This is a genomic window from Streptomyces sp. NPDC032940, assembly GCF_040636935.1.
In the GTDB taxonomy this organism is placed as follows: Bacteria; Actinomycetota; Actinomycetes; order Streptomycetales; family Streptomycetaceae; genus Streptomyces.
The window spans coordinates 115344-229803 of sequence record NZ_JBEZVJ010000008.1 but is presented as its reverse complement, the minus strand read 5'-3'; the positions used below and the strand labels follow the sequence as shown (position 1 = coordinate 229803).

Genomic DNA, 114460 nt, shown 5'->3' with positions numbered 1-114460 from the left:
TCCTCGCGACCGGTCACCGTGCCGGCCGGCGAAGAGACCGGCCCCGGCGGGCCCGCGGCCTCCGGCGCCCGGCGTGACGTGGGCGCGCAGGGCCGGTCCGTCGCGTCACAGCGGTCACCGGAGGCAGCGCCGGGCGATGGCGATCGGCCGTCCGCCACCCGGCCGGGGCCCGGCGGACGGCCCGGCTCCGTCTCCACGCCCCCGCCGCCGCGTGCCACCGCCCGCTTCCCGGACGCCCCGCCGGCGGTCGGCCGTGCCGGTACCGCGCGCGGGCGCGGCGCACCGGCGGGACGCGCGCCCGCGGAGACCCCGTCCGAGACGACCACCCGCCTGCGCCCCGTCCCGCCGCAGGCCCCCGACCCGGCCCGGTCGTGGGGCGCCACGTCCGCGCCCGCTGCCGCGCCGCGGCCCCACGTGTCGTTCGCCGAGCCCGAGGGGTACGACGCACACGCCCGGCCACGCCCCCTCGGCGCACGCCTGCGGCCCCAGGCCGTCGCCGCGGCCGTCTGCCTGGTGCTCGGGGCCGGCCTCGTCACCGGCGCCGTCACCGGCAGCTGGCTCGCCGGGGACTCCGGCGACGCCGCCGCGCGCAGCGCCTTCACCGCCGCCGGAGACCTGTGGCACAGCGTCCCGGTCGACCAGCTCTTCCCGCCCACCGTGCAGGGCCAGGGCGCCGGTCCCGGCGGCGCCGACCGCACCTGGACCCGCGTCGCCGTCGCCCCGGACAGCGGCTGCGCCGGCGCCTTCGACCCGCTGCTGGGCAAGGCCCTCGCCCCGGCCGGCTGCGCACGCCTGCTGCGCGCCACCTACACCGACGCCACCCAGAGCTACGTCACCACCGTCGGCCTGCTGTTCACCAAGGCCGACGCCGCCGCCATGACCTCGCTGGCGAACCGGTTCGAGAAGGAGGGCCTGGCCCGGCGCGCCGACCTCGTGCCGCTGCCGTACGCCGCCGAGGACACCGTCGCCGCAGGCTTCGGCGCGGACGCCCGCGCCTCGTGGGCCGTCTCCGTCCTCACCGACGCCCCCGTCGTCGTCTACGCCGTCTCCGGCTGGGCCGACGGCCGCACCGTCGACCGGCCCGAGCCCGCGGAGGAGGCCACGGAGTCGGGCGCCGCCTCCGCCCCGGCCCAGGCCGGCCTCGGTCACGAGGCGCAGGGCCTCGCCGACCGCGTCGAACGCGCCCTGCGCAAGAACGTCGGCCCCGCCACGGAGCAGCCCTCGTGAACACCGCATCCCCCCGCCGTACCGGCGGTGCCCTGAGCCTCCTCCTCGCCGCCGCCCTCGTCCTCGTCCCCGCGCCCGCCGCGCACGCCGACGGCATACGCGCCAAGCAGTGGGCCCTCGACGCCATGCACACCGACGAGGCCTGGCGCACCACCAAGGGCGCGGGCGTCACCGTCGCCGTCCTGGACACCGGCGTCGAGGCCGGCCACCCCGACCTCGCCGGCAACGTCCTCACCGGCAAGGACCTGGTCGGCTTCGGCGCGAGCGAGGGCGACCGCGCCTGGGCCCGGCACGGCACCGCCATGGCCGGGATCATCGCCGGTCACGGCCACGGACCCGGCGACTCCGAGGGCGTCATGGGTATCGCGCCAGAGGCCAGGATCCTCCCCGTCCGCGTCATCCTCGAGGACGGCGACCCCTCCCGCACCAAGGCCCGCAAGACCCGCGGCAACGCGCTCGCCGACGGCATCCGCTGGGCCGCCGACAACGGCGCCGACGTCATCAACCTCTCCCTCGGCGACGACTCCGCCTCCGCCCACCCCGAACCCGCCGAGGACGAGGCCATCCAGTACGCCCTGAAGAAGGGCGTGGTCGTCGTCGCCTCGGCCGGCAACGGCGGCGAGAAGGGCGACCACATCTCGTACCCCGCCGCCTACCCCGGCGTCATCGCCGCCACCGCCGTCGACCGCTACGGCACCCGCGCCTCCTTCTCCACCCGCCGCTGGTACGCCACGGTCAGCGCCCCCGGCGTCGACGTGATCATCGCCGACCCTGACCACCGCTACTACGAGGGCTGGGGCACCAGCGCCGCCTCCGCGTTCGTGTCCGGCGCCGCCGCCCTGGTCAAGGCCGCCCACCCGGACCTCACCCCCGCCCAGGTCAAGAAGCTCCTGGAGGACACGGCCCGCAACGCCCCCGCCGACGGGCGCGACGACTCCCGGGGCCACGGCTTCGTCGACCCGGCCGCCGCCATCGAGGCCGCCGGAGAGCTGAAGCCGCGCGGACTGAAGCCGGCCGCGTACGGCGACGAGTACTTCGGCTCCGGGCCGGACGCCGCCGACGCCCACGACGACACCTCCGACTGGGCGGCCCCGCTGGCCGGCAGCGCGGGCGGTGTCCTGATCGTCGCGTCCGTGGTCCTGTGGCGGGGCCGGCGCGGGCGCTACGACGGGCTCTGATCCCCCTCGTCGCCGCCCGCCGGGCTCCCGTCGTCCGCGGCGGCGAACACCGACACCGCCGCCCGCGCCGCCGCCTCGGTGAGCGCGATCCCCTCCGCCTGCGTCGCGCTGCCGCGCGAGACCACCGCCACCAGACGGTCGTGGCCGCCGGACGTCACCCGCCCGATGCTGTTGACCACCCACAGCCCGGTGGTGCTGCGCCGCAGCCAGCCGTTCTTCAGCGCCCACGCGCCGTCCGTCCCGTCGGCCGCGGCCGACACCCCCCACCGCTGGTCCGCGGCGATCCGCCCCATCAGCTCCCGCAGATACGCCCGGGAAACCTCGCTCAACGCGGAGCCCTCCGCCTCGAACACCTGCCGCAGCAGCGTGATCTGGTCGGCGGCCGTCGTCCGCGTCAGTCCCCACAGCGGCCCGTCGCCGCCCTCGGTCGCGGTGAGACCGAGGCGCTCGTTCGCCGCGTCGAGCCCCTCCGCCGTCCCGATCGCCCGCCACAACGCCGTCGCCGCGTCGTTGTCGCTGTTCTCGATCATGTCGACGGCGTACGCTTTCTCCTGGGCGGTCAGCGTCCGTCCGGCGTCCTGCGCGCGCAGCAGCAGCGCCGCCAGGATGTCGACCTTGACGATGCTCGCCGTCTCGAAGACGCCGGTGCCGTACGTGGCGCCCTCCCCGGACTCCGGGTCGAGCACCGCCACCGACACCTCGGCGCCCTCCGCCACAGGCACCGCCGCCATCGCCGCCGCGAGCAGCGCTTCCCGGTCCACGGCCGCCTCCGTCGCGCTGTCCACCGGTGCCTCCCCGTCCACGGTCGCCGAGGCAGCCGACGATACGGCGCCCCCGCCCGGATGCGCCCGCGCCGTCACGTACACCGCCCCGGCGGCGCCGGCGCCCACGACGACGACCGCGGCGAGGGCGGCGGACAGCAGGGCGCGGCGCCGGGGCGGACGCGCGCGACGGCGCCGCCGGGCTCTGGGGGACTCCATGCCCGCGATGCTCGGGGCGCCGGCTGTGCGCACCGTGGGACGGAGGTGAAACGCGGGTCAGAGATCCCTGAGAGGCCGATGAGGACCGTCCGCCGCCCCCCGATAGGCTCGGGGACCGTGGCGAACAAGAACATCCCGGACTCCGGCTTCTCCGACGACGACGGCTCCGCCGACCCCCGGCTGAGCGCGGCGCTCGCCGCCTGGGCCGAGGACCGCACCGCCCTGGCACCCGTGCTTGAGGCACTCAGGGGCGCCCGGCTGCTCGTGCCCGTTGTGGCCGTCCTTGGCGAGGTCGAGGAGGACAGTGAAGAGGGGCGCGAAGCTCCTCGGAAGGGCGGTGGCGGGCGACGGGAGGGCGGGCTGCGCCGCGAGAAGACCAGTGACATGGCCGTGCCGACCCTGAAGGCCGGGGACCGCACCGCCCTGCCCGCCTTCACCTCCACCGAATCGCTCGCCCGCTGGGACCCCGAGGCCCGCCCCGTCGCCGTACCCCTGCACCAGGCCCTGCAGGCCGCCGCGCACGAGAAGGCGGACACGGTCGTGCTGGACATGGCCGGACCGGTGCCGTTCGAGCTGACCGGGGCGGCCCTGCTGGCGCTGGCCGAGGGGCGCACGACGACCGATCCGCTCGACGACCCGGCGGTCGTGAACGCCGTACGCGGCGCCGTGGCCGCCGAGCCCGCCGTGCTCCGCGCCCACCTCGGCCCGGGGCAGGCCGACGGCACCCTGGTGCTCGTGCTGGACCCGGCCGCGGCCCCGGCCGAGGCCGCCCGCGCCGTCGCCGGACGGCTGGCCGCCGACGAGACACTGAGGGCCCGCCTGGTGCGCGGCCTCGACCTGGCACTCCTGCCGGCCGGTGCCACGCCTCCGGGCGAGCCCCTGTACGTGCGCGGATAGGACGAGCGCGGACGCGTGCGGGCGGTACGCGCGCGGCCGGGTCAGCCGTAGACGGCGCCGGTGTACTTCTCGCCCGGCCCCTGGCCCGGCTCGTCCGGCACCAGCGACGCCTCGCGGAACGCCAGCTGGAGCGACTTCAGCCCGTCCCGCAGCGGCGCCGCGTGGAACGAGCTGATCTCGGTCGTGCTCGCGTCCAGCAGACCGGCCAGCGCGTGCACCAGCTTGCGCGCCTCGTCCAGGTCCCTGTGGGCGTCGCCCTCCTCGGTCAGTCCGAGCTTCACGGCGGCGGCGCTCATCAGATTGACGGCGACCGTCACGATCACCTCGACCGCGGGAACCTCCGCGATGTCGCGGGTCATGGCGTCGAAGTCGGGCGTCTCAGGAGGGGTCTCACTCATGCAGCTCACGATAGGCGCAGAAGCGGCCGGGGCCCCACTCGGTCTCGGTTAGCCCTTCCCCTGCCGAGCTGCTAACCTTGTGTAACGACCGGTCGGACACGTACGCCTCACGGCGCCGGGCCCGGCCCACAAGTGGAGGCTTTCGAACTCCCACCTGACCGTCCCCCGGGACGGCGGGTCACCGGTCAGGCGGTCCCGTCCTCACGACGGCGACCAGCCCGAATCGCGCCCCGCGGCCATCGCGGCGGTGCTCCGGTAGCAGTTCGAGGAGCCCCGCCTGTGATCGTCCGGGGCATTTTTCATGCGCCGGCGCGGTTAGGTCTAACGAACACAGACGTTACGCGGCTGTCCGCCAGACCGTCGCGTGGTGCTACCGAGGAGGATCCATCAGCGCCGAGCCCCGCATCAACGACCGGATTCGCGTTCCCGAGGTGCGACTTGTCGGTCCCAGCGGCGAGCAGGTCGGGATTGTCCCGCTTGCCAAGGCCCTGGAGCTTGCGCAGGAGTACGACCTCGACCTCGTCGAGGTCGCGGCGAACGCCCGTCCGCCCGTGTGCAAGCTCATGGACTACGGGAAGTTCAAGTACGAGTCGGCCATGAAGGCCCGTGAGGCGCGCAAGAACCAGGCGCACACGGTCATCAAGGAGATGAAGCTCCGGCCGAAGATCGACCCGCACGACTATGACACCAAGAAGGGTCACGTCGTCCGGTTCCTCAAGCAGGGCGACAAGGTCAAGATCACGATCATGTTCCGTGGTCGCGAGCAGTCCCGGCCGGAACTCGGCTACCGACTGCTGCAGCGGCTCGCGGAGGACGTCCAGGACCTCGGCTTCGTGGAGTCGAACCCGAAGCAGGACGGCCGAAACATGATCATGGTCCTCGGTCCGCACAAGAAGAAGACCGAGGCGATGGCCGAGGCTCGCCAGGCGCAGGAAGCCCGCAAGGCGGAGGCGAAGGCCAACCCCGGCAAGTCGCAGAACGCCGCGGACGCCGACGCCGTGAACGCCGAGGCCCCGGCCGAGGCTTCCGCCGAGGCGTGACCCCGGGGGACGCGAGTCCCCAGGACAACCGATACAAGAGCGACGCTCCACCGTGCCCGGTTTCACGACCGGGCACCGGAGCGCCACCGACGAGGAGATAACGGCGCTATGCCGAAGAACAAGTCGCACAGCGGTGCCAGCAAGCGCTTCAAGATCACCGGCTCCGGCAAGGTGCTCCGTGAGCGCGCCGGCAAGCGCCACCTGCTCGAGCACAAGTCGTCCCGCGTGACGCGTCGCCTCACCGGCAACGCCGAGATGGCCCCGGGCGACGCCGCGAAGATCAAGAAGCTTCTCGGCAAGTGACGTCCGCGGCGCCCGCACGGAGCGCCGTACGTCATTCAGGACCGGGACCCAATCGATACCGGGCCGCGTGAGGACCACCGCGGCCCCGCTACAAGGAGTTAACAAGTGGCACGCGTCAAGCGGGCAGTCAACGCCCACAAGAAGCGCCGGGCGATCCTCGAGCAGGCCTCCGGCTACCGCGGTCAGCGTTCGCGCCTGTACCGCAAGGCCAAGGAGCAGGTCACCCACTCGCTGGTCTACAACTACAACGACCGCAAGAAGCGCAAGGGTGACTTCCGCCAGCTGTGGATCCAGCGCATCAACGCCGCTGCCCGCGCCAACGGCATCACGTACAACCGCTTCATCCAGGGTCTGAAGGCCGCCAACGTCGAGGTGGACCGCAAGATCCTCGCCGAGCTGGCCGTCAACGACGCCGGTGCGTTCGCCGCGCTGGTCGAGGTCGCCCAGAAGGCGCTGCCGAGCGACGTCAACGCGCCGAAGGCCGCGTGACGCTGCGCCGGCTTTGAGCCGACGTCGACAGGACCCGCAGGTTTGAGCCTGCGGGTCCTGTCGTTGCCGCCCCTCCGTGTTGTCTCGGCTGCGGGCGCGTCGTGGCCGGTCGCGCAGTTCCCCGCGCCCCTGAAGGGGCGCGTCGCAGTCCGCGTCGATTCAGATGTGAAGGTGAGCAAGAGTGCGTCCCGTCAGCCCCGAGCTGATCTCCCCCCGGTCTCCCCGTGTCCTTGCGGCGCGGCGGTTGGCGAAGCGGAACTTCCGCGGGAAGGAGCGGCTGTTCCTGGCCGAGGGGCCACAGGCCGTGCGGGAGGCCGCGGCGTACGGGGACACCCTGACCGAGGTGTTCGCCACCGTCGAGGCCGCCGAGCGGTACGCCGACATCATCGGTGCCGCCCGTGACGCCGGCGCACGGGTCCACCTCGCCGCCGACGCGGTGATCGAGGACATCTCCACCACCGTCACCCCCCAGGGCCTGGTCGGGGTCTGCCGGTTCGTGGACACCCCCTTCGACGACATCCTCGCCGCCCGCCCCAAGCTCGTCGCCGTCCTCGCGCACGTCCGTGACCCCGGCAACGCCGGTACCGTGCTGCGCTGCGCCGACGCCGCCGGCGCCGAGGCCGTCGTCCTCACCGACGCCTCCGTCGACCTGTACAACCCCAAGGCCGTACGCGCCTCCGTCGGCTCCCTGTTCCACCTGCCGGTCGCCGTCGGCGTCCCCGTGGAGCGCGCCGTCGCCGAGCTGCGCGACGCCGGCGTGCGGGTGCTGGCCGCCGACGGCGCGGGCGAGGACGACCTCGACGCCGAGCTGGACGCCGGCACCATGGGCGGGCCCACGGCCTGGGTCTTCGGCAACGAGGCCTGGGGACTGCCCGAGGAGACCCGGGCCCTCGCCGACGCCGTCGTCCGCGTACCCATCCACGGCAAGGCCGAGAGTCTGAACCTCGCCACCGCCGCCGCCGTATGTCTCTACGCGTCGGCGCGTGCACAGCGCGCCGCCGGAGGGTGCCGCTCCGTCACCGCCAACTAGTAGGGTGACCAGCTCGGGGACCCCAGACCAGCTGGAAGGTGGGGCACGGGGATGAGCGTCGGCACGAGCAGCGCACCGGGGGAGCACCGGACGGGGCGTCCTCCCGCGCCGCGCCGGCCCGCCGACCTCGCCGGCCTGGGCATCGGCCCCGACGAGCTGCCCGACGGCCTCGTCGTCGCCGACGAACACGGGCGGGTGATCTGCTTCAACGCGGCCGCGGCCCGCATCACCGCCGTCCCCGCCGAACACGCCCTCGGACGGCGTCTCGACCAGGCCCTGCCCCTCGAGGACCTCGACGGCCGGCGCTGGTGGCAGCTCACCGACCCCTACGGCGGACTCGCCATCCGCGTCCGCCAGCCCGAGCGCAACCTCCTGCTCCCCGGCGGCCGCGAGGTCCTGGTCACCGCCCGCTACGTCCGCACCGAACCCCTCGGCCCCGTCCACCGCGTCGTCGTCACCCTGCGCGACACCGAGGCCCGCCGCCGCACCGAGCGCAGCCACGCCGAGCTGATCGCCACCGTCGCCCACGAACTGCGCTCCCCGCTCACCTCCGTCAAGGGCTTCACCGCCACGCTGCTGGCCAAGTGGGCACGGTTCACCGACGACCAGAAGCGGCTGATGCTGGAGACCGTCGACGCCGACGCCGACCGCGTCACCCGGCTCATCGCCGAGCTGCTCGACATCTCCCGGATCGACTCCGGACGCCTCGAGGTGCGCCGCCAGCCCGTCGACATCGGCGCCGCCGTCGGTCGCCACATCCAGGCCTACGTCGCCGCCGGACAGCCCGCCGACCGCTTCCTGCTCCGCCTCGGCCGGCCGCTGCCCGCGCTGTGGGCCGACCCCGACAAGATCGACCAGGTGCTCAGCAACCTCATGGAAAATGCCGTGCGGCACGGCGAGGGAACGGTCACCATTGACATCACGCCCACGGCGTCCCCCCGCGAGGAGGAGGACGCCGGTACGTCGGTCACGGTGAGCGACGAGGGGCCCGGCATCCCGGAGGAGTCCATGAACCGCGTCTTCACCCGCTTCTGGCGGGGCAGCAAGCGCGGTGGCACCGGTCTCGGGCTCTATATCGTCAAGGGCATCGTCGAGGCCCACGGCGGCACCATCACAGTCGGCCGCGCCCCCGGCGGCGGCGCCGAGTTCCGATTTACGTTGCCCGTGGCGGCCCCGGCCTACCTGGCCTGAGCACCGCGGGCGCATTCGCCTTCCTCCACCCCGTTAGACTCGGCCTTTGGCACCTTTGTGTCCCGCAGACGGAGACGCCCAGAGCGAGACCTTCGTCCACGAGCCGGTGACGGGGACCATCAGCCAGCCAATCGGAAGCACGGGAAGAGATGTCGGCACCGAATAAGTCGTACGACCCTGTCGAGGTCGAGGCGTTGAAACCGGAAGAGATCGAGCGCATGCGGGACGAGGCGCTCGCCGCCTTCGCCGCCGCGGACTCCCTCGACGCGCTCCAGGAGGCCAAGATCGCCCACACCGGCGGCACCTCCCCGCTGGCGCTCGCCAACCGCGAGATCGGCGCCCTGCCCCCGCACGCCAAGGCCGAGGCCGGCAAGCGCGTCGGCATGGCCCGCGGCGCCGTGAACAAGGCACTCGCCGCCCGCCAGGCCGAGCTGGAGGCCGAGCGCGACGCCCGCGTGCTGGTCGAGGAGGCCGTGGACGTCACGCTGCCCCACGACCGCGTACCGGCCGGCGCCCGCCACCCCCTCACCACGCTCTCCGAGCGCATCGAGGACGTCTTCGTGGCCATGGGCTACGAGGTCGCCGAGGGCCCCGAGGCCGAGGCCGAGTGGTTCAACTTCGACGCCCTCAACATCGGCCCGGACCACCCGGCCCGCGGCGAGGCCGACACCTTCTTCGTCGAGGGCCCCGGCGGCGGCTCCGAGTCCGGCGTCGTGCTGCGCACCCACACCTCGCCCGTGCAGATCCGCTCCGCGCTCTCCCGGGAGCTGCCGGTCTACGTGATCTGCCCCGGCCGCGTGTACCGCACCGACGAGCTGGACGCCACGCACACCCCCGTCTTCCACCAGGTCGAGCTGCTCGCCATCGACGAGGGCCTGACCATGGCGGACCTCAAGGGCACCCTGGACCACATGGTCCAGTCGCTGTTCGGCGCGGAGATGAAGACCCGGCTGCGGCCGAACTTCTTCCCCTTCACCGAGCCGTCCGCCGAGATGGACATGCTCTGCTACGTCTGCAAGGGCGCGTCCGTCGGCAACCCCGACCGGCCCTGCCGTACCTGCTCCAGCGAAGGCTGGATCGAGCTGGGCGGCTGCGGCATGGTCAACCCGCGGGTGCTCGTCGCCTGCGGCGTCGACCCCGAGAAGTACAGCGGCTTCGCCTTCGGGTTCGGCATCGAGCGGATGCTGATGTTCCGCCACAACGTCGAGGACATGCGAGACATGGTCGAGGGTGACGTCCGGTTCACCCGGCCGTTCGGGATGGAGATCTGATGCGGGTCCCGCTTTCCTGGCTGCGGGAGTACGTCGACCTGCCGGCCACCGAGACCGGCCGCGACGTGCAGGCCAAGCTGATTTCGGCCGGCCTCGAGGTCGAGACCGTCGAGCACCTGGGCGCCGACCTCAAGGGCCCCCTCGTCGTCGGCCAGGTGCTGACCATCGAGGAGCTGGAGGGCTTCAAGAAGCCGATCCGCTTCTGCACGGTGAACGTCGGCCAGGCCAACGGCACCGGTGAGCCGCAGGAGATCGTCTGCGGCGCCCGGAACTTCGCCGTCGGCGACAAGGTCGTCGTGGTCCTCCCCGGCGCCACCCTGCCGGGCGGCTTCTCGATCTCCGCGCGCAAGACGTACGGCAAGACGTCCCACGGCATGATCTGCTCCAGCGACGAGCTGGGCATGGGCGACGACGGCACGCACGGCATCATCGTGCTGCCGCCGGAGACCGAGGTCGGCAAGGACGCCATCGAGCTGCTCGAACTGGTCGACGAGGTCCTGGACATCGCCGTCACCGCCAACCGCGGCGACTGCCTGTCCATCCGCGGCGTCGCCCGCGAGACCGCCATCGCCTACGGCCTGCCGCTGCGCGACCCGGCCCTGCTCGACGTGCCCGGCCCGAACGCCTACGGCTACCCCGTGAAGATCGCCGACCCCACGGGCTGCGACCGCTTCACCGCCCGCACGGTCACCGGCCTCAGCCCCGAGGCGCGCTCCCCGATCTGGCTCCAGCGCCGGCTCCAGAAGGTCGGCATGCGCCCGATCTCGCTCGCCGTCGACGTCACCAACTACGTGATGATGGAACTCGGCCAGCCCCTGCACGCCTACGACCGCTCCCTGGTCCAGGGCACCATCGGCGTCCGCCGGGCCGCGGAGGGCGAGAAGATCGTCACTCTCGACGGCGTCGAGCGGAAGCTGCACGCCGAGGACCTGGTCATCACCGACGACCGCGGCCCGATCGGCCTCGCGGGCGTCATGGGCGGCGCCGACACGGAGATCACCGACCTCCCCCGGTCTCGAACGGACTCGACCGGGGGAACCCCCATCGACGCCGACAAGGCGACGAGCGACGTGGTCATCGAGGCCGCCCACTTCGACCAGGTGGCCATCGCGCGCACCGCCCGCCGCCACAAGCTGTCCTCCGAGGCGTCCCGCCGCTTCGAGCGCGGCGTCGACCCGCAGGCCGCGGCAGCCGCCGCCCAGCGCACCGTCGACCTGCTCGTCCTCCTCGCGGGCGGCACCGCCGAGGCCGGCGTCACCGAGATCAGCGCCCCCTCCGCGCCGCGCACCGTCGCGATGCCCGCCGACCACCCGGACAAGGTGGCCGGCGTGACGTACGGCCGCGAGACCGTCGTACGCCGCCTCCAGGAGGTCGGCTGCGATGTGTACGGGCAGGACGAGCTGATCGTCACCGCCCCGTCCTGGCGGCCCGACCTCACCGACCCGAACGATCTGGCCGAAGAGGTCATCCGCCTGGAGGGCTACGAGAACCTGCCCTCCACGCTGCCCCGGCCCCCGGCGGGCCGTGGCCTGACCGCCCGGCAGCGGCTGCACCGCCGCATCGGCCGCGCGCTGGCCGGTGCCGGTTACGTCGAGGCGCTGAACTACCCGTTCGTCGGCGAGCAGGTCTTCGACCAGCTCGGCCTGGACGCCGACGACCCGGCCCGCCGTGTGGTCAAGCTGGTCAACCCGCTCAGCGACGAGGAGCCCGCGCTGCGGACCTCGCTGCTGCCGGGCCTGCTCGGCGCGCTGCGCCGCAACGACGGCCGCGGCACCCACGACCTCGCCCTCTTCGAGACGGGCCTGGTCTTCCACCCGCGCGACGAGCAGCGGATCGCCGCGAACCTGCCCGTCGACCGGCGCCCCAGCGAGGACGACCTCGCCGCGCTGGACGCCGCGCTGCCCGACCAGCCCCGGCACGTCGCCGTGGTCCTCGCGGGCGCCCGCGAGCAGGCCGGCTGGTGGGGCAAGGGCCGCCCGGCCGACTGGGCCGACGCCATCGAGGCGGCGCGCCTCGTGGCCCGGGAAGCGGGAGCCGAGCTGATCCTGCGCAAGGGCCAGTACGGGCCCTGGCACCCCGGTCGCTGCGCCGAGCTGATCGTCACGGTCGACGGTGCGGAGCGGGTCGTCGGGCACGCGGGTGAGCTGCACCCGCGCGTGATCAAGGCGCTCGGTCTGCCCGAGCGGACCTGCGCGATGGAGCTGGACCTCGACACGGTGGCGCGAGTCGGCGACGGCACCCCGCAGGCGCCGAGCATCTCCACCTTCCCGGTCGCCACGCAGGACGTCGCCCTGGTCGTCGACGCGTTCGTCCCGGCGGCGGACGTCGAGGCGGCGCTGCGCGAGGGCGCGGGCGAACTGCTGGAGTCCATCCGGCTGTTCGACGTCTACGACAACGCGGAACAGCTGGGCGAGGGCCGCAAGTCCCTGGCGTACGCGCTGCGTTTCCGTGCGGGGGACCGGACGCTGACGGTCGACGAGGCGTCGGCGGCGCGGGACGCCGCGGTGGCCCTCGCGGGCGAGCGGGTCGGAGCGGTGCTGCGCAGCTAGTCGGCGGTGCGCCCAAGGGGGCGCGGGTCTCTGTCGTGTGGTGACTGCGGGTGCGCCGTGGTCGCTCGCGCAGTTCCCCGCGCCCCTTGTCGGCGTCAGGTCGACGTCCCTCGAGGGGCGCGGGGAACTGCGCGAGCGACCACCACGTAACCGCGCCCGGAAAGGCGACGAGTGGCACCGGCGGAGCCGGCGGAGCCGTCCGCCCGCCACGGAGTGTCGGGCAGGTAGCAGGGCGGACGGCGTGGAACGGGCCGCCGCACTGTACGAGGGGGAGCCGGCGGCCCGGCCGGCCTCTTTCGAGGCAGCCCAGTCAACCGGTCCGGAACTCTCCGCGACAGCGCGCACACGGTGCGGATGCGCGTACTCCGTTCACACCCCGTGTGAAGGGCGGCACACTACGCTGTCGGGCACCGAATCACCCGGGACCGGGGGGCACCATGCAGCCCAACACTCTGCTCGACGCGATCCTGGACGAGGCGGGGGTCTCGCACGCGGGACTGGCCGCCCACGTCAACCAGGCGGGACGGGCGCGCGGGATCGCACTGCGCTACGAGCACACCGCGGTCGCCCGGTGGCTGAAGGGACAGCGGCCGCGCGGACAGGTGCCCGACCTGATCTGCGAGGTCCTCGCCGCCCGCCTGCACCGGCCCGTCACCCTCGACGACATCGGCCTCGGCGTGCCCGGCGAGCCCGTCGCGGCGCACACCGGCTCGCTGTCCGGCTTCGTGGAGCGGGCGACCGCCCTGTGGCGCTCCGACCAGCAGCAGCGCCCGCACGTCCTGGGTGCCCCCGCGCTCACCGGCACGCCCGCCGTGATGCCGGTCTGGGAGTGGGAGAACCCGCCCGAGGACACCGACGTCTCCCGCGGCGGCCGGCACCGGGTCACCACGGCCGACCTGGAGATGCTGCGCTCGGCCCGCGCCCACTACGAGCAGATGTACCGCAAGGCCGGCGGCGTCGCCACGCGCGCCCGGATCGTCGGCTTCCTCAACGCCGAGGCCGCCCCGCTGCTGCGCGGCGGCTACACCGACGCCACCGGCCGCCAGCTCCACCGGGCCACCGGCGGCCTGGTCGCGGTCGCCGGCATCTGCGCGTACGACTCCGACGCGCACGGCCTCGCCCAGCGCTACTTCCACCAGGCGCTCCGCCTCGCCAAGGCCAGCGGCGACCGGGGGCTCGGCGCGTACGTCATCGCCCTTCTGGTCAACCAGGCGCTGTTCCTGCGGGAGTACCGACAGGCCGTCGCCTTCGCCGAGGCCGCGCTGCGCACCGCGGGCCGGCACATCACCCCGGCGCTCGCCTCCGACCTGTACGCGATGCAGGCCAAGGCGTACGCCCACCTCGGCGACGGCACCAGCGCCCTGTCCTGCATCCGGCGGGCCGAGCAGGCCGCCGAACGCATCCGGCGGGGCTACGAACCCGACGAGACCGGCTATGTCCAGCCAGGCCTGGTCAATGTCCAGGTCGCGGAGGCGCTGCTCAGCCTCGGCGAGCTCGCGGCGGCCGGGGAGCACGCCGCCCAGGCCGTCGACAACCCGGCGCACGACCGGGGCCGCGTGCACCGGCTCGCCATGCTCAGCACCATCGAACTGCGCCGGGGCAACGCGGACAAGGCGGTCGCCACCGCCGTGCAGATGGCGGAACAGGCCCGCGGAATGGAGTCCCAGCGCCTGCGCGACAGACTCCGCGCGGTGCGCGAGCACCTGGTGCGCAGCGGATGCGCGGGCACGGCCGAGGCCGCCGAACTCATCGACGGGGCCCTGCGCGTGCCTCTCTAGACCGCCCGCCCTCCCGGGACGCTGCGCCCGCCACTGCGCCGTGAGCGGCCGCCGTGCGCCTGCTGCCGGGACGCTCGGGCTGCGATATTGCCACCTACTCAAGAAAGGTGGCAGAACCGTGCAGTGGACGAAACAGAACGAACAAAATGTGTACGCAAATCGCTGGTTCAGCGTCAACCTCGCCGACGTCGAACTCCCGGACGGGCGGCACCTCGACCACTTCCTCATACGGATGCGCCCCGTGGCCGTCGCCACGGTCGTCAACGAGGCGGCGGAGGTCCTCCTGCTGTGGCGGCACCGTTTCATCACCGACAGCTGGGGCTGGGAACTCCCGGCCGGCGTCGTCGAGGAGGGGGAGGACGTCGTGGCGGCGGCGGCCAGGGAACTGGAGGAGGAGACCGGCTGGCGGCCGGGACCGCTGCGCCACCTCATGAGCGTGGAGCCGTCCAACGGGCTCACCGACGCCCGGCACCACATCTACTGGGCCGACGAGGGCGAGTACGTCGGACACCCCGTGGACGACTTCGAGTCGGACCGCCGTGAATGGGTGCCCCTCAAGCTCGTCCCCGACCTGGTCGCCCGCGGGGAGGTCCCGGCCGCCAACATGGCGGCCGCGTTACTCCTGCTGCACCACCTCAGGCTCGGACAGGACGCCAGGCCGTGATCCCCGGCGCCGCCACGCCCAGCCGCGCCGCTCAGCGTCCGAACGCCTGCCAGAGCGCCACCACGAGCGCGCCGACGGCGGTGACCGCGGTGACCGCCGGCAGGGGCCAGCGGGCGTGCTCCAGGCTGACGAGCCGGGTGCTCAGCTCGTCCAGGTCCTTGGCGGTCTCCTCGGTCCGATGGCTGAGCAGCGCCAGCCCGCCCTCCACACGGGCGTAGGCGACATCGAGGCGGCGCCGTAACTCTGCGAGTTCTCCAGGGACGGCGGGATGCTCGGGATCGGCGGTCACGAATCCGCTCCTTTCATGGTCGAACGGGGGTCGAATCACATCCCTTGCAATGCGCATGATGAGTCAACTCGCCTGGTGGGCGCGTGGGGAGAGTGTGCGTACGGCATATGCGAGCCCGGCGCACACACGGGGTGCGAACGCCACGGGCCCGGCACCGCATCGGGTGCCGGGCCCACGCCGTGGTCACTCAGCGTCAGTGGTGGCGGGACGCTACAGGGCGAGCACGGTGTCACCGCACTCGTAGTCGCAGCTCTTCGACGCCACCTGGACCGTCCACAGACCGGCCTCCAGCCGCAGGGATCCCCGGAACTCCCCGTCGCCGCAGGGCGTCATGGGCGTCTCCTCCAGGACCCGGCCGTCCTCGGTCACCTTCCTGACCACCAGCCGCATGGCCGCGTCGGCCCTGACGGCGACCACCTCGAACTCCTCTCCCGCCATGACGGTGTCCGGCAGGTCGACTCCCGTCTCGTGGTCGTCGGCCAGTTCCTGCAACAGGGGACGCCCGTCGCACACATTGCGCATCTGCTCCCTGACGCGCGCGGCGTCGAACATGGACGCGTGCCGTGCGGAACACCACTGCGTCCGGGTGTTCTCGTCGTTCATCAGCGGCTGGGCCGAGTGCCGCGACACCGTGCTGTCGCCCCACCAGTCCGCGGCCCCCCACGGACTGCCGGACGCGCGGTGCAGATACGCGAGCGACTCGTCGGGTCCGTGGAGCACTCCGTACGTGGTGGGGTGCTTGTCGCCGCCGACGACGAGCAGCTCGTACGACGGGGCGCCCCTCCTCTCGTTCTCCTCCACCGCCTTCTCGATCTGCCAGGCGAACCGGGCCGCGTCGTCCAGCATCCCGGACGGGATCCCCTCCACCGGGGCGACGGCCCTGAGCGGGATCCGGCCGAAGTCCTCGTGCTGCACCACGTCGTAGGTGGGCAGCAGCTGGCCGATGGACGGATACGTCGAGCAGACCTCGCGGATCAGCGAACGCCAGGGCCGCATCGCGCCGGAGGCGTGACCGGTCAGCATGCGCATGGCCTTGACGCTGCCGCGGTACGGTGTGCCCAGGGTGACGACCGCCCGGGTCTCCTCCCGGCCGCCGAGCACCTCCAGGTAGTAGCGGGCCACCAGGCCCCCCATGGAGCGGCACAGCAGGATCACCTTGGCGTCACGCGCCTCCGGATACCTCCGCGGATCGGCGGTCCGCCGCCACCGGTCGAGGTGCCGCTCCACGAACTGTTGCAGCTTCCCGGCCGAGTTGCGGTTGCTCAGCCGCCAGTCGTAGGAGAAGGTGACCAGCCGTTCGGGGTCGATCCCCAGACGCCTGGCCAGGTTCGCGTGCCCGCCGTGCCGGCCCCAGCCGGGCAGCTGCCGCAACGTCCTGACGGGCTCACCGACCTCGAGTGCGTAGGGGCCCTCCGGCTCCCCGTCGCCGATGCCGTCCTGGAGCCGCAGCCGCTCGGCGACTCCCGCCGGGTAGGTCAGCGCGCCGCTCAGCATCGCGAGGCTGGCGTTCCACGCCTCTTCCCCGTCCCGGGTCAGTGAGGTCCCCATGATGCCGGGGACCACCACGACGAGATCATGCCTCATGACGTGTCTTCCTCGTCGCTCTCTCGGGGGAGGCCGTCCGCTGCCCGGGGATCGCCTGGAGTTCCTCCCACCACGGGGCGATGCCGTCCTGCCTGAGCAGGACCTGGTCGCAGCGCAGGCCGGCCTGGTTCGCGCCTTGGATCATGAGCGTGATGCCTCTGTCGTCGTGGACGGTGCCGACGTCCGTCACGTGATATCCGCGGGACTCCAGGGTCGGCAGGTCCCGGTCGCCGGCCAGGTCGCGCAGGACGATCCGTCCCGAGTCGTTGCGCCAGCCCACCAGGATCAGGCGGTCCGGCGGCCCGACCAGGGCAAGCCGGTCGACCACCATGCCCCCGGGCGGACGGAACGACGTGGAATGGGCGTACCTGCCGAGCCACCGGACGACGTGCACCCACCGGGACCCCGGGTAGGCGATGAGCGGCACATGGGTCCTGCCCTGGCGGACGAAGCCGGTGACACCGCCGTCGGCGGGGATCGGTTCGTTGCCCGGCTCGTCGAACTTGAGGGGCTCGGCACCGAGGTCCGCCAGGTCCCAGAGACGGACGACGGGGCCTCCCCATACGGCGAGCCGGGCCACGCCGCCGGGACCGTTCACCACGGTCAGCCGGTCGACGGTGCCCGCCCCGGTCACATACACGACGGCCCTGCCGTCGTCGCGCCACTCCCCGCCCGCGCCGGCAGGCCGCTCCCAGCACCGCACGCCCTGGTCCCGGGGCCAGTACAGGCGGACGGAGCCGTCACCACCCGCGTGCAACGCGACCGAATGGACCTGGTCGTCGTCGGTCCCCTCCAGCGGCAGGTCGTCGCGGCGGAGCACCACCAGGTCCCGGTCGCACGTCCACGCCACGGCATGCCGACGGCCGACGGCGACCACCAGCGCCCCCTCGCCGGTCCACAGCGCGCTCACCGCGGTCAGCTCGGTCACCCGGGCACTCGGGTGCTCCAGCACCGGTCCGTGGGTGACCTCGCCGTCCGTCGTGTGCCGGCTCAGCAGCACCGAACGCCCCTGTGACCTGACGGCCAGGAAGCCGCCGCCGTCCGGCGCCCGCGCCACGTACACCCGCGGGCTGCCCTGCCTGACCGACGACGCCGTCGCCCGCTTCCCCCCGGCCGCCCGGCCCGGTCCGTGGGGGTCCCAGACCCGGACCCGCGTCTCGTCCGCCACGGCCAGACGTCCGGACCCCGACGGGTCGAAGGCCAGCGACTTGTGCTCGTGGTCGCAGGGCAGCGGTACCTGCTCCGCCCCCTCGCCGGTCCAGATCCGGATGTGCCCGTCCTCCTGCACGGCCACCAGGAGGTCCGATCCCGTACGCCCCAGGGCCAGCGCCGGCGCCTGGGCCTTGCTCTCCCGGTCGACGAGCAGCCGGCACCCGTCCCGGTAGAGGTCGGGGATCCGCCAGACCCGCAGGCGCTCCCCGTCCAGCGCGGCGATCACCGCCCCGTCGTCCCCGTCCGAGGTGAGGCCGGTCACGGTGTGCACCGGGGGAGTGCCCCGCCACACGTACCTCGGAGCCGTCTCCCGCGACTCCCTGCCGGTGAGCCTGCGCAGCCGGATCCCCTCCGCGCCCGCGATCACCGCGAAGAGGTCGTCCTGCAGCGGCAGCAGCGCGGCACTCTCCACGTCGGAGATCCGCCGCAGACTCAGGTCCCGTCGCGCGGGCCGTCCGTCCCCCGTCCAGTGCCACAGCCACAGCTGCCCGTGCCCCGTCGCGGCCAGCCAGTGCCTCCCCTCCCACCGGGCCATGTCCAGGGACTCGACGCGGCCGCCCCAGAACAACTCCTCCGAGGGACGGCGTGCCCCGCCCCACCACACGCGCACCGCACGGCCGTCGTGCGCGGCGACCACCCGCTGTTCCCCCGCGCCCGTGGCGACGACACCGGCCAGATGGACGGTTTCACCCGGGAACGGTGTCCCCGTCTCGCGCAGGCGTGCCTCCCGGCCGGCCCACGTCCACGACCTGATCTCCCCCCTGCCCGCGGCGTGGATGAGCCCGTCCCCGTCCCGTTCCCAGTGGACCGCGCACGCGCCTCCCGAGGGCGCCGGCCAGATCCGCTGCAAGGGGAGCCGCTCCGCACTGGTCCACAGGTCGTCCCAGAAGACCCCGGGCGCGCGGGGGATGCGCTCCCGCTCCTCGGCGGAGAACATCACCAGAGCGGTGGCCTTGAGCACCGCCCACCGGCCGGCGATCAGCCGTTCCCCGCTGACCTCCGCACCCGCCCGGAACCGGTCGGCGACCGTCAGATACAGCGAGGCCTGCGGGCTGTCCGCCAGCCGGGCGGCGATCAGCGGCTCCAGCACCTCGGGCGACGCGTACACGAGGAAGCGGTAGTCCGCGATCAGCTCCTCCAGCACCTCATCGCCGGCCAGAGCCGCGTGGGCGGCCAGGTAGTGCGCCGCGTACGGTGCGACCGCCGCCCAGGCGTCGTCGGACGGGGGCCTGAGCACGTCGTGGACCCGGGCGTGCAGACGCCGTTCGTCGAGACCGGCCAGCAGATGGCCGCCGAAGCTGGGGTGATGGAACCGGTACACCGGTTCGCCGAACTCGCTGTCCCTCGCCAGCACGACCCCGACCGCATGCCCGACGACGAACCCCAGATCCTCCTCGTCGTACTCCCGTTCCGCGTCACGCGTCGCGTTCGCCATCGCCACCCAGAGCCGCCCCAGGGGAAGCCCGTTCCCCTGCGCCAGGGCCAGCGGCCGCAGGAGGTCCCGGATCCGGCCGGGGTCCTCCGGGTCCAGTTGCCGCAGCTCCTCCGCCAGCAGGGAGTCGAGCACCACGGCTCCCTGCCGGAGCTCCGCCTCGAGCCGGTCCGGATCGGGCAGGGCGTCCAGCTCCGCCAGCCGCCGCGCCCACAGGGTGGCGATCAGGAAGAGCCCGTTGCTGTAGGCGGCGACGTGCCGGGCGACGGCCTCTCGCGTGACCCGTTCCTCCGACGTCGACGGCGAGAGGTGCTTCCCCCGCAGCAGGTTCTCGACGTGCCGGGCGAGGTCCTGCTCCGTCTCGACCAGACGGTCCAGTTCCAGCACCCGGTCCCCGGCCAGGACGTCGACCAGCGACTCCGGGGCGGCCTCTCCCGGCAGCGCCCGCCTGGCGTTCGCCCGCGTGGCCACCACCACCTTGACCCTGGGCAGCGAGGCCAGCGGGTTGAGCAGTTCCCTGGCCACGCGGAAGGCATGACCGACCGCGGACTCGTCGAGACCGTCGAAGAGCAGCGTGAGCGTGCCCCTGCGGTCGGCGAGTGCGGAGACCGCCTCGACGAACGCGGGCACCGTGCCGCGTGCCGTGTGCCGGTCCAGGCCCAGGTACTCGAGCTTGGCGGCCAGCTCATGACACAGGGACGCCAGGGTCCGCCCCCGGCAGTGCAGCACGGCATGCACCGAATGGAGTTCGGGCTGCACCGGCGGCAGCCGCTCCAGAGCGGCGGCGAACCTCTTCGTCGTCAGGTGGGCGACGTAGTGCAGGAGCGTCGACTTGCCCGCACCGGACGCCCCGGTCACCACGTACATCCCCGTGCTGCGCACGTTCATCCAGGTCACCAGGGGACCCAGGGCGGTGTTGCGCGGGGAGAAGTCCCGCAGCCGCCAGGTGTCACCGCCACCGGCGAAGAGGGGGATGGACTCGCTCCGGAACTCCTCGCCGATCCAGGACTCGTCGTCCTCCGGGCGCGTCGCGGGCCGGACCCGGTCCGAGCAGTACGGGTTGACCAGAAAGAGCGGTCGCAGCGGGCGTACCACGGTGATCCGCGGCACCTGCCCGTCCCGCATCCTGGCCGCGACCGCCCCGTGCAGATAGTCCAACGGCAGATCCGGCTGCTCGCGCGCGAAGAGCCGGTGCTGGCTGTACTCGAGGTCCGGGGTGCGCAGCACCTCTTCCAGACAGTCCACCCAGCGCGTCTCCGTGGCGCGTTCGTCGGCGCCGGCCGTGGCGACGACGACGAAGCCGCCCGTCGGATCGTCCCCCACCTCCTGGTTCCGCGCGCGCTTCACCTGGTCCTCGACCGCCTCCAGCGCCGCTCCGGAGAAGCAGGCGTCGAGCACGACCCAGGTGTCGGTGAGGTCGTTCCCCAGCCACGACGCCAGCTCTTCCGCCGAGACGGCCCGCGAAGGATCCAGGCGCCCGTCCACGTAGCTGTCCTCGCAGGCGAGGTAGAAGGTGTCGCCCTCCTCGTGCCCGTGACCCGTCCAGTAAAGGATCTTCCGGCTCGCCCGCATCTTCCGCAGCCTCGCGACCAGCTCCCGGATCTGCTCCCGGCCCGCCGCCACCGGACCCGTGTCGTCCGTGCCGCTGGTCACGCCGATCGGCTCGGTCACGAAGCCCAGCCGCCGGGCCTGTTCGACGAACTTCTCGGCGGCCCCCCGCAGATACTCGCGGTTCCGGCCACGACGAGTGTCGTCCCGGTATCTGTCCACGACGACCGTGGCCACCAGTCCGTCGTGCTCGATGGCTTCCACCGGAGCTCTCCCCTCAAAGCCCGACCAAGATCCTCGAGGGCTCAACACGCCGACCGACGAACGTAATTGATGATTAGTCAGCGGTGCGTAGCCGGTAATAACCTACCGGCACACCACAAGGAGGTTCACGTGGAGGAACGCGGAGACCGCGACAAGTTCATCATCGGCAGCCTGGTCACGGACTGTCACGTCTTCGAGGGCGACGGCACCCGCCCCATCCGCGAGGAGAACGTGCGGATCATCTACGAACCCGAACGGCGAAGGGTGCAGCTGCCCGCCGAGGTCCAGCGCTGGCGCGGGGAGATCGAGGCCGAACAGCAGCGCAAGAAGGCCGCCGGCCAGCACTTCGCGTGGAACAACCCCCGGTTCGCCGTGGAGAGCGTCATCGTCTCCCGGACCAACGAGACCGAGGAGCCCCTGATCCAGCTCAGCCTCTGCGACGCGGACTACTACGACTTCCTCGCCACCTCCGTCAACCTCGACAGGCCCCTGCGCGAGGGCTCCGACGCAACCTTGCGGTCGCAGTACCTGGAGAACGCGGACCCCGTCAGGGCGCCCGCCTTCCTCTCGTGCAGCTTCGGCGTCAACGTGGCGGTCGAGACGGGCGTCGACAAGAAGATGGTCTTCGCCCGCCGGAGCACCGTCGTCGAGGGCCACAACAAGGAGCGCTGGAACTCGTCGGTGAACGAGGGCATGGCGGCGAACCACGACAGCCCCAAGGACGGCTCACCGATGAGACTGCACTCCGTGGCCCGCCGTGCGCTGCGCGAGGAACTCGCCGTCCAGGACGACGACCCGGTCGAGCTGGAACTGCTCGGCTTCGGCCTGGACGTCCGCAACCACCAGTGGGCGGTCTTCTACCGTGCGGTGCTCACCGACCTGAGCGCCGACGACCTCGTCGCCCGCCGCAGCAAGGGCGTCGAGGACAAGTGGGAGCACGACAAGTTCGCGTTCGTGCCCGCGGACCCGGACAGCGTGCTCGACTTCCTGCTCACCCCCGGCAGGAACTGGACTCCCTGCGCCCCCGCGCTCTTCTACCTGGCGCTGGTCCGGGGAGCGGTTCTGGCCCGGGACGGGAATCCCTCCGGGCGCCTGGACGTCGAGGCCGCGGAGCGCCGCGCGATGAAGCGGCTCCGGGAAGCGGCGGCCGTCCGGTAGGGCGCCGCCACCGTGCGCCGGCGGCACCCGGGGTCAGAAGATGTTGCGCTCCCGGTGCTGCTGGCGCAGTTTGAGGAACTTGGTGCGCACCTGTTCGGTGGGCATCCCGTCCTCGGCCTGGATCAGCAGGTCCGCGAGCGCGTCCCGCGACTCCATGAACCCCCGCCACTTCTGCTGCGGCTTCAGCCAGGTGTCGAAGGCCGTGAGGACGGCGACGCCGAGGGCGAGTGCCGGCACCCACTCGGTCAGCCAGCTCCCGTGCCCGCCGTTCAGATTCTGGTCGGCCGCCACCACCGCCGTGGCGGCGATCAGCAGAATGCGGCTCAGGTAGTACGTCACCCCGTAGTTCAGGGTCGCGATGCGCCAGCGCCGCCGCTCGCGCTCCATCTCCTCCCGGAGAACGCGGGGCAGCCGTTCGATCTCACCACCCGGTTCCGCGGCCACGCTCTCCGGTGCCTGCTCGGCCACACGAACCCCCTCAGCGATCCCTCACCTGCCTGAGCGGGGACATTGTGACCGACGGGCGAGCCGTGCAGGGGCGACTTCAGGACATCCGCGAATCCGGACGGCCCGGCTCCGCCCGGTCGTGCCGCCCGCCGGGACGACCGTGGGCCCGACCCGGAACGCCAGGTCAGGCCCACGGGTACGGCGGTGTCAGCTGTAGCTGTAGAAGCCCGAGCCGCTCTTGCGGCCCAGACGGCCCGCGTCGACCATCCGCTGCAGCAGCGGGGGAGCGGCGTACAGGGGCTCCTTGTACTCCTCGTACATCGAGTAGGCGACCGAGGCGACCGTGTCCAGGCCGATCAGGTCGGACAGCTTCAGCGGGCCCATCGGGTGGGCGCAGCCCATCTCCATGCCGTTGTCGATGTCCTCGCGGCTCGCGATGCCCGACTCGAACATCCGGATCGCCGAGAGCAGGTACGGGATCAGCAGCGCGTTGACCACGAAGCCCGAGCGGTCCTGCGCGCGGATGGAGTGCTTGCCGAGCACCTTCTCCGTGAAGAGCTGCGCCCGGCTGAGCGTGCCCTCCGAGGTGGTGAGCGCCGGGATCAGCTCGACGAGCTGCTGCACCGGAGCCGGGTTGAAGAAGTGGATGCCGATGACGTGGTCCGGCCGCGAGGTGGCGACCGCCAGCTTCACCAGCGGGATCGAGGAGGTGTTGGAGGCCAGGATCGCGTCCGGCCGGGTCACGACCTGGTCGAGCACCTGGAAGATCTCGGTCTTGACCTGCTCGTTCTCGACGACGGCCTCGATGACCAGGTCACGGTCGGCGAACTCGCCGAGGTCGGTCGTGAAGCTCAGGCGTGCCTGGGTCGCCTCGAGCTCCTCCTCGGTGATCTTGCCGCGCTCGGCGGCCTTGGTGAGGGAGTTGAACAGCCGGGTCCGGCCGATCTCCAGGGCCTCGCCGGTGGTCTCGGCGACCTTCACCTCCAGGCCGGAGCGGGCGCACACCTCGGCGATGCCCGCCCCCATCTGACCGCAGCCCACCACGCCGACGCGTGCGATATCTCCCGAGATGCCGGTCACATCGTCCCTTTCGCTGACTCCACGGCTGAGGCAGGTCCGCCGGGGTCCCCGGTGCCTGCTCCGATCGTGCACGTTACCCCCGCAGAGTCGAGGATCCCTCGTCCGGGTCGGGCATGCTGGGATTCCGTACACGATCCGTGACGGTGCGGATCCCCAGCGTTGTGGAGGTCTTCCATGGGCCGAGTCTCACGTCGGGCCTTCGCGGTGGCCGCGCTGTCGGCGTTCACGCCGGCGGCCGTGCCCGCTCCCGTGGCGTCGTCGGCGCCCCTGCCGCCGGGTCCACCGGGTCCGCCCGGGCGGCGCGGGGGCGGACGCCGGGCCGTCATGGAGATGCGGGGCATGTGGCTGGCCACGGTGAACAACCGGGACTGGCCCAGCAGGGCCGGGCTGCGGGCGGCCGAGCAGCGCGCCGAGCTCATCGAGTACCTCGACACCGCGGTCCGGCTCCGCCTCAACACGGTGTTCTTCCAGGTGCGGCCCACGGCCGACGCGCTGTGGCCCTCGCCGTACGAGCCGTGGTCGCAGTACCTGTCCGGCAGCCAGGGCAGGGACCCGGGCTGGGACCCGCTGGGCACGGCCGTGCGGGAGGCCCACGCCCGCGGGCTGGAGCTGCACGCCTGGTTCAACCCGTACCGGGTCGCCCTGCACGACGACCCGTCCCACCTAGTGCCCGCGCACCCGGCTCGCCGGAACCCCGGCTGGGTGGTGCCGTACGGCGGGCAGCTCTACTACGACCCGGGGCTGCCGGAGGTCCGGGCCTTCGTGCAGGACGCGATGATCGACGCGGTGGAGAAGTACGCCGTGGACGGCGTTCACTTCGACGACTACTTCTATCCGTACCCGGTGGCGGGCCAGGCCTTCGACGACGGGGGGACCTACCGCACCTACGGCAGCGGCTTCGCCGCCAAGGCCGACTGGCGGCGGGACAACATCGACCGGCTGGTGCGGGAGACGGCGGCCCGCGTCAAGAAGGCCCGGCCCACCGCCCGCTTCGGCGTCAGCCCCTTCGGGGTGTGGCGCAACGCCGCCACCGACGAGCGGGGCTCACAGACGGCCGCGGGCGTCCAGACGTACGACGACCTGTACGCGGACACCCGTACCTGGGTCCGCGAGGGCCTGCTCGACTACATCGTCCCGCAGCTCTACTGGAACACCGGCCACCCCGCCGCCGACTACGGGAAGCTGCTGTCGTGGTGGGCGGAGACGGCCCGGGGCAGCCGGACACAGCTGTACGTCGGGGAGGCGCTGTACAAGGCCGGCGACCCGGCGCAGCCGAAGGCGTGGCAGGACCGGGACGAGCTGTCCCGGCACCTCGCGCTGGCCGCGGACCACCCGGAGGTGCGCGGCCATGTCTTCTTCGCCGCGAAGGACGTGGCAGAGGACCGGATCGGCGCGATGGCGCGGGTGGCCGCCGACCACTACGGGCAGCCCGCGGGCACCCCGCGCTGATCCGCCGTCCCGTCTCCCGTCGCCTCTGCCGGCGCGTCTACCGGCGCATCTCCCTGTGCCGGATCTCGGTGTCGGGGCCGGGCGAGCACACTCCCTCGTGCCCGTCCTCGAACCGGACCCGGTACGGCGGAGTGCCGGCCTTGCCCATCACTTCGACGATCTCGCCGACCTTGTCGTGCTCGCCGACCACCCGGCCGTGCTGCACCAGCTGGTCGCCCTTCATCGCGTGCATCTGTGAGGCCTCCTCACGTGTGTGCCGCACGTGTCTGCCGCTCAGCCCCGGGACCGCTGCGTGACCGCGATGCACACCAGCACCGCCGCCGCCGTCAGCGGCGCGGCCACCGTCAGGTGCTCGCCCAGGAGAAGTACCGACCACACCAGTGTGAGCAGCGGCTGGGCCAGCTGCAACTGGCTGGCCTTCGGTACGCCGATGGCCGCCATGCCCCGGTACCAGACGACCAGACCGAGGAACTGCGACCCCGCCGCCACCCACAGCACCCCGGCCACGCCGTGGGCGGTCAGGTGCACGGGCTCGTACGCGAGGGCCAGCGCGGTGGCCGGCACGGTGAGCGGCAGACACAGCACCAGCGCCCAGCCGATGACCTGCCAGCCCGGCATCACCCGGGCGAGCCGGCCGCCCTCGGTGTATCCGGCCGCGCACACCAGCAGCGCCGCGAAGAGATAGGCGTCGGCCGTGGTCAGCGCGCCGCCGCTCTGCTGCACGGTGAACGCCACCACGGCCGCCGCGCCGGCCAGGGCCGCGATCCAGAACGTGCGCGAGGGGCGGGTGCCGATGCGCAGCGCGGACAGCAGCGCGGTGGTCAGCGGGAGCAGGCCGACCACGACGGCGGCGTGCGCGGTGGTCGAGGTCTGCAGGGCCAGCGTGGTCAGCAGGGGGAAGCCGAGGACCACGCCCGCGGCGACCACGGCCAGGCCGGACCGGTGGCACCGAGCGGGCGGCGGCACGCGCAGCGCGAGCAGGCAGCCCCCGGCGATCAGCGCGGCGAGGACGCTGCGCACGGCGACCAGGGACCAGGGGCCGAAGCTCTCCAGGCCCCACGCGGTGGCGGGGAAGGTGAGCGAGAAGGCGACGACGCCGAGCGCCGCCATCAGGGTGCCGGAGGACCTGCCGCCCGGCGGCCTTCCCTCGGGTGCCGTGGCCGGGCCGCTGACCGCTATCCCCGCCGGAGCGGTAGCGCTACTCTGTGCTCTCATGCAAGAGCGTAGCAGTGTCGCTGACCTGGCGAACCAGTTGCGGCGAGAGCTCGACCGCTACTCGCCTGATGGAAAGCTCCCGTCCAGCCGTGCCCTCGTCGAGCGCTTCCGGGTGAGTCCGGTGACCGTCTCCCGGGCCCTGGCCCAGCTGGCCGCCGAGGGCCTGGTCGTGACCCGGCCCGGCGCGGGGGCCTTCCGGGCACCCTCACGGCCCGCCGCCGCCCCGGCCGGGGACACCTCCTGGCAGGAGGTCACGCTCAGCGCCGACGGCGCCGCCGAGGTCGTACCGCGCTCCGTGGACGCCTCCGGTGTCCTGGTCTCGCTGGCCGCGCCGCCGCCCGGCGTCGTCGAGTTCAACGGCGGCTATCTGCACCCCTCGCTCCAGCCCGAGCGGGCCATGGCGGCGGCCCTGTCCCGGGCGGGACGCCGCCCCGGCGCCTGGGGCCGGCCCCCGATGGAGGGGCTGCCGGAACTGCGGGAGTGGTTCGCGCGCAGCATCGGCGGCGCGGTCACGGCCGCCGAGGTGCTCGTCACCGCGGGCGGACAGTCGGCGCTGACCACCGCCCTGCGTGCCCTCGCGCCGCCCGGCGCGCCCGTCCTCGTGGAGTCGCCGACCTACCCCGGCATGCTGGCCATCGCGCGCGCCGCCGGCCTGCGTCCGGTGCCGGTCCCCGTCGACGCGGACGGCGTGAAGCCGGCCCTGCTCGCCGACGCCTTCCGGGCCACCGGCGCCCGCGTCTTCGTCTGCCAGCCCCTCTTCCAGAACCCGACCGGCGCCGTGCTCGCCCCCGAGCGGCGCGGCGAGGTGCTGCGCATCGCCCGCGAGGCCGGCGCCTTCGTCGTCGAGGACGACTTCGTACGGCGGCTCGTGCACGAGGACGCGGGCCCCCTGCCGCGCCCGCTGGCCGCCGACGACGCGGACGGCGTGGTCGTGCACGTCTGCTCGCTGACCAAGGCGACCTCGCCGAGCTTCCGGGTGTGCGCCCTGGCCGCGCGCGGGCCCGTGCTGGAGCGGCTGCGGGCCATCCAGGTCGTCGACACCTTCTTCGTGCCCCGCCCCCTCCAGGAGGCGGCGCTCGAACTCGTCGGCTCGCCCGCCTGGCCGCGCCATCTGCGCACCGTCTCCGCCGAGCTGAAGGCCCGCCGTGACGCGATGACGGCCGCGCTGCGCCTGCACCTGCCCGCGTTCGCCCTGGACCACGTCCCGTCCGGCGGCTACCACCTGTGGCCGCGCCTGCCCGACGGCACCGCGGAGGAGGCCCTGACCGCAGCCGCCCTGCGCGCGGGCGTCGCGATCACGCCGGGCCGCCCCTACTTCAGCGCCGAACCCCCGGCCGCCCACCTGCGGCTGAGCTTCGCCGCGGTGGCGGGGACGGGCGAGATCGCGGAAGGGGTGCGGCGGCTGAGCGCGGCCTGGGCCGAGGTGCGCGAGGGGTCGGGGGCCTCCTCCGGGTGACGAGCGGGCGGGGCCTGCGGACGAGGCGTGGGCGGGGCCTGCGCACGACGAGCGGGCGGGGGCTGGGAAACGCGAGAGGCGGGACCTGCGGATAACGGGTCGACGCCGTCCGTCCGCCCCTGCGACCATCCCGGTATGACCGACACGCCGCGCCTGCCCGAGGGCTACGAGATCTCCACCGACCCGGACCGGATCGACGCCGGACGCGTGCACCGATGGCTGTCCACCGACGCGTACTGGGCGCTCGGCCGCAGCCGCGAGAAGCAGGACCGGGCGATCGCCGGATCGCTCAACTTCGGGGTGTACGAGGCGCTGACGGGCGAGCAGGTGGCGTACGCCCGCGTCATCACCGACCGGACGACCTTCGCCTGGCTGTGCGACGTGTACGTCGACCCCTCGCTGCGCGGCAAGTCCCTCGGCACCGCCCTGGTCGGCGCCGTGCGCGAGCACCTGAGGCCGTACGGGGTGCGCCGGATCCTGCTCGCCACGCACGACGCGCACGGGGTCTACGAGAAGCTCGGCTTCAGCGCGCTGGACCGTCCCGACCAGTGGATGGCCCTCGCCTTCGACCGGTGAGCCGTGGCGCACCCTGAGTGACCCACTGGTAACACCTCTTGACCGGCTCACTTCCGAGGCCCACCATCACCGCATGGCGCTTCGGGTCACGTTCGTCGCGGCTGCGCGCAGTTCGCCCCTGCTCGCGGAGCGCTTCGGGGACGACCGGCCGCTGGACCAGGCCGGCTGGGACGAGGTGCTGCGCGCCGCCCCGGACCTGCTGCCGCTCGCGGCGGCCGACCTGCGCTACTGCTCGCCCACGCCCCGCAGCCGCGCCACCGGCGACGCCCTCGGCTACGCCCCGCTGGTCCAACTCGCCCTGCGCGAGTGCGACATGGGCCGCTGGGGCGGTCTGACACTCGGCGAGGCGATGGCCCGGGAGCCGGCCGCGGTGGACGCCTGGCTCGCCGACCCGCGCTCCGCCCCGCACGGCGGGGAGTCGCTGCTCGCCCTCATCACCCGCGTCGGCGGCTGGCTCGACACCCGGCCGGGGGAGGACGGCGACCGCATCGTCGCGGTGGCCGAGCCCTCCGTGATCCGGGCGGCCCTGGTGTACGCGCTGAAGGCGCCGCCCGCGACGTACTGGAACCTCGACGTGCGCCCCCTGTCGACGACCACGCTCACGGGCCGCGCCGGCCGCTGGAACCTCCGCTTCGACGCGGCGGCGGCCTGACACCCCCGCGGGGGACAGGTCCTCAGTCCTCGCGCGTGTAGTCCGTGGTCAGCACCAGGTCCTTCGCCGGGCCGCCCACGCGCCACACCGTGCGCCAGCTGCCGCGGTCCCGGACGGTGAACTCGCCGCGGTAGAGGTCCGCCGCGCAGAGGTGGTCGGCCACATGGCGGCCCGACGTCAGGTCGAGGTCGTGGAAGGGCCGGCCGTCCGCGAAGCGCACCTGGACCGCGCCCGGTGCGGCGCCGTCCGGCGCGTAGCGCAGCGTCCGTTCGGCGGGACGGGTCACGCCCCGCCAGGTGAAGGTGCCCGACTCGTGGCCGCGCAGCCCGCCGTCCTCGCACGTCTCGAACACGGTCGTCCCCTCGAAGCGGCCGTCGTCGCCGCTCGCGAGGTCCCGCACCGACCGCTCCGTGCGCCACCGCCCCGTCAGATACGCCAGTACGTCCGGTACTGGCCAGAACTCGCCCATCCCGTGCCGCTCTCCGTCCCAGGCGTTGCTGCGCGACCCATTGACGCGCATCCGCCCCCTCCCTATGTTGCCGTTCGAAGTGCTGACCACCGTCCGATATTTCGAACGACCCCTCACGAGAGCCGCGGAGTATCCATGTCACGCACCCGCCTGAGACTCGGTCTCGGCGCCACCGCCCTGCTGACCGCCACGGCCCTGCTGCCGTCCCCCGCCCACGCCGAAGCCGTCGCCGACTACACGATCACCGTCGACCCGGCCGCCACCGGCCCCGCGATCGACGACACGATGTACGGCGTCTTCTACGAGGACATCAACCGCGCCGCGGACGGCGGCCTGTACGCCGAGCTGGTCCAGAACCGCTCCTTCGAGTACTCCACCGCCGACAACGGCTCGTACACGCCGCTCACCGCCTGGACGCCCGACGGCACGGCCGAGGTGGTGAACGACGACGGCAGACTGAACGAACGCAACCGCAACTACCTCTCCCTGGCCGCCGGTTCCTCGGTCGCCAACGCCGGCTACAACACGGGCATCCGCGTCGAGAAGGGAAAGAAGTACGACTTCTCGGTGTGGGCCCGCGCCGAGAGCGGCACCACCCTCACCGTCTCCCTCCGGGACAGCGCGGGCTCGCTCGCGCAGGTGCGGCAGGTGGCCGCCCGCGGCGCGTGGCGCAAGTACACCGCCACCTTCACCGCGACCCGCACCAGCAGCCGGGGCAGGCTCGCCGTCGCCACCACCGCGCCCGCCGCCCTCGACATGGTCTCCCTCTTCCCCCGCGACACCTACAAGGGGCAGCCCAACGGCCTGCGCAAGGATCTCGCCGAGAAGATCGAGGCCCTGCACCCCGGCTTCCTGCGCTTCCCCGGCGGCTGCCTGGTCAACACCGGCTCCATGGAGGACTACAGCGCCGCCTCCGGCTGGCAGCGCAAGCGCTCCTACCAGTGGAAGGACACCATCGGCCCGGTCGAGGAACGCGCCACCAACGCCAACTTCTGGGGCTACAACCAGAGTTACGGCCTCGGCTACTACGAGTACTTCCGCTTCGCCGAGGACGTCGGCGCCATGCCGCTGCCCGTCGTGCCCGCCCTGGTCACCGGCTGCGGCCAGAACAAGGCCGTCGACGACGACGCGCTGCTGCAACGGCACATCCAGGACACCCTCGACCTGATCGAGTTCGCCAACGGGCCCGTGACCTCCACCTGGGGCAAGAAGCGCGCCGAGATGGGCCACCCCAAGCCCTTCCACCTCACCCACCTCGAGGTCGGCAACGAGGAGAACCTCCCGGTCCAGTTCTTCGCCCGCTTCGAGAAGTTCCGCGCGGCCGTCGAGGCGAAGTACCCGGACGTCACCGTCGTCTCCAACTCCGGCCCCGACGACTCCGGCACCACCTTCGACACCGCCTGGCAGCTCAACCGCGACGCGGGCGTCGACATGGTCGACGAGCACTACTACAACAGCCCGCAGTGGTTCCTGCAGAACAACGACCGCTACGACTCCTACGACAGGAACGGTCCCAAGGTCTTCCTCGGTGAGTACGCCTCCCAGGGCAACGCCTGGAAGAACGCCCTCGCCGAGGCCGCGTTCATGACCGGCCTGGAACGCAACGCCGACGTCGTCAAGCTCGCCTCCTACGCCCCGCTGCTCGCCAACGAGGACTATGTGCAGTGGCGTCCGGACCTGATCTGGTTCAACAACCACGCCTCCTGGAACTCGGCCAACTACGAGGTCCAGAAGCTGTTCATGAACAACACCGGCGACCGCGTCGTGCCCTCCACGGCCACCGGCACCCCGGCCGTCAGCGGGCCCATCACCGGCGCCGTCGGCCTGTCCACGTGGGCGACGAGCGCGGCCTACGACGACGTGAGGGTGACCTCCGCCGACGGCGAGACCCTGCTGACCGACGACTTCTCCGGTGACGCCTCGCAGTGGACGCACAGCGGTGCCGGAAGCTGGACCGTCCAGGACGGCCAGTACGTGCAGACCGACGCCACCGCTGAGAACACCCTCGTCACGGCGGGCGACCCCGCCTGGCAGAACTACGACCTGCACGTGAGGGCCACCAAGAAGTCCGGCAAGGAGGGCTTCCTCGTCGCCTTCGGCGTGAAGGACACCGGCAACTACTACTGGTGGAACCTGGGCGGCTGGAACAACACCCAGTCCGCCGTCGAACAGGCCACCGACGGCGGCAAGTCGACGCTCCTGTCGAAGGCCGGGTCGATCGAGACGGGCCGCGCCTACGACGTCGACGTCAAGGTCCGGGGCCGCCAGGTCACCCTCTACCTCGACGGCGAGGAGTGGGGCAGCTTCACCGACGACAAGCCGGCCGAGCCCTTCCGCCAGATCGTCACGGAGGACGCGCGGACCGGCGAGCTGATCGTCAAGGTCGTCAACGCCCAGGACACGCAGGCCCGCACGACCGTCGACCTCGGCGGCGCCGAGGTCGCCCCCAGGGCACGCGTCACCACGCTGGCGGCCGGCCAGGACGCGGTGAACACCGAGACGGACACCCCGGTGACCCCGGTGACGTCCTCCTTCCCGGGCGTGGCGGGGAAGTTCACGTACACCTTCCCGGCCAACTCGGTGACCTTCCTGCGGATCAAGCAGAGGTAAGGGGAACCCGCGGACCGCGCGGCCCCCGGCGGGGCGGCCGCGCGGTCACTGCTCCTTTCGCCGCCCGAACCACCCGCGCCCCGCGGAGCGCTGCTGAGGTGCCGCTGCCGCCGGCCCGGCGAACGGCGGCAGGCTCTTGAACCGCTCGTCCAGAGTGACGGTCGGCGTGATCCGGTCCAGCAGGGCCCGGACCCGGGTGAGCGGGTGGTCGGGGAAGTGCGCGTCCCAGGACGCGTCGTCGGCGACGTGGTACGGGAGCCCGCCGGTCACGTCGGGGGCGTACGGGTGGGACCGGAAGTAGTCGGCCGGTCCCACCCGCGCCATCACCGTGGCCTCCCGTATCCCGGTCGTCGCCCCTTCCGCCGCCTGCACCTTCAGGACGGTGCTGCACGCGGCCCTCGGCACCGTCCACGACCCGAGGAACACCTGACCGTGCCCGCTCGGCCGCGGCACCTTGATCAGCTGCCGCACGGCCGGCACCCCGTCCACCGTCCCGTCCAGCGCCTCGATCAGCGCACCGCCCGCCCCGGCAACGCCGTGCGCGAGCCCGGCACGCAGGGGCCCGGACGCCTCGAGCCGGGCGGGGAGGTCGGGGACGAGGGGAAAGAAGTGCACCGACAGCACAGCTCCCTGCGCGTCGGTCCACACCCCCGCCTCACGCTCGGTGAAGCCGGTCAGATCCATGCCGGTGATCGGAGTCATGCCGCTCATCATCGCGGACCGGCGAGGCGCCCGGGGCGTCAGGCCCTGTCGTCACATTCCCGTCTGCCCGGCGGGCGGACGACGGGCATGTGACGACAGGGCCTAGGGGTGAACGACCGCAGGACGGCCGGGCCCCGCTCCGTCAGTCGGTGTCGGTCGCCGCCAGTACCGCGATCCGGCGCCGGCCGGGGGCGAGCGCCGCGATGCCGTAGTCGTGGATCTCGTTGTGGAACCAGTCCGTGTCCGCCTCGAAGTGGAACCAGGTGCTGCCTAGCGCACGGCGCTCCACCTCCCGTGCGCTCGCCCCCGCCGGGGCGCCGCACAGCCCGGCCGTCGACTGCCACGCGGCCAGCCGGCCGTAAGCGCCGTGGACACCCGGGGTGTACATGCCGCCCATCGAGGCGGTCCCGAACAGCAGCGGCCAGATCTCGTGCACCGGCCGGACGGCGACCTCGAAGCGGGCATGGGGCCCCAGCCCCGCCGTGCACGCCATCGGCAGCGACGGGAGCAGCGCCGGTACGTCGTGCGGACCGAGGGCCGCCGGGAACTCGAACACCCAGGCGTCGGCCCCCCAGCCGCCCGCGGTGGCGGCCGCCAGGATCCGGCGGTGATCCTCCGGCGTCGCCGTGTCCCGTGGCGTGGTGCGTGGTGCCGCGTGCGGTGTCGGCGGGTCGGTCCGTCCCCGCACCGGCAGCCCGCCGTCCGTGCCCTGGACGCCGCCGCGTGCCGAGCGGCTCGGGAAGCCGGCGTCCTCCTCCAGCTCGCGCCGCTCGGCGGGCAGCCACGTGAGCGCGTGCCACTCCGGCCGGTACCGGTGCCACGCGTCGAGCGGCGGGAAGCCGGCCGTGTCGACGCCCCGGAGCACCAGCTCGTGGAACAGGCAGGCGCGCAGCTCGTCCAGCCGGTCGCGCCCGCCGCGGCCGAAGACGGCGTCCGCGAGGTCGGCGACCGGCTGGGCCTCGGCGAGCAGCGACGCCGCGAGACGCGGACCGACGTGTGCCGTGGCCGCCGGATGCTCCTCGAACAGCCGCATCAGCTCTTCGACGCCGGCGAGGCCGGGGGTCAGCGCGAGCACCCGCAGGACGTGCGCGAGGTCGCGCTCGTGGGACCGCAGCAGCTCGGCGGCGGCCGCGTGCCGCTCGGCCAGCCGGCCGCCCAGCCGCCCCACCGAGGTGGCCCTCCCCTCCGCGGCGTCCCGCTCGACCGTCTCCCACAACCCCTCGGGCGAGTCGCCCGGCTCCGCTCGCATGGCGGCATCCTGCCAGGGGTGGCTGAGCATCGGTGAACTCGCGTGTACACCGGCTCGTAGAAGCCGGGACGGCCCGCTCGGCTGTCCGGACCCCCACAAGGCCGGTCGGCGTGAGCCAGCGCCTGCGGCGTTGCATAAACGTGCAGCGAAACGTATAGTCATGCCATCCAGGAGGAGGGTTTTCCATGGCGGTACGTGCGGCGGTGGCCGGAGCGAGTGGGTACGCGGGCGGAGAGCTGCTGCGTCTGCTCCTCGCGCACCCCGAGATCGAGATCGGCGCCCTGACCGGCAACTCCAACGCCGGGCAGCGGCTCGGCGCGCTGCAGCCGCACCTGCTGCCGCTGGCCGACCGCGTCCTGGAGGCGACGACGCCCGAGGCGCTCGCCGGGCACGACGTCGTGTTCCTCGCGCTGCCGCACGGGCAGTCCGCCGCCGTCGCCGAGCAGCTCGGCGACGACGTGCTGGTCGTGGACATGGGCGCCGACTTCCGGCTGAAGGACGCCGCCGACTGGGAGAGGTTCTACGGCTCCCCGCACGCCGGCACCTGGCCCTACGGCCTCCCCGAACTGCCGGGCCGCCGCGCCGCGCTGGAGGGGTCCAAGCGCATCGCGGTGCCCGGTTGCTACCCCACCGCCGTCTCCCTGGCGCTCTTCCCGGCCTACGCCGCCGGTCTCGCCGAGCCGGAGGCCGTGATCGTGGCCGCCTCCGGCACCTCCGGCGCGGGCAAGGCGGCCAAGCCCCACCTGCTGGGCAGCGAGGTCATGGGCTCCATGTCGCCGTACGGCGTCGGCGGCGGCCACCGGCACACCCCCGAGATGATCCAGAACCTCGGCGCGGTCGCCGGCGAGCCGGTCTCCGTCTCCTTCACGCCGACCCTCGCGCCGATGCCCCGCGGCATCCTCGCCACGTGCAGCGCCAGGGCGAAGGACGGGGTGAGCGCCGAATCCGTCCGCGCGGCCTACGAGAAGGCCCTCGCCGACGAGCCCTTCGTGCACCTGTTGCCCGAGGGCCAGTGGCCCGCGACCGCGTCCGTCTACGGTTCCAACGCCGTTCAGATCCAGGTCGCGCACGACGCCGCCGCGGGCCGCATCATCGCCATCAGCGCCATCGACAACCTGGCCAAGGGCACCGCGGGCGGTGCCGTCCAGAGCATGAACATCGCCCTGGGTCTCGACGAGACCACCGGACTGACGACGATCGGAGTTGCGCCGTGAGTGTGACGGCAGCAAAGGGATTCTCGGCGGCGGGCATCGCCGCCGGGATCAAGGAGAACGGCAACCCCGACCTGGCCCTCGTGGTCAACACCGGCCCCCGCCGCGCCGCCGCGGGCGTCTTCACCTCCAACCGCGTCAAGGCCGCCCCTGTCCTGTGGTCCGAGCAGGTACTCAAGAGCGGTCAGGTGTCGGCCGTCGTCCTCAACTCCGGGGGCGCCAACGCCTGCACCGGCCCCAAGGGCTTCCAGGACACCCACGCCACCGCCGAGAAGGCCGCCGAGGTGCTCGGCACGGGTGCGGGTGAGGTCGCGGTCTGCTCGACGGGCCTCATCGGCGTGCTGCTCCCCATGGACAAGCTGCTCCCCGGCGTCGAGACCGCCGCCGCCCAGCTCTCCGAGCACGGCGGCGAGAAGGCCGCCATCGCCATCAAGACCACCGACACCGTCCACAAGACGTCCGTCGTGACCAAGGACGGCTGGACCGTCGGCGGCATGGCCAAGGGCGCCGGCATGCTCGCCCCCGGCCTCGCCACCATGCTCGTCGTCCTCACCACGGACGCCGACCTGGACGCCGAGGTGCTCGACCGCGCCCTGCGCGCCGCCACCCGCGTCACCTTCGACCGCGTCGACTCCGACGGGTGCATGTCCACCAACGACACCGTGCTGCTGCTCGCCTCCGGCGCCTCCGGCGTCACCCCCGAGTACGCCGAGTTCGCCGAGGCCGTCCGCACCGTCTGCGACGACCTCGGGCAGCAGCTCATCCGGGACGCCGAGGGCGCCAGCAAGGACATCAAGGTCGAGGTCGTGAACGCCGCGACCGAGGAGGACGCCGTCCAGGTGGGCCGCACCGTCGCCCGCAACAACCTCCTCAAGTGCGCCATCCACGGGGAGGACCCCAACTGGGGCCGCGTGCTCTCCGCCATCGGCACCACCGACGCGGCCTTCGAGCCCGACCGGCTGAACGTCGCCATCAACGGCGTCTGGGTCTGCAAGAACGGCGGCGTGGGCGAGGACCGCGACCTGGTCGACATGCGCTACCGCGAGGTCCACATCGTCGCCGACCTCGCCGCCGGCGACGCGACCGCGACGATCTGGACCAACGACCTCACCGCCGACTACGTCCACGAGAACAGCGCGTACTCCTCATGAGCACCACGCGGAAGCACACCGCCCTCCCGAAGGCCCAGATCCTCATCGAGGCCCTGCCGTGGCTGGTCCGGCACAACGGCAAGACCGTCGTCATCAAGTTCGGCGGCAACGCCATGGTCGACGAGGACCTGAAGGCCGCGTTCGCCCAGGACGTCGTCTTCCTGCACCACGCCGGGCTCAGGCCGGTCGTCGTGCACGGCGGCGGCCCCCAGATCAGCGCCGCCCTCGACAAGCACGGCATCGTCAGCGAGTTCAAGGCCGGCCTGCGCGTCACCACCGAGGACGCCATGGACGTCGTACGGATGGTGCTGGCCGGGCAGGTGCAGCGCGAGCTGGTCGGACTGCTCAACCAGCACGGCCCGCTCGCCGTCGGCCTCACCGGCGAGGACGCGCACACCATCACCGCCACCAAGCACCAGCCCGAGATCGAGGGGCAGCTCGTCGACATCGGACGGGTCGGCGAGATCACCGGCATCGACACCGGCGCCATCGAGGCCCTGCTCGCCGACGGCCGCATCCCGGTCGTCTCCTCGATCGCCCGTTCCCAGGACGACGGACATGTCTACAACGTCAATGCTGATACGGCGGCTGCGGCACTCGCTGCGGCGCTCGGCGCCGAGACTCTCATGGTCCTCACCGACGTCGAGGGCCTCTACGAGGACTGGCCGAACTCCGACGAGGTGATCAGCCGCCTCACCGCCTCCCAGCTCGAGAAGCTGCTGCCCGAGCTGTCCAGCGGCATGGTGCCGAAGATGGAGGGCTGCCTGCACGCCGTGCGGGGCGGCGTCACCACCGCCCGCGTCATCGACGGCCGGGTCCAGCACTCGATCCTGCTGGAGATCTTCACCGACGAGGGCATCGGCACGATGGTCGTGCCGGACGAACAGGGGGAGTGAGTCATGAGCAACGAGGAACTGACCACGCGGTGGCAGGGCGCCCTCATGAACAACTACGGCACGCCCCGCCTCCCCCTGGTGCGCGGCGAGGGCGCCCGGGTCTGGGACGCCGACGGCACCGAGTACCTCGACTTCGTCGGCGGCATCGCCGTCAACGCGCTCGGCCACGCCCACCCGGCGGTCGTCGACGCCGTGAGCCGGCAGATCGCCTCCCTCGGCCACGTCTCCAACCTCTTCGTCGCCGAGCCGCCGGTCGCCCTCGCCGAACGGCTGCTCCAGCACTTCGGCCGCGACGGCAAGGTGTTCTTCTGCAACTCCGGCGCCGAGGCCAACGAGGGCGCCTTCAAGATCGGCCGGCTCACCGGACGGCCGCACATGGTCGCCACCGACGGCGGCTTCCACGGCCGCACCATGGGCGCCCTGGCGCTGACCGGGCAACCCGGCAAGCAGAAGCCCTTCCTGCCCCTGCCCGGCGACGTCACCCACGTCCCCTACGGCGACGCGCAGGCGCTGGCCGCCGCGGTCACCCAGGAGACCGCCCTGGTGATCATCGAGCCGATCCAGGGCGAGAACGGGGTCGTCGTGCCGCCCCCGGGCTATCTGAAGGCCGCCCGCGCCATCACCGCCGCCACCGGCGCGCTGCTGGTCCTGGACGAGGTGCAGACCGGCATCGGCCGCACCGGGCACTGGTTCGAGTACCAGGCCCACGAGGGCGTCCTGCCGGACGTCGTCACCCTCGCCAAGGGCCTCGGCGGCGGCCTCCCGCTGGGCGCGACGGTCGCCTTCGGACGCGCCGCCGACCTGCTCCAGCCCGGCCAGCACGGCACGACCTTCGGCGGCAACCCCGTCGCCTGCGCCGCCGGCCTCGCCGTCCTCGACACCATCGCGGGCGAGGGGCTGCTGGACAACGTCAAGCGGCAGAGCGAGACGCTGCGCGGCGGAATCGAGGGCCTGGGTCATCCGCTGGTCGCCCACGTCCGGGGTGCCGGACTGCTCCTGGGTATCGTGCTCACCGAGCCGCTCGCACCCCAGGTGCAGCAGGCGGCTCAGGAGGCCGGGATCCTGGTGAACGCGCCGGCACCCGATGTCGTACGGCTCATGCCCGCGCTGAATCTCGGCGACGACGTGGTGGAGGCGTTCCTCGGGGCGCTGCCCGGCATCCTTGACCAGGCCCACGAGGCCCACGGGGACGGACGATCCGGAGAATGAGACGACGATGAGCCAGGCGCAGGAGCACGAGCAGACCAACGGGCCTGCCGTACCGCAGACCCGCACCGCACGTCACCGCCGGATCGTGGACATCCTCAACCGGCAGGCGGTGCGCTCGCAGAGCCAGCTGGCGAAGCTGCTCGCCGACGACGGGCTGACCGTCACGCAGGCGACACTCTCGCGGGACCTGGACGAGCTGAACGCGGTGAAGATCCGCAACAACGACGGCGACCTCATCTACGCGGTGCCCAGCGAGGGCGGATTCCGGACGCCTCGGGCGCCGCTGGGTGAGTCGGCGAAGGAGGAGCGGATGCGGCGGCTCTCCGCGGAGCTGCTGATCTCCGCGGAGGCGTCGGCGAACCTCGTGGTCCTGCGGACCCCTCCGGGAGCGGCACAGTTCCTCGCCTCGGCGATCGACCAGGCGGAGCTGCACGACATCCTGGGGACGATCGCGGGCGACGACACGCTGCTGCTGATCAGCCGCGAGCCCACGGGCGGGCAGGCGCTGGCGGACCACTTGCTGAGGTTGGCGCAGAACGGCCACTGAGCGCTGCGCGGCTTGTGCCGGTCGCATGCCGCGGGTCGCGGGGGCTGATCGCGCAGTTCCCCGCGCCCCCTCGGGGCTCGCCATCGTAGCCGGCGCGGGGGAGTGACACGCCGGTATCTCAGCGCCACGGGGGCTGCGGCTGTACGCAGGGTGCGGGCCGTCCGCGGCCGGTCGCGCAGTTCCCCGCGCCCCTGGCGGCGTTGCCCTCACGCCCCTGAGAACCTCACCCCAACCACCCCGCCAACCCCCCGGTGCACCGCACCTCACCCTCCGCGGTCATCAGCAGCCCCTCCACCCCCTCCAGCGACTCCAGCCACCGCAGCCCCTCCCGCGAGCCCATCGCGAACGCCGCCGTCGCCCAGCAGTCCGCCCACGTCAGCCGCGGCCCCACCACCGTCACCGCCACCAGGTCCGTCACCGCCGGCCTCCCCGTGCGCGGATCGACGATGTGCGCCCCCCGCTCCGCCGTACCGGACGTCGCGACCGCCAGCTCCCTCGCCCCGGCGGCGGACACGACCGCCGCGAGCCCGCCCGGCCGCAGCGGATCCGCCACCCCCACCCGCCACGGCCTCGCCGCCCCCGGCGTCCCGAGCATCTGCACGTCCCCGCCCCCGTTCACGCTCACGCCGCTCGCCCCCGCCCCGGCGTCCGCGACCAGCCGGGCGGCACGCTCCACCGCCCAGCCCTTGACGATCCCGGTCGGATCGAGCCGCCCCCGGTACGACGGACTGAACCAGCCGTCGCTCACCCGCTCCGCCTCGGCCGCCAGCTCCAGCACCCGGGCCACCTCGGGCGCGCACCGTGCGAGGGACAGCTCGCCGCGCGCCAGCCGCGAGACCTGGCTGTCCTCCCGGTAGGTGCTGAACACCTCGTCCACCCGGCGCAGCCCGGCGACCGCCTCGTCCAGCAGCGTCTCCACGACGGACGGATCCCCGCCGCGGACGTCGAGGGAGAAGACGGTCCCCATCGTCTCCACCACCCGACGCACCGCGGCGGGAGCCTGTGCGGGCCCGGCCCCGGTGTCAGCCACCGGCCCGGTCCAGCGCCGACTGCAGCGACTTCTTGTACCCGGCGCTGGTGTACGTCGCCCCGGAGACCGCGTCGATGTCGGCGTCGCCGGCCGCGATCGCCGCCTGGTTGAGCTTGGGCACGGCGTCGGCGGTGACCCGGTCGCTCTGCCCGCCCGCCGGCGCCCGGACGGCCTCGGCAGCGGTGATCCTGCCGCCGCTGACGGTGACCCGGACCTGCACCGGGCCGTACTGGGTGTCGGCCACGTCGCCGGTGACCGTACCGGCGCCGGTGCCCGCGCCCCGCCCGCCCTGCGGCGACTGCGCGGCCACGGGCGGTGCGGCGCCGCCCGCCGCCGCGGCGGCACCGGGGTCGGACGCCGGCTTCAGCGACAGCAGCAGCACGATCCCGGACACGGTCGCGGCACCGGCCAGCACGGCGCGCCGGACAGGGTGGTTCTTCCTCATCTCCGCTGAGCTCCTGAGGTCCGTCGCTCACATCGCGAACGACTCGTGGTGGATACGGCGGGCGGGGACTCCCGCGCCGCGCAGTGCCTCGTACACGGACTGGGCGAAGCCGGGCGGCCCGCACAGGAAGACGTCGTGGCGGTCGACGTCCGGGATCTTGCGGCTCAGGGTCTCCGCGGAGATGTCCGGGCGTTCCCCGTCGGGGCTGTTCACCGCGTACATCAGCCGGGCGCCGCGCTCCTCGGCGATCCTGGAGAGCTCGTCCCACAGGGCGAGGTCCTGGGTGCTGTTGGCCCGGTACAGCAGCGTGATGTCACCGGAGGCGCCGGGCAGCGTCTCGAACAGCGCCCGCATGGGTGTGATCCCGACCCCGCCGGCGACCAGCAGCACCTTGCCGCGGCTGCGGCGCTGGGCGGTCAGGGCGCCGTACGGGCCCTCCGCCCACACCCGGGTGCCCGGGGTCAGCTCGCGCAGCCGGGCGCTGTGGTCGCCGATCGCCTTCACGGTGATCCGGAGCAAGTCCGGACGCGGCGCCGCCGACAGTGAGTACGGGTGGGAGCTGAACCGCATGCCCGGCGCCAGGAACCGCCAGCGGAAGAACTGCCCGGCCTCCGCGCCCATCCGGTGCAGCCGGCGCCCGCCGATCAGCACCGACACGATCCCGGGCGTCTCCTCGATCACGGCCTCGACGCGCAGCCGGTGCCGCAGGTTCAGGCGCAGCGGGGTCAGGACGCGGTACCAGAGCACGAGCGCGGTCACCGTCCCGTACAGCGCGTACCAGACGGTCCCGGCGACCGGCTCCACGGCGAAGTCGTTGCCGGTGGCGAGCTGGTGCCAGAAGGTCAGGAACACCGCCACGTAGGTGAGCAGGTGCACGTGGTACCAGAAGTCGTACGGGATCCGGCGGCGCACCGGGCCGATGGAGAGCAGCCCGATCAGCAGGAACAGCACGGCGCCGACGGCCGCCTTGCCCATGTCCGGCATTCCGGTGACCGAGTCGACGGTCTGCCGGACGATGCCGGCGAGGCCCCGCCCGGACTGCTCCGCGTACCCCCACATGATCAGGACGATGTGCGCGAGGACCAGGCAGAGCGTGTAGCGGCCGGTCATGGCGTGCCAGCGGGCCACCCGGTCGGAGCCCACCCGCCGCTCCAGCGCGGGCACCCGGGCCATCTGGAGCACCACCAGCGCCATGAGGTACCCGGCGAGCAGTCCGGTGATCCGGCCCGCGTTGAGGATCCTGCCGGTGTCGTCGGAGATGGCGGGCGTGTTGCGCCACCACAGCCACAACACGCCCGCCGCGCCCGCCCATACGGCGAGCAGCAGGGGGACGGCCGGGGAACGGCGCGGGCGGATGCGCCGCATCGTCTGGCGGCGGGCGGCACGGCCGCCGGCGAGCGTGGTGGTCACGGTTCCTCCGTGGGGCTCTGACCCTTGGCCCACAGATACGCACCGCCGCGCCCGGATGTTCAGCCCGCGCGGGTTGTCAGTAGCGGGTCACCGCGGTCGCCCCGCCCGAGGTGCCGATCGCGAGGTGCGGCCGGGCCCCCGGGCGCACCCACCGCAGGATGCGGCGCATCGCGTCCTGGGGCACCGACACGCAGCCGGCCGTCGCCCCCCGCCCGTTCACGTGCAGGAAGATGCCGGCCCCGCGCCCACGCACGGGACGGTGGTAGTTGAAGCCGACGACCAGCGCGTACGCGTACTGCGCCGGGTAGGCGACCAGGTGCTCGGCCTCGGTGGCGCGGCAGTCGGCGGGGCGGGGCTCGGCCCAGCGGTTGTAGGCGCGGGAGGCGTTGTCCTGGCACCACCAGGAGTCCTGGCGCACCGGGCGGTAGGGGTACGCCGTCCCGGACGGCGCGGCCCGGATGCCGAAGGCGTACGGCAGGTCGTAGAGGCCGGTCGGGGTGGTGCTGGTGCCCTGGGTGCGCGTCGCCCCGTCCGCCAGCCCCCTCGCTCCGAAACGGGCGGATGCCGAGCCGGCCTTCACCCAGCGGCCGCCCCTGCGGTCCCACCAGGTGACGGTGCCCGTGGTCGAGCCGGTGCCGGGCGCGACGGCGGTGATCAGCTGGGTGCCGCCACCGGTGTCCGCCATCCGGGCGGGCAGCGGCGAGGGCGCGGGCCGGGAGGCGGGCGCGGCGCCCAGGACGAGGGCGGACAGGGCGATGAGGGCGGTGACGGCACCGTGGCGCATGGCTCAGACCGTAGACGGGGGCAGCGGCAACGGCAGCCCGGGAAGGCCGTCCAGGCTCGTCGCGATGTGCTCCTTCCTGGTGAAGTACGCGTCGAGGGACTCGTCGTCCTCCCGCGCGAACCGCTTGGCGTGCAGATCCCGGTCGCTCTCGTACGCCATGAGGGGGACGGCGAATCCGCAGGTGTCGCGGACGAGTTCGGCCGTCACGACGATGACGGCGCGCAGCCCGTGCGTGCTCGCGTCGATGTCGGGGAAACGGGCCAGCAGCTGGGGGAACCGCGGGTCGTCGCGGAAGACCGGCTCCCCGCGCCCGTGCACCCGCACGATGTTCGGCGGCCCCTGGAAGGCGCACCACATGAGGGTGATCCGTCCGTTCTCCCGCAGATGGGCGATGGTCTCGGCGTTGGATCCGGCGAAGTCCAGGTAGGCGACGGTGAGTTCGTCGAGCACGGCGAAGGAGCCCGTGAGTCCCTTGGGGGAGAGGTTGACCGTCCCGTCGGCGGTCAGGGGCGCGGTGGCGGTGAAGAAGAGGGGCTGCGCCTCGATGAAGGCGCGGAGACGGCCGTCGATGCGTGCGTAAGTCTTTCCCATGTCTAACGATTATGGGGCCGTGGGGCGCCGTGCGCCCTGAGGACCTGCGAGATTGACGAATCATGCAGAGTTCTGCATACTCATGCATGCCAGCGATCGCACGGTGAGGAGCGACACGAGTGAGCAGCAACAACGGTGACGTACGGCTCTGGGGCGGCCGTTTCGCCGACGGTCCCGCCGAGGCCCTCGCGAAGCTGTCCGCGTCCGTCCACTTCGACTGGCGGCTCGCCCCCTACGACATCGCCGGCTCGCGAGCCCACGCGCGCGTGCTGCACGCGGCGGGCCTCCTCACCGAGGACGAGCTGACCCGGATGATCGCCGGGCTCGACCGGCTGGAGGCGGACGTCGCCGACGGCTCCTTCACGGGCACCATCGCCGACGAGGACGTCCACACGGCCCTGGAGCGCGGTCTGCTGGAGCGCCTCGGCCCCGACCTCGGCGGCAAGCTGCGCGCCGGCCGGTCCCGCAACGACCAGGTCGCCACCCTCTTCCGGATGTACCTGCGCGACCACGCCCGCACGGTCGGCGGCCTGATCGCCGACCTCCAGGACGCCCTGATCGGCCTCGCCGAGGCCCACCCGGACGTGGCGATGCCCGGCCGCACCCACCTCCAGCACGCCCAGCCCGTGCTCTTCGCCCACCATGTCCTCGCCCACGTCCAGGCACTGTCGCGGGACGCGGAGCGGCTGCGCCAGTGGGACGAGCGGACGGCCGTCTCGCCCTACGGCTCGGGCGCGCTGGCCGGCAGCAGCCTCGGCCTCGACCCGGAGGCGGTCGCCCGCGACCTCGGCTTCGAGCACGGCAGCGCCGGCAACTCCATCGACGGCACGGCCTCCCGGGACTTCGTCGCCGAGTTCGCCTTCATCACCGCGATGATCGGCGTCAACGTCTCCCGGATCGCCGAGGAGATCATCATCTGGAACACGAAGGAGTTCTCCTTCGTGACCCTGCACGACGCCTTCTCCACCGGCTCGTCGATCATGCCGCAGAAGAAGAACCCGGACATCGCCGAGCTGGCCCGGGGCAAGTCGGGCCGCCTCATCGGCAATCTGACCGGCCTGATGGCCACCCTCAAGGCCCTCCCGCTCGCGTACAACCGCGACCTCCAGGAGGACAAGGAGCCGGTCTTCGACTCCATCGACCAGCTCGAGGTCCTGCTGCCGGCCTTCACCGGCATGATGGCCACCCTCACCGTGCACCGCGAGCGCATGGAGGAGCTGGCCCCGGCCGGGTTCTCGCTCGCCACCGACATCGCCGAGTGGCTGGTCAAGCAGGGTGTGCCGTTCCGCGTCGCGCACGAGGTGGCCGGCGAGTGCGTCAAGGCCGCCGAGGCCGAGGGCAAGGAGCTGGACGAGCTGACGGACGAGCAGTTCGCGAAGATCTCCGCTCACCTGACCCCCGAGGTCCGCTCGGTGCTCGACGTCCCGGGCGCCCTCGCCTCCCGCAGCGGACGCGGCGGCACGGCGCCCAGCGCCGTCGCCGTGCAGCTCGCCGAGGTGAAGGCGGACGTGGCCGCCCAGCACGCGTGGGCGGACGCCAAGAAGTAACGGCCGGTGTACCCGAGGGGCATCGCGGATACGTTGGTCGGCAGCAGTACGAGCCGACCGAACGGAGCCCGCGATGCCCTTCGCCCGTCTCGCGCACGCGACGACGCCCACCTGCCACATCGGTCTGGGTCTCGCCGCCGTCGGCCGCCCCGGCTACATCAACCTCGGCAGAGAACGGGACCTGGGGGAGGACCGCAGCGTCGAGGCGCTGCGGGCACGCACCCACGAACTCCTCGACGCCGCCTACGCCCAGGGCGTGCGCTACATCGACGCGGCCCGCTCCTACGGCCGGTCGGAGGAGTTCCTCGCCTCCTGGCTGCGGGAGCGACCCGACGCCGACGACGTCGTGGTCGGCAGCAAGTGGGGCTACACCTACACGGCCGACTGGTCCACCGACGCCGAGCGGCACGAGGTCAAGGACCACGGCCTCGCCACCTACGAGCGCCAGCGCGCCGAGAGCGACGCCCTCCTCGGCGACCGGCTCGACCTCTACCAGATCCACTCCCTGACCCCCGACAGCCCGGCCCTCACCGACGCGAAGCTCCACGCCGGGCTCGCGGAGCACGCCGCGCGTGGCGTCACCGTCGGCTTCTCCACCAGCGGCCCCGCCCAGGCCGACACCATCCGCGCCGCGCTCGCCGTGACCGTCGACGGCGAGCCCCTCTTCCGTACCGTCCAGTCCACCTACAACGCGCTGGAGACCTCCGCCGGGCCCGCGCTGGCCGAGGCGCACGACGCGGGCCTCACCGTGATCGTCAAGGAGGGCATGGCCAACGGGCGCCTCGCCGGGCCGCAGGCGCCGGACGCCCTGCGAACCGTGGCCGAGGAGACGGACCTCGGCTGCGACGCCGTCGCCCTCGCACTGATCCTGCGGCAGCCCTGGGCGGGCGTGGTCCTCTCCGGCGCCGCCACCGTGGGCCAGCTCGGCTCGAATCTGCACGCCGCCGTCGTCGACCTCGACGACGACCAGGTGGCACGCCTCGACACCCTCGCCGAGGACCCGAGCGCCTACTGGGAGCGGCGCGGCCGGCTGCCCTGGCACTGAGCGGACCCCGCCCGGGTGACCGCTCCGGGAGCCCTTGGGTGACCGGTGGTGAGTCACACTTGCCCGTAATGAGACATGAACGTCTCACATGGGTTATTGTTGTCTCATGGCCGTCGATCGAGAACAGGTACTGCGCAGCGCCGCGGCCCTGCTGACCCGCCGGGCCACCGCGACGATGGACGAGGTCGCGCGGGCCGCCGGGATCAGCCGGGCCACCCTGCACCGCCACTTCGCCGGGCGCGACGCCCTCGTCCGCGCCCTGGAGGATCTCGGCATCGCCGAGTGCGAGGCGGCCCTGGACGCGGCCCGCCCGCACGACGGGCCCGCCGCGGAGGCGGTGCGCCGGCTCGTACGGGAGATGGAACCCGCCGCCGGCCTGCTCGCCTTCCTCTACACGGAGAACCAGCTCTTCGAGGGCGAGCAGCAGAACGAGGGCTGGGCCCGCATGGACGCCCGGCTCACCGAGCTGTTCCGCCGGGGCCAGGAGAACGGCGAGTTCCGCATCGACCTCACCCCCGCCTGGCTCACCGAGGCGCTGTACGGCCTGCTGGCCTCCGGCGCCTGGGCGGTGACCGAGGGCCGCGTGGCCCGCAACGACTTCACCCACATGATCGTCGAGCTGCTGCTCGGCGGCGCACTTCGGAGAGAGTGAACCATGACCCGCACCCTGCAGTCGGCGCAGCCCACCGAGGCGGTGAAGCGCCCCGGCCGCTGGCTCGCGCTGTCCGTCCTCGTGCTGGCCGTACTGCTGGTGGCCGTCGACGCGACCGTCCTCGGTCTCGCGACCCCCTACATCAGCGAGGACCTCGCACCCTCCGGCACCCAGCTGCTGTGGATCGGCGACGTGTACTCGTTCGTCATCGCCGGTCTGCTGGTCTCCATGGGCAGCCTCGGCGACCGCATCGGCCGCAAGCGGATCCTGCTCGCCGGCGCCACGGCGTTCGGCCTGATATCCGTCCTCAACGCCTACGCCACCACGCCCGAGCTGATGATCGTGGCCCGGGCCCTCCTCGGCGTCGCGGGCGCCACCCTGATGCCCGCCACCCTCGCGCTGATCCGCAACCTCTTCCACGACCCGCGCGAACGCAGCCTCGCCGTCGGCATCTGGGGCGCCACCGCCTCCGCGGGCACGGCGGTCGGCCCGATCGTCGGCGGCTTCCTGCTCGAGCACTTCTGGTGGGGCTCGGTCTTCCTGATCAACCTGCCCGTGATGGTCGTCCTGGTCCTCGTCGGCAGCAAGCTGCTGCCCGAGTCCCGCAACCCGGACCCGGGCCCGTGGGACCTGGCCAGCGTCCTCCTCTCCCTGGCCGGCATGGTCGGCGTCGTGTACGCCGTCAAGGAGGCCGCCGCGCACGGCTTCGGGTGGACCCCGCTCGCCGCGGGCCTCCTGGGCGCCGCCGCGCTGTACGGCTTCGTCCGCCGCCAGCTGACCATGCCGGTCCCGCTGCTCGACATGCGGCTGTTCCGCAGCCGCGGCTTCAGCGGTGCCGTGCTGGCCGACCTGCTGACCATCCTCGGCCTGTCCGGGCTGGTGTTCTTCCTGTCGCAGTATCTGCAACTCGTGCAGGGCAGGCCGCCGTTCGAGGCGGGGATGGCCGAACTGCCCGCCGCGGTCGGCGCGGTGGCGGCCGGTCTGATCGCGGGCCGCGCGGCCCGGCGCTTCTCGGTGCGCTCCGTGGTCTCCGGCGGGCTCGCCGCCGTCGGTCTCGCGCTCGCCGCGCTGACCGTCATCGGCCAGGACACCGGCTATCCGCTGCTCGGCGCGGCCCTGCTGGTCGTCGGCGCCGGCGCCGGGTTCTCGTTCACCGTCACCGCCGACGTGATCCTCTCCAGCGTGCCCAAGGAGCAGGCGGGCGCCGCCTCGGCGGTCTCCGAGACGGCGTACGAACTCGGCGCCGCCCTCGGCATCGCCCTGCTCGGCTCGATCGTGACCGGCGTCTACCGGGACTTCACCGGCCCCGCGGGCACCCCGGCCGCCGCCCACGAGTCGCTCGGCGGCGCCGTGCAGGCCGCCTCCGAGCTGCCCGCGCACACGGCCGGAGCCCTGCTGGACGCCGCCCGCCAGTCCTTCGTCGACGGACTGACGCTCGCCTCGGGCGTCGGCGCGGTGGTGCTGCTGGCGGCCGCGGGCGCCGCCTGGTTCCTGCTGCGCGGCCAGCGCCTGGAGGACGGGGCCGAGCACCCGTAGCCCTACCGGAGGCGTACGGACACGCGAAGGGCGGGCCACCGGACCGGTGACCCGCCCTCGCCGTGTGCGGTGGCGCGCGGCGTTACGCCGCCTTCGCCTTGCTGGCGTACATGTCGACGTACTCCTGACCGGACAGCCGCATGACCTCGGTCATCACGGAGTCGGTCACGGCCCGCAGGACGTAGCGGTCGCGGTCCATGCCCTCGTAGCGGGAGAACTCCATCGCCTCGCCGAAGCGGACCGTGACCTTGCCCGGCCGCGGCAGGCCCGCGCCGCCCGGCTGGAGCTTGTCGGTGCCGATGACGGCGAACGGGACGACCGGGGCGCCCGTCATCAGCGTCAGCCGGGCGATGCCGGTGCGGCCGCGGTAGAGGCGGCCGTCGGGGGAGCGGGTGCCCTCCGGGTAGATGCCGAAGACCCTGCCCTCCTCCAGCACCCGGCGCCCCGTCATCAGCGCCGCGACCCCGCCCCGGCCCCCGTCGCGGTCGACGGGGATCATGCCGACGCCGGTGAAGAACCAGGCCATCAGCCGGCCCTTGAGGCCCTTGCCGGTGACGTACTCGTCCTTGCCGATGAAGAAGACCTGCCGGTCGCAGGCCAGGGGCATGATCACCGAGTCGATGAAGGTGAGGTGGTTGCCGGCCAGGATCACCGGACCGTCGCCCGGGATGTTCTCCACACCCTCCACCCGTGTGCGGAACATCAGGCGCATGATCGGGCCGAGCACTGCCTTGATGAACACGAAGCGGGACAACGGGTCCTCCGGTGTCGGGGATGCGGTATGAGTCTGTGCAGGTGAGGACATTACTCGCGGCCCAGGGGGTCGCGCACGTCGGGTCACCGAGGTCTTACCTGGTGTTGACGCGTGTTCACCTGCGGTGCCGGTGTGTTGCGCGGCCGTGACGCGTACGGCGGGTGTGAGGCAACTCGCGTCGGCGGGGAGCGGCACCGGACCGCGCGCTCGCGTGCCCGCACCGCCGGGATCCAAGCACGCCCGACGCGCGGACCGGGTGAGGCGCGCCGTCGGAGCCGGACCTCCGGCGCCGCCGCACACGGCCGCGGCCACCGACCGCGTACCCCGGGCCGGCACCCCCAAGCCGACGACACGTCAGACATCCCGTCCCACCTGCCCCTCCACGCCCGCCCGACATCCCGGGTCACCCGCGTGTTCCGCAGGCGGTCTCCCGCGCGTCATGTAGGCGCCCCTACGATCGCCCCGCAGTGACGGTCGACGGCGGGAGGTCCCCATGGGAACGCAGGGCACGCAGGGAACGCAGGGAACGCAGGAGCCGGACGAGCGGGCGGGCGGCACCGGGCGGCGGGCACTGCTCGGCGCGGCCGTGCTGGGCGGCGGAGCCGTCCTCGGCCTGTCCGGCACGGCGAGAGCCGCCGACGCCCGGCACGGCGGCGGACGGGGCGGACACGGCGGGCTGAAGGACCTGCCGGTGCCGACGGTCATCGGCCACCGCGGCGCCAGCGGCTACCGCCCCGAGCACACCCTCGGCTCCTACGAACTCGCCCTGGACCTCGGCGCCGACATCGTCGAGGCCGGCGACCTGGTCCCCACCAAGGACGGACACCTCGTCTGCCGCCACGAACCGGAGATCGGCGGCACCACGGACGTCGCCGACCATCCCGAGTTCGCCGGCCGCAGGCGCACCAAGCTGCTCGACGGCGTCCCCACCACCGGCTGGTTCACCGAGGACTTCACGCTCGCCGAGCTCAAGACGCTCCGCGCCACCGAGCGCATCCCGGCCAACCGCCCGCACAACACCCTCTACGACGGCCGCTGGGAGATCCCCACCTTCGAAGAGGTGCTCCGCTGGCAGGACGAGCAGACCCGCAGGCGCGGCAAGCAGGTCTGGATCTACCCCGAGCTCAAACACCCCACCTACTTCCGCAAGCTGGGCCTGGGCACGGAGGAGCGCCTCGCCCGGCTGCTGCGCAGGCACGGCAAGGACAGGAAGAACTCGCCCGTCATCATCCAGTCCTTCGAGCCCACCAGCATCCAGCGGATGAACAAGCTCGTCGGCAACCCCCTCGCCGTCCTGCTGTCCGGCGCGAACAGCCGCCCCTGGGACTTCGTCGAGACCGGCGACCCGCGCACCACCGCCGACCTCATCACGCCCGCAGGCCTCGAGGAGATCGCCTCCTACGCCGAGGGCATCGGCCCCACCCTGGACCTGATCATCCCGAAGGACGCGGCCGGCAAGCTCACCGAGCCCACCACACTGGTGCGCGACGCCCACCGGGCGGGGCTGATCCTGCACCCGTACACCATGCGCAACGAGAACCCCTTCCTGCCCGCGGACTTCCGCAAGGGCTCGGACCCCGACGCCTACGGCGACGTCTTCGGCGCCTTCCGGGCGTACTTCGCCACCGGCATCGACGGCGTCTTCACCGACAACCCGGACACCGGCGTGCTGGCCCGTGAGGACTTCGTCAACCGCTGAGCGCCACCCCCCGATAGGGGTGACGTCCGGCCGTCCGGGGCAACCACCGCCCGGGCGGCCGCGTCGCACCGCATATGACGCACGACCTGGTCACTTCCCTGCGCCCCCTCCTCACCGCCGAGGCCTCGGCCGAGGCATATGCCACCGGCGCCGAGCCCGCGGACCTGGAACAGGCGGTGTGGCTGCGCCTCCTGGAACGCCTGGAGGCCGACGGCCCGCCCCGAGACCCCCACCGCTGGCTGCGCAGCGCCGTCCGCAGCGAGGCCCGCCGCACCCGCCGCACCACCCGTGCCGAGCGGCCCTACGAGACCGAACCGGCCGACGCAGCCGAACGCCGGCCCGAGCAGCTCGCCCTCGCCTCGGCCCGCCACCGCGCGGTGCGCGACGCGGTGCGCCGGCTGCCCGGCCGCTGTCCCCGTCTGATGGAGGCCCTGCTGTCCCCGAGGGACCTCACATACCGGGAGATCGCGGGGGAGTTGGGTATCTCACAGGGCAGTCTTGGCCCGGAACGCTCCAGATGTCTGGGATGTCTTCGGCGATTGCTGACGCCGGAGGTTGCGGCCCGCTGAGGACGGGGATAGGAGTGGGGGACCACAGGTGATCAGGTGAGCGGGAGGCATGCGCACATGGGCATGAGCGTGACCATCTCGGCGGCGACCGAGCAGGATGCCGAGCAGATCTTCCGGCTGCAGTACCTCTGCTTCCAGAGCGAGGCGGCGCTGTACGGCAACTACCGCATCGACCCCCTCGTCCAGACCCTGGACTCCGTGCGTCAAGAGGTCGTCGGCGACTGCGTCTTCGTGGCGCGGCTCGGCGACGAGATCGTCGGCTCGGTCCGCGGCCGGGTGACCGAGGACGGCGCGGCGTCCATCGGCAAGCTCTGCGTCCACCCGCGCCTCCAGGGCCACGGCATCGGCGCCCGCCTGCTGCGCGCCGCGGAGTCCGCCCTCGCCGGGGAGCGCGGCGCCAAGCGCTTCCGGCTGCACACCGGGCACCGCAGCGAGAGCAACCTGCGCCTGTACCGGCGGGTCGGCTACGAGACGGTGGGGACGGCCGAGGGCGCGGACGGCGTCCTGATGATCATCCTGGAGAAGCCGGCGGAGGTCTACGCGACGACGGCGTGAACCGCCGGCGGGCCGGCGCCGCCCGGCACCCTCAGGCGGCGTCCCCGCGGCGGAAGCCCTTCCGCAGCCAGTACAGCGCGGACAGCGGCAGGAGCACCGGGATGAAGACGTAGCCCATCCCGAAGTCCGACCACACCGTCGCGTCGGGGAAGGCCGACGGCTCCGCCAGCGTCCACGTGCCCACGGCCAGCACACCCACCAGCTCGGCGGCGCAGCACACCTGCGCCGCCCTGCGGGCGGTCTCCCCACCGCGGACCAGGGTGTACGTGATGAAGCCGTAGACGACGCCGGCGACGGCCGACAGCGTGTAGGCGACCGGGGCCCGGTCGAAGTCGGTGGCGATCTGGTACGCGGACCGCGACACGGCGCCGACGACCATCACCCCGTACAGCCACACCAGCAGGATCCCGGGCCCGCCGATCAGCCGCGTGCGGGCCGGCTCCTCTTCGGTCGCCGCCATCTCAGCCTCCCCAGATGTCATACAGCCGCACCTGCAGAACGGCCAGGACCACACCGCCGGCCGCGACCGTCACCGAGCCCCAGCGGGTCCGCTCGGCCAGCGACATGAACCCCGCCGCCGGCACGCAGGCGAAGGCGCCCAGCAGATACGCCACGAAGATCGTCGTGCCCTGCTCCGGCTTCTCGCCCCGGGCCAGCTGCACGATCCCGACGACCAACTGGATCAGCGCCAGCAACGAGACCACGGCCATGCCGATGAAGTGCCAGTCCTTCGTCGGCTGGTCACGGTAGGCCGCCCAGCCGCACCAGGCGGCGAGCAGCAGCGCGGCGACCCCGGTCACCAGCGTCAGGACGTCAAGCATGGCAGCGACCCTATTACGCCTCCCGAGGCCCGCCGCGCCCGGCCCCGCCCGTGACGCCCGCGCGCGGGGCCCGGGGACGGCGGCCGACGGGGCCGCCGTGGCGTTGGCCACACCCCACCGCGCCGCCGGGCTCCACGCCGGCCCGGCGGCGACGGCCGCTCGGCGCCGTCCGCACTGGTCACCGACGGCCGAACCGGGGCCCGCGCCCGCCACCGCGCCGCGTCCGCGGCGTCCGCTCACCGTCCACCGATGTCCAGCATCCGGACAACGGCGTCCGCTCGGAAGCGCTGGTCTGCTTTACTGATCGGCATGAGCACCACGAGCGACCGCACCCCTGCGACCGAGGCGACGACGACGCCCGGTGCTCGTTGTATGTGCCGAATGTGCGCCTTCTAGAGGGCCCCTGCACCACCTGAGCCTCGCGCCCCGAAGCGAGAGCCGGTTCGTGTCCGCCGCCGTGCCCCGCGCAGGCGACCGAGCCACGCCCCGCGCACGTTCTCCCCGAATCCGCCGCCGGCGGTCATCGCCACCGCGAGAACCGTGCCGCGTTCCGAAGGTCCCCCGAGAACCCCGAAGAACAACGCCCCCGTGCCCGGCGCCCACACCCGCGCCGCGCACTCGACAGTGACGGAAACCCACGTGATCACCACATCGGGCCTCACCAAGGTCTACCGCTCACGCGGCCGCGAGGTCACCGCCCTGGACGGCGTCGACCTGCACGTCCGCGAGGGCGAGGTGTTCGGCGTCATCGGCCAGTCCGGCGCCGGCAAGTCCTCGCTCATCCGCTGCGTCAACCTCCTGGAGCGCCCCACCTCCGGCACGGTCACCGTCGCCGGCCAGGACCTCACCGCGCTGGCCGGCCGCGGCCCCCGCGCCGGCCGGGAGCTGCGGCAGGCGCGCAGCCGGATCGGCATGGTCTTCCAGCACTTCAACCTGCTGTCCACGCGGACCGTGCAGGACAACGTCGAGCTGCCGCTGGAGATCCTCGGCAGGTCAGGGAAGGAACGTTCCCGCAAGGCGCTGGAACTGCTCGACCTGGTCGGTCTCGCCGACAAGGCCAGGTCCTACCCGGCCCAGCTCTCCGGCGGCCAGAAGCAGCGCGTCGGCATCGCCCGCGCCCTGGCCGGCGACCCCAAGGTGCTGTTGTCCGACGAGGCCACCAGCGCCCTCGACCCGGAGACCACCCGCTCCATCCTCCAGCTGCTGCGCGACCTCAACCGCGAGCTGGGCCTGACCGTCCTGCTCATCACCCACGAGATGGACGTCGTCAAGAGCGTCTGCGACTCGGCCGCCCTCATGGACCGGGGCCGCATCGTGGAGTCCGGCACCGTCGGTGAGCTGCTGGCCACCCCGGGGTCCGAGCTGGCCTCCGCCCTCTTCCCGGTCGGCGGTGAGGCGTCGGCGGAGGACCGCACCGTCCTCGACGTCACCTTCCACGGAGAGGCCGCCACGCAGCCCGTCATCTCCCAGCTGTCCCGCACCTACAACATCGACATATCGATCCTCGGCGCCGCCATCGACACCGTGGGCGGCCTCCAGATCGGCCGGATGCGCATCGAACTCCCGGGCCGCTACGAGGACAACGTCGTGCCCGTCGGCTTCCTGCGCGAACAGGGCCTGCAGATCGACGTGGTGAACCAGGAACCGTCCGTGCTGGTGAAGGAAGGTGCCAAGTGACCTGGTCCGAGATGCAGCCCCTGCTGGAGCAGGCCTCCTGGGAGACCCTGATCATGGTCGGCTGGTCCACCCTGGTCGCCGTCGTCGCGGGACTCCCGCTCGGTGTCCTGCTCGTCCTCACCGACAAGGGCGGCCTGCTCCAGAACGTCGTGGTGAACAAGGTCATCGGTCAGATCGTGAACATCGGCCGCTCGATGCCGTTCATCATCCTCATGGTCGCGCTGATGAGCTTCACCCGCTGGGTCACCGGCACCACCATCGGCAGCGAGGCCGCGATCGTGCCGCTCGCCATCGGCGGCATCCCCTTCTTCGCACGGCTCGTCGAGACGTCCGTCCGCGAGGTCGACGGAGGGCTGGTCGAGGCCGTCCAGTCCATGGGCGGCAACACCTGGACCATCGTCCGCAAGGTCCTGGTCCCCGAGGCGCTCCCGTCGCTGATCGCCGGCACCACGACCACGATCATCGCCCTCATCGGCTACTCGGCCATGGCCGGCACCGTCGGCGGCGGCGGCCTCGGCGACCTCGCCGTCCGCTACGGCTACCAGCGCTTCGAGCCCGCCTTCATGTGGATCACCGTGGCGCTCCTAGCCGTCGCCATCTCGCTCATCCAGTTCGCCGGCGACTACGCGGCCCGCACCCTGCACCGCCGCGGCGGACGCGGAGGCGCCGCACCCCGGCTCCGGCTGCTCAAGGCCAAGGAGCCCGCGTCGGCCGACGTCGGCAAGGTCGCCTGACGCACCCCGCCCCGCCCCCAATGACTCCCCGTACGTACCCGAGACGGGGTCGCACCACCTCAGGAAAGGCACTTTTCGTGCGTAACACCGCCAAGATCACCACCGCCGTCCTCGCCGCCGGAGCCCTCACCCTCGGGCTCTCCGCCTGCGGCTCGGACAAGGACGCCGCCACCGACACCTCCGGCCCGCTCGTCGTCGCCGCCAGCCCGACCCCGCACGCCGAGATCCTCAACTTCGTCAAGGACAACCTGGCGGAGAAGGCGGGCCTCGACCTCGAGGTCAAGGAGGTCTCCGACTACGTCACGCCGAACACCTCCACGGAGGACGGCTCGGTCGGCGCCAACTTCTTCCAGACCAAGCCGTACCTCGACGACTTCAACCAGAAGCGCGGCACCCACATCGTGCCTGTCGTCGACGTGCACCTGGAGCCCCTCGGCCTCTACTCCCACAAGGTCAAGAAGGCCGACGACCTGAAGAGCGGTGCGACCGTCGCCGTCCCCAACGACACCGTCAACGAGGGCCGCGCCCTCCAGCTGCTCGCGGCCAACAAGATCATCACGCTGAAGGACGGCGTCGGCACCTCGGCGACCCCGGCGGACATCACCGACAACCCGAAGAACCTCGAGTTCAAGGAGCTGGAGGCGGCCCAGACCCCCCGCGCCCTGGACGACGTGGACGCGGCCGTGGTCAACGGCAACTACGCCATCGGCGCCGACTTGAAGCCCGCGAAGGACGCCCTCGTCCTGGAGACCGCCAAGAACAACCCGAACAACAACCTGCTCGCCGTCAAGGAGGGCCAGGAGAACGACCCGCGTGTCAAGAAGCTCGCGAAGCTCCTCACCTCGCCCGAGGTGAAGAAGTTCATCGAGGACAAGTACGCCGGCGCCGTGCTCCCCTCCTTCTGACCGCCCACCGCTCACCCGGCCTCCGGCCGCACCACGGGGTCCGCTCGCGAAGGAGTGGACCCCGTGGTGCGGCCGAGTGCTTTCATACTGCATGCTGGGCAGTTCAGCAGGCCCTGACGGTCACACAGGTTACGGAGCGGCGCATGACGAGCACCTTCCCCAGCATCTCCATCAGCACGGAGCGGTTGGTGCTGCGCCCCCTCGACGAGGACGACGTCCCCGCCCTCGCGGCGATGATGAACGACGAGCAGGTCGCCGCGTGGACCCACGTCCCGCAGCCCTTCACCGAGGACGGCGCCCGCACCTGGATCACCGAGTACGCCCCCGCCGAACGCACCGCCGGCCGCGGACTCGACCTCGCCGTCACCGAGTTCCTCACCCAGCGGCTGGTCGGCATCGTCCAGCTGACCAAGACCAACTGGCACGTACGCTCCACCGAGCTGTCGTACATCATCGCCCCCTGGGCCCGCGGCGAGGGCTACGCCTCCGAGGCGGCGCTCGCCACCGCCCAGTGGCTCTTCGGCGACCAGAAGCTCGAGCGCATCGAGCTGCGCACCGCCGCCGACAACACCGCCTCCCAGCAGGTCGCACAGAAGATCGGCTGCATCAGCGAAGGGGTCCTGCGCAACGCCTGCATAGCGCGTATGCGCACCGAGGACGGCACCTGGACCGACGTCCGCACCGACTTCATCGTGTGGAGCCTGCTGCCCGAGGACATCGAGGGCGCGGCCGAGCAACTGGCCGACAGCGACGGTTTCACCGCCTTCACCGACTGGAACTGACCTGGGGAACCGGCGGCGTCACGACCACGCCCCAGGCCGCACCAGGTACGCTCACGGAGCCCGCCCCGAGCGGAAATCCGCGCCCACGACCTGCGAAGACCCCTGGAGACTGACGACGATGGCCGACCGGGTCACGGTGATCGGCTGGGACGGTTCGCCGCTGACCGCCGCGGCACGCGCAGCCCTGGGCGCCGCCACGCTGGTGGCCGGCGCCGCACACCACCTCGCCCTCCCCGAGGTGCCGCCCGCCGCCGAACGCATCCGGCTCGGCAGCGTCGCCCTCGCCGCCCGCCGCATCGCCGCCCACCGGGGAACGGCCGTCGTCCTCGCCGACGGCGACCCCGGCTTCTTCGGCGTCGTACGCACCCTGCGCGCCCCCGAGTTCGGCCTGGAGGTCGAGGTCGATCCGGCCGTCTCCTCCGTGGCCGCCGCCTTCGCCCGGGCGGGCATGCCCTGGGACGACGCCCAGGTGGTCGTCGCCCACCCCCGTACGCTGCGACGCGCGGTGAACGTGTGCCGGGCCCACACCAAGGTCGCGGTCCTCACCTCCCCGGGCGCCGGCCCCGCCGAACTCGGTCTCCTGATGGAGGGCATCCACCGCACCTTCGTCATCTGCGAGGAACTCGGCACCTCCCGCGAGCAGGTCACCGTCGTCACCTCCGACAAGGCCGCCGACCACACCTGGCGCGACCCGAACGTGGTCATCGTCGTCGGCGGCGTCACCGGCCCCGGCACCGCGCCCGACGGGGGCGGCTGGATCGCCGGCCGCGATCCCGCCGGCGGACCGCGTGGCTGGTCGCTGCCCGCCGACGCCTACGGCGGCGAACTCGGCGAGGGCGAGACCGAACTGCTGCGTACGGCCCAGCTCGCCCGGCTCGGACCGCGCCTCGGCGACCTCGTCTGGGACATCGGCTGCGGCAGCGGAGCCTTCGCCACCGAGGCAGCGCGCGGCGGCGCCGCCGTCATCGCCGTCGACCGGGACCGGGACGCCTGCGCCCGCACCGAGGCCACCGCACGGCACTTCGGCGTCCAGGTCCAGACCGTGCACGGCACCGCCCCGCACGTCCTGGAGAACCTGCCCGAACCGGACGTCGTCCGTGTCGGCGGCGGGGGAGCGGCCGTCGTCTCCGCGGTCGCCGACCGCCGGCCGCAGCGCATCGTCGCCCACGCCGCCACCCGCGACGCGGCCGAACTCGTGGGCAGGGACCTCTCGGAGCACGGTTACCGCGTCGAGTGCGCCCTGCTCCAGTCCGTCGGACTCGACACCCGCGCCTGGACGGAGACGGAGCGGAGCGTTGCGTTCCTGCTCACCGGGGAAATCACTCGGCGCGAAGCTCATCGTTGAGGGGTGGCGGCCGGGCGGCGGGCCGGCCTCCCCGACCGCGCCCCGTGATCGGATCGTCGTACCGCGCGGGGTAGGCTGGCGGATTGTTGTACCGCGCCGGGACACCGGACGCTTCGTCGTCCAATGTCCTGAAAACCCGCCAGTTTTGGGTGGTGTGTGGTACGGCAGAACCGGAGGACGCGCAACGTGGCGCAGTCCACAGCGGGCCGTCGCGGATCAAGCTGTCGTGACGGGGGAACGACCGCGACAATGCCACTCAATGGCTTTGTCGTCTTTTCCGGCGAGTCGTTCGTGCCGCTGGGCACGCACGCTCGTTCTTCACTACGGGGCGGTCGGTGCGCCGTCCCGGGTGAGCTGGTCGTAGAAGCACTAACCGATGGGCGAGGGGTTACGCATGACCGACACCGGCCAGATCCCGGGCGAGGGGCTGCCGGAGAACGCAGGCATGGTGGAGCAGCCGGGCGTCCCCGCACCCGGCGCGTACACCTACCTCTCCGAGACCACCGCCGAGGACGAGGATCTCCTGCTGCTGCCCGGCGCCCAGAGCGCCTGGGGCAACGAGGTCGCACCGCCCGCGCCGGAGCCGGTCGTCGAGACCGTGCACCAGCCGGGCCCGCACGAACTGTCCGGCCGCGACAGCGGTTCGGTCGACCTCGGCGGCGTCCGCCTGCCGGAACCGCCCGCGGAGCCCGTGGCCGCCCCGGTCCCGCCGCGCCGGCCCCTGCACCTCGGCCCGCCGATCCCCGACACCTCCGCCAGTCCCGTGCGCTCACTCGCCGACCGGGGCCCCGCCGCCGTGCCGGTGCGGCACGCCGGCCCGCCGACCGTCGGCCCCGAGTACCTCGACGTCCCGCAGGCCGCGGCGATGCCGCCGCAGCCGGCGGCGCCCTGGGGTGCCCAGACGGCCCCGTCGGGCGCCGGGGCGCCGGCTGCGGAAACGGTTGTTCCGGTACCGGATCAGCGTCCCGAGCCGGTGGGCGCGGCCCAGGCGCTCGTCGCCCGTGTGGCGACGGAGGCCGTGGCGGCGACCGGCGGCGTCCCGGCGCCGGACGAGACCGGGGCGGTTGGGGCCTCCGAGACCGAGGGCGCTGCCGAGGCTGAGGGTGCTGCGGAGAACGATGGTGTCCCCGGGGCCGGCGATGTGTCCGCAGAGGCCGCCGCGCACGAGCCTGCCGCGCCTGCCGTCGAGGCGCCCGCGTCCGATTCCGCGCCGGCCGCTGAGCCCGCGGCCGTCGTAGAGGCGCAGGCGCCCCCGTCGGCACCTGTCCCTGAGGCCGCTCTGCCCGAGTCCGCGCCGGCGCCCGAGCCGGTCGTCGCCGAGTCCGTGCCGGTCGCCGAGGCCGTGGCCGAGCCGGTGGCCGAGGCCGCGCCGGGTCCGGTGGCCGGCGAGACCGCCGAGGCGGTGTCCGCGCGGGAGACCGGCGAGGCTCAGCCCGGCATCACCGAGCCTGCTCCCGCCGAGCCCGCGCCGGATGCCGACGCACCGGCCTCCGAGGTGCCCGCGCCCGAGCCCACGCCGGTGGTCGAGACGCCCGCGCCCGCCCCGGGCGTCGCCGAACCGCCCGTGGCCGAGGAGCCCGGGACCGTCACCGAGCCGACGGAAGCCCCCGCGCCCCGGGCCGTGGAGCAGACTCCGTCCGTGGAGCCGGCCCCGCTCGCCGAGGTGCCCGAGCAGGCCCCGCCGGCCGAACCCGCCAGCCCCGCCGAGCCGGCCGCCCCCGCCGAGGCAGTCGCCGAGCACGTCGCCCCGACCGCGGACGCCGAGCCGTCCCCCGCGCCGCAGTCCGGGCCCGCCGGCGAGCCCGCCCCCGAGAACGTCCAGGCGCCCGCCGTGCCCGAACCGTCCCCGGTGGCACCGGCGGACCCGACGGCCGCCCCCGTGACGGCCGTCGCCGAGAAGGCCGAGGAGGCCGCCGCCGTGCAGGACCATCCCGCGCAGCCCCACCCGGAGGTCCCGCAGCCGGCCCAGGGCCCCCAGTCCGTGCCGGACCAGCCGGTGGGCCGGTTCGTGCCGGTGGACGGCGGCCAGGTGCCCACCACCCCGCACCTCGCCCCGACCCCGCCCGAGCCCCTCGTCCTCCCCGCGGAGGCGCTGGACGCGCCGGCCCGGGACGCCGTCGCCGACGTCCCCGCCCCGCGCGAGGCCGACGCCGGACTCGTACAGAACGCCGACGACCTGGACACCCGGGACGCCGGACAGGATGACCAGGAAGACCCGCACGTGAGCACGGCCACAGAGGCAGACGTACGACAGCCCGCCGGCCCGGCCGCGCCCGCCTACGACGACGCCGAACGCGAGGCCGTCCTCAAGGTCATGCGGGAACGCCGGGACATCCGCAACGGCTTCCGCTCCGACCCCATCCCGCACGAGGTGCTGCTCCGCGTCCTCGAGGCCGCCCACACCGCGCCCTCCGTCGGCCACTCGCAGCCCTGGGACTTCGTCGTCATCCGCTCCGCCGACACCCGGCGCGCGATGCACGAACTGGCCACGCGTCAGCGCGAGGCCTACGCGAAGTCGCTGCCCAAGGGCCGGGCCAAGCAGTTCAAGGAACTGAAGATCGAGGCCATCCTCGACACCCCGGTCAACATCGTCGTCACCGCCGACCCCACCCGCGGCGGCCGGCACACCCTCGGCCGGCACACCCAGCCGCAGATGGCGCCGTACTCCTCCGCGCTCGCCGTCGAGAACCTCTGGCTCGCCGCCCGCGCCGAGGGCCTCGGCGTCGGCTGGGTCAGCTTCTTCGACGAGCGCGAGATGGTCCGCGCCCTCGGCCTGCCCGAACACCTGGAGGTCGTCGCCTACCTGTGCGTCGGGTACGTCGACGAGTTCCCGGACGAGCCCGAGCTGATGCAGGCCGGCTGGTCCAAGCGCCGCCCGCTGTCCTGGGTCGTCCACGAGGAGACGTACGGCCGTCGCGCCCTGCCCGGCGAGGCCCCGCACGACCTGCTCGCGGAGACCGTCGCGCAGATCCGCCCGCTGGACGCCAAGGCGCTCGGCGAGGCCTGGGAGCGGCAGAAGCGGATGACCAAGCCGGCCGGCGCGCTCGGCATGCTGGAGATCATCTCCGCGCAGCTGTCCGGGCTGTCCCGCCAGTGCCCGCCGCCCATCCCGGAGCCCGCGGCCGTCGCCGTCTTCGCCGGTGACCACGGGGTGCACGCCCAGGGCGTCACGCCGTGGCCGCAGGAGGTCACCGCCCAGATGGTGGCCAACTTCCTGGGCGGGGGAGCGGTGTGCAACGCCTTCGCGGCCCAGGTCGGCGCCGAGGTCTGCGTCGTGGACGTCGGTGTCGCCGCCGACCTGCCGGCCACACCGGGTCTGCTGCCCCGCAAGGTCCGCGCGGGCACCTCCGACATGACCACCGGCCCCGCGATGACCCGCGAGGAGGCCGCGCAGGCCATCGAGGTCGGCATCGAGACGGCCCGCGACCTGGTGGCGGCCGGCAACAAGGCGCTGCTCACCGGCGAGATGGGCATCGCGAACACCACCGCGTCCGCCGCCCTGATCTCGGTGTTCACGGGCGCCGACCCCGCCGAGGTCACCGGCCGCGGCACCGGCATCAACGACGAGACGCTGGCCCGCAAGACGGAGGTCGTGCGCCGCGCGCTGGAACTCCACCAGCCGGACCCGGCCGACCCCATCGGCGTGCTCGCGGCGATCGGCGGCTTCGAGCACGCGGCCATGGTCGGCCTGCTGCTCGGCGGCGCCTCGCTGCGCACCCCGGTGATCCTGGACGGCGTCAGCGCCGGCGCCGCCGCACTGGTCGCCCGCGCGATCGCCCCCGAGGTCCTCGCCGCCTGCATCGCCGGTCACCGCAGCGCCGAGCCCGGCCATGTCGCCGCGCTCAACAAGCTGGGCCTGCGCCCCCTGGTCGACCTCGACCTCCGCCTCGGCGAGGGCACCGGCGCGCTGCTCGCCCTGCCGATGGTGCAGAGCACGGCACGGGCCATGCACGAGGTGGCGACCTTCGACTCGGCGGGCGTCACCGAGAAGTAGCGGCTGCTCGACGTACGAAGCACGAAGCACGAAGCACGAAGCACGAAGCACGACGCGGGGCCCGGGACCACGGTGCCGGGCCCCCGCCGGGCTGCCGTGCTCCGCAACCCCGCAGCCCCGCCCGGCGGCCGCGTCCAGCCGCCGGACCAGCCGTCCATCCACCGGACCGCCTGGGCCCCAGGGCCCGCCCCGCCATAAAATCCGCACGTCAGCGCCACCGCCGCAAGAGGAGCCGTCCCCTCATGGCCGAACACCCCGCCTACCCCGTAGGCCTCCGCCTCTCCGGCCGCCGTGTGGTCGTCCTCGGCGGCGGACAGGTCGCCCAGCGCCGCCTCCCGGCCCTCATCGCCGCGGGCGCGGACATCCGGCTCGTCTCCCCCGAGGCGACCCCCTCGGTCGAGGCGATGGCGGACGCGGGCGAGATCACCTGGGAGAAGCGCCCGTACGCCGAAGGGGACCTCGCGGAGGCCTGGTACGCCCTGATCGCCACGGGCGACACCGCCGCCAACACCGCCGCCTCCGCCGAGGCCGAACGGCACCGCGTGTGGTGCGTCCGCTCCGACGACGCCGACGCGGCCACCGCCTGGACCCCGGCCACCGGCACCAGCGAGGGCGTGACGGTCGCCGTCCTCACCACCGAGGCACGCGGCCGGGACCCCCGCCACACCGCCGCCATCCGCGACGCGGTCGTGGAGGGCCTGCGCGACGGCACCCTCGTCGCCCCGCACCACCGCACCCGCACCCCCGGCGTCGCCCTCGTCGGCGGCGGCCCCGGCGACCCGGACCTGATCACCGTCCGCGGACGGCGCCTGCTCGCCGAGGCCGATGTCGTCATCGCCGACCGGCTCGGCCCCCGCGACCTGCTCGCCGAACTGCCGCCGCACGTCGAGGTCATCGACGCGGCGAAGATCCCCTACGGCCGCTTCATGGCCCAGGAGGCCATCAACAACGCCCTGATCGAGCACGCCAAGCAGGGCAAGTCGGTCGTCCGGCTCAAGGGCGGCGACCCCTTCGTCTTCGGACGCGGCATGGAGGAGGCCCAGGCGCTGGCCGAGGCGGGCATCGCCTGCACCGTCGTCCCCGGCATCTCCAGCTCCGTCTCCGTCCCCGGCGCGGCCGGCATCCCCGTCACCCATCGGGGCGTCGCCCACGAGTTCACCGTGGTCAGCGGCCATGTGGCCCCTGATGACGAGCGCTCCCTGGTCGACTGGCCGTCGCTCGCCAAGCTGACCGGCACGCTGGTGATCCTCATGGGCGTCGACAAGATCGGCAAGATCGCCGAGACCCTCGTCGCGCACGGCCGGTCGCCCGAGACCCCGGTCGCCCTGGTCCAGGAGGGGACGACCGCCGCCCAGCGCCGGGTCGACGCCACTCTCGCCACGGTCGCCGAGACCGTCGTCGCCCAGGAGGTCAGGCCCCCGGCGGTCATCGTCGTCGGCGACGTCGTCCACCAGGGGCCGCAAAGGTCGCAGGGGAACGCGTGACATGACCGAGCTCCTCACCCTCCACGACCCCGCCGACCCCCGCCTGCACGACTACACCGACCTGACCGACGTCCAGCTGCGCCGCCGCCGCGAACCCGCCGAGGGCCTGTTCATCGCCGAGGGCGAGAAGGTCATCCGGCGGGCCGTCCAGGCGGGCTACGCGATGCGGTCGATGCTGCTGTCGGCCAAGTGGGTCGACGTCATGCGCGACGTCATCGACGCCACCCCCGCCCCGGTGTACCTGGTGGACCCCGCGCTCGCCGAACAGGTCACCGGGTACCACGTGCACCGCGGCGCCCTCGCCGCCATGCAGCGCGCACCGCTGCCCACGGTGTCCGACCTGCTGCGTGCCGCCCCCGCCTCCGCAGGGGCGGAGCAGGGCAGGGCCCGCCGCGTCGCCGTCTTCGAGGACATCGTCGACCACGCCAACGTCGGCGCCGCCTTCCGCAACGCCGCCGCCCTCGGCGTCGACGCGGTCCTCCTCACCCCGCGCTGCGCGGACCCGCTGTACCGGCGGTCCGTCAAGGTGTCGATGGGCGCCGTCCTCCAGGTGCCGTGGACCCGTCTGGAGTCGTGGCCGGCCGACATCGGCACGCTGCGCGCCGAGGGGTTCACGGTCGCAGCGTTCTGCCTGAGCGACCGGGCCGTCACCCTCGACGAACTCGCCGCGAAGCGGCACGGGAAACTCGCCCTGCTCTTCGGCACGGAAGGCGCCGGCCTCACTCCCGGCGCACTCGCCGCGGCCGACGAGCACGTGCGCATCCCGATGGACGCCGGCGTCGACTCCCTCAACGTGGCCGCCGCCTCGGCGGTCGCCTTCTACGCCACCCGGCCGGGAGCCGCCTGACCCGCGAGGAAGGCACCGGCCGGACCGGCACCGGGCGGCTCAGCGCCGGGGTCCTCCGGACCCCGGCCCGTCGGCGTGCACGTCTGTCTGCACCTGCTGGGCGCGCACCACGCCGCCACGCTCGTCCCCGCCGAGCCCCCGGGCGGGCCCCTGGCACCCCTGTGCCGCGGCGATACCCAGGGCGACCAGCAGCGTCACCACCACGAACACGGTCAGCCGCTGTCGCAGCAGCCGCGGATTGGCTGGACGCAGCCGGGTCCCCGTCGTCCTCGGCCCCGGACGCCCGGACCCACCGCGAGACCCGGACCGGCTGCCGGTGCCCGAGCGGACACCGTTGCGCCCGGTGTCGCGGGAGGCGGGTACGGGACGCGTCCCGGACCGGGACCCCGTCCGGCCGCCGCGCGAGGCACCGCCTCGGGACGTGCCCTCGCTCCGTGCGGACGAGCCCCCGCGCGAGGGCGCACCACCGCGTGACGAGGGACCCCGGCCGCGCGCCGGCGTACCGCCGCCCCGGGAGCCGGAGGCGCCCCGGGGCGGGGGGGTGACCTGACCGCCCGGCTGCCCCTGCGGACGCCGCTGGCCACGCTCACGCTCCGGATAGGTGTCGGCCAGCTGCCCCGTGGGCCGGTCCGCTTCCCCGGAACGCGGCGCGGGCGGCCGCACGTCGGCGATGCCCTGGGCCTCCCGGGCGGCGATCTCCTTGAGCCGCAGGGAGAGCTGGAGGGTGCTGGGCCGTTCCTCGGGGTCCTTAGCCAGACACGCCCGGACCAGCGGCGCCAGCGCGTCAGGAACGCCCTGCAGCTGGGCCTCCTCGTGCACCACGCGGTACAGCATCACCTCGGAGCTGCCGTGCCCGAACGGCGAGTCGCCCATCGAGGCGTACGCCAGCGTGGCACCCAGCGAGAACACGTCCGTGGCCGGAGTGACCGCCGCCCCGCGCACCTGCTCCGGTGCGAGGAAGCCGGGCGAGCCGACCGCCGTGCCGACGTGCGTGAGCGTCGAGGCGCCCGTCGCCCAGGCGATGCCGAAGTCGATGATCCGCGGGCCCTTCGGGGACAGCAGGATGTTGGACGGCTTCAGGTCCCGGTGCACGACCCCCGCCTCGTGCACGGCGACCAGGCCCTCGGACAGGGCGGCCCCGACGGCGGCGACGTCCGCGGCGCCGAGCGGGCCCTCGTCGACGACCTTGTCGTGCAGGGAAGGCCCGGGGACGTACTGCGTCGCGAACCAGGGCCGGTCGGCGTCCAGGTCCGCCGCGACCAGCCGCGCGGTGCAGCCGCCCCGGATCCGCCGGGCCGCCGACACCTCACGCGCGAACCGCGACCGGAACTCCTGGTCCTCGGCCAGATCCGGCCGGATGACCTTCAGCGCGACCCGCTGCCCCTTCTTGTCGGAGCCCAGGTAGACCACGCCCATACCGCCCGCGCCGAGCCGCCTGTGAAGCCTGAACGAGCCGACGACGCGCGGGTCCTCGCGCCTCAGGCGCATCATCGCCATGTTCATCCCCGCTGCCCGGTCCCTGTGACGTGCCACAGCTTACGTTTCCACGGCCGCCCGCGCGCAGAGGCCGCGCCCTCTCGGCCCGAGGGATTGTCGGTACGGGGTGCGAGAGTTGAAGGCGGGTCAGGCCCTCGGAGGCCGTACGCACCCCGCATGCCCGGCCCTCCCAACCACCGTCCACCGACCGGGGATTGGGACGACCGGGAACGATCATGGGGGCCGACGCTCCGGCCGGTACCGAGGGCCGGGTCCCGAGCGCCGCGCACGTGACCGAAGTCACCGGACGGCGGACGCCCCCTCCGGGAAGACCCCGAAACATACGGTGCGGTCTCCACCCAGGGGAGTAGTCCGCGGGGTACGGCTCATCCTCCGGGAGGCCCGGCAATCGGTACGAGGGCATGACGTCCGCCGCACCCCGGGCGCCTAGATTTGAGGTCAAGCGGCGGGTGCAGCACTCGTCCCCCGAGGTCAGACACCCGCCGCTACCGAAGACAACCACATCGGTCAGGAGAGGGACCATGGCCCAGACGGCACCGCGGACGCTGATCCGCACGCGGGAACGCCGCCGTCAGGGGCGTCGCCACCCGGTGGTGGCGACCCTCATGGCCCTGCCCCTGGCGGTCCTGCTCCTCCTCGTCTTCGACGGGTGGGAGACGGTGGCCACACAGGCGTCGTCCGTGGGTGTGATGCTGGGGCGCTGAGAAGCGGCCCCCAGGCCCGGAAGAGCGGTCCGGGCGGGGACATCCACCCATGAAACCCCGTGGGGACGGGGGTGCGGCGGACGGCAAAATGCCGGCGCAGCTGGGGAGCTGCGCCGGCATTGCTTTTCCCGACCGAGCCACAGCCCCCCCCGCAGTGCCGAGCCGCCCCCGCGCGGCTACGGGCAGTCGTGCCTCCCCCAGTGCCTGAACGGCCCGGGAGGTGCCCCCAGGGGCGATGGGGGTCCCCCCGCTCGAGCGAAGCCGAGAGTGGGGGAGGGTGGGCGGTTGGGGGCACCTCCCGCGCATGGGGGTCCCCCGCTCATGGGAGTCCCCCTGCGCGAGCGAAGCCGAGTGTGGGTAGGCACCCCGCCACGCCGGGCCGCGCACCCCACCCCCACCCAGCCGCACCGCCGGGCACCCCTTCGGCGTGGGGCCACCGAACCCACCCCACCGAGGCACCGCCCACCCCGTACCCTCACCCCCCGTACCCTCACCCCCGTGACCCCGGACGCCCTCCTCCCCGCCCTCACGGCCCATGCCAGAGACACCGCCCACGCCGCAGCCACCTCCACCCCACCCGCCCCCTGCCCCTGCGGCGCAGCCACCCTCGCCCACCGCCCCGACGCCACCGTCGTCCGCCACGCAGGCACCGTCGCCAAGGCCCACGCCCCCGACGCCGACGCCGACGGCCTGGCACTCCGCCTCACCCTCGCCGCCCGCATCCCCGGCGTCCTGCTCCCCCCACTCGCCCCCACCTCCAGCCCCACCCACCTCCACGGACGACTCGTCACCCGCTGGCCCTACGGCAGCCCCGTCGACCCCGACGATCCGGACGCCGCACCCTGGGAGGCCGCCGCCACCCTCCTCGCCCGCCTCCACCGCACTCCTCCCCCCGTCCCCGGGACGCCCGTCATGCGCGGCCCCGAGAAGGCGGCCCGCGCCATCGCCCTGCTGCGGACCACCGCCCCCCACCACCCGGCCACCGCCCCCGTACTGCGCGCCTGGGCCACGCTCCCCGCCTGGGCCCGGGGCGAGGCCGCCATGCCGGACGCGACCACCCTCTGCCACGGTGACCTCCACCTCGGCCAGCTCGTACGCCACCCCGCCCCCGACGGCCCCTGGCTGCTCATCGACGTCGACGACCTGGGTGTGGGCGTGCCCGCCTGGGACCTGGCCCGACCCGCGGCCTGGTACGCCTGCGGACTGCTCCCGCCCGACGAGTGGGACCGCTTCCTGACCGCCTACCGCGCGGCCGGCGGCCCGGCCGTCCCGCAGGACGGCGACCCCTGGCCGGCCCTGGACGCACCGGCGCGCGCGCTCACCGCCCAGACCGCGGTCCGCGCCCTCACCAAGGCTTCGGAGGCCGGCCGTCCCCTGGACGAGGTGGAACACTCCCTCATCGACGCCTGCGCGCGAATGAGCTGAACCGCCCCTCCCGTCACCCGCGCACCGCCTTCCTCCCCGCCGAGTTGAGCCGGGATTTCCCGAAGTAGGGTGCAACCGACCGCAGCCGGACAGAGTCTGTCCTGGCGATACGCGAAGCAGGACCGACCGGCGAGGAGTTGAGCCGACCATGCAGTGCCCCAAGTGTCACGCACCGATGCACACCTACAACCGCAACGGCGTTCAGATCGAGCAGTGCAGCGGCTGCCGCGGCATCTTCCTCGACTACGGGGAGCTGGAGTCCCTGACCCGCCTCGAGGCGCAGTGGTCCCAGCCCGCGCCGCCGGCCCCGCCCGCCGCCCCGCAGGCCTACCCGGCCGCTCAGGCTCCCGCCTGGGGCGCCCCGCAGCCCCACGGTCACTACGGTCACCACCGTCACAAGAGCTTCGGCCGCATGCTCTTCTCCAGCTGAGCCCCGTCCGCCGCGGAGCCGCCCTCCCGAGGAGGGCGGACACGCACGACGAAGCCCCCGGCCGTACGAGACGGCCGGGGGCTTCGGTGGTGTGGACGATACTGGGATTGAACCAGTGACCTCTTCCGTGTCAGGGAAGCGCTCTCCCGCTGAGCTAATCGTCCTGGGAGATACTACGTGCGCGATACTGGGATTGAACCAGTGACCTCTTCCGTGTCAGGGAAGCGCTCTCCCGCTGAGCTAATCGCGCGGGGGACCCGAGGGTCCAGTGGACGATACTGGGATTGAACCAGTGACCTCTTCCGTGTCAGGGAAGCGCTCTCCCGCTGAGCTAATCGTCCTTGGAGGTGGAGACGGGATTTGAACCCGTGTAGACGGCTTTGCAGGCCGTTGCCTCGCCTCTCGGCCACTCCACCAGGAGTGTAGGAGACCCGGGAGGCCTCCTGTTCCTGCGAGCGGACGACGAGGCTCGAACTCGCGACCTCAACCTTGGCAAGGTTGCGCTCTACCAACTGAGCTACGTCCGCCTGTCGGTTCGGTCCGCTTGCGCGTCCCGGCGACGTGTTGAACTCTAGCGGATTCCCGGGCCAGCACAAAAACGCGTTTGTGCAGCGTGCTGCGGTGCCCCGCCGCGCGGACCTGGTCAGGGCCCGTGGAAGGACACGTTCGGGTCACCTCGAGGACACGCCGCCTAGACTCGGGAACGTGCTCGACCTCCCACCCCTCGCCCGGTTCGGCGACCGTCTCGCCACCGGTCTGATCGACGTCACGAGTGATCCCGCCGCCCTCGACTCCCGTGGCTTCTGGGCCGTGTGCGCCGACTTCGAGGGCCGTCTGACCTGCGCGCGCTTCGCCGACGTCCGGACCTGTGCCGTCCCCGCGCCGGTGCCGGGACGGTGGCGGGGCCCGGCCGTCGGTGACTGGACGTCGTCCCTCGACCGCGACGCGTACACGGCCGCCGTGCGCCGCATCCGCGCGTACATAGCGACCGGCGAGGTCTACCAGGCCAACCTCTGCCGGGTGCTCTCGGCGCCCGTCGCCCCCGACGCCGACGTGGACGCCCTCACCGCGCTGCTGGCCCGCGGCAACCCCGCGCCGTACGCGGGCACGGTCCGGCTGCCCGGCCACGGGGTCGAAATCGCCACCGCATCTCCCGAGCTGTTCCTGCGCCGGGACGGCCGGACCGTCGAGTCGGGGCCGATCAAGGGCACCGGACGCACCGAGGCCGACCTGCTGGACAAGGACTACGCCGAGAACGTGATGATCGTGGACCTGGTCCGCAACGACATCGGACGGGTCTGCGCCACCGGCAGCGTGACGGTGCCCGACCTGTGCGCCGTGGAGAAGCACCCGGGACTGGTCCACCTCGTGTCCACCGTGCGCGGCGAACTGGACGCCGGCGCCGGCTGGCCGGAGCTGCTCGACGCCGCCTTCCCGCCCGGTTCCGTCACCGGCGCGCCCAAGTCGAGCGCCCTGCGGATCATCGAGGAACTGGAGACCGCGCCCCGGGGCCCCTACTGCGGCGGCGTCGGCTGGGTCGACGCCGACCGCGGCACCGGCGAGCTGGCCGTCGGCATCCGCACCTTCTGGATCGACCGCGCCGCGGGGCGCCTGCGCTTCGGCACCGGCGCCGGCATCACCTGGGGGTCCGACCCGGAGGGGGAGTGGCGGGAGACCGAACTGAAGGCGTCCCGGCTGCTCGCGGTAGCGTCGGGTGCGTACGAGGCCGACGGAAGTGGAGAGGCGCAACAGACGTGAAGATCTGGCTCGACGGCGGACTGCAGGACATCGAGTCCGCCCGTGTCTCCGTGTTCGACCACGGGCTGACCGTGGGCGACGGCATCTTCGAGACGGTCAAGACGGTGGACGGCAGGCCGTTCGCGCTGACCCGGCACCTCGACCGGCTGGCCCGTTCGGCCCGCGGCCTGGGGCTGCCCGACCCCGACCCCGACCAGGTGCGTCACGCCTGCGCCGCCGTCCTCGAAGCCAACCCCATGCCGCTCGGCCGGCTGCGCATCACCTACACCGGCGGCCACGGCCCCCTCGGCTCCGACCGGGGCGAGCACGGCACGACCCTCGTCGTCGCCCTCGGCGAGACGGGCCGCCGCCCCGACTCCACCGCCGTGATCACGGTGCCCTGGACCCGCAACGAGCGCGGCGCGCTCGCCGGTCTGAAGACCACCTCCTACGCCGAGAACGTCGTCGCCCTCGCCCGCGCCCGCGAACGGGGCGCCACCGAGGCCCTGTTCGGCAACACGGTCGGGCAGCTGTGCGAGGGCACCGGGTCGAACGTCTTCGTCGTCCTCGACGGCGAGATCCACACCCCGCCGGTCGCCTCCGGCTGCCTCGCCGGCATCACACGCGCCCTGGCCGTCGAGTGGACCGGCGCCCGCGAGACCGATCTCCCGCTGGACGTCCTGGACCGCGCCGACGAGGTCTTCCTGACCTCCACCCTGCGGGACGTGCAGGCCGTGCACCGGATCGACGACCGCGAACTGCCGGGCGCCCCGGGCCCGGTGACCGCCAAGGCCATGCGGATCTTCGAGGAGCGGTCCGGGGACGACCTCGACCCGTGACCGGCGATATTCGGCTGCTGCCGAGGCCGTACCAGGGGTAGAACACCCCTGATGACCACGACCCTGCGGCCGACCGAGCCGCTTCAGCGCGCGGCCGACGGGACCCGTTCACGCCGCTACCAGGTGTGCGTGAACAGCCGTCCCGTCGGCGCGATACACCTCGGCACCTCCCCGGCCTTCGGCGACTCGGTGGCCGTGATCCACGATCTGCGCATCGACGAACCCGACCGCCGGCGCGGCCGGGGCACGGTCGCCGCCCTCGCCGCGGAGGAGGTCGCGAGAGGCTGGGGCTGCCGGCAGATCCAGGTGAGCGTCGGGGCCGACGCCGCCGCCGGCCCGCACCTCGCAGGGGCGCTCGGCTACGTCCTGCGCACTCGCGGCATGGTGAAGTCGCTGGGCGGCACCCCGCCCGCCCTGCCCCCGGGCAGCAGCGCGCGCCCCATGACGCCCGCCGAGTTCTCCGCCTGGCAGACCTACCAGGCGGAGCAGTACGCCCGCACGTGGATGGAGCAGGGCGTCCCGGAGCCCGAGGCCCGCGCCAAGGCCCGCAACGACCACCGCACCCTGCTGCCACAAGGGCTGGACACCGAGAACATGCTGTTCAGCGTGGTCCACCACGACGGCGACCGGGTCGGCGTCCTGTGGCTGGCGCTGCGCGAGGACCAGGCCTACGTCTTCGACGTGGAGACGGATGCGGCCCACCGGGGGCGGGGGCACGGCCGGGCGCTGATGCTGCTGGCGGAGATCCAGGCCCTCGACGCCGGCCGGCGCCTCGTCGGCCTGAACGTCTTCGCGGGCAACACCCCGGCCGAGCGGCTCTACACGTCGCTGGGCTACGAGACCGTCCGCTACAGCTACTCCAAACCCTTGCTGTAGCGGCGGTGACGGCGGCGGCTCAGGCCTCCTGGCCGGCCAGGAGCCGGTCCACGATCTCCTCGATGCGCTCGCGCAGCCCCTCCTGGCTCTTGCCGCCGTCCAGCCGCTCGCCGCCGATCACGTACGTGGGGGTGCCGGTCACGCCGATCGCCTTTCCCTCCGCCTGGTCGGCGTCGACGATCAGGATGTGCCGGCCGTCCACGAGCGCCGTGTCGAACTCCTCGGCGTCCAGACCCAGTTCCCGGGCCACCTCGACCAGCAGGGGTTCCCCCTTGCGGTCCAGCTCCGCCACCCGGCCCAGCACGGCCTCCACGTACGGCCAGCCCTTGCCCTGTTCCAGGGCCTCCTCGGCGGCCTGCGCGGCGGCGAAGGCGTACTTGTGCTTCTCCAGCGGGAAGTGCCGCAGCCGCACCTCGAGACGGTGGCCGTAGCGGGCGCGCAGGGCGCGGACGTCGTCCAGGGCGGTGTGGCAGTCCGGGCACTGCAGCTCGCACCAGACGTCGAGAACGGGAACGGCGGCGGGCACGGGGGAGGAGTCGCTCATGCCCCCCAGTCTCCCAGCCGCCGCGAGGCCGCCCCAACCGGACCCGGGGGTACCGCCCGGCGCACGCCGTCACCGGCACCTGGGAAGGAGACGACCCCGAGATCTCCCTGATCTCGGGCCGGAGCGTGGCCCCGCCGGGCCCCGGCGGTGCAGGATGGAAGGGACGAAGTACACATGCCCGACCGAGCGCCGTCCTGGAGGACCGGATGATTGCCGAGACCGTCTGCTCCGCGGTGTCCGCGGCGGGCCTGGGCATCGCGGCGGTCACCGCGTACCGCAGGCGATTCCTCACGGCCGCCCGTATCGCCGCGTACTCACTGATTCCGGTCGGCCTGGTGATGACGGGCGTCGTGGAGTGGCTGGCCGACACGGCCTTCAGCCCGACGGCCTGGGCCGGCTTCGCCGTGCTGGGCGTCGCCTGGGTGCTGTTCCTGACCACCCGAGCCGTGGAGCGCCGTCGTGGTGGCACCCGCAAGGAACGCAAGGCCGCCAGGGCCGCCGCACAGCGCGAGGCGGTCGCCCCGTCGGCCTCCCAGCCCTCCCTGGGCGGCTCCGCCGCCCCCGCGTCGCCGCGGCCCGCGAGCGCGCCCCGCGGCGACGACGACTTCAGCGACATCGAGGCCATCCTGAAGAAGCACGGCATCTGAGGAGCACGGCGTCCGGAGAGAACGAGGTTCTGAAACGACACAGCGGTCCGGGGCCGTCAGCAGGCGCTCCGGAATGATCACAATCCGGACCGGACATTGCTGATTCAACGAACCCCTGGTCCTTCCGGGCGTGTTGATCGCCTCGGGCGGGTGCGCTGCGTCATCATCGCCGCGAGATGCCGGACCCGACTCAGCTGCACACACAGCTGGACACGAGACAGAGCGAAACCGCGCCACCGCAGGACGAACCGCGCGGCTGCCTCTTCGCCCTTTCCCAGCCACCGCTGATGATCTTCCTTGCGGTGATCGGGTGTCTGATCCTCATGGCTGCGTTGCACGACCTGCTGTTGCTGTGAGCCGTACCCGCGGTCCCCGGCGCCACCCGCCGGGGCCGTGTCGGCCCGTGATCAGCCCGTGGCCTCCTTGCGCCGCGCCCGGTAGGCGGCCACGTGCAGCCGGTTCCCGCAGGTACGGCTGTCGCAGTACCGCCGCGATCGGTTGCGGGAGAGGTCGACGAAGGCGCGCCGGCAGTCGGGCGCCTCGCACCGGCGCAGCCGCTCCTGTTCCCCGGCGACCACGAAGAACGCCAGGGCCATCCCGCAGTCGGCCGCCAGGTGATCGGCGACCGAGGCGCCGGGGGCGAAGTAGTGGATGTGCCAGTCGTAGCCGTCGTGGTCGGTGAGCCGCGGGGTGGTGCCGGCGGCGGCGACCAGTTCGTTGATCAGCCCGGCGGCGGCACGGGGCTCCGGGGCGGCGAAGACGGCCGCGAACCGTCCGCGGATCTTGCGCACCGCGGCGAGGTCCAGCTCCGAGAGCACGCCCACGTCGCTGATCTCGTGTGTTCCCACGAAATCCGCCAGGGCCGCGACATCCGGCAGCCCGTCCGGGGCCGAGTCGTCCTCCGGCACGGTGTTCACCAGATCCACCACGGTGTCGAGCGCGCACCGGGTGTCGTGGGTGATCAGCACGTTCTGCTCCCTGGCCTGGGGGTCGGGCGCGGCGCCCGCCGATGCTGGCCGATGGTAGTGGCTTCCGCCGCGACCGGACCGGCTCCGCCCACTCTCCGGCCCACGGTCGTAGGGAGAACGTCGGCGGACCGCCCACGGTTCCCGGCCCCGCGCGGGAACGGCCTCCGCGCACACGCGCACACGCGCACCGGCGCCGCCCCGCGGGGTACGCGGAGGCGACGCCGGTGTGCGCCGTATGCGGTTGTCCGGGCCCGTGCCGTCACCCCGAGTCGACGGCGCCGGGCTGCTTCACGGGGCCTCGCCCTAGCTTTCCGCCAGGATGTGCGAGAGCTCCTGGTCGAGATCGAAGTGCCGGTGCTCCGTGCCGGGGGGCACGGCGGCGTCTGTGCGCTTCAGGAAGGACTCCAGGGCCCGCGCCGGGGCCTCGAGCAGTGCCTCGCCCTCCGGGGAGCTGAGAGCGATGCACACGACGCCCTGGCCGTGACTGCGCGACGGCCAGACACGGACGTCGCCCGTGCCGGTGGGGCGGTGGAGACCTTCGGCGAGGAGGTCGCGGGCGAACACCCACTCGACGGTCTCCTCGGCTCCGGTGTGGAAGGTGGCGTGCACGGCGTAGGGGTCGGCCGTGTCGTACCGCAGGCCTGCGGGGACAGGCAGGGAGGACTCGCTCGACACAACGAGGCGCAGGTGCAGCTCGCAGCTGACCGTGGTGTTCATAAGCGCCAGGGCCTTTCGCTCAGTGTGCGCTCGGGGATTCGCACGTCGGCGAAATCGACATGCCACCTACGGTGCCGTTGTAAACCCCTCTGAGTGTTTTGCGTGTGTTTAGGTAACTCTTCCGGCCGATAGATCGTTCGCGCCGTGCGCCCATTCCGGTGACAGGTTTCGCTCCGGTAGTGTTTGGCCGTATGAACACGGGGAGTGACAAGCCTGGCGAGGCCGCCGTGGCGCAGGACGGTTCGGGGACGGACGGTGCGCCGGAGCAGCGCGCGCTCGGGTCCCGGGCGCCGGAATTCATCAAGGCGCGCCGCGCCCTGCACGTCAGCTGGCAGGTCGGCGTCTTCATCGTCGGCCTCGCCGTGGTGGTGGCCGGCATCATCATGCTGCCGCTGCCCGGACCCGGCTGGGTCGTGATCTTCGGCGGCATGGCGATCTGGGCGACCGAGTTCGTCTGGGCCCAGCTGGTGCTGCGCTGGACCAAGCGCAAGGTGACCGAGGCGGCACAGCGCGCGCTCGACCCCAAGGTGCGGCGCCGGAACATCATCCTGACCTCGATCGGCGTGGTGATCATCGGTGTGCTGGCCGGGATCTACCTGTGGAAGTTCGGCCTGCAGATGCCCTGGAAGATCAAGGACCAGTGATCCCCGGCGGGGGTGCGGCCGTCCGGCCCCCGCTGGTCACGGGCACCCCTGACATGGGGTAATGTTCTTCCTGCGTCCGGGCGATTAGCTCAGTGGGAGAGCGCTTCGTTCACACCGAAGAGGTCACTGGTTCGAACCCAGTATCGCCCACCGGATCATCAGGCGGCCCGGCTCACCGATCGTGAGCCGGGCCGCTTCGTCGTGTGCGCGCCCGGCCGGGCGCGCACGGGCGCCCGCCCGCCCGGCCGTCCCGAGGGGCCCGACCGTTCCGCTTCGGCCCGCCTTCATTCAACCGTGACCTTCCGCGCCGCGTATCGTGCCGGGGCCGCCGGCGTTCGGCCGGCCGGTCGCGTGGCGCCGACCTGCGGTTTCTCCGCCGCGCCGGCCTTGAGCGCCGCAGCGGCCGTGGGCGGCCCCCGTCCCCGGGCCCATCAATTCCTGTCCGAATCATTGACGTGCCCCCGGGCCCTCCGTAACTTGTGCCAGCAAGCGCTTACTTGAAACGATTCACGACGCGGACGCACCACGAGCGACGCACCGGCGCGGGGAGGCTCATATGCAGCACAACGGGAATGTCGAGAGGCGGACGATCCTCAAAGCGGCGGGGGCCTCGCTGGCCGTCGCGGGACTGGGCGCGACGGCCACCGCGTGCGGCGGAGGCAGCGGCGCGGGGGACGGAACGGTGACGATCCGTTACTCCTGGTGGGGGGCCGAGGACCGGGCCGAGCGCATCAACAAGACCATCGCGCTCTTCGAGAAGAAGTACCCGAAGGTCAAGGTCAAGACCGACTTCCAGCCGTACGGGGACTTCTGGAAGAAGTTCAACACCCAGGCCTCCGGCGGAAATCCGCCGGACGTCTTCCAGAATGCCATCGGATTTCTCCGCAAATACGACGCGAAGAATGTGCTGCTCGATCTGAGCGAGCAGGTCGAGGCGGGCAACCTCTCCATGGACGGATTCCGCGCGGGCCTGGAGAAGTTCGGCGAGATCGACGGCAAGCTGCTCGGCGTCCCCGTCGGCTCCAACTCCATGGCCCTCGTCATCGACAAGCCCGTCTACACCCGGGCCGGCGTCACGCCCGAGCAGGGCTGGACCTGGGACGACTTCGACGCGGCGATGACGAAGATCCGCGACCGGACGGGCCGGGCCGGGGACAGTGGCATGTACGGCGTCATGTACCTCTACGACCTGTACCTGAGGCAGAACGGCAAGGCCTTCTTCACCGAGGACGGACTCGGCTTCACGGAGGCCGACCTGACCCAGTGGTGGACCAAGGCGGAGAAGGGCGTGAAGTCCGGTCTGTTCGCCGACGCCAAGAAGGTCGTCCAGGTCAAGCCCAAGTCGGCGCTCTCCGCCGAACTGGCCGGCAGCGAATTCACCTGGGACAACTTCACCGTCCGCTACACCTCGGAGGGCAAGAGCGAGTACGGCCTGGCGCCCATCCCGACCACGGACGGCAAGAAGACCGGCCAGTACCTCGGTTCGCTGATGCTCAGCGCCTCCAAGCGCACCCAGCACCCCAAGGAAGTCGCCCAGTTCATCGACTTCATGGTCCACGACCCCGAGGTCGCCAAGATCATGGGCTACGACCGCGGTGTCCCCGCGACGCAGGCCCAGTACGACGCGTACCGGCCGACCGACCCGGTCAACAGGGCGATCGCGGCCTACGAGGAGTCCCTCGTGAAGGCGGGCGTCCTGGAACCCATCACCCCGCACCCCGCCGGTGCAGACATCTGCGAGGCCGCGTTCCTGCGCATCGCCGAGGAGATGGCGCTGGGCAAGCGGTCCGTGGACGACGCGGTCGAGCAGTTCTTCAACGAGTCGAAGACGGCTCTCGCCGGCTGATGGGAAGCGCCGTGACACACGCCCCCGCGAGGGAGGACCTGACCCGGGACTCCGAGCCGCGGCACGGTCCGGTGAAGGTCCCGCGCCCCGCCGCCCTGAAACAGCGGCGGCGCCGGGACAACCTGGCCGGCTACCTCTTCATGTCCCCCTGGATCGCCGGGTTCCTGCTGCTGACGGCGGGACCGATGGTGGCCTCCCTCTACTTCGCGTTCACCGACTACGACCTGTTCGACGCGCCCCGGTGGATCGGCCTGGACAACTTCTCCGAGATGTTCGGCGACCCCCGCTGGCGCCACTCGGTGCAGGTGACGCTCTGGTACGTCGTCGTCGGCACGCCGATCAAGCTGATCGCCGCCCTCGGCGTCGCGCTGCTGCTGGCACAGAAGCGGCGCGGCCAGGCCTTCTACCGGGCCGCCTTCTACGCCCCGTCACTGATCGGCGCGAGCGTGTCCGTCGCCATCGTGTGGAAGGCGATCTTCTCGGACGACGCGGTCGTCGACCGCACGCAGCAGTTCTTCGGGATCGACGCCGGGGGCTGGACCGGCGATCCGGACCTGATCATCTACAGCCTGGTGGCGCTCACGGTCTGGCAGTTCGGTGCCCCCATGGTGATCTTCCTGGCCGGCCTCAAGCAGGTGCCGCGTGAGCTGTACGAGGCGGCCGACGTGGACGGGGCGGGCAGGCTGCGGCAGTTCTGGAACATCACCCTGCCGATGATCTCCCCGGTCCTCTTCTTCAACGTCCTGCTGGAGACGATCCACTCGTTCCAGATCTTCAGCTCGGCGTACATCGTCGGCGGCGGCGCCGGAGGCAACGCCTGCGGTCCGGCCGACGGTTCGATGGTCTACACCTGCTACCTGTACGTCCAGGGCTTCGAGAACAGCCGCATGGGCCTGGCCTCCGCCATGGCGTGGATGCTGCTCCTCGCGGTCGCCCTGGTGACGGCGGTGCTGTTCTGGTCCCAGAAGCGCTGGGTGCACTACGAGGAGGGCGGCCGATGAGCGCGCAGGCCACCGACGTCACGCCGGCCCGGTCCACCGCGGGAGCGCTGCGGCGGAAGCTGCCGGGCTCGCTCGCCTGGCACATCGGGTCGCTGGCGATCCTCGCGGTGATCCTCTACCCGGTCATCTGGGTGATCGGCGGCTCGTTCAAGAAGAGCGAGGACATCGTCGGCAGCCTGGACCTCTTCCCGGGCGACCCGGTCGTCGCCAACTACACGAGCCTCGCCGACGGCATCGCGGACATCTCGATCTCCACCTTCTTCTTCAACTCACTCTTCCTCGCGGTCGGCTCGGTGATCGGCATCCTGCTGTCCTGCTCGCTCACCGCGTACGCCTTCGCGAAGATCAGGTTCGCCGGACGAAATCTGCTCTTCACACTGATGATCGGCACGCTGCTGCTGCCGTACCACGTGCTCCTGATCCCGCAGTACGTCGTGTTCCGCAACCTGGGGCTGATCAACACGTACACCCCGCTGCTGCTGGGCAAGTACCTCGCCACCGAGGCGTTCTTCGTCTTCCTGATGGTGCAGTTCATGCGCAATCTGCCCAGGGAGCTGGACGAGGCGGCCCGGCTCGACGGCTGCGGGCACTTCCGCATCTACTGGTCGATCGTGCTCCCGCTGTGCCGCCCGGCGCTGATCACCAGCGCGATCTTCACCTTCATCAACTCCTGGAACGATTTCATGGGCCCGCTGATCTACCTCAACGAGCCCGGCAAGTACACCGTCTCCCTCGGCCTGAAGATGTTCGTGGACCAGGAGGGCCTGGCCAACTACGGCGGCATGATCGCCATGTCGCTCGTCGCCCTCCTCCCCGTCCTCGCCTTCTTCCTGGCCTTCCAGCGCTACCTGATCGACGGCATGGCGACGTCCGGTCTGAAGGGCTGAGGTGATCCGAACATGACCGAGCTGCGCGCGGGGGCCCGCACGGAACGCGGGGAGTCACGGCTCGCCGAACGGTTCGCGCTGTTCGCCGAGTGCCTGCTGACCGGGGTGTGGATCACGGTGGCCGCGCTGCCGCTGGTCACCTACCCCGCCGCCTTCGCGGCCGGCGCGCGGCACCTCGGGCGCCGGCTCGCCCACGAACAGGGCGGGCTGCGCGAGTTCGCGGCCGACTTCCGCGCCGCCCTGCGCCGGGGCTGGCTCGTCGGCGTCGCCGGCTGGGCAGCCCTGGCCGCGGTGTGGGTGGACGTGCAGGCCGTACGGAACGGTCTCCCGGGCGGCCCGTTCGTGGGTGCCGTCGGCGTGCTCGCCCTGATCGGCGCGGCCGTGGCCGGGCTGCGCGCGACGGCCACCTGGAGGCCCGGCGCCTCCTGGCGGGCCCTGCTCGCCGAGTCCGGCCGCCGTACCGTACGCGATCCCGCCGGCTCCTTCCTGATAGTCGGAGGACTGGTCCTGGTGGTCAGCTCAGCCTGGTTCAGCGTGCCGCTCGCGGTCGCCGTGCTGGGCGCCGTCGCGGCGTCGGCCGTCGCCGTGGAGGAGCGTCACCGACACCGCTGACCCGGCGGTGTCTCCCCGTACCGAGGCCGGCGCCCCGGCGCCGTGCCTTTGTCTGTCATGCCCTTGACACCCCTGCTGCACGGAACGGAAAGGAAAGGCCATGTCCCCCATCCCCCGCAGGTCCCTCCTCAAGGCGGCCGCCGTCGCCGGCGCCGCCGCCCAGTTCAGCTGGGCCCTCGGCGCCAGGAACGCGCAGGCCGCGCCCCCCGCCGCCGCGGCCGACGACAGCCCCGTCACCCTGACCTGGCTGGAGGACGGCGGCCTCGGGGCCGCCCCCGGCTCCACCGTCGGCGTCCCCTGGCCCAGGGGCACCCACCAGGCCGACCAGTCGTTCGCCGTGACCGACGCGGACGGCAAGGCCGTACCCGTGCAGTCCTGGCCGCTCGCCTACTGGCCGGACGGCTCCCTCAAGTGGACCGCGCACGCCGTCGGCTCGGGCGACGGAGCGCTCACCCTGACCGCCGGCACCCCCGCCGCACCCGCCGAGAAGGTCACCGTCGGCCGGCGCGGCGGCACCGTCGACATATCGACCGGCGTCATCACCGCGCGGATCGCCACCTCCGGTACCACGCTGATCAAGTCCATCACCCGAGGCAACACCGAGATCGCGAAGAACGGCCGCCTCGTCCTGCTCCGCCAGCCCGAGATCGAGGACGGCGACCAGGGCACCGTGAAGTGCGAACGCTTCGACGGCGCGGTCGACAAGGTCACCGTCGAGCAGGACGGCCCCGTCCGCGCCGTCGTCCGCATCGACGGCAGACACCACAAGGGACACCGCGGCTGGCTGCCCTTCTCCCTCCGCCTCTACTTCTACGCGGGCGCCGACTCCTTCCGCATGGTGCACACCATCACCTTCGACGGCACCCAGGAGCCCGGCAAGGCGAGCGGCGACTTCATCCGCGGCCTCGGCGTCCGCTTCACCGTCCCCATGCGCGACGAGTCCTACGACCGCCACATCCGCCTCGGCGGCGAAGGCACCGGACTGCTGCGCGAGGCCGTCAAGGGCATCACCGGACTGCGCCGCGACCCCGGAGCCGCCGTACAGGCCGCCCAGTTCGCCGGCGAGAAGCTGCCCGACCCGGCCACCTGGGACCAGCGCGTCACCACCCGCCTCCAGTACATCCCCGAGTGGGGCGACTACACGCTCTCCCAGCTCTCCGCCGACGGCTTCACCCTGCGCAAGCGCACCAAGAAGGGCCACGGCTGGATCGGCGCCGGCGGCGGCCGCCGCGCCTCCGGCTTCGGCTACGTCGGCGGGGCGAGCGGCGGACTCTCCTTCGGTCTGCGCGACTTCTGGGAGAAGCACCCCGCCCAGCTCGACATCCGCGACGCGCAGACCGACGAGGCCGAGGTCACCCTCTGGCTCTGGTCGCCCGAGGCCCAGCCCATGGACCTGCGCTTCTACCACGACGGCATGGGCCAGGACACCTACGCCGAGCAGCTCGAGGGCCTCAACATCACCTACGAGGACCACGAACCGGGGTTCGGCACCCCCTACGGCATCGCCCGCACCTCCGAGCTGCTGTTCTGGGCCAACGCCACCACCCCGAGCGCCGAGACGCTCGCCGCACAGGTCGAGGCCGTCCGCGTGCTCCCGCAGCTCGCCGCACCGCCCAAGCAGCTCATCAGGGCCGGCGTCTTCGGCAAGGGCCTGTACGCCGAGCCCGACCGCTCCACGCCCGCCAAGGCGAAGATCGAGGACCACCTCGACTTCCTCTTCACCTACTACAAGGACCAGGTGGAGCAGCGCCGCTGGTACGGCTTCTGGGACTACGGCGACATCATGCACACCTACGACACCGCCCGGCACGTCTGGCGCTACGACGTGGGCGGCTACGCCTGGGACAACTCCGAGCTCTCCCCGGACCTGTGGCTCTGGTACGCCTACCTGCGCTCAGGCCGCGCCGACATCTTCCGCTTCGCCGAGGCCATGACCCGGCACACCGGCGAGGTCGACGTCTACCACCTCGGCAAGTGGGCGGGCCTCGGCACCCGGCACGGCGTCCAGCACTACGCCGACAGCGCCAAGCAGCAGCGCATCGCCAACACCACCTACCGCCGCTACTACTACTTCCTCACCGCCGACGAACGCGTCGGCGACCTCATGCGGGCCAACGTCGACTCCGACGAGACCTTCCTCGTGCTCGACCCGCAGCGCAAGGTACGCCCCGACCCCGACTACACCCCCGACCCGCACGCCCTGTCGATCGGCTTCGGCACCGACTGGAGCGGCCTCGTCTCCGCCTGGCTGACCGAGTGGGAACGCAAGGGCCCCCAGTGGGAGAAGGCCAGGGACCGCGTCCTGTCCACCATGGAGACCATCGCCGCCCAGCCCAACGGATTCGTCCAGGGCAGCGGCCTGTACGACCTGGACACCGGGAAGTTCGCCATCGCCGACGAGCCCGTCGTCTCCGTCTCCCACCTCTCGGCGGTCTTCGGCCTGAACGAACTCTGCGCCGAGCTGATCGACCTCGTCGACATGCCGAAGTTCGAGGAGGCGTACTACGACTACTGCCGCTACTTCAACGCCTCCAAGGCCGAACAGGCCGCCCGCTACGGCAGCAACTTCGGCAGCCTCATCCTCTTCCAGGGGCATTCCCGCCTCGACGCCTACGCGGCCGTCCGGACCGGGGACGGCAAGCTGGCCGAGCGCGCCTGGGACAAGTTCTACAACTCCGACGGCTACCGGGAGTCGGCACCCTGGACGACGCAGAAGCTGACCGGCCCCGTCGCCCTGGTGCCGGGCAGCGAGGCGAGCTGGGTCTCCACCAACGACACCGCGCTCTACGGCCTCGCCGCCATCGAGAACCTCGCACTCCTGGGGGACAGGATGCCGTGACGGGCATATGACGGACGCCGGCGCGGGCACACTCCCCGGGTGGACTGGAACCATTACGTCTTCCGCAGCCGGTGGGCCCTGCCCGCGCCCGCCGCCGTCGTCTACCGCGAGCTGGAACGCCTCGAGGACTACCCCCGCTGGTGGCCCCAGGTGCGCGAGGTCACCCGCCTCGACTCCACCGCGGGCATCGTCCGGATCCGCTCCCTCCTCCCGTACGACCTCACCCAGACCGTGCGCGAACTGCGCCGCGACCCCGCGGCGGGCGTGCTGGAGGTCTCCTTCTCCGGCGACATGGAGGGCTGGGCCCGCTGGACGGTCGCACCCGACGGCACCGGCGGCACCAGTGTCCGCTACGACCAGGAGGTCGACGTCCACAAGCCGCTGCTGCGCCGCCTCGCCGTGCCGGGACGGCCCCTGTTCCGGGCCAACCACCGGCTGATGATGCGGGCCGGACGGCGCGGACTGGCAGCCCGCCTGAAGGCGGTTTGAACAGAGCCTCCCCGGACCTGTATTGTTCAGTGCGTTCCCGGGCGATTAGCTCAGTGGGAGAGCGCTTCGTTCACACCGAAGAGGTCACTGGTTCGAACCCAGTATCGCCCACGCTCGCGAGAGCGACGTGTGTCCGCAAACTACGCGGACCACGTCGCTCTCTTCGTTTCGGCGCGGCTTCGCCGCGCGTTGTGGGGGCTCCGCCACCCACACCCCGGCCCGGCGCCGTTCCGGGCCGGGGACGAGAGGTCACGCCGCCGCCGGCAGGTCCGGGCGCAGTGGCCAGGCCGGGTCCACGGCCTCCTCCGTCCCGTTGAGCGCGAACCACGCCTGGAGCCCGCGGGCCTGCCCCGCGTGCCACACCGCCTGGAGCGTGTGCAGCTCGGCGGGGGAGAGGCGCTCCAGCCGGGCCTGGAAGCGGCGCCCCAGGGCCCGGACGACCCCCAGTGCGGCCTGTGCGTCGGCCGCCGCGTCGTGCGCGCCCTCCAGTTCGACGCCGTAGTGCGCGCACAGGTCGGTGAGCGTGCGCCGGCCCTTGCGGTAGCGGTCCAGGTGCTTGTCCAGCACGCGCGGGTCGAGGACGTGCAGCGACGTCCGCTCCAGCCGGGCGGCCAGCGACGACGCACGGTGGCGGCGCAACTCCCGGTCCAGCAAGGTGAGATCGAACGGCGCGTTCATCACCACGAGCGGCCGGCCGGCCCGGGCCTGCTCGCCCAGCGCCTCGGCTATCTCGTGCATCACCGGCGCCGGCCAGCGTCCGTTGCGCTGCAGATGCTCCTCGGTCAGCCCGTGCACCGCCGTCGCGGCCTCGGGCACCGGTACGCCCGGGTTCACCAGCCAGCGGCTGACCCGGGGCCGGAGCCCCGGCGCGTCCTGGACGACCAGAGCCGCCGACACGATCCGGTCGGTCTCGACGTCCACACCCGTGGTCTCCGTGTCGAAGGCGGCCAGCGGCCCCTCGAACCAGTACGTCATAGGGCACTCAACTCCTCGTCCGAACACGGCAGCTGACGCGCCGTCCTCTGTCCCGGTTCGGTGATACCCGGGCTGTTTGCGACGTACGCCGGAAGGACACAACAGGAGTATGGGTCTTTGCAGTTCAGCGACCCGCAGCGCGGATACACCAGTTCTGGAAGGCTGTTGGTCATGGCCATAGCGCAGCCCGAACGGGGCGGGCTGCTGCCCGAGCGCACGGCGACCGTCCGGGGTTCCCTCGCCACCACCGCCTGCATGGAGACCCTGCAGGTCGGCTATCTGCACGCGGTCGCCGCGGCGGCCGGCTGCTCGTTGTCCCAGCCCTTCCCGGACAACGGCATCGACTGGCACGTCAGCCACAGCGCGCCCGGGCACACCGTCGACGACGAGGTCACCATCAAGGTGCAGCTCAAGGCGACCTACCAGATCCCGCCGAGCCCGCCCGGCCGCTTCTTCTCCTTCACCCTCGACAACGACCATCTGGCCAAGCTCGCCCGCACCCCGGTGTCGGTGCACAAGATCCTGGTCGTGATGATCGTCCCCCGCTCACGGGACCAGTGGCTGCGTGCCGGCCACGACCGGCTGGACCTCAGGCACTGCTGCTACTGGACCAACCTCGCCGGACACGCGATCACGGGCCGGCGGCGCACCACCGTGCGGATACCGACCGCACGGGTCTTCGACGACCGGGCGCTGTGCGAGATCATGACGCGGGTCGGGACGGGAGGGAAACCATGACGCACCGCCCCACCCACGAACCCCTGCGCCCCGTCCGTCCCCACCCCGTCGACACCGGCACCACCGCCTTCGACGACGGCACCCCCGAGCCCGCCACCGTCGACCCGGCCGTCCTCGCCGCCCTGCTGCACCGGCACGGATGGCACCGCCGGGGCGGCGCCCCGGGCCGCTACGGCCGCTGGACCCCGCCCGGCCCCGCCGCCGGCACCACCAGCCTCCTGGTGCCCGACAGCCGCGCCTTCCCCGACAGCGACGACCTGCTCGGCGAGGCACTGCTCGCCCTCTCCCGCAGCGGCACGCCCTCGGCCCGCGAGATCCTCGTCTCCCTCGCCACGCCCAGCGACGAGATCCGCTGGTGGCGCGACCTGCCGACCGGCCCCGCCGGCACCGCGCCCTGGACCGTCGAGGAACAACTGCGCTCCGCCGCCCGCCGCATCCTGCTCGCCGGCGCCCTCGCCACCCGAGCCCGGGCCGGCTACCACGGCGCCCGGCACCGCCGCTCCGCCGCAGCCTCCCTGGCGAACGTCCTGGTCGGCCCCGCCCCCGACGGCCGACGCCTCACCGCCTTCGTGCCCGTCACCGGCGGCCGCCCCCTCGCCGTACGCCTCCACCACGCCCTCTTCGCCGCCCGCGAGGCCGTCGACTACCGGCGGGCCACCGGCGCCATGGACGCCTTCGACAGCGCCGTCGCCGCGGGCGTCAGCCACGAACTCACGGAGGCGCTCGTCGCTCTCGTCCGCGGCACGGAGGGCGCCCGCATCGCCGTCGCCTGGGCGCCGGCGGCCGGCGTTCCCGAGGGCTGCGCCGCCCCCGCCGAACCCGTCGAGTTCTCGCCAGGCGACCTGCCCGCCCTGCGCGAGGCCGGCGCCCGCTATCTGCGCGCGGAGCCCTCCGTGCCGGTGCGGCTCACCGGCACGGTCGTGCGGATGCGCCGGACCGGCCCGCGCGGCACCGGAACCGTACGGCTGCGGGTGCTCGCCGGGGCCGACGTCCCGCACGTGCGGATCACCCTGGACGAGGAGGCGTACCGCATCGCCGGGCATGCGCACCTGGTCGGGCTGCCCGTGCGCGTGCTGGGGCGACTGGAGAGCCGGGGCGGGTTCCGCCGCCTCACCGACGCCTGCGAGGTCGCCCCCGCGCAGGTCGACGACGCCGAGCGCGACCGGCTGCTCAAGGCCCTCCAGGAGAACGTGGACGTCTTCGGGGAGGCCTGCGGCGGGGATTGATTTCGACCGGGGCGGGCCGGGGTCGGTACGATCGCCCTCATGCGTGCGCTCCGGTATGGCGCCGCAGCCCCACCTTCAGTCAGGAGAGACCGGTGTCAGACGTCCGTGTGATCATCCAACGCGATTCGGAGCAGGAAGAACGCGTGGTGACGACGGGCACTACGGCCGCCGAGCTCTTCGCCGGCCAGCGCTCGATCATCGCGGCGCGCGTGGCCGGTGAGCTCAAGGACCTCGCCTACGAGGTCAAGGACGGCGAGACCGTCGAGGGCGTCGAGATCTCCTCCGAGGACGGCCTGAACATCCTGCGCCACTCCACCGCGCACGTCATGGCCCAGGCCGTGCAGGAGCTCTTCCCGGAGGCCAAGCTGGGCATCGGCCCGCCGGTCAAGGACGGCTTCTACTACGACTTCGACGTCGAGAAGCCCTTCCACCCCGATGACCTCAAGGCCATCGAGAAGAAGATGCAGGAGATCCAGAAGCGGGGGCAGAAGTTCTCCCGCCGCGTGGTCACCGACGAGGCCGCCCGCGAGGAGCTCGCCGACGAGCCGTACAAGCTGGAGCTGATCGGTCTCAAGGGCTCCGCCTCGCACGACGACGGCGCGGACGTCGAAGTCGGCACCGGCGAGCTGACGATCTACGACAACCTGGACGCCAAGACCGGCGAGCTGTGCTGGAAGGACCTCTGCCGCGGTCCCCACCTGCCCAGCACCCGCAACATCCCGGCGTTCAAGCTCATGCGCAACGCGTCCGCCTACTGGCGCGGCAGTGAGAAGAACAAGCAGCTCCAGCGCATCTACGGCACCGCCTGGCCCACCAAGGACGAGCTGAAGGCGCACCTGGAGTTCCTCGCCGAGGCCGAGAAGCGCGACCACCGCAAGCTCGGCAGCGAGCTCGACCTGTTCTCCTTCCCCGACGAGCTGGGCCCCGGCCTCGCGGTGTTCCACCCCAAGGGCGGCGTCGTCCGCAAGGTCATGGAGGACTACTCGCGTCAGCGCCACGAGGTGTCGGGGTACGAGTTCGTGAACACCCCGCACATCTCGAAGGAACGCCTCTTCGAGATCTCCGGGCACCTGCCGCACTACTCGGAGGGCATGTTCCCGGCGATCGAGTTCGACGAGCAGAACTACCGCCTCAAGGCGATGAACTGCCCCATGCACAACCTGATCTTCAAGTCGCGTGGGCGCTCGTACCGTGAGCTGCCCCTGCGGTTGTTTGAGTTCGGCACTGTCTACCGGTACGAGAAGTCGGGCGTCGTGCACGGTCTGACCCGGTCACGTGGCTTCACTCAGGACGACTCGCACATCTACTGCACCAAGGAGCAGATGCCGCAGGAGCTCGACACCCTCCTGACCTTCGTCCTGGACCTGCTGCGCGACTACGGTCTGACCGAGTTCGAGCTGGAGCTCTCCACCCGAGACGACTCCGACAAGTTCATCGGCTCGGACGAGGACTGGGAGGAGGCCACCGAGGCCCTTCGCCAGGCCGCCGAGAAGCAGAACCTGCCGCTGGTCCCCGACCCGGGCGGCGCCGCGTACTACGGCCCGAAGATCTCCGTTCAGGCGAAGGACGCCATCGGCAGGTCCTGGCAGATGTCGACCGTCCAGGTCGACTTCAACCAGCCCAAGCGCTTCGGGCTCGAGTACACGGCGGCGGACGGCTCGCGCCAGCAGCCGGTCATGATCCACCGCGCGCTGTTCGGGTCCATCGAGCGGTTCTTCGGCGTGCTGCTGGAGCACTACGCGGGCGCGTTCCCGGCCTGGCTGGCGCCCGTGCAGGCGGTGGGCATCCCCGTGGGGGACGCTCACGTGCAGTACCTGGAGGAGTTCGCAGGCGAGGCGCGGCGCAAGGGGCTGCGCGTCGAGGTGGACGCGTCCTCGGACCGGATGCAGAAGAAGATCCGCAACCAGCAGAAGCAGAAGGTCCCGTTCATGATCATCGTCGGTGACGAGGACATGCACGCGGGCACGGTGTCGTTCCGCTACCGCGACGGTTCACAGGAGAACGGCATTCCGCGTGACCAGGCGCTGGCGAAGCTCGTTGATGTGGTGGAGCGTCGTGTCCAGGTCTGACGTGCTCCCCGCCTGAGCGGGGTCGGCCCCCGGGAGCGATCCCGGGGGCCTTTCCCGTGGCCTCCGGCGACGCCATATGCTGCACGCATGACGAGTGAGCCGGAGCAGCAGATCGGAGTGGGGACGCAGGACGCGTTCCAGCGCCTGTGGACGCCCCACCGGATGGCCTACATCCAGGGCGAGAACAAGCCGACCGGCCCCGGCGCCGACGACGGCTGTCCCTTCTGCACCATCCCGGCCAAGTCCGACGAGGACGGGCTCGTCGTCCGGCGCGGCGAGCACGTGTACGCGGTGCTCAATCTCTACCCGTACAACGGCGGCCACCTGATGACGGTGCCGTACCGGCACGTCGCCGACTACACGGATCTGACCGACGCGGAGACGGCCGAGCTGGCGCAGCTCACCAAGCAGGCGATGACGGCCCTGCGGACCGCGTCCGGCGCCCACGGCTTCAACATCGGCATGAACCAGGGCACGGTGGCCGGCGCGGGCATCGCCGCGCACCTGCACCAGCACGTCGTCCCCCGCTGGGGCGGCGACACGAACTTCATGCCCGTGATCGGCCACACGAGGGTGCTGCCACAGCTGCTGGGGGACACCCGCAAGATGCTGGCGGACGCCTGGCCGGCGAGCTGACCTCCAGACTGCGGGCGCAGCCCCGGCGGTGCGCCCTCACGTCTCCGGCTGAACCGCCGGAGGCCTACGCGTCGTAGACGTCGGCCTTCCGCGGCGACGGGTCCTGTACCGCCGTGCTGAGGAACGACGACCGCGCGCCGAACTTCTCCGTGTCCACGCCGTTCTCCTCCAGCACCCGGATCGCCGCCGAGTGCACCACCCGCAGCACCGGCGTGGCCGCCCGCAGCGCGTCGTCGGCCATGAAACGGTGTCGCCACGGCTGGTCCGCCCACGCGTGCCGCAGTCCGAAGGGCTCGGGCAGGCCGATCGTGCCGCCGAGCCAGTTCAGCAGGGGCGGGTACCAGGTGAGCGGGGCGCGGACGGCGAGCCGTACCACCTCGTTGGCGGTGACCAGCGGGAGCATCACCTTGCGCGTCTCCCACGGCTTGAACGACTTGGCGACCTCCTTGGAGGGCGCCTCCGGCTTGGTCGTGAAGAGCGGGTTGACCGGGCCCAGGGCATGCCCGGTCACCTCGATGCGCAGTGTGGCGTGCAGCACGGTGACCGTGATCAGCATGGTGATGACCAACTGGCCGTCCCACAGCGTCCACTGGACGCCCAGGTAATGCCGGTCGCCGGCGCCGAACTGCTGCTTGTTGCAGATGTCCTGGATCGCGTGCGGCTTGACCTGGTACGCCTCGACATCCGTGCCCTCCGGGCGGGACACCGCCTTGGCGTTCTCGCCGATCGGCGTGACGATCCAGTGGCGTATGGACGGCTTCGTGAAGCCGCCGGTGTTCAGCGGGCCGCGCTCCAGCATGCGCAGCTGGTCGTGGATGGAGCGTATGACGTCCCAGCTGCGGAAGGGGTGGATCTCGCGAGCCGGGTCGGCCGGGACCAGCTCCTCGGCGAGCTGCCAGCTGCCCCACCGGGTGCCCATGCCGAGGATGCCCTTGGGGCCGGCGTAGAAGACGGAATTGGACTGCTGTTCGGCGCCGAGCTTGGCGAGGGACTGGCGCAGCTGTTCGGCGGCCGTCTCGTTCGGGTTGCTGGGCACCGCCTCGGGCACCTTGGCGCCGACGCCGCTGCCGGACAGCAGCCCGTCCCAGCGCTCCCGCAGGTCCCTGGCCGTCCGCTCGCAGATCCGCTTGGCCCAGAACCAGCCGACGACGGGCATCACCACCGCCGCGCGCGCGTACCAGGCCCAGAAGCCGGAGAACGGCATCTTGAGCAGGAACAGCGCGGCCAGGACGGCGATCGCCAGGAGGACGGCGGTGCCCAGGGCGCCTGCCTGCTTGTTCTCCGCCTTGGCGACGGTGGTGCGGATCTGGAAGCCGAGCAGCCAGACCAGGGCGCCGGGGAGGAACAGCAGGCCGCACAGCACGCTGACCATGGTCAGCCGGTTGTCGCGGGCCTTGCGGATGCCGTTGGCCGCGAGGCAGTGCTCCACGACCACCTGCGGCTCGGCGCCGAAGGACTGGATGAGCGGCTTGCGGTCGCCGCCTAGCATGCGGTCGGCCACCGCGCGCGAGAAGGCCTCACCGAGGTTGGGGCGGAAGATCGTGGCCCACTTGCGGCCCGCGTTGACCGTCGTCTGGTGCCACTCGTTGTCGGCCTTCTTGATCTCCTCCATCGGGTCGTCCCGGTAGGCGGCCGAGGCCAGCGCGAAGGTGGCCGTCTGCCCCCCGTCGTCCGTACGCGGAACCTGCGGCCCGAAGAAGTCCGCGTAACCGCCGTCAACGGTCATTCCCGCCCCCGATCGCCACCACTGTCGCTCCTGCGGCCTTCCCGACTTCCCTGCTCCGCACACCTGTTGATCAGGTCATCAGCGTATCCGCAGCCGCGGGCGTGCGTCACCGGACGGCCGAAGGCGCCCCCGCGTGCGCGGATTGACGCCGAGGTGCACCCTCGTGCGCCGGGGCGGCGGCCCTCCGGCGCGGGGCGGCCCGCGCCGGACCCGGCACCGTCACGTCGTCGCGTGGACCTCCTCGCGCAGCCGTGCCGCGACCTGCTGCGGCATCGGCTCGTGCCGTACGTAGCGGCGGTCGAAGCGTGCGGTGCCGTGCGACAGGGAGCGCAGGTCCACCGCGTAGCGGTCGATCTCGATCTCGGGCACCTCGGCCCGGATCAGGGTCCGCCCGCCGGTGGTCTGCTCGGTGCCGAGCACCCGGCCGCGCCGCCCCGACAGGTCGCTCATCACGGTGCCCACGTAGTCGTCGCCGACCAGCACGCTGACCTCCGCGACCGGTTCCAGCAGGTGGATCCGGGCGTCGGCCGCGGCCTCCCGCAGGGCCAGCGCGCCGGCCGTCTGGAAGGCGGCGTCGGAGGAGTCCACCGAGTGCGCCTTGCCGTCCAGCAGCGTGACGCGGACGTCGATCAGCGGATGGCCCGAGGCGACGCCCTTGGCGGCCTGGGCACGTACGCCCTTCTCGACCGAGGGGATGAACTGCCGGGGCACCGCCCCGCCGACGACCCTGTCCACGAACTCGATGCCCGAACCGCCCGGCAGCGGCTCCACCTCGATCTCGCAGATGGCGTACTGCCCGTGCCCGCCGGACTGTTTGACGTGCCGCCCGCGTCCGGCGGCCTTCCCGCCGAAGGTCTCCCGCAGGGACACCTGGTGGGGCACGACGTCGACCTGGACGCCGTACCGGCTGCGCAGCCGCTCCAGGGCCACGTCGGCATGGGCCTCGCCCAGGCACCACAGGACCACCTGGCGGGTGTCCTGGTTCTGCTCCAGCCGCATCGTGGGGTCCTCGGCGACCAGACGGGCGAGCCCCTGGGAGAGCTTGTCCTCGTCGGGTTTGCTGTGCGCCCGGATGGCGAGCGGCAGCAGCGGGTCGGGCATCTCCCAGGGGGCCATCAGCAGCGGGTCGTCCTTGGCCGACAGGGTGTCCCCGGTCTCCGCGCGGCTCAGCTTGGCCACGCAGGCCAGGTCGCCCGCGATCACGTGCGGGACCGGGCGCTGCTGCTTGCCGAACGGCGTGGACAGGGCGCCTATCCGCTCGTCGACGTCGTGGTCCTCGTGGCCGCGGTCGGCCAGTCCGTGCCCGGAGACGTGCACCGTCTGGTCGGCGCGCAGGGTGCCTGAGAAGACGCGGATCAGCGAGATCCGGCCGACGTACGGGTCGGAGGAGGTCTTGACGACCTCCGCGACCAGCGACTCGTCGGGGTCGCACATCCGCAGTTCGCGCGGGGTGCCGTCGGGCGTGGTGACCCGGGGCGCCTCGCGTTCGAGCGGGGTCGGGAAGCCGCGGACGATCAGGTCCAGCAGCTCGACGGTGCCCAGTCCCTGCCGGGCGCCCTCGGCGGCGGGCGCGGCGGCGAGGACGGGGAAGAAGGCGCCGCGTGCGACGGCCCGCTCCAGGTCCTGGATCAGGGTCTTGACGTAGACCTGCTCGCCGCCGAGGTAGCGGTCCATGAGGGTCTCGTCCTCGCTCTCCGCGATGATCCCCTCGATGAGCAGGTTGCGGGCCTCCTCGATCAGCGGCAGCTGGTCCCCGACCGGTTCGGACTCCTCGCGCACGCCGGAGGAGTAGTCGAAGAGCCGCTGGGTGAGCAGCCCCATCAGCCCCGTCACGGGCGCGTGCCCGTCGGGTCCCTGCGGTCCGCGCAGGGGCAGGTACAGCGGCAGCACGGCGTCGGGGTCGTCCGCGCCGAACGCGTCGGCACAGATCCGGGTCATCTCCTCGAAGTCGGCCCGCGCCGCCTCCAGGTGCGTGACGACGATGGCGCGCGGCATGCCGACGGCGGCGCACTCCTCCCAGACCATGCGGGTCGAGCCGTCCACGCCGTCGGAGGCCGAGACGACGAAGAGGGCCGCGTCCGCGGCGCGCAGACCGGCCCTGAGCTCCCCGACGAAGTCGGCGTATCCGGGGGTGTCCAACAGATTGATCTTGATGCCTTCCCATTCCACCGGCACCAGGGAGAGCTGTACCGAGCGGTGCTGCCGGTGTTCGATCTCGTCGTAGTCCGAGACGCTGCCGCCGTCCTCCACGCGGCCCGCGCGGTTCACCGCCCCCGCGGTCAGTGCGAGGGCCTCCACCAGAGTCGTCTTGCCCGATCCGGAGTGGCCGACCAGCACCACATTCCGTACGGACGCGGGATGGTCGGCCGCCGATGCCCTGCCGGCGGCTCCGGGGTGGGTATGTGCCTTGTCGCCCATGTCCTTGCCTCCCGTGCACGGTGAGGTCGTGTGGGCGCGGACGCGCGGCACCGCGTGCACTGGCGGCTCCGGCGACGCCCGCGGTCCTTCGAGATTCCCACTCCCGTCACGCCCCGTCCATACGACGGACGTACGGGGCACCGGGCGACCCGTGCCCGCCGGCCGCGGAGCCGCCGGTTCTGGTGCCCGTCCGCCGGGCACGCGCGCGCGTGACTACGATGGGCCAGCCGGTGGCCAGCAAGGGCCGCGCGGCCACACCGACCGTCGGGAAGGCCATGCTGAACAAGTACGCGCGTGCATTTTTTACGCGTGTCCTCACACCGTTCGCCGCGTTTCTCATCCGCAGGGGCGTCAGCCCGGACACGGTCACGCTGATCGGCACCGCCGGTGTGGTCGCGGGAGCGCTGGTCTTCTACCCCATGGGCGAGTTCTTCTGGGGCACGGTCGTGATCACACTGTTCGTGTTCTCCGACCTGGTCGACGGCAACATGGCACGCCAGCTCGGCCGCTCCAGCCGCTGGGGCGCCTTCCTGGACTCCACGCTGGACCGGGTCGCCGACGGCGCGATCTTCGGCGGTTTCGCCCTGTGGTACGCGGGCGGCGGCGACGACAACGTGCTGTGTGCCGTGTCGATCTTCTGTCTGGCCAGCGGACAGGTGGTGTCGTACACCAAGGCGCGCGGCGAGGCGATCGGCCTCCCGGTCGCCGTCAACGGGCTGGTCGAGCGCGCCGAGCGCCTCGTCGTCTCCCTGGTCGCGGCCGGTTTCGCGGGGCTGCACAAGTTCGGCGTGCCCGGCATCCAGTACCTGCTGCCGGTCGCGCTGTGGATCGTGGCCGTCGGCAGCCTCGTCACGCTGGTCCAGCGGGTCGTCACGGTGCGCCGGGAGTCCGCCGAGGCGGACGCCGCCGCGCAGCGCGGGCAGGGCACCGAGGCGGCGAAGTGAGCGCTCGGGACCGGCTGTCCGACGCGCTGTACGGCGCCGGCTGGAGCACCGTCAAGAAGCTGCCCGAGCCGGTCGCGGCGCGGCTCGGCCGTACCGTCGCCGACCTCGCCTGGAAGCAGCGCGGCACGGGCGTGCGGCGGCTGGAGAGCAACTACGCGCGCGTGGTGCCGGACGCGGGCCCGGAGCGGCTCGCCGCGCTCTCGCGCGCGGGAATGCGCTCGTACCTGCGCTACTGGATGGAGTCCTTCCGGCTGCCCGCCTGGAGCGCCGAGCGCGTCAAGAGCGGCTTCGACCCCAAGGACCTCCACCATCTGACCGAGGGCATGGCCGCGGGCAGGGGCGTGATACTCGCCCTGCCGCACCTGGCCAACTGGGACCTCGCCGGCGCCTGGGTCACCACGAAGCTGGGCATCCCCTTCACCACGGTCGCCGAGCGCCTCAAGCCGGAGACCCTCTACGACCGCTTCGTCGCCTACCGGGAGGGCCTCGGCATGGAGGTCCTGCCGCACAGCGGCGGCACCGCCTTCGGCACCCTGGCCCGGCGGCTGCGCGACGGCGGCCTGGTCTGCCTGGTCGCCGACCGCGATCTGTCCGCCTCCGGTGTGGAGGTCGACTTCTTCGGCGAGACGGCCCGTATGCCGGCCGGCCCCGCCCTGCTCGCCCAGCAGACCGGCGCCCGGCTGCTGCCGGTGACGCTGTGGTACGACGACTCGCCCGTCATGCGGGGCCGCGTGCACGCGCCGGTCGAGGTACCCGAGTCGGGTACCCGGCGCGAGAAGACGTCCGTCATGACGCAGGCGCTGGCCGACGCCTTCGCCACGGGCATCGCCGACCATCCGGAGGACTGGCACATGCTGCAGCGCCTGTGGCTGAAGGACCTGGACCCGGCCAAGGCACCCGGCCCGGGCGAGCGGGACGCCTCGTGAGGATCGGCATCGTCTGCCCGTACTCCTGGGACGTGCCGGGCGGCGTCCAGTTCCACATCCGCGACCTCGCGGAGTACTTCCTCCGCCTCGGCCACGAGGTGTCCGTCCTCGCGCCCGCCGACGACGACACGCCGCTGCCGCCGTACGTCGTCTCGGCCGGACGCGCGGTGCCGGTGCCGTACAACGGCTCGGTGGCCCGGCTGAACTTCGGCTTCCTCTCGGCGGCCCGGGTACGCCGCTGGCTGCACGAGGGCGCGTTCGACGTCATCCACATCCACGAGCCGACCTCGCCGTCACTCGGCCTGCTGACCTGCTGGGCGGCGCAGGGTCCGATCGTGGCCACCTTCCACACGTCCAACCCGCGCTCGCGCGCGATGATCGCCGCCTACGCGATCCTCCAGGCCGCCCTGGAGAAGATCAGCGCCCGGATCGCGGTGAGCGAGTACGCCCGCCGCACGCTCGTCGAGCACCTCGGCGGGGACGCGGTCGTCATCCCCAACGGCGTCGACGTCGGGTTCTTCGCCGGAGCGGAGCCGAAGTCCGAGTGGCAGACAGCAGAGGCGCGAAGCTCCGTCGAGGGCGGTGGTGCGAGACGGGAGGGCGGCACCATCGGCTTCATCGGGCGCATCGACGAGCCGCGCAAGGGACTGCCGGTGCTGATGCGGGCCCTGCCGAAGATCCTCGCCGCCCGTCCGGAGACCCGCCTGCTGGTGGCCGGGCGCGGCGACGAGAAGGAGGCGGTGGCTTCCCTGCCCGCCGAACTGCGCTCCCGGGTGGAGTTCCTCGGCATGATCAGCGACGAGGACAAGGCCCGCCTGCTGCGCAGCGTCGACCTGTACGTGGCGCCCAACACCGGCGGGGAGAGCTTCGGCATCATCCTCGTCGAGGCCATGTCGGCGGGCGCCCCCGTCCTCGCCTCCGACCTCGACGCCTTCGCCCAGGTCCTCGACCAGGGGGCGGCCGGCGAGCTCTTCGCCAACGAGGACGCCGACGCGCTCGCCGACGCGGCGGTACGGCTGCTGGCCGACCCGGAGCGCCGGGCGGAGCTGCGGGAGCGCGGCAGCGCGCACGTACGGCGCTTCGACTGGTCGACGGTGGGCGCGGACATCCTGTCCGTCTACGAGACGGTCACGGCGGGAGCGGCGGCGGTGGCGGCGGACGACCGGGCGACGGGCCTTCGCGCGCGGTTCGGCCTGGCGGCGAAGGACTGAGACCGCCGGCCGGCGTGCGGGACCCGGGGGACGGCCGCCCCGGGCACCGCCCGGCCCGCGGCGCGTAGGGTAACCGCCCGTGACTGCAACCCTCATCTGGATCCTGGTCGTCCTCGTCGCGATCGGGCTGTACCTCAGCTGGACGGCGGGCCGCCTGGACCGCCTGCACGCCCGCATCGACGCCGCCCGGGCCGCGCTCGACGCACAGCTGCTGCGCCGGGCCTCCGTGGCCCAGGAACTGGCCACCGCGGGCGTGCTGGACCCGGCCGCCTCGATCGTCCTGTACGAGGCCGCGCACGCCGCCCGGCAGTCCGAGGAGGAGCAGCGCGAGGTCGCCGAGAGCGAGCTCAGCCAGGCCCTGCGGGCGGTGTTCGAGGACGCACGGCAGGTGGAGGCGGTGCGCGAGGCGCCCGGGGGCGAGGAGGCGGCCCGCGAACTGACCGAGGCGGTGCGCAAGGTGCCGATGGCCCGCCGCTTCCACAACGACGCCGTGGGCGCCGCGCGCCGCCTGCGCGAGCACCGCAAGGTGCGCTGGTTCCGGCTGGCCGGGCACGCCCCCTTCCCGCTGGCCTTCGAGATGGACGACGAGCCGCCGGCGGCGCTGGTGGACCGGGCCGCCTAGCCGCCGATATCCCACCCCTCCGACGCAAAACGATCCACCGGCTGTCCATTGGCCCTTGCTGTGGCCCGGACCGTTCACGTTTCCTCAGTGCTGCAGAAACCCCCCTTTCTCACCAGTGAGGTACCCGTGTCCAGCACGCTCTCCGAAAACCAGACCCCCGAGACCGGCACCGCCCGTGTGAAGCGCGGCATGGCCGAGCAGCTCAAGGGTGGCGTGATCATGGACGTCGTCACGCCGGAGCAGGCGAAGATCGCCGAGGACGCGGGCGCCGTCGCCGTCATGGCCCTGGAGCGGGTCCCGGCCGACATTCGCAAGGACGGCGGCGTGGCCCGCATGTCCGACCCGGACATGATCGAGGGCATCATCGACGCCGTCTCGATCCCCGTGATGGCCAAGTCCCGCATCGGCCACTTCGTCGAGGCCCAGGTCCTGCAGTCCCTCGGCGTCGACTACATCGACGAGTCCGAGGTCCTCACCCCGGCCGACGAGGTCAACCACAGCGACAAGTTCGCCTTCACCACCCCGTTCGTGTGCGGCGCCACCAACCTCGGCGAGGCCCTGCGCCGCATCGCCGAGGGCGCGGCCATGATCCGCTCCAAGGGCGAGGCCGGCACCGGCAACGTCGTCGAGGCCGTGCGCCACCTGCGCCAGATCAAGAACGAGATCGCCCGCCTGCGCGGCTACGACAACAACGAGCTGTATGCCGCCGCCAAGGAACTGCGCGCCCCGTACGAGCTGGTCCGCGAGGTCGCCGAGCTGGGCAAGCTCCCCGTCGTGCTGTTCTCCGCCGGCGGCGTCGCCACCCCCGCCGACGCCGCGCTGATGCGCCAGCTCGGAGCCGAGGGCGTCTTCGTCGGCTCCGGCATCTTCAAGTCCGGCGACCCGGCCAAGCGCGCCGCCGCCATCGTGAAGGCCACCACCTTCTACGACGACCCGAAGATCATCGCGGACGCGTCCCGCAACCTCGGCGAGGCCATGGTCGGCATCAACTGCGACACCCTCCCCGAGACCGAGCGCTACGCCAACCGCGGCTGGTAAGGCTCCCCTCCCATGAGTGACATCCCCGTCATCGGCGTCCTGGCCCTCCAGGGCGACGTACGGGAGCACCTCGTCGCCCTGGCCGCGGCCGACGCCGTGGCCAGGCCGGTGAGGCGCCCCGAAGAACTCGCCGAGGTGGACGGCCTGGTCATCCCCGGCGGCGAGTCCACCACCATCTCCAAGCTCGCCGTCCTCTTCGGCGTGATGGAGCCCCTCCGCGCGCGCGTGCGCGCCGGCATGCCCGTCTACGGCACCTGCGCCGGCATGATCATGCTGGCCGACAAGATCCTCGACCCGCGCTCGGGCCAGGAGACCGTCGGCGGCATCGACATGATCGTGCGCCGCAACGCCTTCGGACGGCAGAACGAATCCTTCGAGGCGGCCGTCGCCGTCGAGGGCGTGGCGGGCGGTCCCGTCGAGGGCGTCTTCATCCGCGCACCCTGGGTCGAGTCCGTGGGCGCCGCGGCCGAAGTGCTCGCCGAGCACGACGGCCACATCGTCGCGGTCCGCCAGGGCAACGCGCTCGCCACGTCGTTCCACCCGGAGCTGACCGGCGACCACCGCGTCCACCGCCTCTTCGCCGACATGGTGCGCGCGATGCGGGCGGCGGAGTCCTTGTAGGATTCCTGCGTTCGTTCAAAGACGGGTTACGCGAAGGAGACAGGCAGATGTCCGGCCACTCTAAATGGGCCACGACGAAGCACAAGAAGGCCGTCATCGATGCCAAGCGCGGCAAGCTCTTCGCGAAGCTGATCAAGAACATCGAGGTGGCGGCCCGCATGGGCGGCGCCGACATCGACGGCAACCCGACGCTCTACGACGCCATCCAGAAGGCGAAGAAGCAGTCGGTGCCGAACAAGAACATCGACTCCGCGGTCAAGCGCGGCGCCGGCCTGGAGGCCGGTGGCGCCGACTACGAGACGATCATGTACGAGGGTTACGGCCCCAACGGTGTCGCGGTGCTCATCGAGTGCCTCACCGACAACCGCAACCGCGCCGCCTCCGACGTCCGTGTCGCCATGACCCGCAACGGCGGCTCCATGGCCGACCCCGGATCGGTGTCGTACCTGTTCAACCGCAAGGGCGTCGTGATCGTCCCCAAGGGCGAGCTGACCGAGGACGACGTGCTCGGCGCCGTCCTGGACGCGGGCGCCGAGGAGGTCAACGACCTCGGCGAGACCTTCGAGGTCATCAGCGAGGCCACCGACCTGGTCGCGGTCCGCACCGCCCTCCAGGACGCCGGCATCGACTACGAGTCCGCCGACGCCAATTTCGTCCCGACCATGCAGGTCGAGCTGGACGAGGAGGGCGCCCGGAAGATCTTCAAGCTGATCGACGCCCTCGAGGACAGCGACGACGTGCAGAACGTCTTCGCCAACTTCGACGTCAGCGACGAGGTCATGGAGAAGGTCGACGCGTAGCGTCCGCACGCGCAGCGGCATCCCGGCGGGCCGGAGGGACACGTCCCCCGGCCCGCCGCCGTTGTCGGTGGCACCCGATAGCCTGCACAAACAGGTGATCGACGGGAGGGCGTAGGCGTGCGTGTACTGGGGGTGGACCCGGGACTGACCCGCTGCGGGGTGGGCGTCGTCGAGGGCGTCGCGGGCCGGCCGCTGACCATGCTCGGCGTCGGCGTCGTCCGCACCCCCGCGGACGCCGACCTCGGCCACCGGCTGGTCGCCGTCGAGCAGGGCATCGAGCAGTGGCTGGACGAGCACCGCCCGGAGTGCGTCGCCGTGGAGCGCGTCTTCAGCCAGCACAACGTCCGCACGGTGATGGGCACCGCCCAGGCCAGCGCCGTCGCCATCCTGTGCGCCTCCCGCCGCGGCATCCCCGTCGCGCTGCACACCCCCAGCGAGGTCAAGGCCGCCGTCACCGGCAGCGGACGCGCCGACAAGACGCAGGTCGGCGCCATGGTCACCCGCCTGCTGCGGCTGGCCGCGCCGCCCAAGCCCGCCGACGCCGCCGACGCCCTCGCCCTGGCCATCTGCCACATCTGGCGCGCCCCCGCGCAGAACCGGCTCCAGCGGGCCGCCGCCCTGCACGCCTCCCGGACCCCCGAGGCCCCGGGGTATCCGCGCACCCCGAAGACCCCGCACGCATCGAAAGGCCCCACGGCATGATCGCCTTCGTCAGCGGCACCGTCGCCGCCCTCGCTCCCGACACCGCGGTGGTCGAGGTCGGCGGTGTCGGCATGGCCGTCCAGTGCACGCCGACCACGCTCTCCGCCCTCCGCGTCGGCAAGCCCGCCCGGCTCGCCACCTCCCTCGTCGTCCGCGAGGACTCCCTGACGCTGTACGGCTTCGCCGACGACGACGAACGCCAGGTCTTCGAGCTGCTCCAGACCGCCAGCGGCGTCGGCCCCCGCCTGGCACAGGCCATGCTCGCCGTGCACAGCCCCGACGCCCTGCGCAGAGCCGTCTCCACCGCGGACGAGAAGGCCCTCACCGCCGTCCCCGGCATCGGGAAGAAGGGCGCCCAGAAGCTCCTGCTGGAGCTGAAGGACCGCCTCGGCGCCCCGGTCGGCGCCCCCGCCGTCGGCGCGCCGGTCAGCACCGGCTGGCGCGACCAGCTGCACGCCGCCCTGATCGGCCTGGGGTACGCCACCCGGGAGGCCGACGAGGCCGTGTCCGCCGTCGCCCCGCAGGCGGAGGCCGCCGAGGGCACGCCCCAGGTGGGCCGGCTGCTCAAGGCCGCCTTGCAGACCCTGAACCGCGCCCGATAGTCCGTAGCGAGAACCGAGGCACACCGCATGAACTGGGACGACACCACCGACGCCGAGGCCGCCGGAGAGCGGCTGGTGGGCTCGGCCGCCGACGGCGAGGACCAGGCCGTGGAGGCGGCCCTGCGCCCCAAGGACCTGGGCGAGTTCATCGGCCAGGAGAAGGTCCGCGAGCAGCTCGACCTCGTGCTGCGGGCCGCACGCGCGCGCGGCGCGACCGCCGACCACGTCCTGCTCTCCGGTGCCCCCGGCCTCGGCAAGACGACCCTCTCGATGATCATCGCGGCCGAGATGGGCGCCCCCATCCGCATCACCTCCGGCCCCGCCATCCAGCACGCCGGGGACCTCGCGGCCATCCTCTCCTCCCTCCAGGAGGGCGAGGTCCTCTTCCTCGACGAGATCCACCGCATGTCCCGCCCAGCCGAGGAGATGCTGTACATGGCGATGGAGGACTTCCGCGTCGACGTCATCGTCGGCAAGGGCCCCGGCGCCACCGCCATCCCGCTCGAACTGCCCCCCTTCACCCTGGTCGGCGCCACCACGCGTGCGGGACTGCTGCCGCCCCCGCTGCGCGACCGCTTCGGCTTCACCGCGCACATGGAGTTCTACGGGCCGGCCGAGCTGGAGCGCGTCGTCCACCGCTCGGCGGGCCTGCTCGACGTGGAGATCGACCCCGCCGGCGCCGCCGAGATCGCCGGCCGCAGCCGCGGCACCCCCCGTATCGCCAACCGCCTGCTGCGCCGCGTCCGGGACTACGCCCAGGTCAAGGCCGACGGCCTGATCACCCAGGAGATCTCCGCCGCCGCCCTCGCCGTCTACGAGGTCGACGCCCGGGGCCTGGACCGCCTCGACCGGGCCGTCCTCGAGGCGCTGCTCAAGCTGTTCGGCGGCGGCCCGGTCGGCCTGTCCACGCTCGCCGTCGCCGTGGGGGAGGAGCGTGAGACAGTGGAAGAGGTCGCCGAACCCTTCCTCGTACGAGAGGGCCTCCTGGCGCGCACCCCGCGCGGACGGGTGGCGACCCCGGCGGCGTGGGCGCACCTCGGCCTCACCCCGCCACGCGCGCAGAATTCCGGACAACAAGACCTGTTCGGGGCGTGACGTCCCCGTCGCGACGAGGACATTCGCCGCAGCAGGAACCCGGGTGCCATGCTGAGCGTTGTTCCATGCGCGCGGACTCGCTTAGACTCCGCCGATGCCGCCCTCGACGGTGGCGCACACACCCCCAACCATCAGGCCGCTCACCATCGCGGTCGTGTGAAGGAAGTACCGACCCGTGAGTCTCGTGACCCTCCTCCCGTTCATCGTGCTCATCGGGGCCATGTTCCTGATGACCCGGTCGGCGAAGAAGAAGCAGCAGCAGGCCGCCGACATGCGGAACCAGATGCAGCCCGGTTCCGGTGTCCGCACCATCGGGGGCATGTACGCCACGGTCAAGGAGGTCAGCGAGGACACGGTCCTCCTCGACGCCGGTCCGGGCGTCGAGCTGCTCTTCGCCAAGAACTCCATCGGTGCCGTCCTCACCGACGACGAGTACAACCGCATCGTCCACGGCATCGAGCACGACCTGAAGTCCGACGCCGACGTCGTTCCGGACGACGCCTCCTCCCTCACCGGGACCGACGCCCCGGCCGCCGACGAGTCCGACGACAAGGCCGTCGACCTCGGCAAGAAGGACGCGGACGACGAGCCGACGGCCGACGCCGCGCCCGCCGAGGCGACGGCGGACGAGCCGAAGAAGTCCGACGGCGGTTCCGAGGCGAAGTAGCCGCGCCCCGAGGTGCGCGGACCGTTCCCGCGCACCCCGCGCGTCGCGCGCATCCCCACACCATGTGATGGCCGCCGGTGCGCCGTCCCGGCGTGACGCGGCTCGAGAGGGAGTACGTACAGGTGGTAGCACCTAAAAAGGGAAAGACCGCGAGCGCTCAGAGCAAGCCCGGGCGCTCGCTGGCCCTGATCGTGATCGTCATCGCGGCGCTCACGGGAGGCATGTTCGCCTCCGGACACACAACTCCGCGTCTCGGGATCGACCTGGCCGGCGGCACGAGCATCACCCTCAGGGCGGTCTCGGAGCCCGGCCAGGAATCCGCGATCAACAAGACCAACATGGACACCGCCGTCGACATCATGAACAACCGTGTCAACGGTCTGGGTGTCTCCGAGGCCGAGGTTCAGACCCAGGGCGACCGCAACATCATCGTCAACATCCCCAAGGGTACGAACTCCAAGGAAGCCCGGGCGCAGGTCGGCACCACCGCCAAGCTCTACTTCCGTCCGGTCGTCGCCACCGAACTCTCCGGCGCCGCCGCGACGGACAGCCCCACGCCGAGCGCCTCCGGCGCCTCGGACGCGGCGACCGACAAGGCCACGGACAAGGCGACCGACAAGGCCACCGACGGGTCCACCGAGAAGGCGACCGACGACGAGAAGGCGAGCTCCACGCCCTCCGACGCCGCCTCGGCCAGCGCCACCACCCAGGGCCGCGCGGTCACCGACGCCCTGAAGGCCGACCCCACCCCGTCCGCCTCCGCGAAGGCCACCGGCGACGCCTCCCCGTCCCCGAGCGCCAGCGCCACCGGCGACGACGCGGCGGCCAAGCTCCAGGCCCAGTACGCGGCCCTCGACTGCACGAAGAAGGCGGACCGCGCCAAGGCCGGCAGCGGCGCCAAGCCCGGTGACTCGATCGTGGCCTGCGGCCAGAACTCGCAGGGCCAGTGGCAGAAGTACATCCTCGGCCCCGCCGCCGTCGACGGCACCGACGTCGACGAGGCCAAGGCGGTCTTCAACACGCAGACCGCCGCCGGCTGGACCGTCACCATGAAGTTCACGGACTCCGGCTCCAAGAAGTTCGCGGACATCACCGGCAAGCTGGCGCAGAACCAGTCCCCGCAGAACCAGTTCGCCATCGTCCTGGACAACGAGGTCGTCTCCGACCCCTACGTCAGCCAGGCCCTGACCGGCGGCAACGCGGAGATCTCCGGCAGCTTCGACCAGGAAGAGGCGCAGAGCCTCGCCAACATGCTGTCCTACGGCGCCCTGCCGCTGAGCTTCAAGGAGGACAGCGTCACCACGGTCACCGCCGCGCTCGGCGGTGAGCAGCTGAAGGCCGGTCTGATCGCCGGCGCGATCGGCCTCGCGCTGGTCGTCCTCTACCTGCTGCTCTACTACCGCGGTCTGTCCTTCATCGCCGTCGCCTCGCTGCTGGTGTCCGCGGGACTGACGTACGTGATCATGGCGCTGCTCGGCCCGACCATCGGCTTCGCGCTGAACCTGCCGGCCGTCTGCGGAGCGATCGTCGCCATCGGCATCACGGCGGACTCGTTCATCGTGTACTTCGAACGGGTCCGCGACGAGATCCGCGAGGGACGCTCCCTGCGCCCCGCGGTCGAGCGTGGCTGGCCGCGCGCCCGGCGCACGATCCTGGTCTCCGACTTCGTGTCGTTCCTCGCCGCCGCGGTGCTCTTCATCGTCACCGTCGGCAAGGTCCAGGGCTTCGCGTTCACGCTGGGTCTGACCACCCTGCTGGACGTGGTGGTGGTGTTCCTCTTCACCAAGCCGCTGCTCACGCTGATGGCCCGCCGCAAGTTCTTCGCGAGCGGCCACAAGTGGTCCGGCCTCGATCCGAAGAGCCTGGGTGCCAAGCCGCCGCTGCGCCGCACCCGCCGTCCGGCCGCCGGCCCCGTCGACCCGAAGGAGGCGTGAGAGATGTCGAAGCTCGGCAAGCTCGGCGCGCGGCTGCACCATGGCGAGGTCGGCTACGACTTCATCAAGAACCGCAAGATCTGGTACGGCATCTCCATCCTGATCACCATCACGGCGATCGTCGGCCTGGCGGTGCGCGGCCTGCACATGGGCATCGAGTTCCAGGGCGGTGCGGTCTTCACCACCCCGAAGAACATGAGCGCCTCGGTCTCCCAGACCGAGACGTACGCGGAAGAGGCCTCCGGCCACGACGCGATCGTCCAGAAGCTCGGCGACGGCAGCCTGCGCATCCAGATCGCGGGCATCGACACCGGCACCTCGGACCAGATCAAGGACGACCTCGCCAAGGATCTGAAGGTCGACGCGGAGAAGATCAACGCCGACCTGGTGGGCCCCAGCTGGGGTGACCAGATCGCGAACAAGGCCTGGCAGGGCCTGGCGATCTTCATGGTCCTCGTCGTGATCTACCTGGCGATCGCGTTCGAGTGGCGCATGGCGCTCGCCGCGTTCGTCGCGCTGATCCACGACATCACCATCACCACCGGCATCTACGCCCTCGTCGGCTTCGAGGTCACGCCGGGCACGGTGATCGGTCTGCTCACGATCCTCGGTTACTCGCTCTACGACACGGTCGTCGTCTTCGACAGCCTCAAGGAGCAGACGAAGGACATCACCAAGCAGACCCGCTGGACCTACAGCGAGATCGCCAACCGCTCGATCAACAGCACCCTGGTCCGCTCCATCAACACCACGGTGGTCGCGCTGCTGCCGGTGGCCGGCCTGCTGTTCATCGGCGGTGGCGTCCTCGGCGCCGGCATGCTCAACGACATCTCGCTGTCGCTGTTCGTGGGCCTCGCGGCCGGTGCGTACTCCTCGATCTTCATCGCCACGCCGCTGGTCGCCGACCTCAAGGAGGCCGAGCCGCGGATGAAGGCCCTCAAGAAGCGCGTCCTCGCCAAGCGTGCCCAGGCCGGCGCGCAGGGGGAGCCGGCGCAGGCGTCCGTTCCGGACGAGGCGTACGACGACGAGGCGGAGGACGCGGCCCCCGCGGTCGTCGGTCCCCGCAACCAGCCCGCGTCCCGCAACCGGGGCCGCGGCCGACCCTCGGGGAAGCGCCGATGACCGGGATCCAGGAGCTGCTGCTCAGCCGTATCCGGGACGTGGCCGACCACCCGGAGCCGGGCGTGGTGTTCAAGGACATCACCCCGCTCCTGGCCGACCCGGCCGCGTTCACCGCGCTCACCGACGCCCTCGCCGACGTGGCCGAGCGGACCGGCGCCACCAAGGTGGTCGGACTCGAGGCCCGGGGCTTCATCCTCGGCGCCCCGGTCGCCCTGCGCTCCGGCCTCGGTTTCGTCCCCGTCCGCAAGGCGGGCAAGCTCCCCGGAGCCACCCTCGGCCAGGCCTACGACCTGGAGTACGGGTCGGCCGAGATCGAGGTGCACGCCGAGGACCTGAGGGCCGACGACCGCGTGCTGATCGTCGACGACGTCCTCGCCACCGGAGGCACCGCCGAGGCCGCCGTCCAGCTCATCCGCAGGGCCGGCGCGCAGGTCGCGGGCCTCGCCGTGCTGATGGAGCTGGGCTTCCTCGACGGGCGTGCCCGGCTGGAGCCCGCGCTGGCGGGCGCCCCGCTGGAGGCGCTGCTCACCGTCTGACGCGGCCTGTGCGGCACAGGGAGGCGGGCCCGGAGGAATCCGGCGCCCGCCTCACGCGTTTCTCCCGTCGAAGGCCCTCACTCCGGCCTGAAGGCGATCCCGGAGGCCAGGATCGCTACCATGGGGATTCCGGAGCCTGACCGGGGGACCCGGATCGCGCACGAGGAGTCCTCTTGCCAGACGAGGCCCAGCCACTGACCGCCGCAAAGCCCGAGTCCGCCTCGGCGCCCGCGGCGAAGCCCGCGCCGAGCGCACCCCAGGCGAAGAACGACACGCGTGGGCCCATCCAGCACGCCCCGTCCGCGCCGGTCGACAAGCCCGCCGAGCAGCAGCCGCGTCCCAAGCCGCTGCCGCCCGAGCGCGCCCCGAACGCGCCCGTGGTCCGCACGCCCCCCGGGCAGCCCGCCCGCTCCGGCTCATCGAACCGTGTCCGCGCCCGCCTCGCCCGCCTCGGCGTGCAGCGCGCGAACCCGTACAACCCGGTCCTGGAGCCGCTCCTGCGGATAGTGCGCAGCAACGACCCCAAGATCGAGACGGCGACGCTGCGCCAGATCGAGCGTGCCTACCAGGTCGCCGAGCGATGGCACCGGGGCCAGAAGCGCAAGAGCGGCGACCCGTACATCACGCACCCGCTCGCCGTCACGACCATCCTCGCCGAGCTGGGCATGGACCCGGCCACGCTGATGGCCGGTCTGCTGCACGACACGGTCGAGGACACCGAGTACGGCCTGGAGGACCTGCGCCGTGACTTCGGCGACGTCGTCGCCCTGCTCGTGGACGGCGTCACCAAGCTGGACAAGGTCAAGTTCGGCGAGGCCGCGCAGGCCGAGACCGTGCGCAAGATGGTCGTCGCCATGGCCAAGGACCCCCGCGTCCTGGTCATCAAGCTCGCCGACCGACTGCACAACATGCGCACCATGCGCTACCTCAAGCGCGAGAAGCAGGAGAAGAAGGCGCGCGAGACCCTGGAGATCTACGCGCCGCTCGCCCACCGGCTGGGCATGAACACCATCAAGTGGGAGCTCGAGGACCTCGCCTTCGCGATCCTCTACCCCAAGATGTACGACGAGATCGTCCGCCTGGTCGCCGAGCGCGCCCCCAAGCGCGACGAGTACCTCGCCATCGTCACCGACGAGGTCCAGCAGGACCTGCGCGCGGCCCGTATCAAGGCGACCGTCACCGGCCGCCCCAAGCACTACTACAGCGTCTACCAGAAGATGATCGTCCGCGGCCGTGACTTCGCGGAGATCTACGACCTGGTGGGCATCCGCGTCCTCGTGGACACCGTCCGCGACTGCTACGCGGCGCTGGGCACCGTCCACGCCCGCTGGAACCCGGTTCCGGGGCGGTTCAAGGACTACATCGCGATGCCCAAGTTCAACATGTACCAGTCGCTGCACACGACGGTCATCGGCCCCAACGGCAAGCCCGTCGAGCTGCAGATCCGCACCTTCGACATGCACCGCCGCGCCGAGTACGGCATCGCCGCGCACTGGAAGTACAAGCAGGAGGCCGTCGCCGGCGCCTCCAAGGTCCGCACCGACGTGCCGAAGTCGTCCGGCAAGAGCAAGGACGACCACCTCAACGACATGGCGTGGCTGCGCCAGCTCCTCGACTGGCAGAAGGAGACCGAGGACCCCGGCGAGTTCCTGGAGTCCCTGCGCTTCGACCTCTCCCGCAACGAGGTCTTCGTCTTCACGCCCAAGGGCGACGTCATAGCGCTCCCGGCCGGGGCCACGCCCGTGGACTTCGCCTACGCCGTCCACACCGAGGTCGGCCACCGCACCATAGGGGCACGGGTCAACGGCCGCCTCGTCCCGCTGGAGTCCACGCTCGACAACGGCGACCTGGTGGAGGTCTTCACCTCCAAGGCGGCGGGCGCGGGTCCCTCCCGCGACTGGCTGGGCTTCGTGAAGTCGCCGCGGGCCCGCAACAAGATCCGCGCCTGGTTCTCCAAGGAGCGCCGCGACGAGGCGATCGAGCAGGGCAAGGACGCCATCGTCCGCGCGATGCGCAAGCAGAACCTGCCGATCCAGCGCATCCTGACCGGCGACTCCCTGGTCACGCTGGCGCACGAGATGCGCTACTCGGACATCTCCGCGCTGTACGCGGCGATCGGCGAGGGCCATGTCTCCGCGCAGAACATCGTGCAGAAGCTGGTCCAGGCGCTCGGCGGCGAAGAGGCCGCGACCGAGGAGATCGACGAGTCGGTACCGCCGTCGCGCGGTCGCGGCCGCAAACGCCGTACCAGCGCCGACCCGGGCGTCGTCGTCAAGGGCGTCGAGGACGTGTGGGTCAAGCTGGCCCGCTGCTGCACGCCCGTCCCCGGCGATCCGATCATCGGCTTCGTCACCCGCGGCAGCGGCGTCTCCGTTCACCGCAGCGACTGCGTGAACGTGGACTCGCTGTCCCGGGAGCCCGAGCGCATCCTCGAGGTCGAGTGGGCGCCCACCCAGTCCTCCGTCTTCCTGGTCGCCATCCAGGTCGAGGCGCTGGACCGCTCCCGGCTGCTCTCGGACGTCACACGCGTGCTGTCCGACCAGCACGTCAACATCCTCTCCGCGGCCGTCCAGACGTCCCGCGACCGCGTCGCCACCTCCCGCTTCACCTTCGAGATGGGCGACCCGAAGCACCTCGGGCACGTCCTGAAGGCCGTACGCGGCGTGGAGGGCGTGTACGACGTCTACCGGGTGACATCGGCGCGCAGGCCGTCGTAGGCCCGCACACACGCGAGAGGGGCTCCCGTACGCGCCGTACGGGAGCCCCTCTCGCGTGCTGGTGCGCTACGTCAGCCGCCGAACTCGTGCAGGCCCTTCAGTGCCTGGTCCAGCAGCGCCTGCCGGCCGTCCAGCTCGCGCTGGAGCTTGTCGGCCTTGGCGTCGTTGCCCTGGGCGCGAGCCTGCTCGATCTGGGAGCGCAGCTTGTCCACGGCGGCCTGGAGCTGACCGGTCAGCCCCTCGGCACGCGCGCGTGCCTCCGGGTTGGTCCGGCGCCACTCGGACTCCTCGGCCTCCTGGATCGCCCGCTCCACGGCGTGCATCCGGCCCTCGACCTTCGGCCGGGCGTCGCGCGGCACGTGCCCGATGGCCTCCCACCGCTCGTTGACCGAGCGGAACGCGGCGCGGGCGGCCTTGAGATCCGTGACCGGCAGGATCTTCTCGGCCTCCTCGGCGAGCTCCTCCTTGAGCTTGAGGTTCTCCGCCTGTTCCGCGTCCCGTTCGGCGAAGACCGAGCTGCGGGCGGCGAAGAAGACGTCCTGGGCACCGCGGAAACGGTTCCACAGATCGTCCTCGTGCTCGCGCTGGGCGCGGCCCGCGGCCTTCCACTCGGACATCAGATCGCGGTACCGCGCCGCCGTCGGACCCCAGTCCGTCGAGTTCGACAGCGCCTCGGCCTCGGCGACCAGCCGTTCCTTGGTCTGGCGGGCCTCCTCGCGCTGCGCGTCCAGCTGCGCGAAGTGCTGCTTGCGGCGCTTGGAGAACGCCGAACGCGCATGCGAGAAGCGGTGCCACAGCTCGTCGTCGGACTTGCGGTCCAGACGCGGCAGACCCTTCCAGGTGTCCACCAGTGCCCGCAGCCGCTCGCCCGCCGCCCGCCACTGGTCGGACTGCGCCAGCTCCTCGGCCTCCGCGACCAGCGCCTCCTTGGCGCCCCGCGCCTCGTCGGACTGCTTGGCCCGCTGGGCCTTGCGCTCCTCACGGCGCTTGTCCACCAGTTCGACCAGCTTGTCCAGCCTGCCGCGCAGCGCCTCCAGGTCACCGACCGCGTGGTGCGCATCGACCTGCTCGCGCAGGTGCTCGACGGCGGCCAGGGCGTCCTTGGACGACAGGTCGGTGGTCTTCACTCGCTTCTCGAGGAGGCCGATCTCGACAACCAGGCCCTCGTACTTGCGTTCGAAATAGGCCAGCGCTTCCTCGGGGGAGCCTGCCTGCCAGGAACCGACGACCTGCTCGCCGTCGGCCGTACGCACGTACACGGTCCCCGTCTCGTCGACGCGGCCCCACGGGTCGCTGCTCACAGCGCCTCCTCCACATGATGCCTGCGGAGGGCTTTGCTACCCCCGGGCATCGTCCACAGTTTCGTCACGGCCAACATAGGCGACCGGCGGGGGGCCTGTCCGCATCCCGCGCGACCGAAATTCCGCAGTTGGGGCTCAGGATCCGGTGACCGTCGCCTTGTTGATCACGACCGTCGCATTGGGTGCGGTGTTGCCGGTCGTCGGGTCCATGGTCTGGGCCCCCGCGTCCGCGATCTTCTTGAGCACCTTCATGCCCGCCTCGGACACCGTGCCGAACGGCGTGTAGTCGGGCGGGAGCTGGCTGTCCTGGTAGACCAGGAAGAACTGGCTGCCGCCGGTGTTGCGCCCCTCGCCGGTCTGCGCGTTGTACTGGTTGGCCATCGCCACCGTGCCCGCCGGGTAGACGTTGCCCGTGAGGCTCTTGTCCTTCAGGTTCTCGTCCGGGATCGTGTAGCCGGGACCGCCCATGCCGGTGCCCTGCGGGTCGCCGCACTGGAGCACGTAGATGCCCTGGTCGGTCAGCCGGTGGCACTTCGTGTGGTCGAAGTAGCCCTTGCCCGCGAGGAAATCGAACGAGTTGACGGTGTGCGGTGCCGCCGACGCCTTCAGCGCGATGTCTATGTCGCCGCAGGTCGTCGACAGCTTCATCGCGTACTTCGCCGACTTGTCGATGGTCATCGCAGGTTCCTTCTTCCAGGTCTGCGTCTTGACCTTGCCCTCGGCTGGCTTGTCGCACGGGTCCGGCGCCTTGCTGCTCGCGGAGGCGCTCGGCGTGACCTCCGCGCTCGCGTTCGTCTTGTCGTCGTCGTCCCCGAGGACCACGCCGGTCGTGTACAGCGCGACGCTGCCGATCAGGATGACGCCGAGCACCGAGGCGATCGCCGCGTTGCGCATGCGCGCCTTGCGTCGCGCCGAGGTGCGTCGCTGCTGCTGCCGCAAGAACTTCTCCCGGGCGAGCTGACGCCGCCGCTGCTCCTGGCTGACCACCGGGTTCTCTCCTCATGCGTCGTGTGTGCCGACCGGTACGCGTGCGCGTGACGAACCGACCGCGTGCGTGTAGCCCCGTACCGTATATGGGTTCGCTGAGGAAACGGCACCGCCGGTAGGCTCTGACCACGGGCGCAGCCCGCCCGCAAGCCACCCGTACCGACACAAACGAAGGACGATCGTGCTCATTGCCGGGTTCCCCGCCGGGGCCTGGGGGACGAACTGTTACCTCGTCGCCCCCGCCGCGGGTGAGGAGTGCGTGATCATCGACCCCGGCCACCAGGCCGCTCAGGGCGTCGAGGAGGCACTCGCCAAGCATCGGCTCAAGCCCGTCGCCGTCGTCCTCACCCACGGCCACATCGACCACGTGGCCTCGGTCGTCCCCGTGTGCGGCGCGCACGACGTGCCGGCCTGGATCCACCCCGACGACCGCTACATGATGAGCGACCCCGAGAAGGGGATCGGCCGCACCATCGGCATGCCGCTCATGGGCGAACTCACCGTGGGGGAGCCGGACGACGTCAAGGAGCTGACCGACGGCGCGAAGCTGGAGCTGGCGGGCATGGAGCTGACGGTCGCGCACGCGCCGGGCCATACCAAGGGGTCGGTGACCTTCGGCCTGCCCGAGGCGGCGGACATCCCGCCGATCCTCTTCTCGGGCGACCTGCTGTTCGCCGGCTCCATCGGACGCACGGACATGCCGGGCGGCTCCATGGACGACATGCTGGCGTCCCTCGCCCGCGTGGTCCTGCCGCTCGACGACCCGACCGTGGTGCTGTCCGGCCACGGCCCCCAGACGACCATCGGCCAGGAACGAGCCACCAACCCGTACTTGCGGCAGGTGGCCGCCGGCCAGGGCGCTCCCGACGCGCCCCGACGAGGAATGTGACGAGAGACCTCCGTGAGCACCTTCAAGGCCCCTAAGGGCACGTACGACCTGCTGCCCCCGGACTCCGCCAAGTACCTGGCCGTGCGCGAGGCGATCGCCGCCCCGCTGCGCAACTCCGGCTACGGCTACATCGAGACGCCCGGCTTCGAGAACGTCGAGCTCTTCGCGCGCGGTGTCGGCGAGTCCACCGACATCGTGACCAAGGAGATGTACGTCTTCGAGACCAAGGGCGGCGACCGGCTCGCCCTGCGCCCGGAGACCACCGCGCCCGTGCTGCGCGCGGTCCTGGAGGCCAACCTCCACAAGGCGGGCAACCTGCCGGTCAAGGTCTGGTACTCGGGCTCCCAGTACCGCTACGAGCGCCCGCAGAAGGGCCGTTACCGCCACTTCTCCCAGGTCGGCGCGGAGGCGATCGGCGCCGAGGATCCGGCGCTCGACGCCGAACTGATCATCCTGGCCGACCAGTCGTACCGTGCGCTCGGGCTGCAGAACTTCCGCATCCTGCTCAACTCCCTGGGCGACAAGGAGTGCCGTCCGGTCTACCGGGCCGCACTCCAGGACTTCCTGCGCGGCCTCGACCTGGACGAGGAGACGCTGCGCCGCGCCGAGATCAACCCGCTGCGGGTCCTGGACGACAAGCGACCCGACGTGCAGAAGCAGCTCACCGACGCCCCGCTGCTGCGCGACTACCTGTGCGACGCCTGCAAGACGTACCACGAGGAGGTGCGCGAGCTGATCACGGCGGCCGGCGTCGTCTTCGAGGACGACCCGAAGCTGGTGCGCGGCCTGGACTACTACACGCGCACCACCTTCGAGTTCGTCCACGACGGTCTCGGCTCCCAGTCCGCGGTGGGCGGCGGCGGACGCTACGACGGCCTGTCCGAGATGATCGGCGGCCCCGCCCTGCCGTCCGTGGGCTGGGCCCTCGGCGTCGACCGCACCGTCCTCGCCCTGGAGGCGGAGGGCATCGAACTGGACATTCCGTCGGCCACCTCCGTCTTCGCCGTCCCGCTCGGCGAGGAGGCCCGCCGGATCCTGTTCGCGAAGGTCACCGAGCTGCGCAAGAACGGCGTCGCCGCCGATTTCTCCTACGGCGGCAAGGGCCTGAAGGCCGCGATGAAGGCGGCCAACCGCTCGGGCGCCCGCTACGCCCTGGTCCTCGGCGAGCGCGACCTCGCCGAAGGCGTCGTCCAGCTCAAGGACATGGAGTCCGGCGAGCAGACCGCGATCGGCGTCAACGAGATCGTCGCGGAGCTGGAGTCGCGGCTCGGCTAGCGGCAGCCCGTACGCCCCAGGGGTGCACGTGTTCGTTCACGTGTGCCCCGGGCGAACGGACGTCGGCCGGAACACCACGCCCAGGGGCCGTCACCGGTGCGTTCTTATGTTCAGCGAACGGTGCCCGCACAGGCCCATGCGGCACAATGGCCCTGCCCGAAGCAGGTCCGACTCAAGTGACGGAATCGGCGTGATGAGCAAGACGACAATGAAGGACGTCTCCACCGTGGCAGAGCCCGCGCCGGAACCCACCGCAGGAACACCGCGCACCGAGGGCGCCGGTCGCGCCTTCGCCCTGCTGCTGGTGATCACGGGCGCCGCCGGGGTGCTCGCCGCGTGGGTCATCACGCTCGACAAGTTCAAGCTGCTCGAGGCCAAGGTCGCGGGCACGACGTTCACCCCCGGCTGCAGCCTGAATCCGGTCGTCTCCTGCGGCAGCGTCATGGAGAGCGACCAGGCCGCCGTCTTCGGCTTCCCCAACCCGATGCTGGGCCTGGTCACCTACGGCATCGTCGTCTGCGTCGGCATGAGCCTGCTCGCCCGGGCCCGCTTCCCGCGCTGGTACTGGCTCACCTTCAACGCCGGCACGCTCTTCGGTGTGGGCTTCTGCACGTGGCTGCAGTTCCAGTCCCTGTACCGGATCAACGCCCTGTGCCTCTGGTGCTGCCTGGCCTGGGTCGCCACCATCCTCATGTTCTGGTACGTGACGTCCTTCAACGTCCGCAAGGGCTTCCTGCCCGCGCCCAACTGGCTCAAGGGCTTCTTCGGCGAGTTCACCTGGGTCATGCCCGTGCTGCACATCGGCATCATCGGCATGATGATCCTCACCCGCTGGTGGGACTTCTGGACCAGCTGACGGCGCGCCGCGCTGTCAGTGCGGTCCTTTAGGGTTCTTGCGTGGAGCCCGACCTGTTCACCGCCGCAGCAGAAGAACGCCAGGAGAAGGACCCGACCGGCAGCCCCCTCGCCGTGCGGATGCGTCCGCGCACCCTCGACGAGGTCGTCGGCCAGCAGCACCTGCTCAAGCCGGGATCGCCGCTGCGCCGGCTGGTCGGCGAAGGCGCCTCCGGCCCCGCCGGACCCTCCTCCGTGATCCTCTGGGGCCCGCCGGGCACCGGCAAGACGACCCTCGCTTACGTCGTCTCCAAGGCCACCAACAAGCGGTTCGTGGAGCTGTCGGCGATCACCGCGGGCGTCAAGGAGGTCCGCGCGGTCATCGACGGCGCCCGCCGCGCCGTCGGGGGATACGGCAAGGAGACCGTCCTCTTCCTCGACGAGATCCACCGCTTCAGCAAGGCCCAGCAGGACTCCCTGCTCCCGGCCGTCGAGAACCGCTGGGTCACCCTGATCGCCGCCACCACGGAGAACCCGTAC

103 protein-coding genes, 7 tRNA genes and 2 pseudogenes (1 of these 112 running past the window's edge) are annotated in these 114460 nt (G+C 72.3%); 78 read left to right on the top strand and 34 right to left on the bottom strand.

The features are described from left to right. Nucleotides 1-330: 330 nt before the first annotated feature. Together AB0E77_RS14190 and mycP are read left to right on the top strand one after the other, a co-directional pair. Nucleotides 331-1227 (top strand): hypothetical protein, encoded by an 897-nt coding sequence (locus AB0E77_RS14190; protein WP_361569653.1) that lies wholly within the window; start codon nucleotides 331-333, stop codon nucleotides 1225-1227. Further along, complete coding sequence (gene mycP / locus AB0E77_RS14185; protein WP_361569637.1) at nucleotides 1224-2405, top strand: type VII secretion-associated serine protease mycosin; 1182 nt, start codon at nucleotides 1224-1226, stop codon at nucleotides 2403-2405. The genes AB0E77_RS14190 and mycP overlap by 4 nt, the downstream gene beginning before the upstream one ends. Here the strand turns inward: mycP and AB0E77_RS14180 are convergent. Then, nucleotides 2390-3385, bottom strand: coding sequence for a serine hydrolase (locus AB0E77_RS14180; RefSeq protein WP_361569635.1), 996 nt, complete (start codon nucleotides 3383-3385; stop codon nucleotides 2390-2392). The genes mycP and AB0E77_RS14180 overlap by 16 nt on opposite strands. Before the next feature lie 117 nt (nucleotides 3386-3502). On the opposite strand from AB0E77_RS14180, the gene AB0E77_RS14175 reads away from it, so the two are divergent. Beyond that, entirely contained in the window at nucleotides 3503-4282 is a 780-nt protein-coding gene (locus AB0E77_RS14175) for an SseB family protein (protein WP_361569634.1), read from the top strand. 41 nt (nucleotides 4283-4323) lie between these two features. Here AB0E77_RS14175 and AB0E77_RS14170 read toward each other — a convergent pair whose 3' ends face one another. Next, the gene (locus AB0E77_RS14170; RefSeq protein WP_361569632.1) at nucleotides 4324-4680 is read right to left on the bottom strand and encodes a DUF1844 domain-containing protein; all 357 of its coding nucleotides are present in this window, start codon (nucleotides 4678-4680) and stop codon (nucleotides 4324-4326) included. 386 nt (nucleotides 4681-5066) lie between these two features. Between AB0E77_RS14170 and infC the strand changes: the two genes are divergently transcribed. The 9 genes from infC to AB0E77_RS14125 all read left to right on the top strand — a co-directional run bounded on the left by infC (nucleotide 5067) and on the right by AB0E77_RS14125 (nucleotide 14995). Beyond that, nucleotides 5067-5720: a translation initiation factor IF-3 gene (gene infC, locus AB0E77_RS14165; RefSeq protein WP_086026072.1), complete on the top strand. Its 654-nt coding sequence runs from the start codon at nucleotides 5067-5069 to the stop codon at nucleotides 5718-5720. A 108-nt stretch (nucleotides 5721-5828) separates the two neighbouring features. After that, complete coding sequence (rpmI, locus tag AB0E77_RS14160) at nucleotides 5829-6023, top strand: 50S ribosomal protein L35 (protein WP_003977225.1); 195 nt, start codon at nucleotides 5829-5831, stop codon at nucleotides 6021-6023. Between the two features lie 105 nt (nucleotides 6024-6128). Continuing rightward, nucleotides 6129-6512, top strand: coding sequence for a 50S ribosomal protein L20 (rplT, locus tag AB0E77_RS14155; protein WP_004002577.1), 384 nt, complete (start codon nucleotides 6129-6131; stop codon nucleotides 6510-6512). Nucleotides 6513-6693: 181 nt separating this feature from the next. Next, entirely contained in the window at nucleotides 6694-7542 is an 849-nt protein-coding gene (locus AB0E77_RS14150; protein WP_361569630.1) for an RNA methyltransferase, read from the top strand. Between the two features lie 51 nt (nucleotides 7543-7593). Further along, nucleotides 7594-8733 carry an ATP-binding protein gene (locus AB0E77_RS14145; protein WP_361569628.1) on the top strand — a complete coding sequence of 380 codons (1140 nt, stop codon included), beginning with the start codon at nucleotides 7594-7596 and terminating at the stop codon, nucleotides 8731-8733. Nucleotides 8734-8882: 149 nt separating this feature from the next. Further along, a complete protein-coding gene (gene pheS, locus AB0E77_RS14140; protein WP_361569626.1) occupies nucleotides 8883-10004 on the top strand; it encodes a phenylalanine--tRNA ligase subunit alpha in 1122 nt (373 codons plus the stop codon). Continuing rightward, nucleotides 10004-12553, top strand: a complete 2550-nt coding sequence (pheT, locus tag AB0E77_RS14135) for a phenylalanine--tRNA ligase subunit beta (RefSeq protein WP_361569625.1) — start codon at nucleotides 10004-10006, stop codon at nucleotides 12551-12553. Before pheS ends, pheT begins: the two co-directional genes overlap by 1 nt. A gap of 437 nt (nucleotides 12554-12990) precedes the next feature. Then, entirely contained in the window at nucleotides 12991-14331 is a 1341-nt protein-coding gene (locus tag AB0E77_RS14130; RefSeq protein WP_361569623.1) for a transcriptional regulator, read from the top strand. A 118-nt stretch (nucleotides 14332-14449) separates the two neighbouring features. Continuing rightward, a complete protein-coding gene (locus tag AB0E77_RS14125; RefSeq protein ID WP_361569621.1) occupies nucleotides 14450-14995 on the top strand; it encodes an NUDIX domain-containing protein in 546 nt (181 codons plus the stop codon). A gap of 31 nt (nucleotides 14996-15026) precedes the next feature. Here AB0E77_RS14125 and AB0E77_RS14120 read toward each other — a convergent pair whose 3' ends face one another. The 3 genes from AB0E77_RS14120 to AB0E77_RS14110 form a co-directional block, all read right to left on the bottom strand. Then, complete coding sequence (locus AB0E77_RS14120) at nucleotides 15027-15284, bottom strand: hypothetical protein (protein ID WP_351023579.1); 258 nt, start codon at nucleotides 15282-15284, stop codon at nucleotides 15027-15029. Nucleotides 15285-15494: 210 nt separating this feature from the next. Beyond that, complete coding sequence (locus tag AB0E77_RS14115) at nucleotides 15495-16868, bottom strand: hypothetical protein (RefSeq protein WP_361569619.1); 1374 nt, start codon at nucleotides 16866-16868, stop codon at nucleotides 15495-15497. Next, nucleotides 16858-21324 (bottom strand): NACHT domain-containing protein, encoded by a 4467-nt coding sequence (locus AB0E77_RS14110; RefSeq protein ID WP_361569617.1) that lies wholly within the window; start codon nucleotides 21322-21324, stop codon nucleotides 16858-16860. The genes AB0E77_RS14115 and AB0E77_RS14110 overlap by 11 nt, the downstream gene beginning before the upstream one ends. A gap of 129 nt (nucleotides 21325-21453) precedes the next feature. Here AB0E77_RS14110 and AB0E77_RS14105 point away from each other — a divergent pair, with 129 nt between their 5' ends. Continuing rightward, on the top strand, nucleotides 21454-22482 hold the full coding sequence (locus AB0E77_RS14105) for a translation initiation factor 2 (RefSeq protein WP_361569615.1): 1029 nt from the start codon (nucleotides 21454-21456) through the stop codon (nucleotides 22480-22482). A gap of 33 nt (nucleotides 22483-22515) precedes the next feature. On the opposite strand, the gene AB0E77_RS14100 is transcribed toward AB0E77_RS14105, so the two are convergent. Next, entirely contained in the window at nucleotides 22516-22950 is a 435-nt protein-coding gene (locus AB0E77_RS14100) for a hypothetical protein (RefSeq protein ID WP_361569613.1), read from the bottom strand. A 186-nt stretch (nucleotides 22951-23136) separates the two neighbouring features. Continuing rightward, a complete protein-coding gene (locus AB0E77_RS14095; protein WP_361569612.1) occupies nucleotides 23137-24009 on the bottom strand; it encodes a 3-hydroxybutyryl-CoA dehydrogenase in 873 nt (290 codons plus the stop codon). A gap of 174 nt (nucleotides 24010-24183) precedes the next feature. Between AB0E77_RS14095 and AB0E77_RS14090 the strand changes: the two genes are divergently transcribed. Further along, nucleotides 24184-25458, top strand: a complete 1275-nt coding sequence (locus AB0E77_RS14090) for a family 10 glycosylhydrolase (RefSeq protein ID WP_361569610.1) — start codon at nucleotides 24184-24186, stop codon at nucleotides 25456-25458. A gap of 37 nt (nucleotides 25459-25495) precedes the next feature. On the opposite strand, the gene AB0E77_RS14085 is transcribed toward AB0E77_RS14090, so the two are convergent. Together AB0E77_RS14085 and AB0E77_RS14080 are read right to left on the bottom strand one after the other, a co-directional pair. Next, a complete protein-coding gene (locus tag AB0E77_RS14085; RefSeq protein ID WP_361569608.1) occupies nucleotides 25496-25690 on the bottom strand; it encodes a DUF1918 domain-containing protein in 195 nt (64 codons plus the stop codon). A 41-nt stretch (nucleotides 25691-25731) separates the two neighbouring features. Beyond that, a complete protein-coding gene (locus AB0E77_RS14080; RefSeq protein ID WP_361569606.1) occupies nucleotides 25732-26673 on the bottom strand; it encodes a DMT family transporter in 942 nt (313 codons plus the stop codon). Here AB0E77_RS14080 and AB0E77_RS14075 point away from each other — a divergent pair. The 3 genes from AB0E77_RS14075 to AB0E77_RS14065 all read left to right on the top strand — a co-directional run bounded on the left by AB0E77_RS14075 (nucleotide 26672) and on the right by AB0E77_RS14065 (nucleotide 29357). Beyond that, nucleotides 26672-28129, top strand: coding sequence for a PLP-dependent aminotransferase family protein (locus tag AB0E77_RS14075; protein ID WP_361569604.1), 1458 nt, complete (start codon nucleotides 26672-26674; stop codon nucleotides 28127-28129). The two genes, AB0E77_RS14080 and AB0E77_RS14075, sit on opposite strands and share 2 nt — an antisense overlap. Nucleotides 28130-28264: 135 nt before the next feature. Beyond that, the gene (locus AB0E77_RS14070) at nucleotides 28265-28705 is read left to right on the top strand and encodes a GNAT family N-acetyltransferase (RefSeq protein ID WP_361569603.1); all 441 of its coding nucleotides are present in this window, start codon (nucleotides 28265-28267) and stop codon (nucleotides 28703-28705) included. 73 nt (nucleotides 28706-28778) lie between these two features. After that, entirely contained in the window at nucleotides 28779-29357 is a 579-nt protein-coding gene (locus AB0E77_RS14065) for a histidine phosphatase family protein (protein ID WP_361569601.1), read from the top strand. Nucleotides 29358-29379: 22 nt separating this feature from the next. Here the strand turns inward: AB0E77_RS14065 and AB0E77_RS14060 are convergent, their stop codons facing one another. After that, nucleotides 29380-29826, bottom strand: coding sequence for a DUF6314 family protein (locus AB0E77_RS14060; RefSeq protein WP_361569651.1), 447 nt, complete (start codon nucleotides 29824-29826; stop codon nucleotides 29380-29382). A 135-nt stretch (nucleotides 29827-29961) separates the two neighbouring features. On the opposite strand from AB0E77_RS14060, the gene AB0E77_RS14055 reads away from it, so the two are divergent. Next, entirely contained in the window at nucleotides 29962-32436 is a 2475-nt protein-coding gene (locus AB0E77_RS14055) for an alpha-L-arabinofuranosidase C-terminal domain-containing protein (RefSeq protein WP_361569599.1), read from the top strand. Between the two features lie 45 nt (nucleotides 32437-32481). Here AB0E77_RS14055 and AB0E77_RS14050 read toward each other — a convergent pair whose 3' ends face one another. Then, entirely contained in the window at nucleotides 32482-33138 is a 657-nt protein-coding gene (locus AB0E77_RS14050) for a hypothetical protein (protein ID WP_361569597.1), read from the bottom strand. Between the two features lie 142 nt (nucleotides 33139-33280). Beyond that, complete coding sequence (locus tag AB0E77_RS14045) at nucleotides 33281-34387, bottom strand: DUF6183 family protein (RefSeq protein ID WP_361569596.1); 1107 nt, start codon at nucleotides 34385-34387, stop codon at nucleotides 33281-33283. Nucleotides 34388-34572: 185 nt separating this feature from the next. On the opposite strand from AB0E77_RS14045, the gene argC reads away from it, so the two are divergent. The 5 genes from argC to AB0E77_RS14020 are packed head-to-tail and all read left to right on the top strand — an operon-like array spanning nucleotide 34573 to nucleotide 39401. Further along, on the top strand, nucleotides 34573-35601 hold the full coding sequence (gene argC / locus AB0E77_RS14040) for an N-acetyl-gamma-glutamyl-phosphate reductase (RefSeq protein WP_361569594.1): 1029 nt from the start codon (nucleotides 34573-34575) through the stop codon (nucleotides 35599-35601). Then, nucleotides 35598-36749, top strand: a complete 1152-nt coding sequence (gene argJ, locus AB0E77_RS14035; RefSeq protein WP_361569592.1) for a bifunctional glutamate N-acetyltransferase/amino-acid acetyltransferase ArgJ — start codon at nucleotides 35598-35600, stop codon at nucleotides 36747-36749. Before argC ends, argJ begins: the two co-directional genes overlap by 4 nt. Then, nucleotides 36746-37645 (top strand): acetylglutamate kinase, encoded by a 900-nt coding sequence (gene argB / locus AB0E77_RS14030; RefSeq protein ID WP_361569590.1) that lies wholly within the window; start codon nucleotides 36746-36748, stop codon nucleotides 37643-37645. The genes argJ and argB overlap by 4 nt, the downstream gene beginning before the upstream one ends. Before the next feature lie 3 nt (nucleotides 37646-37648). Continuing rightward, nucleotides 37649-38854, top strand: coding sequence for an acetylornithine transaminase (locus tag AB0E77_RS14025; protein WP_361569589.1), 1206 nt, complete (start codon nucleotides 37649-37651; stop codon nucleotides 38852-38854). Between the two features lie 7 nt (nucleotides 38855-38861). Beyond that, nucleotides 38862-39401: an arginine repressor gene (locus AB0E77_RS14020; RefSeq protein ID WP_189230564.1), complete on the top strand. Its 540-nt coding sequence runs from the start codon at nucleotides 38862-38864 to the stop codon at nucleotides 39399-39401. A gap of 223 nt (nucleotides 39402-39624) precedes the next feature. Here the strand turns inward: AB0E77_RS14020 and AB0E77_RS14015 are convergent, their stop codons facing one another. The 5 genes and pseudogenes from AB0E77_RS14015 to AB0E77_RS13995 all read right to left on the bottom strand — a co-directional run bounded on the left by AB0E77_RS14015 (nucleotide 39625) and on the right by AB0E77_RS13995 (nucleotide 43661). Further along, complete coding sequence (locus AB0E77_RS14015; protein ID WP_361569649.1) at nucleotides 39625-40368, bottom strand: FAD:protein FMN transferase; 744 nt, start codon at nucleotides 40366-40368, stop codon at nucleotides 39625-39627. A 64-nt stretch (nucleotides 40369-40432) separates the two neighbouring features. Further along, nucleotides 40433-40876 (bottom strand): annotated as a pseudogene (locus AB0E77_RS14010) (FMN-binding protein); the annotation flags it as partial. A 27-nt stretch (nucleotides 40877-40903) separates the two neighbouring features. Beyond that, nucleotides 40904-42286 carry a ferredoxin reductase family protein gene (locus AB0E77_RS14005; protein WP_361569587.1) on the bottom strand — a complete coding sequence of 461 codons (1383 nt, stop codon included), beginning with the start codon at nucleotides 42284-42286 and terminating at the stop codon, nucleotides 40904-40906. A 76-nt stretch (nucleotides 42287-42362) separates the two neighbouring features. After that, a complete protein-coding gene (locus AB0E77_RS14000) occupies nucleotides 42363-43070 on the bottom strand; it encodes a L,D-transpeptidase family protein (RefSeq protein WP_361569586.1) in 708 nt (235 codons plus the stop codon). 3 nt (nucleotides 43071-43073) lie between these two features. Then, the gene (locus AB0E77_RS13995) at nucleotides 43074-43661 is read right to left on the bottom strand and encodes a pyridoxamine 5'-phosphate oxidase family protein (protein WP_361569584.1); all 588 of its coding nucleotides are present in this window, start codon (nucleotides 43659-43661) and stop codon (nucleotides 43074-43076) included. A 119-nt stretch (nucleotides 43662-43780) separates the two neighbouring features. Here AB0E77_RS13995 and argH point away from each other — a divergent pair, with 119 nt between their 5' ends. The 4 genes from argH (at nucleotide 43781) to AB0E77_RS13975 (ending at nucleotide 48441) form a co-directional block, all read left to right on the top strand. Beyond that, nucleotides 43781-45208 carry an argininosuccinate lyase gene (gene argH, locus AB0E77_RS13990; protein ID WP_361569582.1) on the top strand — a complete coding sequence of 476 codons (1428 nt, stop codon included), beginning with the start codon at nucleotides 43781-43783 and terminating at the stop codon, nucleotides 45206-45208. A 73-nt stretch (nucleotides 45209-45281) separates the two neighbouring features. Next, the gene (locus AB0E77_RS13985) at nucleotides 45282-46253 is read left to right on the top strand and encodes an aldo/keto reductase (protein WP_361569580.1); all 972 of its coding nucleotides are present in this window, start codon (nucleotides 45282-45284) and stop codon (nucleotides 46251-46253) included. Between the two features lie 106 nt (nucleotides 46254-46359). Continuing rightward, nucleotides 46360-46905, top strand: a complete 546-nt coding sequence (locus AB0E77_RS13980) for a helix-turn-helix domain-containing protein (RefSeq protein WP_361569578.1) — start codon at nucleotides 46360-46362, stop codon at nucleotides 46903-46905. Between the two features lie 3 nt (nucleotides 46906-46908). After that, complete coding sequence (locus tag AB0E77_RS13975; protein WP_361569577.1) at nucleotides 46909-48441, top strand: MFS transporter; 1533 nt, start codon at nucleotides 46909-46911, stop codon at nucleotides 48439-48441. A gap of 82 nt (nucleotides 48442-48523) precedes the next feature. On the opposite strand, the pseudogene AB0E77_RS13970 reads toward AB0E77_RS13975, so the two are convergent. Then, nucleotides 48524-49217 (bottom strand): annotated as a pseudogene (locus AB0E77_RS13970) (lysophospholipid acyltransferase family protein); the annotation flags it as partial. Nucleotides 49218-49688: 471 nt separating this feature from the next. Between AB0E77_RS13970 and AB0E77_RS13965 the strand changes: the two are divergent. From AB0E77_RS13965 to AB0E77_RS13955, 3 genes are all read left to right on the top strand, one after another. Then, entirely contained in the window at nucleotides 49689-50894 is a 1206-nt protein-coding gene (locus AB0E77_RS13965; protein WP_361569576.1) for a glycerophosphodiester phosphodiesterase, read from the top strand. Nucleotides 50895-50968: 74 nt separating this feature from the next. Beyond that, entirely contained in the window at nucleotides 50969-51463 is a 495-nt protein-coding gene (locus AB0E77_RS13960; RefSeq protein ID WP_361569574.1) for a sigma-70 family RNA polymerase sigma factor, read from the top strand. A gap of 57 nt (nucleotides 51464-51520) precedes the next feature. Next, the gene (locus AB0E77_RS13955; RefSeq protein ID WP_361569648.1) at nucleotides 51521-52018 is read left to right on the top strand and encodes a GNAT family N-acetyltransferase; all 498 of its coding nucleotides are present in this window, start codon (nucleotides 51521-51523) and stop codon (nucleotides 52016-52018) included. A 31-nt stretch (nucleotides 52019-52049) separates the two neighbouring features. Here AB0E77_RS13955 and AB0E77_RS13950 read toward each other — a convergent pair whose 3' ends face one another. Next, a complete protein-coding gene (locus tag AB0E77_RS13950; RefSeq protein ID WP_361569573.1) occupies nucleotides 52050-52478 on the bottom strand; it encodes a hypothetical protein in 429 nt (142 codons plus the stop codon). Nucleotide 52479: 1 nt separating this feature from the next. Then, nucleotides 52480-52839 carry a hypothetical protein gene (locus tag AB0E77_RS13945; RefSeq protein WP_361569572.1) on the bottom strand — a complete coding sequence of 120 codons (360 nt, stop codon included), beginning with the start codon at nucleotides 52837-52839 and terminating at the stop codon, nucleotides 52480-52482. Nucleotides 52840-53478: 639 nt separating this feature from the next. Here AB0E77_RS13945 and AB0E77_RS13940 point away from each other — a divergent pair. From AB0E77_RS13940 to AB0E77_RS13905, 8 genes are all read left to right on the top strand, one after another. After that, a complete protein-coding gene (locus AB0E77_RS13940; protein WP_361569571.1) occupies nucleotides 53479-54516 on the top strand; it encodes an ATP-binding cassette domain-containing protein in 1038 nt (345 codons plus the stop codon). Further along, on the top strand, nucleotides 54513-55250 hold the full coding sequence (locus AB0E77_RS13935) for a methionine ABC transporter permease (protein WP_361569569.1): 738 nt from the start codon (nucleotides 54513-54515) through the stop codon (nucleotides 55248-55250). The genes AB0E77_RS13940 and AB0E77_RS13935 overlap by 4 nt, the downstream gene beginning before the upstream one ends. Before the next feature lie 77 nt (nucleotides 55251-55327). Next, a complete protein-coding gene (locus tag AB0E77_RS13930; protein ID WP_361569567.1) occupies nucleotides 55328-56155 on the top strand; it encodes a MetQ/NlpA family ABC transporter substrate-binding protein in 828 nt (275 codons plus the stop codon). A 143-nt stretch (nucleotides 56156-56298) separates the two neighbouring features. Further along, the gene (locus tag AB0E77_RS13925) at nucleotides 56299-56937 is read left to right on the top strand and encodes a GNAT family N-acetyltransferase (RefSeq protein WP_361569565.1); all 639 of its coding nucleotides are present in this window, start codon (nucleotides 56299-56301) and stop codon (nucleotides 56935-56937) included. A gap of 118 nt (nucleotides 56938-57055) precedes the next feature. Beyond that, the gene (gene cbiE / locus AB0E77_RS13920; protein ID WP_361569563.1) at nucleotides 57056-58282 is read left to right on the top strand and encodes a precorrin-6y C5,15-methyltransferase (decarboxylating) subunit CbiE; all 1227 of its coding nucleotides are present in this window, start codon (nucleotides 57056-57058) and stop codon (nucleotides 58280-58282) included. Between the two features lie 394 nt (nucleotides 58283-58676). Further along, nucleotides 58677-62276: a nicotinate-nucleotide--dimethylbenzimidazole phosphoribosyltransferase gene (gene cobT, locus AB0E77_RS13915; RefSeq protein WP_361569562.1), complete on the top strand. Its 3600-nt coding sequence runs from the start codon at nucleotides 58677-58679 to the stop codon at nucleotides 62274-62276. A 242-nt stretch (nucleotides 62277-62518) separates the two neighbouring features. Next, complete coding sequence (cobA, locus tag AB0E77_RS13910; protein WP_361569560.1) at nucleotides 62519-63760, top strand: uroporphyrinogen-III C-methyltransferase; 1242 nt, start codon at nucleotides 62519-62521, stop codon at nucleotides 63758-63760. A gap of 1 nt (nucleotide 63761) precedes the next feature. Further along, on the top strand, nucleotides 63762-64607 hold the full coding sequence (locus AB0E77_RS13905) for an RNA methyltransferase (RefSeq protein ID WP_361569558.1): 846 nt from the start codon (nucleotides 63762-63764) through the stop codon (nucleotides 64605-64607). A 39-nt stretch (nucleotides 64608-64646) separates the two neighbouring features. Here the strand turns inward: AB0E77_RS13905 and AB0E77_RS13900 are convergent, their stop codons facing one another. Then, nucleotides 64647-66110: a serine/threonine-protein kinase gene (locus AB0E77_RS13900; protein ID WP_361569646.1), complete on the bottom strand. Its 1464-nt coding sequence runs from the start codon at nucleotides 66108-66110 to the stop codon at nucleotides 64647-64649. A gap of 515 nt (nucleotides 66111-66625) precedes the next feature. Here AB0E77_RS13900 and AB0E77_RS13895 point away from each other — a divergent pair. The 3 genes from AB0E77_RS13895 (at nucleotide 66626) to AB0E77_RS13885 (ending at nucleotide 68663) form a co-directional block, all read left to right on the top strand. Further along, nucleotides 66626-66808 (top strand): hypothetical protein, encoded by a 183-nt coding sequence (locus AB0E77_RS13895; RefSeq protein WP_361569556.1) that lies wholly within the window; start codon nucleotides 66626-66628, stop codon nucleotides 66806-66808. A 498-nt stretch (nucleotides 66809-67306) separates the two neighbouring features. Continuing rightward, on the top strand, nucleotides 67307-68233 hold the full coding sequence (locus AB0E77_RS13890; protein WP_361569555.1) for a phosphotransferase: 927 nt from the start codon (nucleotides 67307-67309) through the stop codon (nucleotides 68231-68233). 148 nt (nucleotides 68234-68381) lie between these two features. Then, nucleotides 68382-68663, top strand: a complete 282-nt coding sequence (locus tag AB0E77_RS13885) for a zf-TFIIB domain-containing protein (RefSeq protein WP_361569553.1) — start codon at nucleotides 68382-68384, stop codon at nucleotides 68661-68663. Between the two features lie 92 nt (nucleotides 68664-68755). Here AB0E77_RS13885 and AB0E77_RS13880 read toward each other — a convergent pair. The 5 genes from AB0E77_RS13880 to AB0E77_RS13860 form a co-directional block, all read right to left on the bottom strand. Then, nucleotides 68756-68827: transfer RNA gene (locus tag AB0E77_RS13880), tRNA-Val, on the bottom strand. 14 nt (nucleotides 68828-68841) lie between these two features. Continuing rightward, nucleotides 68842-68913, bottom strand: a tRNA-Val gene (locus AB0E77_RS13875). A gap of 19 nt (nucleotides 68914-68932) precedes the next feature. Then, nucleotides 68933-69004: transfer RNA gene (locus AB0E77_RS13870), tRNA-Val, on the bottom strand. 1 nt (nucleotide 69005) lies between these two features. Further along, nucleotides 69006-69079, bottom strand: a tRNA-Cys gene (locus tag AB0E77_RS13865). A 38-nt stretch (nucleotides 69080-69117) separates the two neighbouring features. Then, nucleotides 69118-69190 (bottom strand) — tRNA-Gly (locus AB0E77_RS13860). A gap of 178 nt (nucleotides 69191-69368) precedes the next feature. On the opposite strand from AB0E77_RS13860, the gene AB0E77_RS13855 reads away from it, so the two are divergent. Genes AB0E77_RS13855 through AB0E77_RS13845 form a run of 3 tightly spaced genes read left to right on the top strand, consistent with a single transcriptional unit; the run spans nucleotide 69369 to nucleotide 72115 of the window. Beyond that, complete coding sequence (locus AB0E77_RS13855; RefSeq protein ID WP_361569551.1) at nucleotides 69369-70421, top strand: chorismate-binding protein; 1053 nt, start codon at nucleotides 69369-69371, stop codon at nucleotides 70419-70421. After that, nucleotides 70418-71239: an aminodeoxychorismate lyase gene (locus AB0E77_RS13850; protein ID WP_361569550.1), complete on the top strand. Its 822-nt coding sequence runs from the start codon at nucleotides 70418-70420 to the stop codon at nucleotides 71237-71239. Before AB0E77_RS13855 ends, AB0E77_RS13850 begins: the two co-directional genes overlap by 4 nt. 51 nt (nucleotides 71240-71290) lie before the next feature. Beyond that, nucleotides 71291-72115 carry a GNAT family N-acetyltransferase gene (locus AB0E77_RS13845; protein WP_361569548.1) on the top strand — a complete coding sequence of 275 codons (825 nt, stop codon included), beginning with the start codon at nucleotides 71291-71293 and terminating at the stop codon, nucleotides 72113-72115. A 19-nt stretch (nucleotides 72116-72134) separates the two neighbouring features. Here AB0E77_RS13845 and AB0E77_RS13840 read toward each other — a convergent pair whose 3' ends face one another. Next, a complete protein-coding gene (locus AB0E77_RS13840; RefSeq protein WP_361569546.1) occupies nucleotides 72135-72659 on the bottom strand; it encodes a DsbA family protein in 525 nt (174 codons plus the stop codon). 206 nt (nucleotides 72660-72865) lie between these two features. On the opposite strand from AB0E77_RS13840, the gene AB0E77_RS13835 reads away from it, so the two are divergent. Both AB0E77_RS13835 and AB0E77_RS13830 read left to right on the top strand, forming a co-directional pair. After that, the gene (locus AB0E77_RS13835; RefSeq protein ID WP_361569545.1) at nucleotides 72866-73306 is read left to right on the top strand and encodes a hypothetical protein; all 441 of its coding nucleotides are present in this window, start codon (nucleotides 72866-72868) and stop codon (nucleotides 73304-73306) included. A 176-nt stretch (nucleotides 73307-73482) separates the two neighbouring features. Beyond that, a complete protein-coding gene (locus tag AB0E77_RS13830; RefSeq protein WP_361569543.1) occupies nucleotides 73483-73662 on the top strand; it encodes a hypothetical protein in 180 nt (59 codons plus the stop codon). 51 nt (nucleotides 73663-73713) lie between these two features. On the opposite strand, the gene AB0E77_RS13825 is transcribed toward AB0E77_RS13830, so the two are convergent. Together AB0E77_RS13825 and AB0E77_RS13820 are read right to left on the bottom strand one after the other, a co-directional pair. Then, a complete protein-coding gene (locus tag AB0E77_RS13825) occupies nucleotides 73714-74274 on the bottom strand; it encodes a CGNR zinc finger domain-containing protein (RefSeq protein WP_361569541.1) in 561 nt (186 codons plus the stop codon). Between the two features lie 303 nt (nucleotides 74275-74577). Further along, on the bottom strand, nucleotides 74578-74991 hold the full coding sequence (locus AB0E77_RS13820; protein WP_004002642.1) for an SsgA family sporulation/cell division regulator: 414 nt from the start codon (nucleotides 74989-74991) through the stop codon (nucleotides 74578-74580). 191 nt (nucleotides 74992-75182) lie between these two features. On the opposite strand from AB0E77_RS13820, the gene AB0E77_RS13815 reads away from it, so the two are divergent. From AB0E77_RS13815 to AB0E77_RS13775, 9 genes are all read left to right on the top strand, one after another. Then, nucleotides 75183-75635: a TIGR02611 family protein gene (locus AB0E77_RS13815; protein WP_361569539.1), complete on the top strand. Its 453-nt coding sequence runs from the start codon at nucleotides 75183-75185 to the stop codon at nucleotides 75633-75635. 78 nt (nucleotides 75636-75713) lie between these two features. Beyond that, nucleotides 75714-75785: transfer RNA gene (locus AB0E77_RS13810), tRNA-Val, on the top strand. Nucleotides 75786-76191: 406 nt separating this feature from the next. Further along, on the top strand, nucleotides 76192-77481 hold the full coding sequence (locus tag AB0E77_RS13805; RefSeq protein WP_361569537.1) for an extracellular solute-binding protein: 1290 nt from the start codon (nucleotides 76192-76194) through the stop codon (nucleotides 77479-77481). Next, nucleotides 77481-78482, top strand: coding sequence for a sugar ABC transporter permease (locus tag AB0E77_RS13800; RefSeq protein WP_361569535.1), 1002 nt, complete (start codon nucleotides 77481-77483; stop codon nucleotides 78480-78482). The genes AB0E77_RS13805 and AB0E77_RS13800 overlap by 1 nt, the downstream gene beginning before the upstream one ends. After that, nucleotides 78479-79369, top strand: coding sequence for a carbohydrate ABC transporter permease (locus AB0E77_RS13795; protein ID WP_361569533.1), 891 nt, complete (start codon nucleotides 78479-78481; stop codon nucleotides 79367-79369). Before AB0E77_RS13800 ends, AB0E77_RS13795 begins: the two co-directional genes overlap by 4 nt. Nucleotides 79370-79381: 12 nt before the next feature. Beyond that, nucleotides 79382-79981, top strand: a complete 600-nt coding sequence (locus AB0E77_RS13790) for a hypothetical protein (RefSeq protein WP_361569532.1) — start codon at nucleotides 79382-79384, stop codon at nucleotides 79979-79981. Between the two features lie 100 nt (nucleotides 79982-80081). After that, on the top strand, nucleotides 80082-82820 hold the full coding sequence (locus AB0E77_RS13785) for a Tat pathway signal sequence domain protein (protein ID WP_361569530.1): 2739 nt from the start codon (nucleotides 80082-80084) through the stop codon (nucleotides 82818-82820). Nucleotides 82821-82859: 39 nt separating this feature from the next. Further along, entirely contained in the window at nucleotides 82860-83309 is a 450-nt protein-coding gene (locus AB0E77_RS13780; protein WP_361569529.1) for an SRPBCC family protein, read from the top strand. Nucleotides 83310-83348: 39 nt separating this feature from the next. Beyond that, nucleotides 83349-83420, top strand: a tRNA-Val gene (locus tag AB0E77_RS13775). Between the two features lie 138 nt (nucleotides 83421-83558). Here AB0E77_RS13775 and AB0E77_RS13770 read toward each other — a convergent pair. Continuing rightward, nucleotides 83559-84284 (bottom strand): 3'-5' exonuclease, encoded by a 726-nt coding sequence (locus AB0E77_RS13770; RefSeq protein ID WP_361569528.1) that lies wholly within the window; start codon nucleotides 84282-84284, stop codon nucleotides 83559-83561. Nucleotides 84285-84455: 171 nt separating this feature from the next. On the opposite strand from AB0E77_RS13770, the gene AB0E77_RS13765 reads away from it, so the two are divergent. From AB0E77_RS13765 to AB0E77_RS13750, 4 genes are all read left to right on the top strand, one after another. Next, complete coding sequence (locus tag AB0E77_RS13765; RefSeq protein WP_361569526.1) at nucleotides 84456-85022, top strand: DUF4365 domain-containing protein; 567 nt, start codon at nucleotides 84456-84458, stop codon at nucleotides 85020-85022. Next, the gene (locus AB0E77_RS13760; RefSeq protein WP_361569524.1) at nucleotides 85019-86248 is read left to right on the top strand and encodes a hypothetical protein; all 1230 of its coding nucleotides are present in this window, start codon (nucleotides 85019-85021) and stop codon (nucleotides 86246-86248) included. Before AB0E77_RS13765 ends, AB0E77_RS13760 begins: the two co-directional genes overlap by 4 nt. A gap of 92 nt (nucleotides 86249-86340) precedes the next feature. After that, entirely contained in the window at nucleotides 86341-88317 is a 1977-nt protein-coding gene (gene thrS, locus AB0E77_RS13755; RefSeq protein WP_361569523.1) for a threonine--tRNA ligase, read from the top strand. 87 nt (nucleotides 88318-88404) lie between these two features. Beyond that, nucleotides 88405-88953 (top strand): HIT domain-containing protein, encoded by a 549-nt coding sequence (locus AB0E77_RS13750; RefSeq protein WP_361569521.1) that lies wholly within the window; start codon nucleotides 88405-88407, stop codon nucleotides 88951-88953. 64 nt (nucleotides 88954-89017) lie between these two features. On the opposite strand, the gene AB0E77_RS13745 is transcribed toward AB0E77_RS13750, so the two are convergent. Together AB0E77_RS13745 and AB0E77_RS13740 are read right to left on the bottom strand one after the other, a co-directional pair. Continuing rightward, nucleotides 89018-90679, bottom strand: coding sequence for a hypothetical protein (locus AB0E77_RS13745; protein WP_361569520.1), 1662 nt, complete (start codon nucleotides 90677-90679; stop codon nucleotides 89018-89020). A gap of 219 nt (nucleotides 90680-90898) precedes the next feature. Next, a complete protein-coding gene (locus AB0E77_RS13740) occupies nucleotides 90899-93097 on the bottom strand; it encodes an elongation factor G-like protein EF-G2 (protein WP_361569518.1) in 2199 nt (732 codons plus the stop codon). A gap of 218 nt (nucleotides 93098-93315) precedes the next feature. Between AB0E77_RS13740 and pgsA the strand changes: the two genes are divergently transcribed. From pgsA to relA, 15 genes are all read left to right on the top strand, one after another. Then, a complete protein-coding gene (pgsA, locus tag AB0E77_RS13735) occupies nucleotides 93316-94041 on the top strand; it encodes a phosphatidylinositol phosphate synthase (protein ID WP_361569645.1) in 726 nt (241 codons plus the stop codon). Continuing rightward, nucleotides 94038-94967, top strand: coding sequence for a phosphatidylinositol mannoside acyltransferase (locus AB0E77_RS13730; protein ID WP_361569516.1), 930 nt, complete (start codon nucleotides 94038-94040; stop codon nucleotides 94965-94967). Before pgsA ends, AB0E77_RS13730 begins: the two co-directional genes overlap by 4 nt. Next, nucleotides 94964-96178: a glycosyltransferase family 4 protein gene (locus AB0E77_RS13725; RefSeq protein ID WP_361569514.1), complete on the top strand. Its 1215-nt coding sequence runs from the start codon at nucleotides 94964-94966 to the stop codon at nucleotides 96176-96178. Before AB0E77_RS13730 ends, AB0E77_RS13725 begins: the two co-directional genes overlap by 4 nt. A gap of 79 nt (nucleotides 96179-96257) precedes the next feature. Beyond that, nucleotides 96258-96800, top strand: coding sequence for a hypothetical protein (locus AB0E77_RS13720; RefSeq protein ID WP_361569512.1), 543 nt, complete (start codon nucleotides 96258-96260; stop codon nucleotides 96798-96800). Between the two features lie 126 nt (nucleotides 96801-96926). Further along, entirely contained in the window at nucleotides 96927-97838 is a 912-nt protein-coding gene (gene pdxS / locus AB0E77_RS13715) for a pyridoxal 5'-phosphate synthase lyase subunit PdxS (protein WP_361569510.1), read from the top strand. A 12-nt stretch (nucleotides 97839-97850) separates the two neighbouring features. Continuing rightward, complete coding sequence (pdxT, locus tag AB0E77_RS13710; RefSeq protein WP_361569508.1) at nucleotides 97851-98459, top strand: pyridoxal 5'-phosphate synthase glutaminase subunit PdxT; 609 nt, start codon at nucleotides 97851-97853, stop codon at nucleotides 98457-98459. Between the two features lie 47 nt (nucleotides 98460-98506). Next, complete coding sequence (locus tag AB0E77_RS13705; protein ID WP_077797743.1) at nucleotides 98507-99259, top strand: YebC/PmpR family DNA-binding transcriptional regulator; 753 nt, start codon at nucleotides 98507-98509, stop codon at nucleotides 99257-99259. A gap of 117 nt (nucleotides 99260-99376) precedes the next feature. Then, nucleotides 99377-99961 (top strand): crossover junction endodeoxyribonuclease RuvC, encoded by a 585-nt coding sequence (ruvC, locus tag AB0E77_RS13700; protein WP_361569506.1) that lies wholly within the window; start codon nucleotides 99377-99379, stop codon nucleotides 99959-99961. Beyond that, nucleotides 99958-100563 carry a Holliday junction branch migration protein RuvA gene (ruvA, locus tag AB0E77_RS13695; RefSeq protein ID WP_361569504.1) on the top strand — a complete coding sequence of 202 codons (606 nt, stop codon included), beginning with the start codon at nucleotides 99958-99960 and terminating at the stop codon, nucleotides 100561-100563. Before ruvC ends, ruvA begins: the two co-directional genes overlap by 4 nt. A gap of 27 nt (nucleotides 100564-100590) precedes the next feature. After that, nucleotides 100591-101658, top strand: a complete 1068-nt coding sequence (gene ruvB / locus AB0E77_RS13690; RefSeq protein ID WP_361569502.1) for a Holliday junction branch migration DNA helicase RuvB — start codon at nucleotides 100591-100593, stop codon at nucleotides 101656-101658. Nucleotides 101659-101833: 175 nt separating this feature from the next. Continuing rightward, nucleotides 101834-102325 (top strand): preprotein translocase subunit YajC, encoded by a 492-nt coding sequence (yajC, locus tag AB0E77_RS13685; RefSeq protein WP_361569501.1) that lies wholly within the window; start codon nucleotides 101834-101836, stop codon nucleotides 102323-102325. A 122-nt stretch (nucleotides 102326-102447) separates the two neighbouring features. After that, nucleotides 102448-104259 (top strand): protein translocase subunit SecD, encoded by a 1812-nt coding sequence (gene secD, locus AB0E77_RS13680; RefSeq protein WP_361569643.1) that lies wholly within the window; start codon nucleotides 102448-102450, stop codon nucleotides 104257-104259. 3 nt (nucleotides 104260-104262) lie between these two features. Continuing rightward, a complete protein-coding gene (gene secF, locus AB0E77_RS13675; RefSeq protein WP_361569499.1) occupies nucleotides 104263-105381 on the top strand; it encodes a protein translocase subunit SecF in 1119 nt (372 codons plus the stop codon). Next, nucleotides 105378-105917: an adenine phosphoribosyltransferase gene (locus AB0E77_RS13670; protein ID WP_361569497.1), complete on the top strand. Its 540-nt coding sequence runs from the start codon at nucleotides 105378-105380 to the stop codon at nucleotides 105915-105917. The genes secF and AB0E77_RS13670 overlap by 4 nt, the downstream gene beginning before the upstream one ends. A 173-nt stretch (nucleotides 105918-106090) precedes the next feature. Beyond that, on the top strand, nucleotides 106091-108634 hold the full coding sequence (relA, locus tag AB0E77_RS13665; protein ID WP_361569495.1) for a GTP pyrophosphokinase: 2544 nt from the start codon (nucleotides 106091-106093) through the stop codon (nucleotides 108632-108634). Nucleotides 108635-108705: 71 nt separating this feature from the next. Here relA and AB0E77_RS13660 read toward each other — a convergent pair whose 3' ends face one another. Both AB0E77_RS13660 and AB0E77_RS13655 read right to left on the bottom strand, forming a co-directional pair. Continuing rightward, complete coding sequence (locus tag AB0E77_RS13660; RefSeq protein ID WP_361569493.1) at nucleotides 108706-109935, bottom strand: DUF349 domain-containing protein; 1230 nt, start codon at nucleotides 109933-109935, stop codon at nucleotides 108706-108708. Nucleotides 109936-110070: 135 nt separating this feature from the next. Beyond that, nucleotides 110071-110922, bottom strand: a complete 852-nt coding sequence (locus AB0E77_RS13655; RefSeq protein ID WP_361569491.1) for a peptidylprolyl isomerase — start codon at nucleotides 110920-110922, stop codon at nucleotides 110071-110073. A 181-nt stretch (nucleotides 110923-111103) separates the two neighbouring features. On the opposite strand from AB0E77_RS13655, the gene AB0E77_RS13650 reads away from it, so the two are divergent. The 4 genes from AB0E77_RS13650 to AB0E77_RS13635 form a co-directional block, all read left to right on the top strand. After that, complete coding sequence (locus AB0E77_RS13650) at nucleotides 111104-111811, top strand: MBL fold metallo-hydrolase (RefSeq protein WP_361569489.1); 708 nt, start codon at nucleotides 111104-111106, stop codon at nucleotides 111809-111811. Between the two features lie 12 nt (nucleotides 111812-111823). Then, nucleotides 111824-113086, top strand: coding sequence for a histidine--tRNA ligase (gene hisS / locus AB0E77_RS13645; protein ID WP_361569487.1), 1263 nt, complete (start codon nucleotides 111824-111826; stop codon nucleotides 113084-113086). Nucleotides 113087-113279: 193 nt separating this feature from the next. Continuing rightward, entirely contained in the window at nucleotides 113280-113942 is a 663-nt protein-coding gene (locus tag AB0E77_RS13640; protein ID WP_361569485.1) for a vitamin K epoxide reductase family protein, read from the top strand. A 41-nt stretch (nucleotides 113943-113983) separates the two neighbouring features. Continuing rightward, a protein-coding gene (locus AB0E77_RS13635) for a replication-associated recombination protein A (RefSeq protein WP_361569483.1) crosses the window boundary here: on the top strand, nucleotides 113984-114460 show its 5' end (the start). The gene runs 879 nt beyond the window's last position; the window shows 477 of its 1356 coding nt (coding positions 1-477); the start codon lies at nucleotides 113984-113986; its stop codon lies off the right edge, out of view.

Bases quoted from the DNA above. Each gene is read 5' to 3' on its own strand.
- AB0E77_RS14180 (WP_361569635.1), bottom strand. From the start codon at position 3,385: ATGGAGTCCCCCAGAGCCCGGCGGCGCCGTCGCGCGCGTCCGCCCCGG.
- AB0E77_RS14170 (WP_361569632.1), bottom strand. From the start codon at position 4,680: ATGAGTGAGACCCCTCCTGAGACGCCCGACTTCGACGCCATGACCCGC.
- rpmI (WP_003977225.1), top strand. From the start codon at position 5,829: ATGCCGAAGAACAAGTCGCACAGCGGTGCCAGCAAGCGCTTCAAGATC.
- AB0E77_RS14145 (WP_361569628.1), top strand. From the start codon at position 7,594: ATGAGCGTCGGCACGAGCAGCGCACCGGGGGAGCACCGGACGGGGCGT.
- pheS (WP_361569626.1), top strand. From the start codon at position 8,883: ATGTCGGCACCGAATAAGTCGTACGACCCTGTCGAGGTCGAGGCGTTG.
- pheT (WP_361569625.1), top strand. From the start codon at position 10,004: ATGCGGGTCCCGCTTTCCTGGCTGCGGGAGTACGTCGACCTGCCGGCC.
- AB0E77_RS14130 (WP_361569623.1), top strand. From the start codon at position 12,991: ATGCAGCCCAACACTCTGCTCGACGCGATCCTGGACGAGGCGGGGGTC.
- AB0E77_RS14115 (WP_361569619.1), bottom strand. From the start codon at position 16,868: ATGAGGCATGATCTCGTCGTGGTGGTCCCCGGCATCATGGGGACCTCA.
- AB0E77_RS14090 (WP_361569610.1), top strand. From the start codon at position 24,184: ATGGGCCGAGTCTCACGTCGGGCCTTCGCGGTGGCCGCGCTGTCGGCG.
- AB0E77_RS14085 (WP_361569608.1), bottom strand. From the start codon at position 25,690: ATGCACGCGATGAAGGGCGACCAGCTGGTGCAGCACGGCCGGGTGGTC.
- AB0E77_RS14075 (WP_361569604.1), top strand. From the start codon at position 26,672: ATGCAAGAGCGTAGCAGTGTCGCTGACCTGGCGAACCAGTTGCGGCGA.
- AB0E77_RS14080 (WP_361569606.1), bottom strand. From the start codon at position 26,673: ATGAGAGCACAGAGTAGCGCTACCGCTCCGGCGGGGATAGCGGTCAGC.
- AB0E77_RS14070 (WP_361569603.1), top strand. From the start codon at position 28,265: ATGACCGACACGCCGCGCCTGCCCGAGGGCTACGAGATCTCCACCGAC.
- AB0E77_RS14065 (WP_361569601.1), top strand. From the start codon at position 28,779: ATGGCGCTTCGGGTCACGTTCGTCGCGGCTGCGCGCAGTTCGCCCCTG.
- AB0E77_RS14060 (WP_361569651.1), bottom strand. From the start codon at position 29,826: ATGGGCGAGTTCTGGCCAGTACCGGACGTACTGGCGTATCTGACGGGG.
- AB0E77_RS14055 (WP_361569599.1), top strand. From the start codon at position 29,962: ATGTCACGCACCCGCCTGAGACTCGGTCTCGGCGCCACCGCCCTGCTG.
- AB0E77_RS14050 (WP_361569597.1), bottom strand. From the start codon at position 33,138: ATGACTCCGATCACCGGCATGGATCTGACCGGCTTCACCGAGCGTGAG.
- AB0E77_RS14045 (WP_361569596.1), bottom strand. From the start codon at position 34,387: ATGCGAGCGGAGCCGGGCGACTCGCCCGAGGGGTTGTGGGAGACGGTC.
- argC (WP_361569594.1), top strand. From the start codon at position 34,573: ATGGCGGTACGTGCGGCGGTGGCCGGAGCGAGTGGGTACGCGGGCGGA.
- argB (WP_361569590.1), top strand. From the start codon at position 36,746: ATGAGCACCACGCGGAAGCACACCGCCCTCCCGAAGGCCCAGATCCTC.
- AB0E77_RS14025 (WP_361569589.1), top strand. From the start codon at position 37,649: ATGAGCAACGAGGAACTGACCACGCGGTGGCAGGGCGCCCTCATGAAC.
- AB0E77_RS14020 (WP_189230564.1), top strand. From the start codon at position 38,862: ATGAGCCAGGCGCAGGAGCACGAGCAGACCAACGGGCCTGCCGTACCG.
- AB0E77_RS14015 (WP_361569649.1), bottom strand. From the start codon at position 40,368: ATGGGGACCGTCTTCTCCCTCGACGTCCGCGGCGGGGATCCGTCCGTC.
- AB0E77_RS14000 (WP_361569586.1), bottom strand. From the start codon at position 43,070: ATGCGCCACGGTGCCGTCACCGCCCTCATCGCCCTGTCCGCCCTCGTC.
- AB0E77_RS13995 (WP_361569584.1), bottom strand. From the start codon at position 43,661: ATGGGAAAGACTTACGCACGCATCGACGGCCGTCTCCGCGCCTTCATC.
- AB0E77_RS13985 (WP_361569580.1), top strand. From the start codon at position 45,282: ATGCCCTTCGCCCGTCTCGCGCACGCGACGACGCCCACCTGCCACATC.
- AB0E77_RS13980 (WP_361569578.1), top strand. From the start codon at position 46,360: ATGGCCGTCGATCGAGAACAGGTACTGCGCAGCGCCGCGGCCCTGCTG.
- AB0E77_RS13975 (WP_361569577.1), top strand. From the start codon at position 46,909: ATGACCCGCACCCTGCAGTCGGCGCAGCCCACCGAGGCGGTGAAGCGC.
- AB0E77_RS13965 (WP_361569576.1), top strand. From the start codon at position 49,689: ATGGGAACGCAGGGCACGCAGGGAACGCAGGGAACGCAGGAGCCGGAC.
- AB0E77_RS13960 (WP_361569574.1), top strand. From the start codon at position 50,969: ATGACGCACGACCTGGTCACTTCCCTGCGCCCCCTCCTCACCGCCGAG.
- AB0E77_RS13955 (WP_361569648.1), top strand. From the start codon at position 51,521: ATGGGCATGAGCGTGACCATCTCGGCGGCGACCGAGCAGGATGCCGAG.
- AB0E77_RS13950 (WP_361569573.1), bottom strand. From the start codon at position 52,478: ATGGCGGCGACCGAAGAGGAGCCGGCCCGCACGCGGCTGATCGGCGGG.
- AB0E77_RS13945 (WP_361569572.1), bottom strand. From the start codon at position 52,839: ATGCTTGACGTCCTGACGCTGGTGACCGGGGTCGCCGCGCTGCTGCTC.
- AB0E77_RS13925 (WP_361569565.1), top strand. From the start codon at position 56,299: ATGACGAGCACCTTCCCCAGCATCTCCATCAGCACGGAGCGGTTGGTG.
- cbiE (WP_361569563.1), top strand. From the start codon at position 57,056: ATGGCCGACCGGGTCACGGTGATCGGCTGGGACGGTTCGCCGCTGACC.
- cobT (WP_361569562.1), top strand. From the start codon at position 58,677: ATGACCGACACCGGCCAGATCCCGGGCGAGGGGCTGCCGGAGAACGCA.
- cobA (WP_361569560.1), top strand. From the start codon at position 62,519: ATGGCCGAACACCCCGCCTACCCCGTAGGCCTCCGCCTCTCCGGCCGC.
- AB0E77_RS13905 (WP_361569558.1), top strand. From the start codon at position 63,762: ATGACCGAGCTCCTCACCCTCCACGACCCCGCCGACCCCCGCCTGCAC.
- AB0E77_RS13900 (WP_361569646.1), bottom strand. From the start codon at position 66,110: ATGAACATGGCGATGATGCGCCTGAGGCGCGAGGACCCGCGCGTCGTC.
- AB0E77_RS13895 (WP_361569556.1), top strand. From the start codon at position 66,626: ATGGCCCAGACGGCACCGCGGACGCTGATCCGCACGCGGGAACGCCGC.
- AB0E77_RS13885 (WP_361569553.1), top strand. From the start codon at position 68,382: ATGCAGTGCCCCAAGTGTCACGCACCGATGCACACCTACAACCGCAAC.
- AB0E77_RS13845 (WP_361569548.1), top strand. From the start codon at position 71,291: ATGACCACGACCCTGCGGCCGACCGAGCCGCTTCAGCGCGCGGCCGAC.
- AB0E77_RS13840 (WP_361569546.1), bottom strand. From the start codon at position 72,659: ATGAGCGACTCCTCCCCCGTGCCCGCCGCCGTTCCCGTTCTCGACGTC.
- AB0E77_RS13835 (WP_361569545.1), top strand. From the start codon at position 72,866: ATGATTGCCGAGACCGTCTGCTCCGCGGTGTCCGCGGCGGGCCTGGGC.
- AB0E77_RS13830 (WP_361569543.1), top strand. From the start codon at position 73,483: ATGCCGGACCCGACTCAGCTGCACACACAGCTGGACACGAGACAGAGC.
- AB0E77_RS13820 (WP_004002642.1), bottom strand. From the start codon at position 74,991: ATGAACACCACGGTCAGCTGCGAGCTGCACCTGCGCCTCGTTGTGTCG.
- AB0E77_RS13815 (WP_361569539.1), top strand. From the start codon at position 75,183: ATGAACACGGGGAGTGACAAGCCTGGCGAGGCCGCCGTGGCGCAGGAC.
- AB0E77_RS13805 (WP_361569537.1), top strand. From the start codon at position 76,192: ATGCAGCACAACGGGAATGTCGAGAGGCGGACGATCCTCAAAGCGGCG.
- AB0E77_RS13800 (WP_361569535.1), top strand. From the start codon at position 77,481: ATGGGAAGCGCCGTGACACACGCCCCCGCGAGGGAGGACCTGACCCGG.
- AB0E77_RS13795 (WP_361569533.1), top strand. From the start codon at position 78,479: ATGAGCGCGCAGGCCACCGACGTCACGCCGGCCCGGTCCACCGCGGGA.
- AB0E77_RS13790 (WP_361569532.1), top strand. From the start codon at position 79,382: ATGACCGAGCTGCGCGCGGGGGCCCGCACGGAACGCGGGGAGTCACGG.
- AB0E77_RS13785 (WP_361569530.1), top strand. From the start codon at position 80,082: ATGTCCCCCATCCCCCGCAGGTCCCTCCTCAAGGCGGCCGCCGTCGCC.
- AB0E77_RS13770 (WP_361569528.1), bottom strand. From the start codon at position 84,284: ATGACGTACTGGTTCGAGGGGCCGCTGGCCGCCTTCGACACGGAGACC.
- AB0E77_RS13765 (WP_361569526.1), top strand. From the start codon at position 84,456: ATGGCCATAGCGCAGCCCGAACGGGGCGGGCTGCTGCCCGAGCGCACG.
- AB0E77_RS13760 (WP_361569524.1), top strand. From the start codon at position 85,019: ATGACGCACCGCCCCACCCACGAACCCCTGCGCCCCGTCCGTCCCCAC.
- AB0E77_RS13750 (WP_361569521.1), top strand. From the start codon at position 88,405: ATGACGAGTGAGCCGGAGCAGCAGATCGGAGTGGGGACGCAGGACGCG.
- AB0E77_RS13745 (WP_361569520.1), bottom strand. From the start codon at position 90,679: ATGACCGTTGACGGCGGTTACGCGGACTTCTTCGGGCCGCAGGTTCCG.
- AB0E77_RS13740 (WP_361569518.1), bottom strand. From the start codon at position 93,097: ATGGGCGACAAGGCACATACCCACCCCGGAGCCGCCGGCAGGGCATCG.
- pgsA (WP_361569645.1), top strand. From the start codon at position 93,316: ATGGGCCAGCCGGTGGCCAGCAAGGGCCGCGCGGCCACACCGACCGTC.
- pdxT (WP_361569508.1), top strand. From the start codon at position 97,851: ATGAGTGACATCCCCGTCATCGGCGTCCTGGCCCTCCAGGGCGACGTA.
- AB0E77_RS13705 (WP_077797743.1), top strand. From the start codon at position 98,507: ATGTCCGGCCACTCTAAATGGGCCACGACGAAGCACAAGAAGGCCGTC.
- ruvA (WP_361569504.1), top strand. From the start codon at position 99,958: ATGATCGCCTTCGTCAGCGGCACCGTCGCCGCCCTCGCTCCCGACACC.
- ruvB (WP_361569502.1), top strand. From the start codon at position 100,591: ATGAACTGGGACGACACCACCGACGCCGAGGCCGCCGGAGAGCGGCTG.
- secF (WP_361569499.1), top strand. From the start codon at position 104,263: ATGTCGAAGCTCGGCAAGCTCGGCGCGCGGCTGCACCATGGCGAGGTC.
- AB0E77_RS13670 (WP_361569497.1), top strand. From the start codon at position 105,378: ATGACCGGGATCCAGGAGCTGCTGCTCAGCCGTATCCGGGACGTGGCC.
- AB0E77_RS13640 (WP_361569485.1), top strand. From the start codon at position 113,280: ATGAGCAAGACGACAATGAAGGACGTCTCCACCGTGGCAGAGCCCGCG.